This window comes from Myxococcus sp. CA033 (assembly GCF_013336625.1).
GTDB lineage: Bacteria > Myxococcota > Myxococcia > Myxococcales > Myxococcaceae > Myxococcus > Myxococcus llanfairpwllgwyngyllgogerychwyrndrobwllllantysiliogogogochensis.
Genome location: NZ_JABUMU010000009.1, coordinates 57672 through 173014 on the forward strand (window position 1 = coordinate 57672; position 115343 = coordinate 173014).

Sequence of the window (115343 nt, forward strand, 5' to 3'; positions counted from 1 at the left end):
AGCTTCGCCTGCTGCGACAACGGCATGTTCCCAATCTCATCCAGGAACAGCGTGCCGCCATCCGCCAGCTCGAAGCAGCCGATGCGGTCCGCCTTCGCGTCGGTGAAGGCGCCCTTCACATGGCCAAAAAGCTCGCTCTCGAAGACGCCCTCGGAGAGTCCTCCCGAGTTGACGGCCACGAAGGCCCGGTCCGCGCGCGTGGAGGACGCGTGCAGCAGTCTGGCCACCACTTCCTTGCCCGTGCCGTGCTCACCCGTCACCAGCACGTTGGCCCCGGACGGCGCCACGCGCTCAATCATCCGGCGCACCGGCACCATGGCGCGCGACTCGGACACCATGGTGGGCAGGCCGCCCTGGCCGCGCCGCAGGTGCTGGTTCTCCTCTTCCAGCCGGCGGCTGCGCTTGAGCGCCCGGCCCAGCTCCAACTGCGTGCGCAGCGTGGCGAGCAGGCGCGTGTTGTCCCACGGCTTCTGCACGTAGTCGCGCGCGCCACCACGCATCGCCTCCACCGCGCCCTCCACGCTGCTCCACGCCGTCATCACCACGACGGGCAACGCCGCGTCCTGCGCGCGGATGCGGCCAAGCAGGTCCATGCCCTCTCGCCCGGACGTGGTGTCCCGCGCGTAGTTCAGGTCCATCAGCACCAGGTCCACGTCCTCGGCTTCCAGCGTGGCGAGCGCTCCAGCGGGCGACTGCGCGGTGACGATGGTGTGCCCGTCCCGCTTCAACAGCAGGCGCAGGGCCTCCAGCACGTCGGCCTGGTCATCCGCGATGAGGATGCGCGAGGGACGCGTGGCGATGGGAGCGGAGACAGGGGTGACGACGGAGACAGGGAGGGGTTCGGACACGGGGAACATCCAGGAAGAAAGAGTGCCAGAAACAAAGAGGCTCAGCCGCGACGCAAGACGGCGGCGGGGTCCGCGTTGGCGGCCTTGCGCGCCGGCAGCCAGCTCGCCAGCCAGGCCGTGCCCAATAGCAGCAGCGAGACAGAAGCCAAGACCGAAACATCCAGCGCCCCCATCCCGTAGAGCAGACCTTCCATGATGCGGTGGGCCGCCAGCGCCCCGAGCAGGCCCAGCACCAACCCCAGCCCCACTCGCCGCAGCGCCTGTCCCACCACCAGTCTCAGGACATCCGCCGCGCGTGCGCCCAGCGCCATGCGCACGCTCATCTCGTGTTCGCGCTGTGACACCGAGTAGGACATCACGCCGTAGATGCCCACCGCGGCCAGCACCAGCGCCAGCAAACCAAAGGCCCCCAGCAACACCGCCCGGAAGCGCGGCTGCCCCAGGTCCGAGGACAGCCGGTCCTCCAGCGTGCCCACACGCGCGAGCGCCACCATGGAGTCCACCGCGCGCAGCTCCTCGCGCACCACCGACTCCAGCTTCCTCGGGTCCAGGCCCGGCGCCGCCCGCACCGCGAGCTGCCCGTCCGTCGTCGGCTCCTGCGCCATGGGGACGTACGCGGTGGGCTCGTGCCCCACCTCCACGCCCGCGTACGCCACGTCCGCCACCACGCCCACCACCGTCGTCCACAGCGGGTTGCCCTCCGCGTCGTCGCCACCGAAGGAGACGCGGCGGCCCAGCGCGTCCTCGCCGGCGAAGACCTCGCGCGCGAAGCGCTCGCTCACCACCATGACCCTTGGCGCGTTCGCTCCATCCGACTCCGTCAGCAGGCGCCCCGCGAGCAGCGGCACGCGCAGCGCCGCCAGGAAGCCCGGCGTGGTGACGTTGATGAGCGCGTCGGGCCGCACCGGCGGGTCCTCGGTTCCCTCCTTCCAGTAGCCCGAGCGCGAGAGGGAACCGCCCGCCGGGAGGCTGCCGCCCACGCCCACGCCAGCGACCTCCGGACGCGCGGCGAGCCGCGCCGTCAGCTCCCGGTGGAAGGCTTCCGTCCGCTCCGGCGTGTCATAGCGGCTCTGCGGCAGCGCCAGTCGGGCCACGAAGACGCCCACGGGGTCCAGGCCCGGGTCGGCCTGGTACATCCGCCAGAAGCTCTTCAGCATCAGCCCCGCCCCGGTGACGAGCATCAGCGCGAGCGCCACCTCCGCCACCACCAGCACCGCGTGCGTGCGGCCCCGCGACTTCTCCGTCGCCCCGCGCCCCAGCACCGTCGCCGGCGAGAGCTGCGAGCGCTGGAGCGCCGGCACCAGCCCCACGCCCACGCCCGTCGTCAGCGTCACCGCCAACGCGAAGAGCAGCACGCGGCCATGCACCGCCACCTCGCCCGCTCGGGGCAGCGTGTTGGCCCCCAGCATCATCAACAAATCGGTGGCCCACAGCGCCAGCAGCACGCCGCCCACGCCGCCCAGCAGCGCCAGCAGCACGCTCTCCGTGAGGAGCTGGCGCACCAGCCGGCCACGCCCAGCGCCCAGCGCCACGCGGATGCCCAGCTCACGCTGCCGCGCCGCCGCCCGCGCGAGCTGCAGGTGCGCCACGTTGGCCGCCGCCAGCAGCAACACCAGGGACACCGCGCCCAGCAGCACCCACAGGAGCAGGCTGACGCCCTGGGTGAGGGAGTCGGCGTAGCGGACCACCCCCAGCTTCAGGGTGGCGTCGTCTCGTGAGAGGAGCTCCTCGTTCAGGCTCTTCAGCTCGTGGCGGACCGACTCGAGCGTCGCGCCTGGAACAAGCCTCGCCGCGACGGCGAAGGAGCGGAAGCCCCGCTCGGTGCGCTCCTCCGACGTGGCCGCGCCGGGCAGGCTGTCGAAGGGCACCCAGACCTCGGTGGTGTGGGCGGGCACGTCGAAGGACGGCGGCATCACCCCAATCACCGTGTAGGGCTGACCGCCCAGGGTCAGCGTGCGGCCCAGCACGCCCTCACCGCCGCCCGCCTTCATCCAGCGCGAATGCGAGATGACGGCCAGCCGCGCGTCGCGCTCCTCGGGCGCGAAGGTCCTCCCCAGCATCGGCTTCATGCCGAACGCCCCGAAGAAGTCCCCCACCACCACCGCGCCGCGAAGCTGCTCGGCGTCCCCGTGGCCGGTGAGGTTCATCAACCGTTGGCCGTACGCGGTCATCGAGCGCAGCCGCGTGGAGAGCCGCGCGACGTCCTCGTAGTTGGGCAGGCTGTAGCGCGCCAGCAGCTTCCCGGGCTTATCGGTGGACATCACCACCAGCCGGTCCGGATCCGGAAACGGCAGCGGACGCAGCAGCACCGCGTCCACCACGCTGAACAGCGCCGTCGTCACCCCGATGCCCAGCGTCAGCACCAGCACCGCCGCCAGGGTGAAGACAGGCGACTGGCGCATCGTCCGCAGGGTGTACCGCACATCCATCGACACATCGCTCAGCATGGTGGCCTCGTGCCCTGCTCAGGTCTTCTGGAGCCAGCCGTCCGCCAGCTGGATGATGCGGTGGCCGAAGGCCGCGTTGGCCTCCGAGTGCGTCACCTGGATGATGGTGGTGCCCGCCTTGTTGAGCGTCTGGAACACCTCCATGATGTGCTTCGCCTGCTGCGAGTGGAGGTTGCCCGTCGGCTCGTCCGCCAGCAGGATTTTCGGCGTGGCGATGAGCGCCCGGGCGATTCCCACCAACTGCTGCTGTCCGCCGGAGAGCTGCGCGGGGAACAGGTCCTTCTTCCCCACCAGTTGGAAGCGGTCCAGCATGTCGCCCACCAGCGCCTCGCGCTCACCGCGCTTGAGGTTGCGGTAGGACAGCGGCACCTCCAGGTTCTCGGCCACCGTCAGGTTGTCCAGCAGGTGGTACTGCTGGAAGACGAAGCCGATGGTGCGCCGGGACAACTCGCCCCGCTCCTTCGGCTTCATCGCGTGCACGGCCTGCCCGTCCAGGACGTACTCGCCCTTCCACTCGGCATCGAGCATGCCGAGCACGGCCAGCAGCGTGGACTTGCCCGCGCCGGACGGGCCCATCAGGGTGACGAACTCGCCGGGCTGGATGTCCAGGTCGATGTTGCGCAGCACCCAGGTGCGGCCCCCCGCCAACGGGTAGGACTTTTCGACCTGACGCAGTGAGATGAGAGGTGAGGACATGAGAGGTGCTTTCGTGCTCACTCGGAGCGCAAGGAAACGATGGGGTCCACGCGAGAAGCCCGCCGCGCCGGCAGCCACGTCGCCAGGAGCGTCACGCCGCCCAGGAGCGCCGCCACCGCGGTGAAGGTCCACGGGTCATACGCCGTCACGCCGTACAGCATGCTGCCCAAGAGGTGGGCCAGGCCCAGCGACATCACCAGCCCCACCCCCACGCCCAGCCCCGCCAGCTTCAGCCCCTGCCGCAGCACCATCACCAACACGTCGGAGCTGGCCGCGCCCAGCGCCATGCGGATGCCCATCTCCCGCGTGCGCCGCGCCACCGAGTAGCCCACGACGCCAGCGATGCCCAGCGCCGCCAGCAACAGCGCCGTGCCGGCGAACAGTCCCATCAACAGGGCGGACAGGCTGCTGGAGCTGATGGACTCATCCACCAGTCGCGCCAGCGGCGCCACGCCGAACAGCGGCACGTCCGCGTCCACCGCGCGCAGCTCCGCCTCGATGGACGCGCGCAGCGCCTCCGGCTCCCCCGCCTTCACCCGGACCACGAGGCCCAGGTACGACGCGGGCGACGTCGGCAGCGACCAGTAGGCCGCGGGCCGCGCGGGCGAGGACAGCCCCCACTCGCGCAGGTCGTCCACGATGCCCACCACCGTCGCCCACTGCTTCCTCGGCTCGATTGACAGCCGCTGCCCCAGCGCGTTGCCCTGGGGCCAGTACACGTCCGCGAAGCGCTTGTTGATGACGACCTCCGGCACCGCGCCCACCTCGCCGATGCCCTGGTGCAGGCGGCCCTGAAGCAGCTTCACCCCCAGCGTGCTCAGGTATCCCGGGCTCGCCAGCCGGAAATCCACCGCGGGCAGCAGCTCGCCCTGCACCTCCGGCCGGCTCTCGAACTCGAGGCCGCTCGTGGAGATGCCACCCAGGGGCAGCATGTTGGTGAGCCCCACGGACTCCACGCCCGGCAAGGCCTCCAGGCGCTCCAGCAGCTCGCGCTGGAAGGCCAGCTTGCGGGCGGGCTCCGCGAAGCGCGCCTCAGGCAGCGCGAGCCGACCGGTGAGCACACCCTCGGGCTTGAAGCCCGCGTCGACGCCGCGCAACGCGAGCAGGCTCTTCACGAACAGGCCCGCACCCACCAGCAGCACCAGCGCGAAGGCCACCTGCGCCACCACCAGCCCCGAGCGCAGCCGGCCCGAACGACCACTCTCCGAGCCTCGCGAGCCCTCGCGCATCGTCGCATTCAAGTCCGCGCGACTCGCCTGGAGCGCCGGCACCAGTCCGAACACCAGGCCCGTGAGGACGGAGACGCCCATCGTGAAGCACACCGACGTCACATCCAGCTTCACGTGCGCCATGCGCGGCAGTCCGTCTCCCATGAAGGCCAGGAGCGCATCCGTGCCCCACATCGCCAGGAGCAACCCCAGCGCGCCACCCGCCAGGGACAACACGAGGCTCTCCGTGAGGAACTGCGCCACCAGCCGGCCACGGCTCGCGCCCAGCGCCGCGCGGATGGACACCTCGCGCTCACGCGCCGCCGCACGAGCCAGGAGCAGATTCGCCACGCTGCTGCACGCCACCAGCAGCACGCAGCCCACCGCGCCCAGCAACAGCCACAGCGTGCCGCGCACGTCGCCCACCAGCTTGTCCTCCAACGAGGTGACGCGGATGGACCAGCCAATCCCCTGGTAGCGGGACTCCACCGCCTGCATGTCGAGGGCGACCCGAGCCATGTCCGCGCGCGCCTGCTCCAGCGTCACGCCCGGCTTCATCCGCGCCAGGCAGAAGAGGTAGCGCGTGGTGCGCTCCGAGACATGCTCCGGCAGCGGCACGAAGGGCACGTAGAGGTCGGCGCGCTCCGGGTGCACCACGCCGCGGGGCAGCACGCCCACCACCGTGTAGGGCTTGCCGTCGAGCTGCATCGTCTTGCCCAACACGCCGGGGTCCTCCGCGAAGTGCGCGCGCCACACCTTGTGCGTCAACACCACGACCTTCTCCCCACCCAGAGAGGCTTCCGCCTCGGTGAAGTTCCGGCCAAGCATCGGCGTCACGCCGAGCGTGGGGAGCAACGTGGCGGTGCCCTGCACCACGGCGAAGCGCTGCGCGGCGCCGCCTCCGGTCAGCGTCATGTCCCGCCAGTTGTAGGCGGCCACCGAGCTGAAGACTCGCGGCAGCGTGCGGAAGTCCTGGTACTCGGGCGTAGAGATGGAGATGCCCTCCAGGCCCACCGCCTGGATGTCGTTGGACACGGTGACCAGGCGCTCCGGCTCCGCGAGGGGCGGCGGCGTGAGCAGCACGCCGTTCACCACGCTGAACACCGCGCTGTTCGCGCCGATGCCCAGCGCCAACGCCAGCACCGCCACCAGCGTGAAACCCGGGCTCTTGCCCAGCGTGCGCAGCGCGTACCGCAGGTCTTGAATGAGGGTCTCCATCGACGCGCGCTCCTACTCCGCCTTCAAGGCGATGATGGGGTCCACCCGCGTCGCGCGGTGCGCCGGCAGCCACGTCGCACCCAGGGCCACGCCGCTCAGCAACGCGGCCACCCCGACGAAGGTCCACGGGTCATAGGCCGTCACACCGAACAGCAGCGTGCTCAAGAGCCGCGCCAGCACCAGTGACAACACCAGCCCCAGGCCCACGCCCAACCCCGCCAGCGTCAGGCCCTGGCGCAGCACCAGCGACAGCACATCCGACTTCGTCGCGCCCAGCGCCATGCGGATGCCCATCTCCCGCGTGCGCCGTGCCACCGCGTAGCCGATGACTCCCGAGATTCCGAGCGCCGCGAGCAACAGCGCCGTGCTCGCGAACAAGCCCATCAGCACCGCCGTCAGCCTGCGCGAGCTGATGGACTCATCCACCCGCTGCACCATGGACGCCACGTTGAACCAGGGCAATTGGCCATCGAGCGCGAGCACCTCCGCTTCGATGGCCGTGCGCAATGACTCCGGGTGGCCCGACTTCGCCCGCACCGCCAGGTGGAGATTGGAGAGCGGAGTCTGCGCCACGGAGTAGTACGCTGTCGGACGCGCGGGCGTATCCAGTCCCCACTCGCGCAGGTCGTCGACGATGCCCACCACCGTGGCCCACTTCGCATCCGGCCGGTGCAACTTCAGTCGCTGGCCCAGCGCGTTGCCCCGCGGCCAGTAGAGGTTCGCGAAGGTCTGGTTGATGACCAGCGCCCCCGCCGCGTCCGGTCCATCCGTCTCCTGGAGCATGCGCCCGTCGCGCAGCCGCACCCGCAGCGTGCGCAGGTAGTCCGCGCTGGCGAAGCGCGTCTCCACCGCCGGCCATATCTCCCCCGGCGCCCGCATCCGCCCCTCGATGTCGAAGCTGGTGTCCGTCCTTCCACCCAAAGGCAGCCTGTTCGTCACCCCCGCGGACTCCACGCCGGGCAGCACCTGCACGCGACGGAGCAGCTCCTGCTGGAAGGCCCGCTGGTCCTCCGGCCTCGCATACCGGGCGGCCGGCAGCGAGAGCTGACCGGTGAGCACGCCCTCGGGAGTGAAGCCCGCCTCCACCTGGGTCAGCGCCTGGAAGCTCCGCAGGAAGAGACCCGCGCCCACCAGCAACACCAACGCCAGGGCCACCTGCGTCACCACCAGCCCCGAGCGCAGCCAGCCCGCGTTGCGTCCCTCCGTTCCTCGCGAGCCCTCGCGCATCGTCGCGCTCAGGTCCGTACGGCTCGCATGGAGCGCCGGCGCCAACCCGAAGACCAGGCCCGTGAGCAGCGACACCCCCAAGGTGAAGAAGACGGAGGCCGCATCCAGCCCCACCTTCTCCGCCCGAGGCAGCCCGTCTCCCACCATCGCCACCAGCGCGTCCGTGCCCCACACGGCCAGCAGCAGGCCCAGCGCGCCGCCCAACGCGGACAGCGCGAAGCTCTCCGTGAGGAACTGCGCCAACAACCTGCCGCGCCCAGCGCCCAGCGCCGCGCGGATGGACACCTCGCGGCCCCTCGCCGCCGCCCGAGCCAGCAGGAGGTTGGCCACGCTGCCGCACGCCACCAGCAGCACGAAGCCCACCGCGCCCAGCAACAGCCAGAGCGTGCCGCGCACCCGGCCCACCACCTCGTCCTCCAGCGACTTCACGCTGATGGCCCAGCCGTAGCCCCCGTAGCTGCTCGCGTACAGGGTCTCCATCTCCTGGCCCACCCGCGCCATGTCCGCCCTCGCCGCCTCCAGCGTCACGCCGGGCTTCAACCGTCCCACCATGCTGAGGTAGTGGTTGCCGCGCACGTCTTCGGCCGCCTGCGCGGGCGTGGGCGCGAAGGGCGCGTACATGTCCGTGCCCGCCGGGTACTCCACGCCGGGCGGCAGCACACCCACCACCGTGTATGCGTTGCCATCCAGTTGCAGCACTCGGCCCAGCACCCGCGGGTCCCTGGCGAAATGCGTGCGCCACAGCTTGTCCGTCAGCACCAGCACGCGCTCCCGGCCCGGCGTCTCCTCTTCATGCGAGAAGGTGCGGCCCAGCGCCGGAGCCACGCCCAGGGTGGGGAACAGCGAGGCGGTGGAGAACATCACGGTGAGCCGCTCCGGCACGTCCCCTCCGGTGAGCGTGATGTCGCTCTCCACATAGGCCCCCACCGACGAGAAGGACTTGGGCATCGTGAGGTAGTCCCGGTACTCGGGCACCGACACCCAGATGTCCTTCAGGTCGGACCTGGCGTAGTTGCCCCAGACGTGGACCAGGCGCTCCGGCTCCGCGAACGGTGGAGGCCTGAGCAGCACGCCGTTCACCACGCTGAACACCGCGCTGTTCGCGCCGATGCCCAGCGCGAGCGCCAGCACCGCCACCAGCGTGAAGCCGGGGCTCTTGCCCAACGTGCGCAGCGCATACCGCAGGTCCTGGATGAAGGTCTCCATCGACACGCGCTCCTACTCCGCCTTCAAGGCAATGATGGGGTCCACCCGCGTCGCGCGGTGCGCTGGCAGCCACGTCGCGCCCAGGGCCACGCCGCTCAACAACGCCGCCACTCCCGCGAAGGTCCACGGGTCATACGCCGTCACGCCATACAGCAGCGTGCTCAACAGTCGCGCCAGCACCAGCGACAACACCAGCCCCAGCAACACGCCCAGCCCCGCCAGCTTCATGCCCTGGCGCAACACCAGTGCCAGCACGTCCGACTTCGCCGCGCCCAGCGCCATGCGGATGCCCATCTCCCGCGTGCGCTGCGCCACCGAGTAGCCGATGACGCCCGAGATTCCGAGCGCGGCCAGCAGCAGCGCGGTGCCCGCGAACAGGCCCATCAACAGCGCCGTCAGCCTCTGCGAGCCGATGGACTCGTCCACCAGCCGCACCATGGACGTCACCTTGAACAGGGGCAGGTTGCCATCGAGCGCGCGCACCTCTGACTCGAGCGCCGTGCGCAGTGACTCCGGGTCGCCCGCCTTCACGCGCGCCACCAGGTGGAGGCTGGAGAGGGGCGTCTGTACCGCGGAGTAATACGCCGTCGGACGCGCGGGCTTGTCCAGGCCCCACTCGCGCAGGTCGTCGACGATTCCCACCACCGTGGCCCACTGGGCGTCGGACCGGTGCAGCTTCAGTCGCTGGCCCAGCGCGTCCCCCTTCGGCCAGTAGAGGTCCGCGAAGGTCTGGTTGATGACCACCGCTCCCGCCGCGTCCGGTCCGTCCGTCTCCTGGAGCATGCGCCCGTCGCGCAGCCGCACCCGCAACGTGTGCAGGTAGTCCGCGCTGGCGAAGCGCGTCTCCACCGCCGGCCACATCTCTCCCGGCGCCCGCGTCCGCCCCTCCACGTCGAAGCTGGTGTTCGTCTTGCCGCCCAAAGGCAGCATGTTCGCCACCGCCGCGGACTCCACGCCGGGCAGCGCCTGCACGCGGCGGAGCAACTCCCGCTGGAAGGCCCGCTGGTCCTCCGGCTTCGCGTAGCTCGTGGCCGGCAACACGAGTTGACCGGTGAGCACGCCCTCGGGAGTGAAGCCGGCCTCCACCTGGGTCAGCGCCTGGAAGCTCCGGAGGAAGAGGCCCGCGCCCACCAGCAACACCAGCGCGAACGCCACCTGCCCCACCACCAACCCCGCGCGCAGCCGGCCCGCCTTGCCACCCTCCGTCCCTCGCGAGCCCTCGCGCATCGTCGCGCTCAGGTCCACGCGGCTCGCCTGGAGCGCGGGCACCAGCCCGAAGCCGACGCCCGTGAGCACCGAGATGCCCACGGTGAAGAGCACCGAGGAGACATCCAGCCCCACCTCCGCCGCGCGAGGCAGCCCGTCCCCCACCATCGCCACCAGCGCGTCCGTGCCCCACACGGCCAGCAGCAGCCCCAGTCCGCCGCCCACCGCCGACAGCACCAGGCTCTCGGTGAGGAACTGCGCCACCAGTCGCCCACGGCTCGCGCCCAGCGCCGCGCGGATGGACACCTCGCGTGCACGCGCCGTCGCCCGGGCCAGGAGCAGGTTCGCCACGCTGCTGCACGCCACCAGCAACACGAAGCCCACCGCGCCCAGCAGGAGCCACAGCGTCCCGCGCACCTGGCCCACCACCTCGTCCTCCAGCGACTTCACGGTGATGGTCCAGCCGTAGTCCTTGTAGCTCTGCTCGTACAGGGTCTCCATCTCCCGCCCCACCCGGTCCATGTCCGCCTTCGCCGCCTCCAGCGTCATGCCGGGCTTCAGCCGCCCCACCACGCTGAGGAAGTGGTAGCCACGCGAAACCTCCGCCGCCTGCTCCTGCGTGGGCGCCAGGGGCGCGTACAGGTCCGTGTCCGCCGGGTACTCCACGCCGGGCGGCAGCACGCCCACCACCGTGTACGTGTCCCCGTCGAGCCGGAGCTCGCGGCCCAGCACGCTCGAGTCCGCCGCGAAGCGCGTGCGCCACGTCTTGTGCGTCAAGACCACCACCTTGTCGCGCCCCAGCGCCTCCTCCTCTTCGGAGAAGGCGCGGCCCAGCACCGGAGACACGCCCAGCGTGGGGAACAGCGAGGCCGTGGAGCGCGTCAACTGGAGCCGCTCCGGCGCGTCGCCCCCGGTGAGCGTGACATTGTTCGCATCGAACGCCGCCAGCGAGCCGAAGGCCTTGGGCATCGTGAGGTAGTCCCGGTACTCGGGCACCGACACGACGATGTCCTTGATGTTCGCCTTGGCGTAGTTGCCCCAGATGTGGACCAGGCGCTCGGGCTGCGTGAAGGGCGGCGGATTCAACAGCACGCCGTTCACCACGCTGAAGACCGCGCTGTTCGCGCCGATGCCCAGCGCCAGCGCCAGCACCGCGATCAACGTGAAGCCCGGGCTCTTGCGCAATGAGCGCACCGCGTAGCGGACATTCTGGAGGAAGGTTCCCACGACGACTCCGAGTGATTCAGGACGCGGTCCTCCCGAGAGCCGCCCCGCCAGGAGCGACCCGGGCGAGGCCCACGAGAGGAGAAAAGGTCAGCGGCGCTGCTCGTCCTGCACGATGCGACCGTCGAAGAGGCTCACCGTGCGCGTCGCGGTGCGCGCGTGCGCCGGGTCGTGTGTCACCATGCAGATGGTGGCGCCCGCCTTGTGCAGGTCCGACAGCAACTGCATCACCGCCTCGCCGTTCTTCGAATCGAGGTTACCGGTGGGCTCGTCGGCCAGCAGGATGAGCGGGTCTCCGGCCACCGCGCGCGCCACGGCGATGCGCTGCTGCTGACCGCCGGAGAGCTGGCCCGGCATGTGCCGCGCGCGGTGCGCCATGCCCACCCGCTCCAGCGCCTTCTCCACCCGCTGCTTGCGCTCGGCGGCGGGCATGCCCCGGTACGTCAGCGGCAGCTCCACGTTCTCGAACACCGTCAGGTCGCCGATGAGGTTGAAGCTCTGGAAGATGAAGCCGATGTGCCGATTGCGCACCAGCGCCCGGTCCGACGCCGACAAATCCAACACGCTCTTTCCATCCAGGAGGTACGTGCCCCGCGTCGTCGTGTCGAGCAACCCCAGCACCGCCAGCAGCGTGGACTTGCCGGAGCCCGAGGGGCCGACAATCGCCACCCACTCACCCTGGCGGATGTTGAGATGGATGTTGGAGAGCGCGTGTGTCTCCACTTCCTCCGTCTCGAAGACCTTCGTCAGCCCTTCCAGCGTGATGAGGGACTTGCCCGACTCCACCTTGGCCGCACCCGACAGCACCGCCGCGTCCTCGGAAGCAGGCGTCTCCGCATTGTTGTTCGTCGTCGTCATCATCGCAGCCTCACCCGCTCGACCGCATCCCACGCGGCCATGTCCGACAGCACCACCTGGTCACCTTCCGCGAGGCCCTGAAGCACCTCCACGGCATTCACCGAACCCCGGCCCAACTGCACCGGCACTCGAATCGCTTCGTCACTGCCCGGCATCAACCGGAACAGCGACATCGTCCCGTTGGGCTGAGCACCGGCCGGACGACCCACCGACAGCACGTTGCCCAGCCGCTCCAGCTCCACGGTGCCCTCCACCGTGAGGTCGGGCCGCGCGCCCTTGGGCAGCTCGTCGGGCAGCGACACCTCCACCCGCACCGTGCCCTGGCTCGCCGCCGGCGCCACGCGCGCCACCGTGCCCTCCACCACTCCGTTGCGCGTATCCACCAGCGCCTTCTGGCCCTGGACGATGTCGCGCGCCTGCGTCTCGGCGATTCTCAGCTCCGCCTTGAGCCGCTCCGGCTTGACGACCTTCGCCAGCAACACGCCCGGCGTCACCCACTGACCCAGCTCCAACGGCAGCTCCTGCAGCACTCCGTCCTCCCCGGCGAGCACCTTCATCGACTCCACCTGGGTACGACGGAAGCGGGCCACCGCTTTCAATCGTTCCACCTGTCCCTGCAGCGCGACCAACTGGTCCTTCATGCTGGAGGCGACGACGGACAGCTTCTTGCGCTCCAAATCCAGGCGGCGCGTCATCTCGCCCGCCTTCTCGCCCGCCTGCCGCGCGTCGAGCGCGGGGATGAGGTCCTTCTCGACGAGGACGGCGTTGGCGGTGGCGCGGCGCTCGGCGTCGGAGGACTCGGCGGTGAGGGTGGCCACCGCGGCCTCCTGCGCCAGCCGCTGCGTCTCCAGCGTCATGCGCATCTGGATGAACTCCGCCTCGGCGCTGGCGAGCTGCCGCTCCGCCTCCAGCATCTGGAGCTGCACGTCCGGGTTGGCCAGCTCCATCAGGAGCGTGTCCGCCTTCACCGTCGCGCCGGGCCGCACGTGGATGCGCTCCACGCGGCCCGCGGTGTCCGCCGTCAGCCAGCGGATGTACTCGGGCACCAGCGTGCCCGCGCCCTTCACCTGGCGCACCATGGGGCCGCGCTTCACCGTGTCCAGCCACACCGAGGCCCGGTCCACCGAGGGCGCCGCCGGCCGCAGCCGACCCAGACCCACCGTGACGAGGATGAGCGCGAACGCACCGCCGATGGCGAGCAACCAGGGTTTACGGCGCGGCTTCTTGGCTTTGGGAATGTCCACGGGCCACCCCTAGAGCGAGCCGCGTGCCAACCGTCACACGCGACTCAACCCCAGGAAATTGCTCGGACCCCGCAGGCCCTCTCTCCGGCCCGTGCCCGGTTCCGCGAAGTGCTGTCCCAGAAGCGAACAGCGCCCCGCCCCGCCCGGCCTCCAGGTGGGTTCACCGTCAGGGGAAGGCGTAGCCCAGGAGCTGCTCGGTCACCTGCCCCTCGCAGTTCGACGCGGGGGAGATGAAGTGGTCCCTGCCCTGGCCCAGGTTGCAGCGGTAGAGCGGAACGGTGCCCGGCACCTGCTGCAGGTGGATGTAGCCCACCGGCCCCAGGGGCGGCAGGCCCTCGCAGCCCACGTCCGGGCTGAGCAGGTTGTGGTCGCCCACGCGGCACTCGTACAGCATCCGCATGCCCGGCATGCCGTCGCGCAGCAGCCGCCACGAGGACTCCTGCCGGAAGCCCGGAGGCAGGAGCCGCGACGACGCCCAGTGGCCGCGCGTGGCGTGGTAGCCCCGGCGCAGCCGCGTGTACGGCAGCTCCTCGAAGCCGCAGGAGAGCTGGGGCGGGTTCAAGTCACTGCGGTTGGCCAGCGCCCACGTGCTCCACGACGGCTTCGCGCTCCCGTCCACACGGCGCAGCCCGAGCGCCAATCCCCCCTCCGCCGCGTTGTCGTGCATGCGGTGATAGATGTAGCTCTCGATGCCGGGCGTCCCCAGCACGTTGCGGAACGAGTCGCACACCGCCGTCTGCTGCGCGGCCTCCGACGACTGCGGCGAGCCGGAGTGGATGCCGCTCTCCGTGAGCTGGATTTCCCACGCGTGCTGCCGGGTGGGGAACGTCTTGCGCAGCCAACCCGCCAGCACGCCCAGGTTGCCGTACGTCACGCGCGGGTAGTCATCCGCGGAGAACTGCGGACGGAACAGGTCCGGCGCGTACGGGTGGTACGCCACGCGCCACGCTCGCGAGCCCACGCGCGCCGCGAAGCCATTCAAGAACGTCGTCGCCGACAGGAGCGGGCTGCTCGCCCCCGGCGCATCCAGCTCCGGACCAAAGTGGTGCGTCAGCGAGATGAGCACCTTCGCTGCCGACTGCCACGTCATCACCTGGTCATAGGCGGCGTTGTAGCTGGCCGCGTACGTGTCCAGCCACGCCGTGGTGTTGCACGCGCCCGCGCCCTGACCGCAGCCGATGTCGAACCAGTCGTTGGAGTTGACCTCGTTGTGGATGACGAAGTCGGCGATGCGACCATGGCCGTTGAGCCCGTTGTAGCGCTGCGCGAGCAGGCCCACGAAGCGGCCGTAGTCCGCCGCGTTGTTGGGCGCGCAGAAGATGTCGAAGCCCGCCGCCGCGGGCGTACACGTGCGCCCCGCGCGCGCCCACGCGGGCACGCCGTACACCACCGCCGTCACCACCACGCCGCGCGCCGTCCACTCGCGGATGGCCGCGTCCACGTTGGCCGCCACCGCGAAGCAGTGCCCCGCGTACTCCACGCGCCCTCCGGTACACGGCGGCGCCTGCACCGACGGCTCCCACGAGGCCCAGACCAGGTTCATCGCCACGCCGCCCGTGTTGTTGCCCGCGAGCTCGTCGTAGCCAGGCCAGAAGTCCGGCTGCACGCCCTTCAGGCGATACGCGGTGCGCGTCGGATACGGCAGGTTCGCCCCCGCCACCGCCGGCAGCAGCCCCACCACGGCCAGAGCCAGCGCCAACCCCAGGGCCCGGCCTCCACACAGTCCTTGACGCAAGTGACACCTCCCGTGCGCGTCGAGCCCGCCGAGGACCCACTCCCTGTCTCGCGTCCTCAGGCCAACTCAACGAGATAATCAGATTATGCAGTTAAAACCACTCTATGTCGTCAAAATTGACTCACAGCTTGTCTTGATTGGAAGTGAGGGAAGTAGGCTGCGCGGCTCATGCCTTCGTCCCTCCTCGAAGTCTTCTTGGAACACGCCCACGACGCGCCGGGCCGGCCGCTGCTCACGTTCGAGCGCGAGTCGACCTCCCACGGCGAGTTCGCCGCGCACGTCGCGGCCTTCGCGAAGGGGCTGCGTCAGCGCGGCCTGCAGCCAGGCGAGCGCGTGGCGCTCTTCCTGGAGAACAGCCCTCGCTTCATCGTCGCCTACCTGGGTGTGCAGCACGCGGGCTGCGTGGTGGTGCTCGTCAACACGGCGTACCGCCAGGTGGAGCTGGCCCACATCCTCGCGGACGCGGAGGTGCACACCTGCGTCACCAGCGCCTCGGGAGTCGCCGAGCTCATCCCCCTGAGAGACCAGCTCCCGTCGCTGCAGTGGCTGGTCACCGTGGAGCCAACCACCGTCGCGCCTCCGGCCTCGCTGGAGGTCATCGACTTCGACACGCTGCTCGAGGAAGGCACGACGTCACCGGTGGCGCTCGCGCTGCCGCGTCCGGAGGACCTGGCGGTGCTGGGCTACACGTCCGGCACCACCGGCCGCTCCAAGGGCGCCATGCTGCTGCACCGCAACCTGCTGGCCAACGTGAAGGCCGTCACCGAGGCGTGGCGCTGGACGGCGGCGGACCGGCTGCTGCTCGCCCTGCCGCTGTTCCACACGCACGGCCTCATGGTGGGCCTGCACGGCACGCTGTACACCGGGGGGAGCCTGGAGTTGCACCGGCGCTTCGTCGCCACGGAGGCGCTGGCCACGTTGCGCGATGACGCCTCGCTGACGATGTTCTTCGGCGTGCCCACCATGTACGGACGGCTGCTGGAGGAGTCACGGCGCACGGGCGTGAAGCCTCGCGAGCTGCGCCTGTGGGTCTCCGGCTCCGCGCCCTTGAGCCCCCAGCTCTTCCACGACATCGAGAAGGACTTCGGCGCGCGCATCCTGGAGCGCTACGGGATGACGGAGACCCTCATGAACACCACCAACCCGTACGACGGCGAGCGCCGGCCGGGCACGGTGGGCTTCCCCTTCCCCGGCCAGCAGGCGCGCGTGGTGGACGTGCGCACGCGCCGGCACCTGCCCCCGGGGGAGATGGGGGAAATCGAAGTCCAGGGCCCCCACGTCTTCGCCGGCTACTGGCGCCGGCCGGATGCCACGTCGGAGTCCTTCGACTCGGAGGGCTGGTTCCGCACGGGCGATCTGGGCGAGCTGGACGCGGACGGCTACCTGCGCATCACCGGGCGGGCGCGGGAGCTCATCATCAGCGGCGGCTTCAACGTGTACCCGCGCGAGGTGGAGGAGGTGCTCGCCACGCACCCGGGCGTGGCCGAGGTCGCCGTGCTGGGCCTGCCGGACGCGGACTATGGCGAGCAGGTGGTGGCCGTCGTGGTTCCCCCCGCCGGCGTCCACGCCCCCGAGGCCCAGGCGCTGGTGGACTGGTGCAAGGACAGGCTGGCCAGCTTCAAGAAGCCCCGTCGCGTCGTCTTCATGGACTCGCTGCCTCGCAACGCGCTAGGCAAGGTCCAGAAACACCTGTTGCGAGCCCGACTGCGGTGAGCCCCCTGGTCCGCAGCATTCCGAACACACCGCGCTCAAAACCATGGCTTGCGCCGCGCCGTGTCCTACCGTCCCGCCCTGGGGTGGCCGGAGCCGGGGTGGTTCCGCTGAACGAGGCCCCATGTGGTGACCGCGCGCGAAGGGAGGGTGTGCGTCGATGAAGCGGCTGCTCATCGTGGATGACGAGCTGGCCATCGTCGAGGCACTCCAGGACATCCTCTCCGTGGAGGGCTACGGCATCCTCACCGCCTTCAACGGCGCGGAGGGCCTGCAGCGGATGGCGGAGGTGCGTCCGGACCTGGTGCTGCTGGACTTGATGATGCCGGTGATGGACGGCCGGGAGATGCTCCGTCGCATGCGCGACGACGCCTCGCTGCGCACCATTCCCGTGGTGGTGATGAGCGCGGGCCGCATCTCCGAGGAGGAGCGCCGCTCCAGCGCCCGCTTCCTGGCCAAGCCCTTCGAGCTCGACCTGCTGCTGGAGACCATCACCGAGCTGCTCGGCGGGCCCGACGGGCCCACGCCCGGCACTCCAGGGACGGCGGGCTGAGGCACGCCGTCCCGGCGTCGCTCAGCCCGGCGTCGCGCGGAACAGGATGTCGCGGTAGTACTGCAGCTCGTTGATGCTGGAGCGCAGGTCCGCGAGCGCGGTGTGACCGCTGGGCGGCTTTCGCGGCTCCACCAGGTTCGGGTACCACGCGCGCACGAGGACCTTGAGGCTCGTCACGTCCACCATGCGGTAGTGCAGGTAGCGCTCCAGGAGCGGCATGTACTGGAACAGGAAGCGGCGGTCGGTGTGGATGGAGTTGCCAGCCAGCACGCCCTCGCCCAGCGGGCAGTGTTCCGCCACCAGCGCCGTCACTTCCCGCTCCGCCACCCGCAGCGACGTGCTGGAGGCGCGCACCTTCTCGAGCAGGCCGTTGCGCGTGTGCATCTCACGCACCACGGGCTCCATGCGCAGGAGCACTTCCTCCGGCTGCCAGATGACGCGTTCGAACTCCGCGATGGGGCGCAAATCCGGCCCGGTGATGATGACGCCAATCTCGATGATGGCGCACGACTCGGGGTCCAACCCGGTCATCTCCAGGTCCAGCCAGACAAAGCGGGGTTCACGCGAGCGCATTCCGATGCCTATACCAGCCCCCGCGCCCATGCGGGGCCTCAATACTCCGCTTCAGACTTCCACCTCGCATTCGGCGGTCCACCGACCGTCCGCGCTCCGGCGCACGGTGGGTCCGCTCAGGGTGACGCCTCTCACGTCCCGAGAGGGACGGTGCCTCACCGGGTCCAGGTGCTCACCGTAGCCGCGGCCGAACAGGCGCGGCCCATCCAGGCGCACCGCGAAGCAGCGGAAGCGCAGTCGCCGCGAGCCCATGAGCTGGACGACGGAGCGCAGCCAGTCCATCAGCAGACCCTCCCGGTCGACGGCGTCGCACACCACGTCCACCTCCTCGCGCACCTCCACGGTGGACGGGTCCGTCACGCGCGTGCACAGCGCGAGCGCGACCTGCTCGAAGGCCTCCTCGGGCGTGCGGCCCTCGCCTCGCACCGCGACTTCGCCGCCCCGGGAGAAGACCTCCCAGCGCGGGGGCGGCGACTCTTCGCCTGTCCACGACTCGGTGCTCATTCACGCGCCTCCAGTCGAGGTGCATCCAGGTGTCGCGTGAACCAGTCGGCCGCGCGGCGCGCCACCTCCTCCAGCGTGCCGGGCTCCTCGAACAGGTGGGTGGCGCCGGGGATGACGATGAGGGACTTGGCGGCGGACAGCTCGTCGAACGCGTCCTGGTTCAGCTCCAGCACGTCCACGTCCAGGCTGCCCACCAGGAGCAGCGTGGGCGCGCGGACCCGGGCCAGCGCGGGACCGGCCAGGTCCGGCCTGCCACCGCGAGACACCACCGACTGGACGAGCTCCGGGTGCAGCGCGGCCGCCACCAGCGCCGCGGCGGCGCCGGTGCTGGAGCCGAAGTAGCCCAGGCCCATCCCGGACAGCTCCGGCTGGGCCTGCGCCCACCGCGTCACGGCGATGAGCCGCCGCGCGAGGAAGGGGATGTCGAAGCGCAGCTCGCCGGTGCCCGCGTCCATCGCCTCCTCGTCCGCGCCGAGCAAATCGAACAGCAGCGTGGCCAGCCCCGCGTCGCGCAGGCTCCGCGCGACGGCGCGGTTGCGGGGGCTGAAGCGACTGCTGCCGCTGCCGTGCGCGAAGACCACCAGCCCGCGCGCGCCCGGAGGAAGCCCCAGACTGCCGCCCAGCTCCACCCGCCCGGAGCGCACCGCCACCTCGTGGACCTCTTGGTCCTCTTGGTCCTTCGGGTCGTCCTGCCACATGGAGCCGCCCTCCTCGCGTCACGGGTTCACATCGTCACAAGCCCAAGGCTTCACGACTCACGGCGCACGGCTCACATCCAGGACCCACCCGGGTCCGTGGACTCCAGCACCGCCTGGGAGCGCCATGGCGGCTGGCGCGAGCGCTCGACCAGGTTCTGCAGCTCCACGTCCGGGAACGCGCGGAAGTCGTCGTACGCCTCGGCCACGGAGCGCATCCCCGCCTCCGTCGAAACGCACGCCACCGCGTCCGCCTCCCTTCGCAGCACCTCCAGCCCCTGGGGCGAGGCCACCGGGGTGCCCATCACCAGCCGGGCCGGATGCAGGAGCCGCAGGGCCCTCAGCGCGGCGGCGGCGGTGGCGCCCGTCAGCACGCCGTCATCCACCAGCAGCACCGTGCGGCCGCCCAGCTCCGGCGGAGGACGTCCGCGCAGCCGCCGCACCTGCTCCTCCACCACGCTGGCCTCTTCGCTCACCAGCGAGTCCACCTCGCTCCTGGGCAGGGGCGCCAGCCGCAGCGAATCCGAGAGCAGATACTGGCCGCCTCCCTCGGACACCGCGCCCAGGGTCAGCGCCCGTCCGGGGATGCTCAGCCGCCTCGACACCCAGACGTCCAGTGGGACCTCCAGCGCACGGGCCACCTCGTACGCCACCCGAAGCCCCCCGCGAGCCACCCCCAGCACGCGCGCGTCCGAGCCCCGGTAGGGCAGGAGCATCGTTGCCAGCCGTCGCCCGGCGTCCGCTCTGTCGCGAAAGCGCATCATCACTCTCCTTGTCCCTAGGAAAAGCACGCCCGGGCTCGCTGGCGGCGAAGGGGCGGACAACGGCTCTCCCGGAGGCACGTCGCCAGGGGAGGCAGCGAGCGCCGAGCCCCCGGGCCACCGGGCGCGCTAGGGTTGGGCCATGGACCCCATCCTCCTCATCGGCACCGCCAGTCCCCACCTGGGACGTGAGCTCGCCCTGGCCCTGGGCGTGGCGCCCGCTGACTGTCACTTCGAGCGGTTTCCCGATGGAGAGATGCACCTGGAGGTCCCCGCCGCCGTGCGAGGGCGCACCGTGGTGCTGGTGCAATCGCTGACGCCTCCGGCGGGAGAGCACCTGCTGGAGCTGCTGCTGATGGCGGACGCGTGCTGGCGGGCCGGCGCGGCGCGGCTGGAGGCGGTGGTGCCGTACCTCGGTTACGCGCGGCAGGACCGACGCGCACGGCCGGGCGAGCCCCTGGGCGGTCGCCTGGTGGCGGACATGCTGTCCCAGGGCCGCTTCGCGCGAGTGCTGGTGGTGGACCTGCACAGCCCCGCGCTGGAGGGGTGCTTCGGCGCGCCGCTGGAGCACCTCACCGCGCTGCCGGTGCTGGCGGAGGCGCTGCGGCCCCACGTCACGGACACCTCGGTGGTGGTGGCGCCGGACCTGGGCGCGGTGAAGCGCGCGGAGGCGCTGGCGCGGCTCCTGGGCCGTCCGTGGGCGGTGATTCACAAGGTGCGGCTGAGCGGCGACGAGGTGCACGCCAGCGGCCTCATGGGCGAGGTGCGCGGCAAGCGGCCCATCCTGGTGGACGACATGGTGTCCACGGGCGGCACACTGGTCGCGGCGGCGGGCACGCTGCGCGCCGCGGGCTGCGCGGATGACCTGACGGTGGTGACGACCCACGCGCTGCTGGTGGGCCCGGCGGTGGAGCGGCTGAGCGCGCTGCCGGTGACTCAGCTCGTGAGCACCGACAGCGTGGAGCCACCCTCGGGGCTGCCGTTCGGGCACCGGGTGGTGACGCTCGCTCCGCTGGTCGCCCGCGCGCTGCGGCCGTGAGCAGACGGGAGGGGTGCACGCGTGGGAGAAGTGGGCACACGAGGGCCCGGCGCCTCCAGGCCGGGCGCGGCGAGGGGTGCAAGTTGAGCCCGCGCCGGGGATGGACTCGGTCTAGGCTTGCCCCATGTCCGACACGTTGCTGACGAAGCGGGAAGCGGGGGTCCTCACCCTCACCTTCAACCGACCCGAGAAGAAGAACGCCTTCACGCATGCGATGTACGAGGCGGCCACCGCCGCGCTCAAGCAGGCGGCGACGGACGACGAAGTCCGCGTGGTGCTGCTCACCGGCGCGGGCAGCGTCTTCACCGCGGGCAATGACATCGGCGACTTCATGGAGCACCCGCCCGCGGGCGAGGACAGCGCGGTGTTCCTCTTCCTCAAGGCGCTGGTGGACGCGCCCAAGCCCGTGCTGGCGGCCGTGGACGGCCCCGCGGTGGGCATCGGCACGACGATGCTGCTGCACTGTGACTACGTGGTGGCGAGCGAGCGCGTGCGCTTCCACATGCCCTTCGTCCAGCTCGGTCTGTGCGCGGAAGGCGCCAGCAGCCTGCTGATTCCGCGCATGGCCGGCTACGCGCTGGCCAGCGAGCTGCTGCTGTTCGGCGAGCCCTTCGACGCGGCGACCGCGCTGCGCGCCGGCATCATCAACAAGGTGGTGCCCGCCGAGAGCCTCCAGGAAGTGGCCGCCGAGCGCGCCCGTACCCTGGCCTTGCGTCCCGCCGAGGCCGTGCGCGTGACGAAGGAGCTGATTCGGGGACCGCGCCGCGAGGAGACGCACGCCACGCTGGCGCGCGAGGGCGCGAAGTTCATCGAGCGCCTGGGCTCCACGGAGGCGCAGGAAGCCTTCATGGCCTTCATGTCGCGCGGCAGCAAGAAGTAGCCGCCCTCGGGGACCTCATGAGCCCGGAGCCAGCGCTGGCCCCGGGCTCGAACTCCCAACGTGGGTCAGCGCGTCGTCGGAGCCTGCGGCGGACGAGGCGTGCCGCGCCCGGTGAGGAAGGACTCGATGCTGGCCGCCTGCGCCGACTTCAGCGCGACGCACTGGTCCACCGACTCCAGAATCTGCGCCAGCATGCGAGGCCCGCCCGGCGCGTTCGCGTTGCGCGTCGTGAAGAAGTCCGAAATCTCCTGCCGCCGCTCCGGACTGCAGAAGCCGCCGGCCACGAAGACCATCCGGCCAGCGGCGTCCTTCGGCAGGAGCGCGTCGGGCGAGTCCCCCACCAGCCGGTCGTAGTTCTCCTTCACGAAGTCGAGCGCCACGCCCTGCGTGCCCGCGTGCTGCGTGGCCCCGAACACCATCCACATCGTCTCACGCGGGTCCAACGCCTTGTCGAACACCAGCGACAGGCCCTGCTTCACCAGCACCGGGTCCCTGAAGCCGCTCAGCGCGCCCAGCAGGTGCTGACGCGTGGAGCGGTCCTTCTCCGAGCGCACCGCCGTGAGGAGCTTCTGCTGGAAGGCCGCGTCCCCGTGCGCCGCGGCGACCGCGAGCACCGCGTCCACCATCTCCGGTTCAATCGCGCGCTTGTCGGTGAGCCACTTGTCCGAGAGCGCCCGAGCCTCCGCGACAATCTTCGGGTCCGCGCCGTCGCGGCCCGCCACCCGCACCAGGCGCGGACGCAACAGGCGCGTGTCCTCGCTCTCGCCCTTGCGCGAGGCGAAGCCCAACTGCCGGGCCCGGGGGCCGTACGTCTCACGCAGGAAGCGCGCGCGGTCCGGAAGGCGCGCCTCCGGCAACAGCCGCGCGCTCGACAGGTCCAGCATGTCCATCGTGCTCTCGACGATGACGCGGTCCGGGTCCTGGGCCATGCGGGCCGCCAGCGCCAGCGCCTCGGAGGCCGGCAGCGCCCCGGACAGGGCCAGCGCCTTCACGTCCCCCAGCAGCGCCACGCGCTCCGAGCGCGACAGCTTCGCCACGCCCGTCTTCAGGAGCTTCGTCGCCGCGTCCCCCGCGAGCTGCATGCGGAAGAAGCCCGCGCCCTCCGCGTTGGGGAACACCCAGGCCGGGCACGTCTTCGCCTCCGGCAGGACGACCTCGGCGCGCTCTCCCTCCAGCACCGTGCAGGCGCGCGCGTCCTTGTTGCCCGCCGCGTACTCCACGCACACGGGCACCTTCCACGTCTGCGGCCCCGGCGCCTGCGAGCCCAGCCGCAGGTAGCGCTGCTGGGTGAGGACCACCTTCGGCTGACCCGCGCCACACTCCAGCGACGCGGTGACGAGCGGCGCGCCGCCCTGGTCCAGGAACGTCCCCAGCACGCCCGTCACGTCCTTGCCCGCCTCGGCGGACAGCGCGTCCAGGAAGTCCTTCGCCGTGGCGTTGTCGTGCGCGTGCTTGCGCAGGTAGCGCTGGATGCCCTTGCGGAACACCTCACGCCCCAGCCACTCCTCCGTCATGGTGAGGACCGCGGAGCCCTTGCCGTAGGTGATGCCGTCGAACGCGTTGTGGATGTCATTGGCCGTGTCGATGGGCTGACGGATGCGGCGCGCGGACAGGAGGCTGTCGGAGTCCAGCGAGCGGCTGCGGTCCTGCACGCGCTCCACCGGCGCGTCCCACGACGGCTGCCACGTCTCGATGATGCGCGGGGTCACCCAGGTCGCGAAGGATTCGTTGAGCCACAGGTCGTCCCACCACGCCAGCGTGACGAGGTTGCCGAACCACTGGTGCCCCAGCTCGTGCACCTGCGTGTCGGAGAAACCGCGCTGCCGGCTGAGCGAGTCCTCTTCCGGCTTCGCCAGCATCATCCGCGAGTTGAACGTCACCAGACCCGGGTGCTCCATGGCGCCACCGAGCAGCGGCACCGCGATGACGTCCAGCTTCTCGTACGCGTAGGGGATGCCGAAGTAGTCCTCCAGCGCGGCGAGGATTTCGGGCGTCACCTTGGCGGCGTAGGTGCCTTCGACGGCGCGGCCCTTCGGGGTGATGATGCGCGTCTTCACCTTCTTCTGGCCGGAGTCCGCGGCGGCGAGGAAGTCGAACGGGCCCACGCCGAAGGCGATGAGGTAGGAGGGCAGGGGCTGGGTGCGCGCGAAGCGGTAGGTGCGGCCACCGTCCGGGCGGGCCTCCTCGGCGAGCTGCGGCGTGTTGGTGACGGCCACGTTGCCCGCGGGCACATGGAACGTCAGCTGCCAGGGCACCTTGAACTCGGGCTCGTCGAAGCACGGGAACACGCGCCGCGCGTCGATGGGCTCGAACTGCGTGTAGACGTACCAGTCGCCGCCCTCGTTGACGCGGAAGGCGCCGTCCGTCTCCTTCTCGGAGGCGGTGCCCTCGTACACCACGCGCAGCTTCGCGGTGCCGATGGCCAGCGGCTTCGCCAGCGAGAAGCCGAGGAAGTCACCCTTCTCGCTCTTCAGCGGCGTCACGTCGATGGTGGCGCCCGCCTGCATCAGCGAGGCCTCCTTCACCGTGAGGTTCTTTCCGTGCAGCCACACGATGGAGGTGGGCTGGGCCACGTCGAGCCCGATGCTCGCCGTGCCCTGGAAGGCGGAGACCTTCGGGTCCAGCGTGAGCTCCACCGCATAGCCATTGGGACGCACGTCCTTGGGCAGACGCAGCGTGGGCGGCGTGGGAGCGGCCGAGGCCGCGGAGGATGAAGCGGGAGCAGTCGCTGCGGGCTCGGCGGCCGGAGGGTTCTGCCGGGCACCGCACGCGCACAACAGGGCAACGGTGGACAGAACCACCGCTCGGAGCAGGTTGGGCATGGCGCGCATAGTGGCCCATGCCGGGCAGCCAGGGTAGCGCCGCGCATGAGTGTGTTCTTGCCGTAATCTTCACTTCGGGGTGGAGTGCCTCCGTGTCCTCGCCCGCTCCCATTTCCGACCAGACAGTCCCGCCAGCGAACGCCGCGAAGGTGCCCTCCGAGCATCTGCGCCGTGTCATCGGCACGCCTCCGGGCCCGGTGGTGAAGTTCGTGACGCGCTTCGTCTTCGCGTTCCTCACGTGGCTGTCGTTCGCGTCACGCGACGCAATCGCCCGCTTCGTGGGCAACCTGGCGTACACGCTGGGCATCCGCCGCCGCGTCGCGCTGGACAACCTGGCGCACGCGCTGCCGGAGAAGACCGACGCGGAGCGACGGGACATCGCGCGGGGCGCGTACATCAACATGTCGCGCGTGGTGCTGGAGTCGGTGCCCTCGGGAGACCGGCTGACGTCGGACTGGGCCGAGCAGGGCGTCGAGGGCACGGAGGCCTGGGAGGCGCTGAAGGCGCGCGTGGCCACGGGCAAGGGCGCGCTGATGGTGACGGCGCACTTCGGCAACTGGGAGCTTTTGGGAGACATGCTGGTGCGCCTGGGCGTGCCACTGGTTGCGCTGGTGCGTCCGTTGAAGGGCGCGCTCAACACGCGCATCGCGGAGAACCGGGTGCGCCTTCCCGCGGGGCTCATCTATCCGCGCGGCGCCATCCAGGAGCTTTCGGAAGCGGTGGAGCGCGGCGAGTCGCCCTTCATGCTGCTGGACCAGGCGCTGCCGGCGAAGGCGGCGGTGTTCGTTCCGTTCTTCGGGAGGCTCGCCTCCACGACGCCCGCCATGGCGGTGGCCGCGCAGCGCACGGGCGCGCCGGTGTTCGTGGTGATGGGCGTGCGCAACGGCAAGCTGGGCCCCAGGCTGCGGCTGGAAGTGGAAGGGCCCATCCTCCCGCCCGCGCCTGGCGAGTGCGAGGACCCGATTGCGGAGCACACCGCGCGCGTCACCGCGGCGCTGGAGCGCTGCATCCGCAAGTACCCGCACCAGTGGATGTGGCTGCACCGCCGCTGGAAGGTGCAGCCTCCCAGCGCGACGGACGCGAAGCGCTGAGCGTCGCTACTCCACCACCACGCGCCGCAGGTGCGCGCCCAGGCGCGCGACAATCTCGTAGTGCAGCGTCTGCGCCCAGCCGGCGAGCGACTCGGCGCTGATGGACTCGTCGCCTTCGCGCCCCAGCAACGTCGCCGTCACGGGGCGCTCGTCATGCGCGGCGCGCGTCACGTCGACGATGAGGTGGTTCATCATCACCCGGCCCAGCACCGCGCACCGCCGCCCGTTCACCAGCACGTGCGCCTTGCCCGAGGCCAGCCGTGGATAGCCGTCGTAGTAGCCCACGGGCAGCACCGCGATGCGCGTGGGCTCCGACGTCCGGTAGGTGCAGCCGTAGCCCACATAGCTGTCCGCGGGCAGCCACTTCACCACCTGGCTGCGGCACCGCCACGACAACACCGGCTTGAGCACCGGCACCTCGCCCAACACCAGCCGCGCCGACAACCGCGTCTCCGCCGACGGCCACAGCCCATACAGCGAAATCCCTACCCGCTGCGCCTCGTAGCGCGCCCGGGGCAACACCAGCGCCGCGGCGCTCGCGGCGATGTGCCGCTGCAGCACCCGCCCCTCGCCCAGCTGTCCCGACAAGAGCCGCAGCCCCGTCTCGAACGCGTCCACCTGCGCCAGCGCGTAGCCCTGCTCCGTCACGTCCTCCGTGTTGGCGAAGTGGCTCAGCCCGCCCACCACCTCCAGCACGTCCCGCGCGTCGACCAGGAACTGTGTCTCGCGCGGGAGCTGCTCCAGCGTGAAGCCCTCGCGCCCCAGGCCCGTGTCGATGTGGACGTGGACCCGCAGCGGCCGCTCCAGCTTCGCCGCGCGCAGCACCGGCACCGCGTCTTCCCAGCCACGGTCCGCCACCACCACCTCCACCCCCTCGCGCGCCAACACCACCGCCTCGTGCGGCGCCACCGCGCCCAGCACCACCACCTGCCGGGGAGGCAGGCCCTGGGCCCGCTCGTACTCACGCACCTTCAGCGCGTCCTGCGGCGCGATGAAATACAGGAGGTCCACCAGCCCGTGGACCAGCGGCAGCACCTGCGCCAGCCCGTGCCCATAGGCGTTGCCCTTGAGCACCACGCCCAGCGACTGCGACGTCCCTCCCCGCCCCTCCAGCGCCCGGAACACCTCCACGTTGTGCCGCAGCGCCCCCGCGCTCAGCTCCAACCACGAGGTATGGGCCGCATCCCCGGGCCCGCCGCCAATTGACTCCACGTTCACCTCCACCACGTCGACTCCCGCCCCATACCAGCAATGGACGGGCCATGGGCTTCGCGGCCCCTGGGACACAGGCGCCCGCGTATGGAGCAGGCGCACCGGGGGACCGTCCGGGCCCACCCCTTGTCATACCTGTTGTCCCGGAGCCCTCCTCCATCAGCGAACCCAGGCAAACAAGAGTTCACTTCGGAAATGGTTGAATCCGGATTACGCGAGGGGGGTGCTATCGTCCCACGGCGTGTCCCCCCCGGACGTTTCCCTGGCCCAGGCCTTCATCGCCGCGCGTGGTGTTTCCTCCGCGCCGGAGCCGTCGCTGCCCCTGCTGCAGGAGCGGCTGACGCGCGCGTTGTCCACCGCGCGCGCGGCCTGGCCCGGGGTGGAGCTGGAAGGCGTGCGCTTCGTCAGTCATCTGGCGCGGCTGCTCCCCACGCAGGCGCCCTCCGAGGACGTGGAGAAGTTCCACCTCCCGGACGTGTACCTGGCTCGCGCAGCCGCGGACCGGCTGCCCTCCGCGCTGAACGCCTTCGAGTCGAGCTTCCTGCCCGAGGTGAACGCGGCCGTCGCGCGGCTGAAGCTGCCGCCCACGGGGCTCGACGAGGTCCGCCAGCTGCTGCGCCAGCGCATGCTCGTGGGCAGCGCCGACTCTCCCGCGCGGCTGGCCGCCTACCCGGGGACGGGTCCGCTCAGCGGGTGGGTGCGGGCCGCGGCGCTGTGGCTCGCGCTCGACTGGCAGCGCCAGCGCAGCGGACATCCCCAGGCGGATGACGGTGACTTGTCGCTGCTCGTGGCGCCGGGGGACGACCCGGAGCTGCTCTATCTCAAGAACACGTACCGCGCGGAGTTCAGCACCTCGTTCTCCGCGGCGCTCGGAATCCTGGAGCCCCGTCAGCGCAACTTCCTGCGCCTGAAGTACCTGGACGGGCTGAGCATCGACCAGCTCGGCGCGCTCTACGGCGTGCATCGCTCCACCGCGGCGCGGTGGGTGGTGGCCGCGCAGGACGCGCTGCTCCAGGAGACCCGACGGTTGCTCACCGAGCGGCTGCGCCTCACCGGCTCCCAGCTCGACAGCGTGTTGCGCCTCATCTCCAGCCAGCTCGACGTGAATCTCAGCCGCCTGCTGCGCTCGAAAGCGGACTGACGCCGCGGACCCCGCACCTCCCGGGAGGGTTCCCCGGGGCGTCGAAGCGAATTAAAGAAGAGGCGGGATGCGAACGCTCTTCATCGGAGACGTCCATGGCTGCGCGGAGGAGCTGAACGCGCTGCTGGCCGCGTGTGGCTGGCGGCCGGACGACCGCGTGGTGCTGGTGGGCGACCTGGTGGCGAAGGGGCCGGACTCCGCGGGCGTGGTGCGGTGCGCTCGCGAGCGCGGGCTGCTCGCGGTGCGAGGCAACCACGACGCGCACGTGCTGCGCTGGCACACGGGACGCGCCCCCGAGGGCAAGAAGCTGGGCAAGGAGCACCGCCAGGTCCTGGAGACGCTGACGGCCGAGGACTGGACGTACCTGGAGGCCCAGCCGCTGTACCGCCGCTTCCCGGACCTGAATGTCCTCGCGGTGCACGGAGGGCTGGTGCCAGGAGTCCCGCTGGAAGCGCAGCGCGCGGATGAGCTGCTCAACCTGCGCAGCATCGCCCCGGATGGGACGCCGTCGAAGCGCGTGGATGGCGGCGTGCCCTGGGCCAGTTGCTGGAAGGGCCCGGAGCTGGTCATCTTCGGCCACGACGCCATGCGCGGCGTGCAGCAGCACTCGCATGCGGTGGGCCTGGACTCGGGCTGCGTGTACGGCGGGCGCCTCACGGCCTACGTGATGCCGGAAGGACGCCTCGTCTCCGTGCCAGCCCGCCGCGCCTACGTGGACGTGAACGGCTCGCCGTGAGTCCGCGCCCCGCGCTCAGATGATTCCGCCGTTGGCGCGCAGCACCTGCCCGTTGACCCAGCCGGCGTCGGGGCCGGCGAGGAAGGCGACGGTGGCGGCGATGTCCGTGGGCTGGCCCAGTCGCTCCAGCGGCGCGAGCTTCGCCATGCGGTCGACGAGGTCCTGGGGCTTGCCCTTGAGGAACAGGTCCGTGGCGGTGGGCCCCGGGGCCACGGCGTTGACGGTGATGTTCCGTCCGCGCAGCTCCTTGGCCAGCACGCTCGTCATCGCCTCCACCGCCGCCTTGGTGCCCGCGTACACGCCGTAGGTCGGCTGCAGCAGGCCCACCACGCTGGAGGAGAAGTTGATGATGCGCCCGCCGTCGCGCAGCCGCCGGGCCGCCTCCCGCAGGGTGTTGAAGGTGCCCTGGAGGTTGACCGCGATTTGCCGCTCGAACACGGCGTCGTCGGTGTCCGCCAGCGTGGAGAGGCTCATGATGCCCGCGTTGTTGACGAGCACGTCCACGCCGCCGAAGGCCGTCTGGGCCGCGTCGAACAGGCGCCGCACGTCCGCGCTCTTGCTGACATCCGCCTGGGCGGCCAGGGCCTTGCCGCCCGCCTGCTCAATCTCGCGGACCAACGCCTCCGCGGGCGCGGCGGACTCCGCGTAGTTGACGATGACGGTGAAGCCATCCTGGGCCAGCCGCTTCGCGACGGCGGCGCCGATACCTCGGGAAGCGCCGGTGACGAGGGCCACCTTCGGGGTCTGTGCATTCATGTCGTTTCTCCTGTCCGGCGTTTCGTCGCCGGCATGGGAGAAACAATGGGCCTTCGCCCCCGCGAAATAATGCCCTGGGAACCGGCATCACAGTTCCACCAGGGCGAACAATCGGGCCGGACGGAGGCCCTGCGGTGCCCCTCTCAGTCCAGACGAGGGGCACCTGGGGGGCGGCTAGAAGTCCCGGGCCCTGGAGCGACGCTGCTGCCTCTGGAGGCGCTCCAGCCCATCGCGAATCGCCTCCGCGTACTCGGGGCTCTCGTAGTGGAGCGTGAGCAGCCGCTCCCGGGAGAACTGGTAGCCCACGAGGCGGACGGTCGTCTCCCACGCCTTCCAGTTGGCGACGACCACGAAGCCACGGCGGGAGATGCTCACCTCGGGCTCCGAGATGGGACCGAACAACTCGGGCGCCTCCGACTCGGAGGCGGCGCTCTCTTCAGGCGCCGAGGCCACGGCCGTGTCCCGCGAGTCCTCCTCGTCCAGCGAGTCCCCCGCCGTCGTCGCCTCGACCAGCGGAGGCTGTCCCTCGGACACCCGCGCTCCCGACTCCGTGGGCGCGGGGAAGTTCGTGGGTGCGCCGTCGGGCGGAGCTCCCGCGACCTGCGCTCCAGACTCCGTGGGCGCGGGGAAGTTCGCGAGCGCCCCGTCGGGCGGAGCTCCCGCGACCTGCGTTCCCGACTCCGTGGGTGCGGGGAAGTTCATGGGTGCACCATCAGGCGGAGCCCCCGCGACCTGCGCTCCCGACTCCGTGGCGGCGGGGAAGTTCGAGGGTACGGGCGGAGCGCTCTGGGAGAGCAGCCACGCGAGGTCGAGCGACTCGCGGTACCTCTGCACGCGTCGCGATGAGCCGCGCTTGGCGGCGCGGCCGTACTTGGAGGTCAGCAACTCCACCACCTCCTGGTGGTCATTGCGCACGTCCGAGGGGGTCGCGAAGCGCACGAAGACGGAGCCCAGGCGCCCGTCCGCGAAGAGGAAGAACACCTGGGCGGGGTGCTCCGCCAGTGCCGTGGTGAGGACCAGGTCTCCGCGCGAGGTCTCCTGCGTGCCCGGGTACATCGCCCGGACCTGGTCACGCGTCATGCCCCAGGACGTGGACTGGAAGCCGTCACTCGAACCGTACTTCTGCGCATGCACGGCGCGAATGGCGGCACGGCGCTCATGCACCGTCGGACCGTGGTGTCGTGAGCCGCAGCCGACGAGCACGAACAACAACAACGACAAACACCCATTGCGAAGCATCGAGGCCATCTTTCCGTTTCCCCGAAAGGACGGCGTCCGGAGCATCAGCCCGCGACCCTCCCCCCGAGGAATCCATGTTCGACCACCGGCACCCTGGGCGAAGCGTATGGCAAATGGCCCGCCAAGGGCTACGTGCCCGAGCAGTCTGGTACCCGCGCCCGGTCCATTCGTTCAACACCGGAGGCCCGCCGTCGCCAGCCTCCGGTGAAGGACTTCCGCCTACCGGCTACAGCTCGTCGAAGATGAGCAGGCCCCGCGAGGTGTCGATGACATAGACATGGCCATCGCCCGGGATGCGCATGCCGATGGCGCCGTCATAGAACAGGGTGCCTCGAGCCCGGTCCGTCCCCCGCCAGGTATTGAAGTAGGCGACCTCCCTCATCTCCGAGGGACGCGACACGTCCAGCACCCGCACCCCGTGCTGATAGTGGGCGAGATAGAGCAGGTTGCCCTTCAGCTCCATGTTGTGGATGGAGACGCCCGGAGAGAGGCGGTACTCGCCAATGAGCACGGGCTTGTCCAGGTCGGTCATGTCGAGCGCCCGGACATGCCCCCCCCAGTCCTCACCGCCCTCGAAGACGATGAGCCGGTTGTTCACGTAGTGCCAGCGGTTCGTGTGGCTGGTGGCGCGCGGATAGACATACTCCCCCCGCTTCACCACGTTCGTCGGGTCGCTCACGTCGAGCACCAGCAAGCCCGCGGACCAGTGATTGACGAAGAGGCGATCTCCCCACGACGTGGCGTCATGGGGGAACGAAGCGACCAGGGGGTTCACACTCGGGTCCGCGTAGCGGCCGAGCAGCACGGGCTCGCGCGCGTTCTTCACGTCGAAGATGAGCGTCTCCGGCGTGGGCGAGGCGGACATGACATAGAGCCGGTTGAGGTCGCCATGAATGGTGTGCGCATCGATGGGGCGACCATCGGGCAGCGAGCGCAGCAGCTTCGGGTTCGCCGGCTCGGCGATGTCGAAGACGAGCAGGCCCCGGGCCGCGCTGGCGACGTAGAGCGCATCGTCCTTGGCCCACACGGCGTTCCAGTAGCTGTCGCCCGGGTACGTGATGCTGCTCACGAGCCGGGGCGCGGAGCGGTCACTCAAATCATAGACGAAGAGCCCGCCGGGCCCCGCGAGGGCGCTCTCCAGCGAGACGACATACGCATGCCCCTTGGTGACGAAGACGTCCGCGACGATGCCCTGGTTCACCACGCCCTCACCCACCAGGGTGAGCTTCGAGGCCTCCGCCTCGCCCGCGCGCCACTGGACCTTCTCCGCCTCGAAGGTGGCCTGGAAGCTGGGAACGCCGGCGAGGCAGACCGCGTAGCACCCCGTCACCCGGCTCGGGTTCGGCGCCTTGCAGCCCACGAAGGAGGACCGGAAGGCCCTGCCGTCCGGGAGCGTGCCGTGGTTGGAGAGGAAGAACGCGTTCCCGTCCACCCGGGCCTCGCGCATGGGATATCCGCCGTAGCTCACCACGCCCCCCGGCCGGAAGTTCATCGACCCGGTGAACTGGCTGTTGGCATTCTCTCGGATGTCGTTGCCAATGCCATGCACGGTGAAGTGGCCGTTGGCCTCCAGCCTCGTCAGCGAGTCTCGCTCACACGCGGACAGGTCGAAGGACTCCAGCGTGCCGCACTCGGCGGCGGCGCCGTCACGAGGCAGCAATGGACAGACGGCCAGGGGCTCCGGGGCCCAGTCCCCGTGGTCCTCGAGGACCTGCGAGGGACCCAGATTGACAGGCACTCCCTCGACGGGGACGACCTCCTGCGCACAACCCCCGCCAACGCTCAGGAACAGCGAGGCCACGAGCGCACCTCTCACGACATTCGTCATGATTCTCCATCCATGATGTCGGCCCCGGCCCTGACATCAACGCGATGAAGGTCTGCCCATATCGACGGAAGGTGCGGCTTTCTCCGGCGCCCTGCGGGTCAGCAGCGCCACGTCGAGCCCCACGCCCAGCAGCACGCCGACCGAATAACAGACGAGGTCGCTCCAGAGGAACCCCGCCCCCAACACCAGTCGCCCCGGCAGCGTGCGGCGCGCGGCATCCAGCCAGGGCGCGTGATAGCCCTGGCTGAACTCGATGCCGAAGGAGAACGCGAGCGCGACGGCGGCCACGGTGAGCGCGGCGCGGCGTGGGGCGAGGAAGCGCAGCAGCAGGAACACCAGGAGCGCCCACAGCGTGTCGCCCGCATAGGTGGCGAAGAAGGAGGGCCACGGCAGCGACTTCCTACGCGACGCCAGCCCCAGCGGAATCACCAGCACCGCCAGCCCCAGCGAGAGCAGGCGGGTGCGCGACGGGGAGGACGGGACAGGCGAAGGGCTCGGAGCGGACGTCACGCGCCCAAGACTACCCGAGCCGCGACGCGCGCCTCAGGGTTCGGCGGGATAGAGCTGCCCGCGCATCTCGCCGTAGTAGGTATGCGCCTTGGTGTGCAGGTTGAAGTAGAGCACGCCCTTGCGCGCGAGCGACTCCAGGCTGGCCAGCGTCTTCGTCTGCGCCAGGAAGCCCAGCTCGGCGGGACAGCTCTCCGGCAGCCCGGGCTTCATGCCCTTCATGTCCTTGATGAAGACGACATTCGCGTGGGTGAGCTCCACCGTCAGGCGGCCCTCCGCGAGCGTCTTCGACAGGTTGCCCAGCTCCCCGAAGTCCACCACCACGGGCCCGAGCACGCCGGGCGGACCGCAGTGGATGTGGAACATGAGGATGTCGGCGGGGTTGACGCCCTTCATCTCGAACTCGACGTAGGCGCGCGTCAGGTCCTTGGAGAACTTCAGCACGCCATGGCCCCGGGACTTGCGGGCCTCGCGAGGCGTCGAGGGCGCCGTGGCCCCCAGGCTCTTCTCCAGGAGCTTCGGCGTCTCGGACTCCTCGCCGGGCTCCTGCGCGGGGCTGAGGAAGGCCTCGTAGACGGTGAAGGTCGTCGCGCCGAGCGCCGGGTCCTTCGCGTGCGCGGACAGCGTCAGCAACGTGGTGGTGGCGAGGGTGAAGAGCAGTGGCGTTCGCATGGCGGGCTCCGGCACGAAAGGACGCCCTCATCCGTAGCGTGGATGTCCGAAGCCGGGGATGGCCGAAGATGGACACCCGATGGCCGGATTCGCCCCACGAGCCTCACCTCACAGGGGTTCGAGGAAGCGGCGGATGTGTGAGAGCACCTGCTTGATTTTGGGAATCTCAGAGAGCGCCTCCGGGACACTGAGGCGCAGGGGCCGCTCGCGGCCCACCACGTCCGCGAGCACGGGCACCAGCGCGCCCTCCCCTTCGCCCGGGTCCGCGAACGCCACGCTGGGAATCAGGCCAATGCCCTGCCCGGCCAGACAACACACCCGGATGAAGTGGATGTCCGACGACACGAGGGCGGGCTCCACCTGGAACGAAGGCCCCCGGAGCTGGGGCCACAGGCACGCGTCGTCGCCCGGCGCCTGCCAGGACAACAGCTCATGACCCTCCAGCTCCTCCACCGTGCCAGGGATACCGCGCCGACGCAGGTAGTCCTCGCTGGCCAGGAGCCCCTCGCGCACCCGCAACACCACCTGGGACATCCAGGGCCCCCGGGGCAGCCCCTCTCCGAAGTGCGCCGCCAGGTCCACGTTGTCGAGCGGCTCCGCCAGCGGATCATCACTGAAGCTCGCATGCACGCGCAGCAGCGGATACGTGGCCCGCAGCAGCGCGAAGAGGGGCGCGAGCAGGTGCGGCGGCAAGCCCACCGGCAACACCACCCGCAGAACACCGGAGGGCGCCTGGCCCACCTCGCGCAGCGAGGCCACCAGCGCGCTCGTCTCCTGCATCATCAGCCGGCCGCGACGGGCGAGCATCTCCCCCGCCTCCGTCAGGACGATGCCCGTCCGGGTGCTCTTCAGCAGTGGCACCCCGGCGCGCGCCTCCAGCGCCTCCACGCGTCGCCGCAAGGTCGTCCGCGACACCGCGAGGGAGTCCGCCGCAGCCAGGAACGAACCCGTCTCCGCGACACCGACAAAGGCACGCAACTCTTCCAGGTCCATGCTCTCGCCCCGTCGGTGCGGGCTCGCCGGCCCCCACCATGACGCCTCCCGGGGACGAGCATCCTCGGGCCCCTCCAGGACCGCAAGGCGGGGAGTGATGCCTGGAGGACACTCCCACCACCCTCCGGGGCAGCCCCGCAATGACATCCACGACATACCGCTGAAGCCACGCAACCTGGAACCGATGTGGGCCGATAACCCAGACAAGCGCAGTTCTCACACCCCTTCCATTCCGGGCCTTCACAAGCCAACGCCACGCGCGGGATGGACTCCGTCGAGGTCTCGTCACATGGGCACTCCTCCCATCTCCGGAAGCACCCCGAAGAAGGTCTACCTCCCGCCTCCCGAGGAGAAGCCCACGCCGAAGCCCGTCGTGGACAAGAAGGCCCAGGTCAACGCACCCAAGGACGAGTTCGAGACGGCGGACGCCGCGGCCAAGAGCAAGCCCGTGGAGCTCCTGGCCGGCTCGCCTCCCGCGGGCGGAACCAACCCGGTGGTGCCCACCAACGGCACCACTTCCGCGAAGTACCAGGTGGGTCCGGCCACGCGCCCGCCCATCCACCACGACAACGGCTTCCTGCAGAACCCCGCGGACCCGAAGGACACCAAGCCCATCGCCACGAAGGACCCGTCCTTCTCCGACTACGCCGCCAAGGCGAAGTGGGAGCTGAAGCTGGAGGCCGCGAAGACCTTCCGGCCGGACCTTCGGGACGGCACCGCCGCCTATGACCACTTCCTGCACGGCAACGGGAAGGACCGGACGTTCAACTACGAGCGCTTCGTCACCCAGGATGAGTCCGGCAAGCAGGTCCTGAAGAGCGCCACCCAGGACACCCAGAAGGCCGCCGAAGCCCAATACGCGGCCATGGTCGCCAAGGACCCCTCCCTGGCTGGCAAGCCCGTGACGTTCCAGCTCACCGGCGGCCCCATCGGCGTGGGTGGCAACGACGGCAAGTTCCCGTATCCCCAGTCGGAGAACTGGCAGAAGGCCATTGGCGGGCACAGCATCTGGAACAGCGCCACCGTCACCGTCACGCCGCCGGCCAAGCCGGGTGACAAGCCCTCGTTCTCCATGGACATGACGGTCCACGCCGAGGACCGGTATAACTTCAATCCCAATCAGAAGGACATCGCCACCGGCATCCCGGACTCGGACAACGGGCGCTTCGAGCAGACCGGACTGGCGCACCAGTACACCCAGACAGGCACCGTGCAGCGCAAGGTGACCTGGGGACAGGGCGACATCGAGAATGCCACGTCGACTCCCATCGAGACCGGCCGCTGAACCCACGACGTTCCGACATATCCTCGGGGGAGTCCTGGTCCTGGCGTGTGCCGCCTCGGGCTGCAAGGACTCGGACTCCCCACCCACGAGCGTCCCCATGAGCCAAGTTGCGACCTCACCCGCCAAGACGGGCACCGACCTCGCTTCACTCGAGCAGGTGGTGAACCTTCCCCGGCGCCCCGTGTCCGTCCAATGGCGCAAGGCCATCCGGGGCAAGGTGGGCATGGGCCCCACCGACTGGGAAGTGATTGCCGTGCTGGAGTACTCGGAGGCGGATGCCCAGGCGCTCCTGGCCACGCTGACGCCCACGGAGCTCGCCCCGCCCACGCTGAACGACGGGGGCTGGCTGTCGGCCACCACGCGCAAGTCCCTGGAGCGCGCCCGGGCCTACGACGCCTCCGCCTTCTACCGGCCCCCGCTGCAGAACGGGACGGTGCTCCACGTGCCGAGCACGAACACCTTCGTGCTCTCGCTCTTCACGCTGTAGTCCGAAGGCCCGCGCGGTGGCGGCGCTCGTCGAGCCGCGCGGTGCCTTCCAGCGTCGGATGGCGGCTCAGTACGCCGCGTCCGTGGCCGAAGCGCCGTCGCTGGCCTTCTTGTCGCTGCCGCCCTTGTCCTGCTCGGTGAAGAAGTCGGCGCTGATCTGCTCGTACAGGGACTCCACCGCGTTCGCCGCCAGGACCGTGGCCGCGCGGTGTAACCCCGCCGAGCGCTTGGACATCACCGTCCCGCTCGAACGCTTGAGCACCTGGCCCTGGGCGTCCACCAGCCGCGCCTTGTAACGAATCTGCGCCTGGACGGCCGCCACGCTGGCGTCCGTGACGGCGAAACTCAGCTCCGCCTCGAGCACCTGGAGCTTCAAGTCCGCCGGCGTGGCATCCAGCCGGAAGGCCGAGCCGAACCCGACGCGAAAGCCATCCTCGAGCGTGCCGCGCCACTGGTCCACGTCCAGCTTGTTAGCCGCCTCATTGGAGACGACGAAGTGGTCCCGCACCGCCGACTCCAGCACCAGCCCCAGGGTCGCCTGCTGCTCCGCGAGGTCGATGTTGGGACGAGGGGCTCCGCGTTTGACATACACCGTGCAACCACTGGCGAGCAGCAGCGCCGCGAGGGCAACCACGATACGGAACCCGGATACGGAACAGGCTGACATGCGACGACCCCCACGAACACAGGAGGCGTCTGCCTAACAGCCCTCGCCCGCGCATGGCAAGCCGCCCATCCTCCACCTTTATTTGCAACATGATTACTCAAGTATTGAATTGGCGTTTTCGCCGGACAGATTCGCGCCCATGGGACGCTTCAATTCGATGTTCGGCGGCGGCACCGGTACCGGGTTGGCAATCTCGCGGTCGGGAGACACCGTGATGGGCGGCCAGGCGCTGGCCCCCTGAGCTCTCCCGGGAGCGGCCGGGCCATACCCGGCGGCGCTGCTCGCCGCTGGTGCACGGGTGCTAGCATCCCGGCACTCCCCTGTCGGGAATCGCCATGGCCCCCACTCCTTCTGGAAGAACTTCGTCGAACGGGCGCGGACGCTTGAAGACGTCCACCCCGCCGAAGTAGCGATGCGCGCGACGATGCCAGGGCTGTCCACACATCGCGGGAGCACGGGGATGCGCGCCGCCGGGGGCATGCTGGCCCTGCTCGCGCTCTTGCTTGGCACGGTCGCCGTCGCGCAGGTGAACGGGCGCGAGCGACGCATCGGTCAGTTCTACCACTCGCGCTGGACGGTGAAGGACGGCGCGCCGGGACAGGTCTCCGCCCTGGCGCAGACGCCGGACGGCTTCCTGTGGATGGCCTCGGCGGCGGCGCTGTACAGCTTCGACGGCGTCCACTTCCGGCGCTTCGAGCCGCCCGATGGCCAGCCCTTCAGCAGCATCCAGACGCTGTATGTCGCCCCCGACGGCGCGCTGTGGGTTGGCTTCATCCATGGCACCTTGGCGCGCCTGAAGGAAGGCCAGGTCACCCGGTATGGCGAAGCCCAGGGCCTGCCCTTGTCCCAGGTGACTTCGTTCGCCACCGATGCCCAGGGAGCGCTCTGGGCCTCCACCAGCCTTCGCGGCGTGTACCGCCTGAACGGGAGCCAGTGGGAGCGCATCGCCGAGCCCTGGGGCCTGCCCGCGGCGGAGCAACGGGGCCGCGCGATGTTCGTCGACCGGGACGGCGCGCTCTGGCTCGCGCTCGCCGACAAGGTCTACCACCTGGAGAAACACGGCCGCGCGTTCCGCGACACGGGCATCACCGTGAAGTGGGTGAGCCTGATGTCCCAGGCACCCGACGGCACGCTCTGGGTCGCCGAGCCCACCGGCGCGGTGCGCCCCATCGGACTGCCGGGCGGCAAGCCCTACCCTGGCGCGGGGAGGCTGGAGGTCCAGTCCGCGGGCGTGCTGTTCGACCGCGAGGGGAGCCTGTGGGCCACGTCGCTCGGTGACGGCGTGCGCCGCATCGCGCATCCCGAGCAGTGGGGTGAGCGGCGCATCACCCGGCTCGACGAGGCCGGAGAGCCCTTCACCGAGAGGGACGGCCTCAGCTCCGACTACACGTGGCCCATCATCGAGGACCGGGAGGGCAACCTCTGGGTGGGCACCAGCGGCGGGCTGGACCGCTTCCGTCACAGCACCCTGGTGCTGGCCGAGTTCCCTCGCGGCTCGCATGACTTCGCCATCGCGGCGGGAAACGACGGCGCCCTTTGGGCGGGCACCACCAACCGGCCGCTGATGCGGCTGCGCGACAGGACGGTGGACACCTTCGACATCGGCGCCCCCATCCTCGCCACCCACAGGGACCGGGATGGCCAGGTGTGGCTGGCCGCGGAGAACGGCCTCTGGCGCATCCAGGACGACAAGCCCCTGCGCGTCGCGGACCTCCCGGCACCTCCTCCCGCGTACATCCACGCGATGACGAAGGACGCGCAAGGCACGCTCTGGGCCGCGCTCGTCGGAGGGGGCCTGTACCAGTTGCGGGATGGGACCTGGACGTCGCTGGAGGCGCGCACGGAGCTGAGGGCCCGGGAGCGCATCATGGCCGCGGCCACCGACCCCCAGGGCCGTGTCTGGCTGGGGCAGACGCAGGAGCTCCTCCGCGTCGAGGGGACGGACGTCCGTCGCTTTGGCCGCGCGGACGGCCTGGAGCTGGGCATCGTCACCTCGCTGAGCGCGGGCCAGCGACTGTGGGTGGGTGGGCAGTTCGGCCTGGCGCACTTCGACGGGCAGCGCTTCCACACGCTCGACGTGGAGGACGAGGAGCCCCTGCGCGGCGTCTCCGCCATCGTCGAGCTGCCAGACGGAGGCCTGTGGGTCCACGCGATTCCCGGCATCCTGCACCTGCGCGCGGACGAGCTGGCGCGCGTCGTCGCCGAGCCCGGCCGTGCGGCGCGGTGCGAGCGCTTCGACTTCCTGGATGGCCTTCCGGCGCGGCCCACCCTGCTGCGCCCGCTGCCCACGGCGGTGCGCGGAACGGATGGACGGCTGTGGTTCGCCACCAGCAACGGCGTGGTGTGGATAGACCCGACGCGCATCTTCCGCAATCCGTTGCCGCCGCCCGTGGCCATCCATGCGGTGCGCGTGGATGGACAATGGCTCACCCCGGGCCCTGGCGCGCTCAGCCTGCGTGAGCAGGCGACGAACATCGAAATCGACTACACGGCGCTCAGCCTCTCCATCCCCGAGCGCGTGCGGTTCCGCTACCGGTTGGAAGGCGTGGACACGGCGTGGCAGGACGTGGGCGGCCGGCGCGAGGCGTACTATTCGCACCTGTCCCCGGGGCGCTACCGCTTCCAGGTGCTCGCCACGAACAACGACGGCGTCTGGAACGAGACGGGGGCGGCGCTCGAGTTCGTCCTCCCGCCCGCCTTCTTCCAGACGTGGTGGTTCCGCGCGGTGTGTGGCGCCGCCGTCGCGGTGGCGCTGTGGCTCTTGTACCTGCTGCGGCTCCGGCAGGTGCGGGCCCGCCTGCGGCGACTGCTGGAGGAGCGCCATCTGGAGCGGGAGCGCATCGCGCGCGAGCTGCACGACACGCTGCTGCAGGGCATCCACGGGCTGGTGCTGCGCTTCCAGGCGGCGGCGGAGATGGTGCCCACCGGACACCCGGCTCGCGTGGCCATGGAGAAGTCCCTGGAGCGCGCCGACCAGGTGCTCGTCGAGGGGCGCGACAGGGTGATGGACCTGCGCGCCACGACGGTGGACCCGGGGGAGCTGTCCACGGCCTTCACCCAGTTGGGAGAGGAACTGGGGCACGAGCGGCGCTCCGCGCTCCACGTGGTGGTGGAAGGCACGCCCGTCGCGTTGGACCCCGTGGTGCGTGACGAGGTCTTCCGCATCGGTCGCGAAGCCCTGGCGAACGCGTTCCAGCACGCCGGCGCCCGGCGCATCGAGGTGGTGTTGACGTATGACTTCGCCCAGCTTCGCCTGCGCGTGCGCGACGACGGGCGCGGAGTCGAGGAGGCCTTCCTCCAGGCGGGCGGCAAGCCCGGACACTGGGGCCTGTCGGGCATGCGCGAGCGGGCCGTGAAGCTGGGCGCGCGGTTGGACATCCGGGGCCGGGAGAACGCGGGGACGGAGGTCGAGCTGCGCGTCCCCGCGGCGACGGCGTATCAGGACTTTCCGAGAGGCACCTGGCACCGACTGCGGCGGCTCGTGGGCGGCCTGCGCTGAGGACCTGCCTTGTCCGGTGAGCGCGGCCTCCCTCCATCAGGGGAGGTGCGCGAGGTGGCGCGGGAGCACAGTGGAAGCGAGCTTCCCTCCTCCTGCCCCGAGTGCGCGATGAGCACGACGTCCCCCGATACGATTGTCTTGATTCACGGCCTCTGGATGACGCCCCGGAGCTGGGAGCACTGGGTGGAGCGCTTCAAGGCGCGGGGCTACAAGGTGCTCGCGCCCGCATATCCGGGCCTGGAAGTCGAAGTCGAGGCGCTGCGCGAGGACCCGTCCCCCATCGAGAAGCTCACGATTGAAGAGACGGCCCACCACCTGGAGACGGTCATCCGGGGGCTTCCGCGTCCGCCCATCCTCATCGGCCACTCGTTCGGTGGCGCCATGGTGCAAATCCTGTTGGACCGGGGGCTCGGGGCCGCGGGCGTGGCCATCGACTCCGTGCAGGTGAAGGGCGTGCTGCGGCTGCCGTTCACCACGCTCAGGGCCACCTTCCCCATCCTCGCCAATCCCGCCAACCGTCACCGCGCGGTGCCCTTCACCCACGAGCAGTTCCGCTACGCCTTCACCAACACGCTCACGGAGGCGCAGTCACAGGCCGTCTACGAGCGCTACCACGTCCCCGCGCCGGGCCGCTTCCTGTTCGACGGAGCGCTGGCCAACTTCAACCCGCACGCGGCGACGAAGGTGGACTTCGACAAGGAGGACCGCGCGCCGCTGCTGTTCATCGCGGGGAGCGAGGACAACATCATGCCGGCGTCGCTCAACAAGTCGAACGCGCGGCACTACAACAGCGGAGTCGTGGCCTACAAGGAGTTCCCCGGCCGCTCGCACTACATCTGCGGCCAGGAGGGCTGGGAGGAGGTCGCCGACCACGCGCTCTCCTGGGCCCTGAATCCCACGGTGTGACGCCACTCGCGCCCTGCTAGCCTCGCCGCGTCTATTTCTTCCCGGCGAGGCACCATGAAGAAGCTCCTCATCATCGCGGGTGTGCTGTTCGTGGCGGTCGGCGGACTCATCCTCAAGACGTTCTCGGACGCCGGGCAGTTCAAGAGCCTCTCTCCCCACGCCCCCGGAAAGTGCAAGCCCGTGTCGGGCATGCCGGGCGCGGAGGACATCACGTTCCATCCGGGCCTGGGCTACGCCTACGTCTCCTCGGACGACCGGCGCGCGACGATGGCGGGGAGCCCCGTGACGGGCGGCATCTACCGCTACGAGCTTTCGGGCACCGCGCCCCCGGTGCTGCTGACGGGCGGCTTCTCCCCCGACTTCCATCCGCACGGCATCAGCCTGCACGTGGACCCGTCCGGCGCGCAGACGCTGTTCGTGGTGAACCACACCCAGGCCGAAGGCAACCGCATCGAGCGCTTCGAGGTCGGCGAGGACGGCCTGCTGGTCCACCGGGCCACGTTTCGCGACGCGCTGCTCGTGTCGCCCAACGACGTGGTCGCCATGGACGCCCAGCGCTTCTACGTGACGAACGACCACGGCAACCCGCCGGGCATGAAGCAGCGGGTGGAGGACTACCTCCAGCTCGCCCAGGGCAACGTCCTCTACTTCGACGGCCAGCGCTTCCAGGAGGTCATCCAGGGCACGAAGTACGCCAACGGCATCAACCGCTCCCTGGACGGGAGCACGGTGTACGTGGCGCAGTCCGTGGGCCGCTCGCTGAGCAGCTACGCGCGCGACCCGAAGACGGGCGCGCTGACGCTGCTCAAGACGCTCGACCTGGACTCCGGCCCGGACAACATCGAGCTGGATGCCGAGGGCAACCTCTGGATTGCCTCCCATCCCAAGCTGCTCGACTTCGCCTCCCATGCGGGCGACCCGACGGGAAAGACCCGGTCACCCGCGCAGGTGCTGCGCCTGACGGGCAAGGGCGCGGACCTGAAGGCCTCGGAGGTGTTCCTGGACGATGGCAGTCAGACGTCCGGAACGGCCACCGCCGCTGTCTTCGGCAAGCGGATGCTCCTGGGCCCCGTGTTCGAGAAGGACTTCCTCGACTGCGAGCTGCCCTGAGCCGCGCGTCAGAATCCAACGGGCCATCACCCCCGAGTCCCAGCCGGCTTGTCCTGACTTGAGAGCCTCCCCACCCTCCTGGCTGCCAGGACAGGGGGCGGAGGCTTTCGCCCGGGGGAGAGCGGCGACATGGGCGGTGGGCTGAGTTGGAGGGGGAAGGTCGGAGTGGGTGGGCTCTTCGCGGCGCTCGCGGCGTTCGCTCCTGGGAGCGCGGAGGCGGACGCGGGCGACCTGGCCCTGGGGCATCACCACAAGGAGAAGCACGAGAAGAAGAAGAAGAAGGAGGATGCGGCTGGCACCGGTGGCTCGGGTGCGGCGGCGATGATGGGGCCTCGCGTGGGCGGGCACGTCGCCGCGGTGATTCCCTTCCTGAGCGTCACCGACGAGGACACCACCGTCATCTTCGGGGACTTCTTCGACCTGGGTCTGGCGCCGGGCATCACCCTGCACCTGAACGAGCGCTGGGCGCTCGACTTCGAGTTCATCGCCTACAGTCGCTGGCGGTTCGAGGATGGCGGCAGGCCCGCGAGCGTCAGCACCAGCATCGTGCTGGACCCGGGCGTCATCTACGACTTCGGGCAGTTCAAGGGCGGCCTGCGGCTCGCCATGCAGGTGGGCGCGGGCGTGCCGTTCAACATGGGCGTGGTGCCCATCATCATCAAGGGCTTCCCCATCACCGAGCACCTGAAGTGGTTCGTGGAGCTGGACCTGCCCTTCTTCGTCACCGGAGCACCGGGCGACGGGGGCTTCAGCTTCTCGCCGCAAATCCAGACGGGCATCGCCTTCTGACGGCGCCCGTCCCAACACGCATCCAGAGCCGCTTCACGGTGCTCGATGAAGCGGCGCTGGGTGTGGAATCAGCGCGCCTTGAGGTTCTGGGCGACGAAGTCCCAGTTGACCAGGTGCGTGAGGAAGGTCTCGATGTACTTGGGCCGCTGGTTGCGGAAGTCGATGTAGTACGCGTGCTCCCACACGTCGATGGTGAGCAGCGCCTTCTGGCCGTGCTTCATCGGCAGGTCCGCGTTGCCCGTCTTGGTGATGGCGAGCTTGTCCTTGTCCAGCACCAGCCACGCCCAGCCGGAGCCGAACTGCGTCGCGGCGGCCTGGGAGAACTCCTCCTTGAACTTCTCGAAGGAGCCGAAGTCGCGGGTGATGGCGGCGGCGAGGTCACCCGTCGGCAGGCCTCCACCGCTCGGCTTCATGCAGTGCCAGTAGAACGTGTGGTTCCAGACCTGGGCCGCGTTGTTGAACACGCCGCCGTCGCTGGAGAGGATGACCTCCTCCAGGGACTTGCTCGCCTCGGGCTTGCCGTCGAGCAGCTTGTTCAGGTTCGTCACGTACGCCTGGTGGTGCTTGCCGTAGTGGTACTCCAGCGTCTCCTCGCTGATGTGAGGGGCGAGCGCGTCCTTGCGGTACGGAAGTTCAGGCAGCGTGAAGGCCATGAGTCAGGTCCTTTCCAGGGTAAAGGGATGCGGAGAACTATCACCCTCCTACCCGCGAAAGGGGCACGACTCCAATGCATTGGCGGCCCGCCAAAGCACTGGACGCCCGGGATACCGACGGGTCAACACTCCGCGCGGACACCCGGGGCGGCGCTGTTTCAGGTGACCCGGGCACATTACGGAACTGGACACCTTAGACTTCCTCGAAGTCCGCTCCCGTCACCCTGGCGCGCTCCAGGACCAACTTGATGTGCTCCGAGACGATGAGCGCCTCGGACCAACCCCAGGTGCGAAACACCTGGAAGCCTCCGACCTTCATCGGGTCAATCCGCATCCCGATGACGCCGCGGTAGTGGTCAGCCTTGTCCGGTCGCGCGTCCTCTGGTTTCCAGACCTGTATCTCCTTCGAGGCCTTGTCATCGATGCACCGGATGAGCCTCGTGGCCACGAGGACATGGTACTCACCTGAGCCGCCCTTGACGTTCACGGGCAGCAGCTGAACTTCCTGGGGGGCATACTCCGCGAAGAGACTCGACATCCTGAGGTGGACCACGGGAGTCCTGCCGGCGCCCACCACGTTGAAGTCGCGCCGACGCCCCTGCTCTCGAACACGAAGCTTCAGGGTGGCAGGGGCACTGACGGGCCGGCCCGAGGTGAAGTCCGTCGTGTCCTCCAGTTCCTGTCCCTGTCCGTCCATCAGGGCTCCCAGGGACCAATGACCGGCCTGCACGGCTTCGTTGAGCCTGAAGTATCGAGTCGGCATCGTGGACATCCCTACGACCTCATTCGCCTTGAGTCAGAGGCTTCTGGAGCTGCGTCGCCGGAGTCTGGGCTCCTCGGGCGCGACTGTGAAGCGCTCGTGATGACACCGGGGCCCTTCATGCCCTCCAGCGCCTCTATCGTGACATGTGTTTGAGGCCGTCACACGCGCGGCCCCTCACACCGTGGGTGGACGCACCAGCAGCACGGGCCGCTCGGTGCGAGCGAGGACGGCCTGCGTCACCGAGCCGAGCACCGCGCGCTTCAGCCCCGTGCGCCCATGCGTCCCGAGCACGAGCGCGTCCACGCAGAGCCGCTCCGCCGCCTGGGCCAGCGCCGTCACCACGTCCTTGCTCCCGGTGACGACCTCCACCCTCGCGTGACGTCCCGTGGCCTCGGCCTCGCGAGGCACCAGCGCCTCCAGTCGCCGTCGCTCGGTCTCCACCGACTGTCCCGCCTCCGCGACGTGGAGCAGATGCACCGTGCCACCCGGAGCCACCAGGCCGAAGGCGTGCGCCACCGCGCGGTTGCCCGTCTCCGAGAAGTCGGTGGCCACCAGCACGTCGCGGAACGAGGGCAGCGGCGCGTCCACGCCCGTCGGCACCGCGCGCGAGGACACACACGCCACGGAGATTCGCGCCAGCCGAAGCGCGTGATGCGACACGCTCCACATCTTCCCGAGCGCACGCCGGTGATGTGTCCCCACCACCAGCAGGTCCGCGCGCTCCCGCTCGGCCAGCTCCACCAGGTGGTCGGCGATGCGCCCCAGCGAGGGCTCCAGCACGGTGCGCGGCGGCGCGCCTCCCGAGGCCAGCGGCGCCATCAACGCCTCGGTCTCCCTGTCCAGCACCGCGCGCAGCTCCGGCGTCATCTCCGCGAGTTCCAGCGGACGCGACAACCCCAGGCGCCGGTACTCCTCATCCGGCCACACCACGCGCGCGCCCACCACCTCCACCGTGCCCCACGCGCGCAGCCCGCGCACCCACTCCCGCGCGGCCTCGAAGGGAATCGAGCGGTCCACGCCGAGCACCACGCGCAGGGCGCGCCTGCCCTGGACCCACGCCTCCATCACCTCCGCGTCGCGGACCGCCAGCAGCGGCACCTCCAGCGACTGCGCCAGCCGGTCCACCGTCCCGCCGACGCCCAGGAACGGCGCTTCCTGCGTCGGGGGCGCCGTCACCACCAGCGTGGCCGCGCGCTGGCGAGCCACCTCCGCCACCTCCGCCGACGCCTCGCCGGTGCGCAGCTCCTGCTCCACCCGGGCGCCTGACTTCGTCAGTCGGCGGACCTCATCTCCCAGCGCGGCCTCGGCCGCCTGGAGCAGCGCCTTGCCGAAGGCGCGCGCGGAGTTGGGATTGAGCACGTGCACCAGGTACAGCGGCACGTCCGCCTTCCGAGCCAGCTCGGCGGCGAGGTCACTGGCGCGGCGCGCGGCGTCGGAGAAGTTGGTGGCGCAGACGATGGACATGCGTGGTTCCTCCCCGAGTCGGACACGGCTCGGCGGCTCCCTCGGGAGCCCTGTCGGACGGGCGTCATGCCCATCCGCCCTGCTCATGCGCTCCGCCTTCATCCTCAGGCGGGCCGCACCTGCTCGACGCGCACCTCGTGCACCAGGGGCTCGCCATGCTCGAAGGCCCGGACGCTCGAAAGCGTGGTGCGGGCAATGCTCACCAGCGCCTCCCGCGTGAGGAAGGCCTGGTGCGACGTCACGAGGACATTGGGAAAGGTGAGCAGGCGCGCCAGCACGTCGTCCTGGAGCACCTGGCCGGAGAGGTCCTGGAAGAAGATGCCTTCTTCCTCCTCGTACACGTCCAGGCCCGCCGCGCCGATGTGGCCGGACTTGAGCGCGTCGATGAGCGCTCGGCTGTCGATGAGCGCGCCCCGGCCCGTGTTGACGAGCACCACGCCGCGCTTCATCCGCGTCAGCGCCTTCGCGTCGACCATGTGCCGCGTGCCCGGCGTGAGCGGCACGTGGAGCGAGATGACATCGGAGGCCGAGTACAGCTCCTCCAGCGACACGTAGCGCGCGCCCACGTCCCGGGCGAACTCCTCATCGGGCGCGGCGTCGAAGCAGACGATGTCGCAGCCGAAGCCCCGGAAGATGCGCGCGGCCACGCGGCCGATACGGCCCGTGCCCACCACGCCCACCGTCTTGCCCGCGAGGTCGAAGCCCACCAGCCCATCCAGCGAGAAGTTCCAGTCGCGCACGCGCGCGAAGGCCCGGGGGATGTGGCGGTTGAGGGAGAGCACCAGCGTCACGGCATGTTCGGCCACCGCGTGCGGCGAGTACTCCGGCACGCGAGTCACCCGCACGTCCAGCCGCCGCGCGGCCTCCAGGTCGATGTGGTTGTAGCCCGCGGAGCGCGTGGCCACGAGGCGCACGCCGCCCGCTCGCAGCACCTCCAGCGTGGGCGCATCCAGGCGGTCGTTGACGAACGAGCACACCGCATGGAAGCCCTCCGCCAGGCGCGCCGTCTGCAGCGTCAGCCGGGGCTCCAGGAACGTCAGCGAATGGCCGAACTCCGCGTTGGCGTCCTCCAACGCGCTCCGGTCATAGCGATGGGTGTCGAAGACGGCCAGCCGCATGCCTGCTCTCCCGCCGACAGGCCGTGTGCCCGCCGCGTCCGGTCGGTTGCCATTGCAACGCTCACACCACGCGCCCTCGGGTGAGCGAGGCGGAGGGACCGCGCAAAAGCTGCACACGTCCTGGGGTGAGCGCAAAAGCCACGGATGCCCCAGGAGCTGGCGACCAGGCGGGTGCGCCGTTAGAAGCACGTCGCGCGAGCCGCGTCCGGAGCCGACACGGCCTACCTTTTCGAACGAGAGGCTCCGAGGAGGCGTCATGTTCCGATGTGCAGCCTGTGGTGCGTTCAATCGCGTACGAGAGCCCCGTCCTTCCGGGGCACCGGAGTGTGGTCGCTGCCACAAGGCGCTGGACCTGTCGGGCGCGCCGCAGGAGGTGGATGGCGAGGGCCTGGACCGCGCCGTGCTCGGCTCTCCCGTGCCCATCCTCCTGGACCTGTGGGCGCCGTGGTGCGCGCCCTGTCGCGTGGCGGGCCCCATCCTGGATGAGGTGGGCCGCGCGAAGGCGGGACAGTGGCTGGTGCTCAAGCTGAACACGGAGCAGCACCCGCGTCCCGCGAGCGCCCTCGGCGTGCAAGGCATCCCGACCTTCATCGTCTTCTCCGGTGGGCGCGAGGTGGCGCGGCGCAGTGGCGTGTTGCCCAGGCCGGAGATGGAGCGGTGGGTGTCGAGCGCCACGGTGGGCCCGCCGGGCACGGGGGCCACGGCCTGAGTCCCGCGCACAGCGCGCTCGCGGAAGGAGGAGACCAGCCATGGAGCCCGAGGCCGCGCTGCTGACGGACCTCTACCAGCTCACGATGACGGAGGCGTATCTCGCCGAGGGCCAGTGGGACGAGGCGGTCTTCAGCCTCTTCGTGCGTGGGCTTCCGGCGAGGCGCAACTACCTGCTGGCGGCGGGCCTGGAGGACGTGCTCGACACGTTGGAGCACCTGCGCTTCCGCGCGGAGGACCTGGAGTGGTTGGCGTCACAGGGGCGCTTCTCGGACCGGCTGCTCGGGTGGCTGGAGCGCTTCCGTTTCAGTGGCGATGTGGACGCGATGCCTGAAGGCACTCCGGTCTTCGGCCAGGAGCCGTTGCTGGAAGTGCGCGCGCCGCTGCCGGAGGCCCAGTTGGTGGAGACGTACCTGCTCAACCAGGTGCACCTCCAGACGCTCGCGGCCTCCAAGGCGTCGCGCGTGGTGACGGCGGCGGCGGGACGCCCGGTGATGGAGTTCGGGCTGCGGCGCATCCACGGAACGGATGCGGGGATGAAGGTCGCTCGCGCGACGTACCTGGCGGGTGTGGACTCCACGTCCAACGTGCTCGCGGGGAAGCGGTATGGGATTCCGCTGTCGGGCACGATGGCGCACAGCTACGTGCAGTCGCATGAGGACGAGCTGGAGGCCTTCCGGGCCTTCACCCGCGTCTATCCCGACGCGACCCTGTTGGTGGACACCTACGACACGCTGCGCGGCGTGCAGCACGCGATTCGACTGGCGAGGGAGCTGGGCGAGGACTTCCGCGTGCGGGCGTTGCGCCTGGACTCGGGCGACCTGCTGGCGTTGTCGCTGGCGGCGCGCGAGCTGTTGGACGAAGCGGGTCTGGAGCGCGTGCGGCTGATTGGAAGTGGCGGGCTGGATGAGGACGCGGTGGCGGGGCTGCTCGCGCGGGGTGCGCCGCTGGATGGGTTCGGAGTGGGCACGGCGATGGGGGTGTCCGCGGACGCGCCCTCGCTGGACATGGCTTACAAGCTGGTGGAGTACGCGGGAAAGGGCCGCGTGAAGCTGTCCGCGGGCAAGGTGCTGCTGCCTGGGGCGAAGCAGGTGTATCGCCAGGAGGAGGACGGCGTGGCGAGAAGGGACCTGCTCGTGCGGCGCGGAGACGTCGCGCGTGGACATCCCCTGCTGCGTCCGGTGATGCGAGCGGGGCAGCGCCTGCCCGGAGCCACACCGTCGCTGGAAGAGGTCCGCCAGCACGCGCGGCGGGAGCTGGCCCGACTCCCCGCCGAGGTACGCGCCCTGGAGCCCGCGAGACCGCCCTACTCCGTCGTCATCGGCGACGGGCTCGCGAGGGCACGGGCTCACGAAGTCGAGGTCTGGGCGGCCGAGCCCTGAGCGGCGCTCTTGCGCGACAGGAGGCCGTCTACCGCGAACGCACCATTGCCCAGCAGGGCCTGGGCGATGAGCGACAGGATGAGGAACGCGACGTACTCCCAGCCTCCGCCCTCGTTGGTGAACATCCAGCCCAGGGAGACGTGAGACTTGAGCGCGCCGAGCATCACCGGGAGCAGCGCGAGCGCCACCCATCGGACGCGAAGCCCCGCGAGCAACGCGAGGCCGCCGAGCAGCTCCGCCGCGAACACGGGCCCGGCCGTCCAGCCGGGGAAGCCATGGGCCTCGAAGAAGCGGGCGGTGCCGTCGAGCGTGAAGATGAACGCCTTGGCTCCCGCGTGCGCGAGGAAGACGGCGCCCAGTGCTACACGGAGCACGGTGGCGGCCAGTTCGGAAGAGGAAGGAAGCGAATCGCTGCAACGCATGAAGGCGGCTCCTGGAGTGGTGGAGGTACGCCGCATGAAATGCGCGCCTCGCGGGCGCGGCGGAAGGTCAGCCTCGCGAACGAATTGTTCTGGTGGCAGGACAATCTGCGCGGGGGGAGTTCAGCTTCAACGAGCGGAGCGGAACCAGGAGGCGGCGCGTCGAGGTCCAAGCGCGGGTCGCGCTCACTCCCTGCGGGCGGAGCGGAGCTCGGAGGACAGCGCGTCGAGGTTCGCGCGCGGTTCGACTTCAGTCCCAGCGGGAGGAGCAGAACTCGGAAGTCAGCGCGTCGACATCCGCGCGAGAGGTCGACTTTAGTCCCAGCGGGAGGAGCAGAACTCGGAAGTCAGCGCGTCGACATCCGCGCGAGAGGTCGACTTTAGTCCCAGCGGGAGGAGCAGAACTCGGAAGTCAGCGCGTCGATATCCGCGCGGGGTCGACTTCAGTCCAGCGGGCAGCACGGAACTCGGAGGCCAGCGCGTCGAGGTCCACGCGCGGGTCGCGCTCACTCCCTGCGGGCGAAGCGGAACTCGGAGGCCAGCGCGTCGAGGTTCGCGCGCGGGTTCGACTTCAGTCCCAATGAGAGGAGCGGAACTCGGAGGCCAGCGCGTCGAGGTTCGCGCGCGGTTCGACTTCAGTCCCAGCGGAGGAGCGAAACTCTGAGGCCAGCGCGTCAAGGTCCACGCGCGGGTCGAGTTCACTCCCACCGAGCGGAGCGGAACTCGGAGGCCAGCACGTCGAGCAGGGCCCTGACGAGCGGTGGCGGGGAGCGGCCCGCCGCATGGACCGCGTGGATGCCGACGGGCCTGGGAGCGAAGCGGTCCAGGACGGTGACGAGCCGGCCGGAGCGCAGGTCCTCGTCCACCATGAAGCGAGGTAGCACGGCGAGACCGATACCGTGAGCCACGGCCTCGCGCAGCAGCGTCCCGTTGGCGGCGGACAGCGGGCCCGACACGGGGACAGGCACGGGGATGCGTCCTTTGGGGCCGTAGAAGCGCCACTCGTCCTCGGCGCGCAGGTGCAGGTAGCGCAGACAGTCGTGGCGCAGCAGGTCCTCGGGATGCTCGGGGGTGCCCCGGCGCTTCAGGTAGGCAGGTGAAGCGCAGACGCACAGCGCGGTGGTGGCGAGCTTCCGCGCCACGAGACTGGAGTCGCGCAAGCGAGTGATTCGCAGGGCGACATCCACCCGGTCCTCGACGAGGTCGACGAGCCTGTCGCTCAGCATGACCTCCACCGACGTGCCCGGATGCGTGGCGAGGAAACGGGCCAACGGGCCAGCGAGGTACATCTGCGCGAAGCTGATGGGCGCGTTGATGCGCAGCGTGCCTCGGCCCGCGTCCGAAGCACCACGCGTGGCGGCGCTCGCCTCCTGGAGCAGTTTCGAGCAATGGGCGTACACACCCAGGCCCGCGTCGGTGACGGAGAGCTTGCGGGTGGTGCGGATGAGCAACCGCTGCCCCACCCGGGACTCCAGCCGTGAGACGCGCGCGCTCACCACGGACTTCGACACACCGAGCACGGCCGCCGCCCGGGTGAACGAGCGGTGCTCCACCACGCGCGCGAAGCACGCGAGGCCCAGCAGGTCATCAAACAGAGGCTCCGTCACCCGCCGCAGGCTGCCATGGGGGCCCGTGTAGGACCAGCGGGGAGAGAAGGAGCACGCAGTCCCAGGACTGGGACCAGAGACTGTATTTCCAGTGCAATCCAGTGGCTGTTAAGTCGCGTCGTCACGCGATGTTGACGAGGAAGGTCGGGCGGAGCGTCGGCCCCTCTCGTCACAATGCGGACCTCACCCCATCACCACGAGGAACGGATGACACGAGTAACCACAGCGAAGACGTGGCTCAGCCTGGGACTGTGTGGAGCACTGGCGACGGTGGCCGGAGCCTCCACGGCGGTCGCGGAAGCGCCGCGCGCCGAGACGCGCACGGCGTTGCTTTCACCCTGGTCTCAAGCGGCGTCGATGAGTCAGATTCGCGCGTTTCACACGGCGACGCGACTGCCGTCGGGCAAGGTGCTCGTCACGGGCGGCAATGGCTGGGGCACGGTGACGGCGTCGACCGAGACGTATGACACGGCCACCAACACGTGGAGCGCGGCGGCTGCGATGAGCCAGACGCGAGCACACCACACGGCGACGCTGCTGGCATCGGGCCAGGTGCTCGTCGTCGGTGGACTGGGCGCGGGAACGTTGGCGAGCGCGGAGCTCTACAACCCCACCACGAACACGTGGAGCGCCACGGGCAGCCTGGGCACGGCGCGCAGGGCCCATCAGGCGGTGCTGCTGGCGTCGGGCAAGGTGCTGGTGTTCGGCGGCTTCGGGCCGGCGGCGCTGAAGAGCGCGGAGCTGTACGACCCGGCGACGGGGACGTGGACGGCGACGGGCTCCACGTCTGTCGTCGCGGGGAAGGTCAGCGCCACGCTGATGCCTTCGGGCGACGTGCTGGTCATCAATGACGACGGCGTCACTGGCGCGGCGGAGGTGTACGACGTGAGCACGGGTGCGTGGAGCCGCGTGTCGGACCCGCCGGCGTTCTATGGGCACGCGGCGCTCCTGTTGAATCAGGGCGCGGTGCTGGTCACGGGACAGGAGACGGGGCAGTACGCGAGCGGCGCGTGGCTGTTCTGGCCGGAGGACAACGAGTGGGAGTACGTCTCGTACGCCACCGAGGAGCGGCGGCGGAACCACTCGATGACGCTGCTGCCGTCGGGCAAGGTGCTCGTCGCGCGCGGTACGCGCAACCAGATGGGCGGCACCACGGAGATGTTCAACCCGGCCACGTGGCAGCTGTCCGTCGTGGGCAATGACACGCCCACGCAGGGACATACGGCCACGCTGCTGACCAACGGCAAGGTGCTCGTCGTGGGAGGCTCCAGCCAGGAGGAGCCGGAGCTGTACTCGTCCGGCGAGCTGTTCACCGAGTAGCGCACGGTCCATGCCTTCAGGCCCGCCTGTCTCCCAAGCCGAGACAGGCGGAGCCTGGGACTGTTCACCGAATCGCGCGCGACTCATGCTTCCCGGCCCGCCTGTCTCCCAAGCCGAGACAGGCGGAGCCTGGGACTGTTCACCGAATCGCGCGCGACTCACGCTTCCCGGCCCGCCCACCTCCCAAGTCGAGACAGGCGGAGCCTGGGACTGTTCACCGAATCGCGCGCGACTCATGCTTCCCGGCTCGTCTGCCTCCCGAGTCGAGGCAGGCGGAGCCTGGGGCTGTTCACCGAATCGCGCGCGACTCATGCTTCCCAACCCGTCCCCCTCCCGAGTCGAGGCAGGCGGCGCCAGGGGGGCTGTGCTACGCAGGGCGGGCGATGGCGACCAACGTCCCCACTCTTCTCATCGAGGGCTACTCCGCCGACGAGCTGCTGCGGATGCCTGCGGAGGAGCTCGAGGCCTTCGCGTTCACCGGCGAAGCGTTGATCCTCCGGGTGGGCAGCGGCGAGTTGCTGGGCCGCTTCCGGCGCCTTCCGGACCGACTCGAGGTGGAGCTCGCCCAGGTCGACCGTGGTGGCGAGGGGATTCTGCTCGCCCTGTGGCGACTGGCGCGTCAGCTGGCGAGCGCGCGCGGGTTGACCCAGGTCGAGTGGATTGTCCACGCGGTGCATTGCGCCAGGCCCAACCTCAAGCTGCGCCGCGTGCTCGAACGTCGTGGCTTCGTGGTGCGTGAGCTGCCTGGACGCGGCTCGGCCTACCACTTCATCGACACGGTGTAGGCCCCGGCATCCACTGTGTTCGCCGGGCCCACCGGTCCGCGTCACGGGCCGACCGTCCTGTCTCGCGGACAAGGCGTGTAACGGGCGACGTGTGTGTCCCTGGCTCGCGGCGTGGGTGACAGAGGGGAAGACACGTCGACCGTGTCCCCTCGTGATTGGCCAGCGAATTGAAACCGGAGCCTCCGGGGCTCGCGTCGACCGTGAGCCCGCATTCGCTCACGAGTGGACAGAAGCACCCTTCCGGACACGTGGACCACGCGACCTCAAGTCCTGACTACTTCACAAGTCACCCTCACTTCAAACAACCTATAAGGGCACAACCGTGTCCTGGCGACCCGTGTGGACGCATCCAGGTCCGCACTCGATGTCAGAGCGCAACGCCAGGATTTGGGTGCTTGGCTGGGGGGAGGCATCAATGATGTTGGTGGATGTCTGGGAAGAGCACCTCGATGAGGCCTCTTTCCGGTGGGAGCAATGGGAGCAGGCCCTCGTGGCTCCTGATGCGACGCTATTGGCGACAGCGGAGCGGGAGGAACGCCTGCTGGGTCATCTGGAGGGACTGGCGGAGCAGGAAGCACTCGAGGCCGTGGTGCGGCCGGCGTTCGACTCGGAGGAAGCGGCTCGCGTCTCCGTCGCCACCCATGTGCTGCTGAGTCAGGGCGCCGTGGACGAAGTGTTGTCGCGACTGCGTGGGTCGGAGGTCGAGCTCCGTGCCGCCATGTGCCGCGCCCTGGAAGTCAGCGAGGTCGCGGGGGTGAGCACGGCGCTCGAGTCACTGTTGAAGCTGGGCGATGTGGACCTTCAGGCTCGCGTGTTGGAGGCGCTGGCCGGCAGACAAGGCACGTCGCCCGACGTGCTCGCGCGGTACTTCCCGCATGACGAACCGAGGGCGCGAATCGCCGCACTCCAGGGAGCAAGGCCACTGCCCGAGGAGCTTGCGCGGCGGATGTTGCCCGCACTGCTCGCCTCCGCGCATCCCGACATCCGGCTGGCGGCCGTGGAGGCAGGGCTGACCGCGGGGCTGCGTCTGGCGTGGGAGGCGTGTGGAAGAGAGGCACGGGCGCTCACACCGGAAGCCATGGTGCTGCTCGCGATAGGGGGCGGTGAAGAGGACACGGACTTTCTGGTGGGACTGGCGAAGGACGACGAGCTACGTCCCGAAGTCGTGTGGGCGCTGGGGTTCAGCGGGCGGCTCGCGGCGATGGACTTCTGTGCGGAGTTGCTCAACGTGCGCGGAGTGGCCCGGCTCGCGGGAGAGGCGTTCTCGGCCATGACGGGACTCCAGTTGGAGGGGCCGTACGCACTGCTCGAGGAAGAGGAATCCGACGAGTCCGAGGACCCCGAAGCGGATCTCACGGTGCGCCCCGAGGATGATTTGCCGTGGCCGAACGTGTCGGCGGTCCGGGGTTGGTGGGCGGAGTCACGCAGTCGCTTCGTGGAGGGACAGCGCTATCTGCTGGGGCAGCCCTTCAGCGGGGTGGTGCTGATGGAGGCCCTGGAGTCGAGCTCGATGCGACGTCGGCACGTGCTGGCACGCGAGCTGGCCATCCGCACGCGCGGGCAGCACGTCATTCCCACCCGAGCCTTCACCCATCGCCAGCGCGAAGCCCTCGCGCGGGCCCGAGGGGCGAGACTGGTGCTGGGAAGCGGGCCCCTCGTTTCCACGCTTCGCTGAGCGCGCCGAGGACTCACACCATGCCCGCGCTCGAGAACCTCACTCCGTTCGCAGCCACTGATTTCCTGACGCAGACAAAGGAAGGAGAGGACGGCCTCATCCTCATCGTGGCTGGCAGCTTCACCCTCCCCGCGCCTGGACGAGCCTCGGTGGCTCCGTTGGCGTTGAGCGATATCCAATCCGCGCCACCGAGGATGGACGCGTACTGGGGACCACCGGAGACATCGAGCCTCCGTCATGAAGCACCGTCGTCCTATGCGCGGCGTGCGACGGACGTGTTGTTGGACGGGCGAGCGTGGGCACCACGCGGCCGCAAGGTGACGGGGACTCAAGTGCGAGTACGCGTGGGGCCCGTGGAGAAGCGGGCACAGGTCTGGGGCACGCGCGTCTGGTATCGGGGGTTGGTCGGGCTGAGCGCCTCGGCCCCGCTGCCGTTCGAATCCCTGCCGCTGCGGTACGAGTACAGCTTCGGAGGCACACGAGCGTCTGGGTACGAGCCGCGCAACCCGGTGGGACGCGGGTTCTACACGAGCGCGAAAGAGGCGCTGGAGCAGCCGTTGCCATCCATCGAGACGCCGGAGGCACCGGTGCGCGGGTGGTCGGACAGACCGCCTCCATGTGGCTTTGGACCGGTGGCTCGGCACTGGCAGCCACGAGTGGGTTGGGCAGGGACCTACGACTCTTCATGGGTGGAGAAGCGAGCGCCCCTGTGGCCCGCGGACTTCGACGAGCGCTTCTTCCAGGTGGCGCCCGAGACGATGCGCGCCTCATCTCACTTGCGAGGAGGTGAACCCGTGGTGCTGGAAGGAGTGTCGCCGGACGGACCGCTGGCGTTCCATCTGCCCGAGTACAGGTTGCTGGCGAGCTGCACGTTCGCGGGGCAACGGGAGAAGCGCCGCATGACATTGGACGAGGTGCGGTTGGAACCCGAGGAGCGCCGGGTGGTGCTCACCTGGCGGGCGACGTTTCCGGCGCATCGGAGGTTGGCGACACATGAGGTGAGCACGGTGCGCCTGCTGGAGTCGTGGGAGGACGTGTCATGAGCGGAGCGAGGGTGGTGGGGCTGGGGTTGTGTACGCCCATCGGGACGACGACACACCTGACGCTCGCGTCACTGCGAGCGGGCCTCGTGCGCTTCGCGGAGACGCAAGTCGAGGACGACCTGGGTGAACCGGTGAGGGCGTCTCGGCTGAGTCTCCTGGACGCGGCGATGACACGGACAGAGCGCATGTCCGCGTTGGCGCGACAGGCCCTGGTCGGGGTGCGGCCCGTGCTGGAGCGATTGCCACCGAGAGGACGTGTGCCTGTGTATCTCGGGCTCCCGGAGCCTGGGTTGGGGGCGGAGGTGGAGCGGGAGTCACTGGTGTCCGCGTTGCTGGCGGAAGCCGAAGGGCGACTGGAGTTGGTGAAAGTTCACGACGGAGGAAGAGCGGCCTTCTTCGAGGCGCTGGCCACGGCCACGAGAGACCTGCAGTCCGGTCGAGCCGGGGCAGTCGCCCTGGTGGGGGCGGTGGACTCGTTGGGGGATGCGGTATCACTGGAGGGGCTCTCGAAGGCACGGCTCCATCTGGGGCGGCAGAACCCGGACGGACGGATTCCTGGCGAGGCCGCGGGCTTTGTCGTGCTCACTCGGACAGGGGCGGCGAAGTCACTCGGGTTGGAGGAGGTGGGTGTCGTGCTGGGAACCGCGTTGGCGGTCGAGCCTCGACCCTTTGCGCGGACGGCGCCCAGTCTGGCGGAAGGGCTGACGGAGGTGCTCCAGAGCGTGCGGGGCGACGGGGTGATGGGCGGGCGGCGTGTGGATGGAGTGTTGGCCTGTCAGCCGGGGGAGTCCTTCTGGGGGACGGAGTTCTCGCGGGCGTACCTGCGAAACGCGGGGCTGATGCCGGAGCCGTTGCGGGTCCACCTCGCGGGAGAGGGGCTGGGGGACGCGGGGGCTGGGGCGGGGCCTGTGATGCTGGGCGTGGCCTTGCACCGAGCGAGGTGGAGGGAGCCAGCGGCGCGGAGGACGCTCATCTATGGGAGTGCGGATGGGGGGCGTGTGGGGGCGTGCGTGGTGGAGATGATTCCGAAGTCGTGAAGAGGAGGAACCATGGGTCGCGTCTACGCGAATGGCCGTTCGATTCTCCACAAGGGTGACGGCAACACGCACACCTCGGCGGCGCCCGATGTTTGTAAGGTGCCGACACCGGGAGGACCTGTGCCGACGCCCTTCGTCAACTCAGCGCAGGACTCGATGCTCACGAAGGGGAGCACGAGCGTCACGATTGAGGGCCACCCCGTGGCGCTGACGAGTTCGGAGCTGAGCACGAGTTCGGGTGACGAGCCGGGGACAGCGGGAGGCCTCATCTCCTCCAAGTTCAAGGGGAAGATGGCCTGGGGCAGCGGCAGCATGGACGTGAAGGTGGAGGGAAAGGGCGTGGTCCGCTACCTCGACGTCACCCTGCACAACGGGAACACGTACAACACCACCTTCATCTCCGACGGGCGCACCGCCTGGGCCTACGGAGACGACGCGGAGTGCACCGCGTGCGGCAAGTCGACGGAGAGTCACCGTGTCCACGAGACGGGCGAAGCCGTCGCCAACATAGAGCTGGTTTTCACTGAACTCATTCGGAGGCTTCATGAGCAACGGCCCCTCATCGAGAAATATCTCCGATTGAGAGAGGGCCGAAAAGCCGCCGAACAAAAGTCTCTTCAAGAAGCCAGAGACGCAAGCAAGATGCTGGCTCCCCAAATAAAGAAGAAGGAAGAACTCCTACTTCAACTCAAGTCTCCAGCAGGAAACGACATCCCAGCAATCAAGAACAATCTTATCCTTGTCCAAAACGACCTTAAGGTCGCCGAAAAAGCCCTGAAGGAGAAAAGAGCCGAAGACCTGAAATTAACGCAAGCGGTCCAACAGGAGATGCATGAAACCAATGACCAGCTCAAGAAGATGAAGCCTGTGCTACGTCACGACGAAAAGTTCAACACGTTCGTCGAGGGCTACATGGTTGGTTCATGTCTCTGCAAATGTCCTCAAAATCCACGAATGTTGACGTCTTGCTCTGGGCAGGCCTCGACCGGTTTCCGGGAGGCAGTGGCAGCCACTCCCTTCGAGCTCGTCGAAGGATTCCAGACCAGTGAACATCAAATTGGGGAGATGAAACGACTGGGGCGCGACAAATGGGAGTGCGCCGCACCCAAGCTTCTCCAAGCAGGAGGCTCCAACGGACACAAGCTCCGTGCAATGTCCGAGCGCTACTTCTCCCCTTTTCTTCCCCTCACAGTCAGCGTGGAATACAGCCGAACCGATGAGCAAGCGACACGGCAAGTCAAGGGCGAGTTCAGCCATGGTGAGTCAGTTCCATCGTGCGATGCCTGTCAAAAACTCACCCCTGAGATGCTCTGCCACAACCACAAAGAATGCGCTTGAGCCATGGACAAACTGACAACACTTCTCGAGCGCTTCTCTCCTGGATACCAAGACCGGATTGAAGGATACCCCGACTGGTTGATTGATGAACTTGAAGAGGTCTTTGGCCAACCGCTTCCGGTCCCCTATCGGGAATTTGCTAGAAGCATGGGCGTCAGCGGCGGTCCGCTTCTCGCCCATGTTCGCTCATACGATCCTCTCCTGAATGTCGCCGAGCTGTACCGACTTTCTCCTCAAAGCGAGCTGCCTCCGAGGACGTTCCTCTTCATCTTCGGGGATCCAGACCCGTTGGCGCCCACGCCATACTGGCTCGACCTGGAATCCCCATCAGAGGATGGCGACTACCAGGTGGTGCGCATGCCCTTCGGTGAGCATCCACAGAGAAAGCTGCATCGAGACTTCGTGAGCTTCCGGGAGATGCTCTTCCTCTGGGCCATGGAATACGTCCATCTGCCGAACTTCCCCCTTCAAGCGCGCTACCACCGAGGGAATGACCTCCAGGCCAGCACAATCGAGGACCTCGCCCGCATCCTTGAGAAGACGGGATTCGAGCGACTGCCCTACCCTCGCTACAGCATGCTCTTCGAACGGGATGACGCCGCCATTCGGCTCTACCGCCCGCCCGATGACTCCACTTTCGACATTCGCGTGGGCATGCACAGCGCCGAGCAGCTCAGGCATTTCCAGGCACTCATCGAGGACAACACAGACCTCAAGAGGTCCACCTGGTGAACCCGCCCGCCCCCGCCAACTTGACTCTCCCCACCCCATGGCGATGTTGAGCCGGAATGCACGGGCACCCCTCCCACCTCCTGCGCTGGCTCAGGCTCTTCCTCGCCTGCCTGACGCTCGTTGGTAGCGGTGCCTCGGCGCAGGCCCTGCCCCGCCCGGCTCCTGTCTCCGCCTCCCAGTCCAGCGGCTCCGCCTCCACCCCGCGCGCCCCCGAGCTGGTCCGCTACGCCTGGCACGCCACCCCCGGCCAAGCCCAACCCACCGCCTCCGCCACCTCGACCTCTCCGGTCCACGGTCGCGTCCAGAGGCATCCCCCAGGCCCCACCCGGCGCCTCTTCCTGCTCCACAGGTCGCTCCTCCACTGAGCCCTCCCGGAACGCCTCCGCCTTCCGGCAGTCCCCTCAGTCCCAGGAGCACCCATGTCCCGGTTCCTCTCCCGGGCGCTCGCCTTCCTGCGCGCGCTCGCGCGATACATCCGTCGCGCCTTCCGTCTCCTCTTCATCCTCATCCTCGTCGCCCTGCCCATCCCCGTCGCGCCCGTCGTCGCGGCCCTCCTGCGCCCCTTCCGGCGCAACCTCCCCGCCGAGGTCCTCCGCAAGAAGAAACAGCCCTGAGACACAGGGCCCCGAGCCTCACGGCTTCGTCCAGCCCTCGTCCTCGCCAGGCCCGCCGAAGTCGTCCCCCTTCCGGGGCGCGTCGCGCGTGCGCTTGACGGGCAGCCTCCATCCCCGCCGCACGGAGATGAGCCGCACCGCCGCGCCCACCGCCATTCCCGCCACCAGGGCCAGCCGTCGGTGCCCCGTCAGCGAGAATGCCAGACACACCAGGCTCGCCGCGAAGGCGGCGAGCGCGTAATACCCAGGCTCCGGCCTCATCACCGTGGGCGTGCGCCGGATGAGCACGTCGCGGATGATGCCGCCCCCCGCCGCGGTGATGATGCCAATGAGCACCGCCGTCCCAGGGCTCAGCCCCACCTCCAGCGTCCGCTGCGTCCCCGCCACCGCGAAGGAGCCGAGCGTCAGCGCATCCAGCGCGGACAACAGCTTCACCGTCGGCCCGTGCCGCAGCTCGAAGAGGAACGCGGCGAACGCCCCCGTGAAGGCCGCGACCAGATAGGCGGGCTTCACCAGCACCAGCGGCGGCCCCACCTGGAGCAGCGTGTCGCGCAGGATTCCGCCCCCCACGCCGGACACGAGCCCCAGCACCAGGAAGCCCATCAGGTCCATCTTCCGCCGCTCGGCCAGCAGCGCCCCCAACACCGAGCCAGAGAACACCCCCAACAGGTCCGCGACGAGCGTCCCCAAGGAGATGACCTGCTCCTGCACATTCGGTTCAGTCAGGTCGAGTGACATGGCGCGCGGCGGCCCGTCAGCACACCGCCATCCACCAGCGTGGGGACGCCGCGGTCCACCAGCAACCCGCGCCGGGAGGGTCAGGGGCCGCATGCCCGGCATTCCCTCCCCAGCGGGCTGGCACTCGGGCGACAGGACAACATCTCCCTGCCCCCATGGCCGCGCCCTCCGCGCGAACGCAACTTACCTGTCTACCCGCGTCTCCCGGAGCGAAGGCCATGAATCCCTCCCGACCCGCTGACCGCATCTTCGAGGGTGGAACCCTGCTCACCATGAACGAGCATCAGCCCACCGCCGAGGCCCTGGCCCTCCAGGACGGCCACATCCTCGCCGTGGGCACGCGCGCCGAGGTCCTCGCGCTGCGCGGCCCCGACACCGAGGTCATCCCGCTCCAGGGTGGGACGGTGATTCCCGCCGTCGTCGACAAGCTGTCGAGCGGCAACTCGGACGAGGAACCCGAACCCCAGGGCACCCTCGCGCCAGGCCAGCGCGCCAACTTCGTCGTGCTCTCCGGCAACCCGCTCATCGTCACGCCCCGCGCCCGCGAGGACCTGCGCGTCCTGCACGTCGTCAAGGACGGCCGCAGCCTCTACTTCGCGGACACCCCACCCGCGCGCGAGAAGAAGGACGAAGACCCCTTCAGCGAAGCCCTCTTCCTCGACGAGAGCGGCTGGCTCGTCTGAGTCCCGCGGTCAGCGGCGCGGACAAGGCCCGGCGCGTCGAGTAGCTCGGCGCGCACCCTCCGAGAAATTGTCCTGCAACGAGCACCTCGACACGGCAGGCGGGGTGAATGACACCCATCCACGCGTGGGCTATTGAAAGTTCTGCGCTGTGTACTCCAGGGGTGACTTCCTCCCACTCCCGGCGTTCTGCGATGGTGAGAGGGAACCCGCACCGGAGAGCCTCATGCTCCGCCGCCTTGGCCCCGCGTTCTTCCTCGGAACCCTGCTGCTCGGGGGTGCCTGCAAGAAGTCACAGGACCCCGCGCCCGCGACTCCGGCGCCCCCTCCGTCCGCGGAGCCCGCCCCCACCTTCGCGCTCTCGCTCCTCCAGGACGCGTCCCCTTCGGGCTGTACCTGGATGCGCCAGGACGCCACGGGCCTACGCAAGGCCCTGGCCACCGTGGAGGCTCCCTGCGAGCGCCTGGGCATGGCCTGGAGCCCGGACGGCAAGCAGGGCGCGCTGGTGGACCGGGGCGGAGGCACCGTGCCGCCACGCGCCTGGAAGGTGGAATTCGACTCACCCCAGGGCCTTGTGTCACTCGCACTCCCAGACGAGGGGCACACGGACTCGCTCGGCTTTGACGCACAGGGCCGTGTCGTCGCCCTGGTGTCGCAGTTGGAGGGTCTGACGCGGAAGGAAGAGCGAGGCGAGGAGGTCTTCGTCGTGGATGGCCGGCGGCTGCCCGTGCCGGAAACGGAGGGCAGCCCGGGCCTCGCGCATGCGTACCGCCGCGAGGGTGAGGCGTGGAAGCGCATCGAGTCCGTCGCGACGGTGTACGAGCGAGAGGACGCGGCGGGCACGACGGCGTTGGCCACCGCCAGCCAGTTGGTGTCCTCGACGTTCGGCGCGGACCCGGATGCGCCCACGGCGACGGAGCTCTCCGAGGGCAGCGAGGACGCGGTGCGTCTGGATGCAGTGGTGAAGGACAAGGGCCACACGGAGTACGGCGCCTGGGTCTCGCTGGAGACGCACGGAGGGCCGCTGTACGCGTGGCGCGCGGCGCGCGAGTTGCCAGTGCTGATGCCGCCGCTGCGCTGGGAAGCGAATGATCGCCTGTCCGAGCCGGAGGCCCTGTCGCTGGAGCCCACGTCGGTGGTGGAGCTGCGCGTGAGAGGCGCGCTGTTGCTCGTGGCCTCCGACCACAGCGCGCGCATCTACGACGCGCGAAGCAAGAAGCGCATCGCCCAACTGGACGGCGTGCATGGCGCGCGCTTCTGGCCCAAGCAGCGCACCGTCACCGCGGCCCTCCCCTCGGGGACCTCCGCCGGGCAGTAGCGACTGCCTGGAGGGTGAGCAGGCTCTCGGGCCCCTCGCCAGCCCGGCATGCGAGCGTCCGCGCAAGCAAGCCAACCCTCCCGCTCATGCCCATCCCTTGAGGGATGCACGAGCGTTTCCACAAGTTCGCCCAGGGCGTGTCCGAGCGTGTGGGCTCCGTCCAGGCCCTGCTGCTCGCGGTGTCCGTGGTGGTCATCTGGGCGGTGACGGGGCCGCTGTTCCACTTCAGCGACACGTGGCAGCTCGTCATCAACACGTCGACGACCATCATCACCTTCCTGATGGTGTTCGTCATCCAGGCCACGCAGAACCGCGACGCGAAGGCCATCCACCTCAAGCTCGACGAACTCATCCGCGCACAGAAGCACGCGCGCAACGAGTTCACGGACCTGGAGGACGCCACCGAGGAGGAGCTCGCGGAGCTCTCCCTCCAGTTCAAGCGCGTGCATGAGCGCGCCCGGGGACGCCACGTCGCCCAGGGGCACGATGACCGGCACGAGCCCGCATCGGACCCGGGCTCGAAGCACTGAGCCTGTGCGACTAGGGCGACTTCACCAGCGACATCATCATCGCGGCATAGCCGCCCACGCCCAGGCAGCAGGAGAGGACGGGCACCAGCAGCGCGCCAAGGGCAGCCTGTCCCCAACCCACGCGGTACAGCTTCTGGTACGCGGCCACTCGCACGCCAGCGCTCCAGAAGGGCATCACATACATGCCGCAGAAGGGCACCAGGCCCAGCAGGTAGACGCCCTGGGACAGGGCATGTCCGCGCAGCGTCGCGGCGAACGTGCTCGGCGCTCCCGCCAGCCGCAGCACCACGTGGTCCAACGCGGAGGCCACCACCGTGATGACCATGCTCAGCACGGGCATCACCACCACCCAGCCGAAGAAGAAGAAGACAACGAGGCCCCGGAAGAAGGAAGGGCCTGGCTCGCCCATCGCTCGGGACGCGAGGTTCTCGTAGGGGACCACCAGCAGGACGGCGAAGTAGAACAGGCTGGTGACGAAGTAGCCGACGAACGCAGTGAGCAAGGCGAAGAGGAGCGAGCTGCCCACGCTCCCCTCCGGTGACATCCGTCCGAAGGTGACGCCCGGACGCAGCATCACCTCCACGCACGTCTTCCAGAACGCCTTCGCCCAGCCCAACTCCTCGCGCTGGTCCCACGGGAGTGGCTCGTGCGGCGAGCGCTCATGACACCGCGCGCAGACCAGTTCGCCGCGAGGACCCTCGCGCAGACACTGTGAGCAAGCGAAGGCGCCACAGCGCGTGCACGCATGAAAGCTCATCCACTCCGGATGGATGGCGCAGACGGCCACGTCCGAGTCGGCGGGAGGAGCAACCAGCAAGGAGGCGCCACACGCCGGACAGCGCTGAGCGCCGGGGGCGAAGGAGGCCTGACAGAAGGGACACGGGATGCCGGACACGAGAGGCATCCTCGCACAGTCCTCCCGGACGACCTCGCCCAAGCGAGACTCGTGCGAGCGCATGAGGCCGTGGTCATCCAGCACGAGGCTCGCGCCACACCCATCCCAGCTGGCAGGCGAAGTCCTCGCCTCAAAGCGACTGGCACGGGCGCACGGCACGAATCCATGGGACACCCGGCACGCGGCTCGCGCAACACGCCAGCTCGATAGGCCGGCGCCATCCTCGACTCAAAGAGACTGACGAGGGCGCACGAGGCCGTGGTCATCCGGCACGGGGCCCGTTCCACGGTCCACGCCTGCCCGGTTGGCCGGCTCGGCGGTCGACTCCGGAGGACGGGCCTCGCGCGCGCGACGGGCCTGACGCAAGGCCGCCTTCGCTTCGGCCGGGTGGCCCTGGGCCTTCTCCCGCTTCGCCAGGGCCTCCCACAGCTCAGGTGACTCCGGGTGCAGCGCCACAGCCGCGCGCACCAGGCCCAGCCCCACGCGCGGCGTCTCCGAGTCCATCACCACGCGCTTGAGGAACGACATCGGCGCCAGCGCCAGCGCGCCCTGCGGCGTCGCCAGGGCCTCTTGTAGATGCGCCAGCACCTCCCCGTCCCGCTTCACCGTGAGCAGCGCCTGCGACAGGGCCCACCGGGCATCCACGCTCCTCGGCTGCAACTCCACCGCCCGCTCCAGCCAACGCACGCGGTTCGCGGACTGCTTGCGCCACGCGAACCCCTCGGCGACGCGCAGCAGCTCGTCCGAATAGTCCGGCCGCACATCCGGCGACAAGACCGCCGTCTTCTTCAGCGCGGGCCAGTGCGCCTCCGGGTTCTTCGTCTCATCCAGCCGCAGACGAAGCAACTCCGGCACCTCCGCCCGCTTCCACCCGGCGACGAAGCGCAGCAGGTCCCCGCGCAGCGGCTCGCCGAAGCGCTCCGTGTCCGGCACACCCTGAGCTTCACACGCGGCCAGATAGTCCGCGAAGAACGACAGCGGACCTTCCGCCGGGTACGCCAGCAGTCGCTCGGGGCCATGCGCCTTCTCCAACGTGCGCGCCATCTGCGCGCCCACGCGGATGAAGACGGAGCCCAGCTTCGGGTCATGCCCGCTGCGGATGCGCTCCAGCGCCGCCTTCGCGTCCTTGCCGATGAGCTTGCGGTCCAGCAGCTCCGACACACGAGCGAAGGCACCCGGCAGGTCCTCGTCCGGCGGCAGCGTGCCCGGCCCTCGCGTGGCCCACAGGTGATACGCCAGACCATAGCTGGCGATGCGCCCCAGTCCCTCGTACACCACCGAGTCCACCGGGTCCGTGAAGTGCGCGTCCCTGCGCGTGACACCACTCTCCAGCACGCCCTCCATCAACCGGATGGACAGGCGCCTCAGCCGCTTCGCCTCGCCCTCGATGTTGGTGGCCAGCGCAATCACCGTGTCCTCGGCGGGGAACATCACCAGCAGCGTCGTCGTCTCCGGCTGCCCGCCCGCGTGCGCCACCAGGTAGTGGCCGCGCAGGGGATAGGTCGCGAAGCCCATGCCGTAGTCCGTGAGGCGCCCGTCGCGCGTGGCCATGGACGCCTGCATCTTCCCCATGGTGTCCCGCTTCACCAACCGGTGGGCCAGCACCGCGCGACCAAAGCCGAGCATGTCCCCCACCGTGGCCCGCGTCCCACCTCCACCGAAACGACTGGACACATCCAGGAAGCGCGAGGGCTTCAGCACGCCGTCCTTCACGCGGTAGCCCACCGCCTGGTGCTCGTCGCGCGTCGCGGTGACGTCCAGGTCCGCGTGCTCCATGCCCGCGGGCTGGAAGACGTTCTCACGCAGGTAGTCGCGATAGGACTTCCCCGACGCCGCCTCCACCGCCGCGCCCAGCAGGTTGTAGCCCCAGGTGCTGTACAGGTAGCGGGTGCGCGGCTCGAAGGCGAGCGGCTTCTCGGAGAAGGCGGAGATGGCCTCGCCCGTGCTCACCGGCTTCACGTTGTTGCTGGAGGCCAGCCCGTCATACGTGGGCACCCCGCTCAGGTGTCCCAGCAAATCCTTCACCGTGACGGTCCACTGCTTCGCCGGGTAGCCCGGCACCAGCGTGTGGATGTCCGCGTCCAAATCCAGCTTCCCCTGCTCCACCAACTGCAAGACGGCGACGGCGGTGAAGGACTTGGTGACGGACGCCATGCGGAACGTGGTGCGCGGCGTCGTGGGCAGACGTTTGGCCACGTCCCGCAGGCCATAGCCACACACCCAACGCTGCGCCCCGCGCGTGACACCCACCGTCAGCCCCGCGACGGGCCCCTGGGACAGCTCCGAGCGGACGATGGCATCCAGCGCCTGCGTCACCTCGGGAGAAAACCCGCGCGGGCCCTCGGCGGCCTCCGCGCTCACGGGCTCGCACACCGGCGTGAGGCGCGGCGCCGACAGCGCCGGAGTCGCGAACAACCACAGCGCGGCGAAGAGCCCCCTCGGCGTCATCATGGCGCGGCCTCCACGGTCGAACCAGGCGGGCTTCCGGCCGCGGGCGACAGCGCGGCCACGCGACGGGAGGCCGGCGGCGTCTCCACCCAGGCGCGCAGCAGCGCGTCCGTCACCAGGTGGCCCAGCACATCCAGCCCCCGTCCGCGCGGATGCACCAGGTCTTCGTGCATGAACCCGGACTGGTGGAAGCGCGAGAGCGCGCCCTTGCCCCCCATGGCCGCGTAGAGGTTGAAGAAGGCGCACCCTTCCGCCTGCGTCACCTCCCGCTCCGCCTCGACGACGGCCTCCAGGAAGGGGCGCTGCGTGAAGGCCTTGCCCCGGTCCTTCGTGTCGCGCACCGCGTCCATGGGCCCCACCACCAGACAGGCGCTGCCCGGCGCGGCGGCTCGAGCCCGACGCAGCAGCGCCCCCAAGTCCTTGCGCAGCGTCTCCAAATCCGTGCGCTTCCACTCCAGGCGCTTGGACTCGTTGCCCCCCAGGAAGAAGACGAGCAACCGAGGGTCGCGCTCCGCCAGCTGCGAGCGCAGCGCCGCGTCATCCAGCCGCGCATAGAGGCTCGCATCCGCGGACGGAACCCCGAGCATGTCCAGGACGATGCCAGGACGCGCGTGCTGCAACACCACGCCCTGCACCACCGCGCCCTTCGCCTCCGCCACCACGTCCACCGACGTCGTGCCCGCGGGCAGCTCGAAGCGCGTGGCCTTCGACTCGCCACTTCCCGTGGGCTCCGTCCGGGCCAGCACCGTGTCTCCACTCAGGACGGTGAGCGCGCCGCCATGCGGGACATCCAGCCACCACAGGGTGCCTCGCGGCTCGCCCTCCAGCTTGAAGCGGCTGCGCGCCTTCGCGACGGTGGCCACGTGGTACACGCCCGTGACTCCGAACGGGTGCGGGGGCTTGCGCAGCTCGCCCAGCGTGCGGGGCTCCCACCCGCCCTTGCTGTAGCCGGTGCGTCCGCGCCCACCATAGGGCGCCATCCGGTCCACCAGCAGCACGCCCCGGCCCGCGGCGCCGAAGCCCGCGCCCAGGTCGTCCCGGAGGATGTCCACGATGCGGTCCCCCGCGATGAGCGAGTTGCCGAAGGCCTCGATGACCGTGGGCCCGGACGCCGTGCCGGCGGACAGGGAATCCAACGATTCGAAGAAGGACGCCAGCGCGGTGCGGGCGCAGCCCGTGCCCACGGGCGCCACGCACGGGTCATCCACCTTCGCCCCGAGCGCCCCGAGCTTCACCGCCAGCGCCTGCGTCGACCGCGTCCGCTCCGTGGGCTCCGGCGCCACCCGCCGTGGCACGGGTTCGGGCTCGGGTGGCCTCGGAGCTTCAGACGGAGGGCGCGCCACCGCCGCCGCCGGAGGGGCCGTGACAGGCTCCGGGGCGGTGAGGGGGCGAACCTCGGAACCGATTTCACAGGCGGCCAAGAGGCCACAGCAGGCCAGGACGTGGAACACGGCCCGCCGTCCACCCCACCCGACTTCCGAATGCGTCATGCGGCGTGCAGCGTAGACGAACTCTTCCGCTCGCGCATTTTCCCGGCCCGCCAGCCTCCCTGCTCCTCAGGGAAGCGTGGGCGAGGGATGCGCTCGCACCTTGCCTCCTGGTTTCCCGCAACCCTGCGACACACAGGGCCTCCGAGTTGGCGGACGGGCGACATCCGAGGTCCAACCGACAACATCTTCACTTCACTTGGGACGCGGAGTCCCCAGATTACCCGTCACCCACTATGGAGAATGCGAAGAACAAGGTAGCGAACTGGACGAGGTTCCATCGCAAGTTCGGCGGCCATGTGCGCCAGCTTCGCAACAACCGGGAGCTCACCCAGGAGGCACTCGCGGAGCGGTGCGAGCTCTCGGTGGATGCCATCCGTCGCATCGAGCGCGGAGCGTTCTCTCCGTCGCTGGATACGCTCGGCAAGCTGACGACAGGCCTGGACGTGTCGCTCAAGACGCTCTTCAACGGCTTCGAGCAGGAGCGCACCGAAGAGGTGGCGGAAATCTGCGACTTCCTGTCCAGCCTCTCCGGCCCGGAGGTGAAGCTCGCCTGGAGGGTGCTCCAGGCCATGTTCGAGGAAACCTGAGGACCTCTTCTGCCGGTGCGAACCGGCAGATGTTCCCTGTACCCCGCGCCCACCATGACCTAGGGAGACGACCTCTCATGCCAGGAGCCTCCGAAGGAACGCTGCTCGTCGTGGAGGATGACGCGGACCTCCGCGCCTCCGTGGTCGACGTCCTCACGAGCGCGGGCTATCGCAGCGCCGTGGCGAAGGACGGCCTGGAGGCGCTCACCTGGCTGGAGGTGCACGGGCGCCCCTCCCTGGTGCTGCTGGACATGGAGATGCCGCGCATGGACGGGTACGCCTTCCTGGAGCGCCTCGCCCGACACCCCGCCTGGACCGGGCTGACCGTGGTGGCCCTGACGCCCCGGCGGGTGCTCCACCCGGCCGTGCTCGACACCCTCCTCAAGCCCTTCGACGGGCACGACCTCCTGGAGCGCGTGCCCCACTGGCTGCGCGGCTCGCGCCTTCCCGGAACGTCCTGAAGCGCGATTCCATTGCGCGCAATGGACCTGGGCCGCATGTTGCGGGGAGGAACCGCCATGCCCCTGCCCAAGAAGCGCGTCGACGCGCTCCACCTGAACGAGCAGCTCTGCTTCACCCTGTACTCGACGGTGCACCTGCTCAACCGCACGTACCGGCCGCTGCTGGAGAAGCTGGGCCTCACCTATCCCCAGTACCTGGCGATGCTGGTGCTGTGGGAAGAGGACGACGTCACGGTGAAGGCGCTGGGGGAGCGGCTGCTCTTGGACTCGGGGACGCTCACGCCGCTGCTCAAGCGGCTGGAGTCCGCGGGGCTCGTCAAGCGCGAGCGGGACGTGCTGGATGAGCGGCAGGTGCGCATCCGGCTGACGACCTCGGGGCGCGGCTTGCGCGCGAAGGCGGAGTGCGTGCCTCCGTCCATCCTGGAGGCGTCGGGCTCATCGCTGGAGGAGTTGCAGGACCTCAAGGCCCGCGTGCTCGCCATCCGCGAGGCCCTGAGTTCCCGACTGGAGCAGGAGCCTCCGCCCGCGCCCGCGAGCAAGCGCCGCAAGACGGGGTAGCTATACCTGCGTCTTGAGGACGTCCTTCAGCCCGCTGGTGCCCTTCTCGACGACGCGACTCACCAGGTCCAGGGACTGTGTGTAGCGGTACATGGACGCCTGGAGCGCCAGCAACTCCGCGTTGGAGTAGTGCGCGCCAGAGGACGCGGACTGGATGATGTCGTCCAGCACGCGCTGGCCCTGCTCCAGCTCCTGGACGAAGCGGGAGATGCCGTGGAGCACCGTCCGCTCGGTGCTGGCGACCGGGGACACCGCGCTCGAGGGAGCGACCTCACGTGGAGCGCTCGGGCTCGAAGGGGCATTCGCCTTGTCCGCGAGGACGCCATCGAACCGGGACGCTTCGTGCTTCTCGGCCGCGACACTCACCGGTGGCGGCGTCACCTGCGGCGGAAGTGGAAGTGGTGCCGCGGTCAGCGGGCTCGTCATGGGGACCGTCTCCTTCGGGCGTGGAGCAAGGCGTCACCCGCGAGTATCCCCGCCGGGGCTGACAGCCTCCTGGCGCGGCGCGAGGGCCCTTCCCGAAAGGTCGGGCCCTCGTCCACGCGGGAGACACTTCACCGAGTCACGCGCGCTGAATCCGCGTGCCCCACGCCTTCAGGCGCTCGACGACATGGGCCGGGTCCAACACCCCCTCGGGCGAGTACAGCCCCGGGGCCACGGGAGCCCCTCCCACGAGCCCCAGCAGTCGCTCCACCGCGAGCGCCACGCCCCTCCCGCTCAGCCCCGAATGCACATCCCCATCCACCAGCGTGTGGCGCACGTGCGTCGTCGTCCCGTCCGGCAACTCTCCGATGAGCTCGATGATGACCTCGTGGCCGGGACCCTGACCGGCCGGGCGGCTCGACGCGGCCCGCACCGCGAAGTCGAGTCGCACCGTGCTCGCGTCCGTCACCGCCGCGAGGGTGGCCACGTCCAGCAACGGATACGCCCGGCCCTTCCACTGCGTGCCGTCCGCCCCCTGGAAGGTCCGCGTCGTGTCCTCCTCCGTGGTGGCCCAGAGGAACTTCCCGTCCTTGCGAATCAGCGGGCTGGGCACGCCCTTCGTCAGCCGCTCCATGTCTCCGCTGGCGGCGGGCCCGCCCACGTCCTCCTCGTCGAAGACGGCGCCAATCAGGATGGAGTGGACCTTCTTCAGCTCGCGAGCGAACTGGAGGGTGGACATGGCCACGGTGCCGCCCAGGAAGTGCCCCAGGAAGAGCACGGGAGCGGCCGTGGGTTTCTGGATGTGGAGCGCGACCTCCGGGCCGATGTCGAAGACGAAGTCGGAGAAGGAGACATACGGCAGCCCGTGCGCCTGCGCGTACTTCATCGAGCGCAGGGTGTCGTCCTTGAGCAGCACCACCACGGCGCTGAAGGCGGCGTCTGGAGCCAGGCCCAAATCATCGCGCTCCAGGTCGATGCGCACGGCCTCCGCCCGGCCGAGCTCCCTGGCGAGCGCGGCGGCCTTGCTCACATCACGTCCTCCAATCCGGAGGGCCAGCTCCGGGTGCAGCTCGCGCAGTGCTTTCACGGCCCGGCGTCCAACAATGCCGGAGCCTCCGATGACGAGGACGGGCTTCAGGTTCGATGCGTTCATGATGGGATTCCTGTGCGTGGAAGAGAGGGGAAGGTCATGCGCGACGAAGCCGGGCGCCGGACTCCTGGAGTCGGCGCAGCAGGTACTCCGGCTCGATGAGGACATGGGGGAGGTAGAGCCCCGGTGCGACGGGTGCGCCTCCCGCGAGGCCGAGCAACCGCTCGACGCCCACGGCCACGCCCACCGCCGTCATCGGAGCCTGTCCCTCCGGGTGCATCAACTCGTGACGCACGCGCGTCCGGGTGCCGTCGTGCAGCGTGCCTTCGAGTTCGAAGATGATTTCGGTGGAGAAGGGCTCGCCACGGCGGCGCGGCGCGGAGGTGCCGATGGCGACATCGAAGCGGATGGACTTCGCCTGCGTCGCGGCGGCGAGGCTCGCGGGGTCCAGCATCGTGTACGCCTGCCCCTGGACGTCCTGCCCTTCTCCGTCGCGGAAGGTGCGCAGCGCCGCGTCGCCTCCCACCCAGCGCCACTGTCCGTTCTCCAGGATGAGGGTGTTGGGCGTGGCCTTCGACTGCCGGTCCAGGTCCGCGTACGCGGCGGCCCCGCCCACGTCCTGCTCGTCGAGCACGGCGCCGATGGCGATGGACTCCAGCGCGCGGAACTCCCGGGCGAACTGGAGCGCGGGCAGCGTGGCGGCGCCCACCAGCCAGGCGCTGCCCAGGAGGATGGGCGAGCGCGTGGGCTGGTGCATGTGGAGGGCGACCTCGGGAGCGACCTCGAACAGGCTCGTGGAGATGCCCAGGTACGGCAGCCCGTGCGCCTGCGCGTACCGCAGCGAGTTGAGCGTGTCGTCCTTCACGAACAGGACGACGGCGCTGTAGGCGCGGCTCGAGGGCTGGCCCAAATCGGGCCGCGACAGGTCCACCGTCGTGGCGTCGGCGAGGCCGACCTCGCGGGCCACCGCCTGGGCGCGGGACACATCCCGGCCGCCAATCGTGAGCGGCAGGTCCGGTTGCAGCCGACGCAGGGCCTTGGCGGCCAGGGAGCCGACAACGCCCGAGCCACCAATGATGAGGACGGGTTTCCGAGGGTTCGAAGACATGACGGGTGCGCTCCCCTGCCCCGAGAGGCAGTGGTTGAGGGGGCCGGAGGGCCGGCGGGAAATGGTGCCGCGTTGACCCTACTTAAAGTAAGTTACTAAAAGTAGGTTCGCCACGATTTCGACGACGAGGGTCCGGTTGCGCGTCCGCGTCGAGGCAGCTAAGCCCCAAGGGTGCCGCCGCGACGTCCCATGAGTGAACCCGCCCCCAAGAAGCTCCCCAAGGCCCAGCGACGCGAGCAGTTGCTCGACGTGGCGATGGCGGTGGTGAGGAAGGAAGGCACGGACGCGCTGACGCTCGCCCACCTGGCCGAGCGCGCGGGCGTCAGCAAGCCCATCCCCTACGAGCACTTCCAGTCACGCGCCGGGCTGCTGATGGCGCTGTATGAGCGCATCGACGCCGCGCAGCTCGCTGAGTTCGAGGAGGCGCTCCAGCGCACGCGACGCAAGCTGGAGGACGTCGCCAGGGTGATGAGCGGCTCGTACATGCACTGCTACCTGACCATCGGTCCCGAGCAGCACGCCATCTCCGCCGCGCTCAAGGGCGACGGGCAGATGGAGACCTTCTATCAAACGATTCTGGACCGCTATGTGGACCTCTACCGGGACGCGCTCGCGCCCTACTGCGAGCTGCCGAAGGAGACCCTGCGCCTGCGCTGCGTGGGCATCATCGGCGCGGCGGAGGCGATTTCACGCGACATGCTCCGGGGCGCCATCTCGGAGAGCACCGCCGCGACGACGCTGGGCTCGCTCATCGTCTCCTGGCTGTCGGCGCGCAAGTAGGGCAAGGCCCGCCACGCGTGCAACGCCCGCGTCGATGTGATGCAGTCACGCGGTGCTCGACAGCGTCACCATCGACCAGCTCCGGACGCTCCGCGCGGTGGCCGAAGAGGGCAGCTTCTCCGCGGCGGCCCGGCGCCTGGGCCAGGGACAACCCGCCGTCAGTCAGGCCATGCAGCGGCTGGAGAAGCAGCTCGGCATGCGCCTCTTCGACCGCAGCAGCCGCGTCCCCCGCCTGACGATGAAGGGCGAGGCCGTGGTCGCCGCCGCCCAGCGACTGCATGACGACCTCGCGACGTTCCAGACAGTCGTCGGCCGCCTCAAGAGCGGCGAGGAGACGAAGCTCGCGCTCGTCGTCGACGCCATGTTCCCGACCTCCGCGCTGCTGTCCTTCGTCAAGGAGCTGGCGCAGACCCACCCCGGCGTGGAGCTGACGCTGGAGGTGGAGCTGCTCGCCGCCGTGACGGAGCGCCTGCGCGAGCGCAAGGCCACGCTCGCCATCGCCGGCGCGGACCTGGACCTCTCCGGCCTGGAGCAGCGCCCCATCGCGCTCTTGCGCATGCTCCCCGTCGCCGCGCCGTCACATCCCCTCGCGGCGGTGAAGGGCGTCATCACCGACGAGCACCTCGCCACCACCACCCAGCTCGTCCTCAGTGAGCGCCTGCCCTCCGGGAAGACAGGCACGGCGGACCGGGGCGTCTTCTCCGCGAAAAGCTGGCGCGTCGCGGACTTGATGACGAAACATGCACTCATCCTCGGCGGGCTCGGCTGGGGCCACGAGCCCGAGCACCTGGTGAGCGAGGACCTGGCGGCGGGGAGACTGGTGCGTCTGCGGCTCGCCGCCTATGAGGGCGGGCCTCCGCCACAGCGGCCCCTCGCCCTGGTGCGCCGCAAGGGCACGCCGCTGGGCCCCGTGGCGACGTGGGCCTCCAACCGGCTCACCTCCCTCTGCCAGCTCGCGCTCGGGGACCATCACACGACGTGATGATAAGCATCATGCGCGGGAGCGATTTACACCTCCGCTTCCACCCTTACGTTCTGTGTCATGAGCACCACGACACAGACACTGACTCCCCCCACCGTTCCCCACGCGCTTCCCCGTGCGCGGACGCTCGAGAGCGTCCACGGCGGCGGGCCCTTCCACTGGGTCGGCGACGGCTTCCGCGTGAAGACGCTCGTCCCCAGCGGGGGCGTGTCCCAGGAACGTGTCAGCCCCTTCCTGCTGCTGGACCACCATCCGCCGCATCACTACCCGCCCCTCGCGAAGGGTCAGCGGGGCGTCGGCTGGCATCCGCATCGCGGCTTCGAAACCGTCACGCTCGCGTTCGAGGGCAACGTCGCGCATCGAGACAACGCGGGCCACTCGGGCGTCATCGGCCCGGGTGACGTGCAATGGATGACGGCCGCGTCCGGCATCCTCCACGAGGAGTACCATGAGCATGCCTTCTCCCGACGCGGTGGCGTCTTCGAGATGCTTCAGGTCTGGGTGAACCTTCCCCGCGCTCACAAGCGGGCCGCGCCGGGCTACCAGCCCATCACCGCGGCGCAGATTCCCACCGTCCCCGTCGAGGGCGGAACGGTGCGAGTCATCGCGGGCAACTTCAACGACACCCAGGGTCCCGCGCGGACCTTCACGCCCATCTCAATGCTCGACGTGCGACTGCGCGCGGGGACGGACCTCCAAATTCCCTTGCCGAAGCACCACAACGCCATCGTGCTCGTCGCCTCCGGTCGCGTGACTTCCGGCGGTGAGACGGCCACCGAGGGCGAGCTCGCGCTCTTCGCCAACGACGGCGAGTTCCTGTCCCTGCGTGCCGAAACGGACACGCATCTCATCGTCCTCGCGGGTGAGCCCCTGCGCGAGCCCATCGTCCATCTGGGCCCGTTCGTCATGAACAGCCAGCGCGAAGTGCTCCAGGCCATTCACGACTTCGAGTCCGGCAAGTTCGGCGAGCTCCCCGAGGACGCGGCGAGCACTTCATGACAGCGCGGGACTGAAGCATGCGGGCGCCCCCGGACCACCGAGTCCGGCGGGCGTCAGCGGCTCCGGGCGCGGCGCGCGGGGCTCGTGGGCGGCTTCGCTCGCGGCTCCGCGCGAGTCGCCGGCATGTCCTTCAGCACATCGAACAGCAACTGCCGGAAGTAGCGCGAGCCAGGGTCCGCGTCCGTGCGGGTGTGCCACATGAGCGACATCGTCATGGGCGGAGGCGCGGGCATGAACCGCAGGCGCTTCAGCGGGAGCATGGCGCAGAGGACCTCCGCCGTGCGTCCCGGCATTCCCGCGACGTAGTCCGTGCGCGTCGCGGCCATGCCCGCGGCGATGAAGTGGGAGACGGCGAGCGCCGAGCTGTACTCCAGGCCGTTCTCCTTGCGGAACCGCTCGAACATGGAGCGCCCCACGCCCGGACGGCCCTGGGTGATGACGATGTCGATGTGCTTGCAGGCGTTGAACGCCTCCCGCGTCAGCACCGTCCCAGGGATGAGCGGGTGGTCCTTGCGCACGACGAAGGCCACCTCCTCCAGGTACAGGTCCTCCACGCAGAAGCCCTCCCGAGTGGCCACCATCCGGGGCCCCAGCGCGACATCCACCTCCCCCGTCCCCATTCCATCCGACGCGACCAGGAAGTCGATGCTCACCACGCGCAGCTGCGCCTGCGGCATGCGGTGCGCGAAGGCCTCGACGATGCGGGGCACGTCGCAGACATCCTGATTGTCACCGCAGGCCAGCGTGAAGCGGCGCGTGCTCTCCTCCGGCTGGAAGCGCTGGCCATCCACGGCCACCTGGAGCTGCGCCACCGCGTTGTTGAGCAGCGGCCTCAGCTCTTCACAGCGAGGCGTGGGCACCAGCCCCTTTCCCTGACGCACCAGCAGCGGGTCTCCCAAGAGTTCCCGCAGCCGGGCCAGCGCGTTGCTCACCGCCGACTGCGTGACGTGGAGCTGCCGCGCCGCACCCGTGGCGCTCCCCGTCTCCAGCACCGCGTGCAGCACGAGGAACAGGTTGAGGTCGATGGCCGAGAGATTCATCGCGGGGCTGGCATACCGCACCCGCCCGCATCACCGGAACACCCGGCCCCGCGTACTCAGGAGCGCTGCGCGCCCGACAGCATGGCCGCCACCTGGGGGTCCAGGCGGAAGGACTCGAAGAAGCCCTCCGCGTCCTGGGGCGGCTTGCCCTCGGGATGCAGCAGCAGTTGCTGATAGAGCCGGGGGCCCACCAGGTAGAAGCGGCCTCGCAGCCGACGCGGCCCGGAGACTCCTTCCACCTCCCAACCCGGGAAGCCCTCCAGCGTCAGGGGCTTCGAGGAGACACCCGTGGCGCCCAGGGCCTCCAGCGCACCCAGGCTGGCGCGGGACACCACGTCGCTCGGCTTCGCCTGCGACACCGCCGCCGCGGGGAAGTCCGTGTACGAGACGTAGTACGCCGTGTCCGACTCCGGACGGACGGCGATGAACGTGTGGAGTGTCACCTCGCCCACATCGGTGACCTGGGAGCGGCGCTCCTCACTCACCGGCCCCGGCAGGGCGACGGAGAAGCCCCCTTCCGTGGACTGGATGACAGAGGCGGGCGTGGCGGAGGAAGGCCGCGCGGCCTGGGCCTCGGGCGCCGGTTGGCGGGAGGCACACGCCCCCAGTCCTCCCACGGAGAGCAGGATGGCGAGCGGCGCGACTCGGCGCGAAATCTTCATGTTCCAGGCGACTCCTGTCATGGAGCCCGGAAGGTACGTCCGACGCCTCCCTGGCGCACCCAGCCTCTCCGACGGAAGCGCGGCACGCAACGCTTTGCGTCTAGTGCAGGGCGTCCGGAGGCACCGGCGCCGTGGCCGCCGGGAGCTCCACGGCGCCCCCCGCCTCCTGGGTGGCGAGGGCCAGCCGGACGCAGAACGTGGAGCCCACCCCGGGCGTGCTCTCCACCTCGATGCGCCCGCCATGGGCCTCGACGATGCGCCGCGCGACGGACAGCCCCAGCCCCACCCCCGGCGCGCGCTTGCTCCGGGCATCGCCCAGCCGCTGGAAGGGGGCGAACAGCATGCCCTTCTCCTCCTCGGTGACGCCGATGCCCTGGTCCTTCACGAGCAGGAGCACGTCCTCCTGATCGCGGCGCACCGCCACGTCCACGCGACTGCCGGACGGCGAGTACTTCAGCGCGTTGCTGACCAGGTTGGCCATGACCTGCTCCAGCCGGTCCGGGTCCACGCGCACCAGCAGGGGCGTCTCCGGCACGTCGAGCTGGAGCACGTGCCCGCCGTCGCTGGAGCGATACAGCTCCACCACGCCCCGCGCCAGCTCGCGCGCGTCTCGCACCTCGGGCCGCAGCTCCAGCTTGCCCGCCTCGATGCGGGTGGAGTCGAGCAGGTCCCCCACCATCCGGTCCAGGCGCTCCACCTGCCGTCCCACCAGCGCGAGCGTGCGCTGCATGCGCTCCGGCGTGAGCTGCGCGCGCGTTCGCTCGGTGAGGGCGGTGGACAGCTTCAGCGCGGACAGCGGATTGCGCAGCTCATGGGCCACGCCCGCGAGGAAGGCGAGCTGCTGCTCCTGCTGGTGCGTGAGGCTGTTGGCCATCTCGTTGAAGGTGCGCGCCATGTCGCGCAGCTCGGTGGGGCCCGCCACCGGCGCGCGGGTGCGCTTGCGTCCCGCGCCGAAGCGGCGCATGGACTGGCTGATGTCCCGCAGGGGTTGCCAGGCGATGCGTCGCAACAGATAGGTGCCGGTCACCAGGCCCACCAGCAGGAGGCCACACAGCACCAGACCCACGGTGTTGCCCATCCGGTTGAGGTCCGCCGAGGACTCGCGCGCCGTCCGGGCCTCCTCCACGTTGAGCTGGACCAGCCGCTCCAGCGAATCCAGCGAGGCATCCAGCGCGGGAATCACCCGCTGGGCGCGCTGTCGCAGGGGCAGCCGAGCGGCCTCTCGCTGGGTGGCGAGGTACTGCCTGAAGTGCTCATCCACCTCCCGGATGAGCGCCTGCTCCGGGGCGCCGAAGGCACTGCGATTGAGGCCCTCCAGCAACCGGGGGAACGAGGACTCGATGCTCTGGAGCGTCCTGCCCCGGATGCGCTCGGACGTCACCTCCACCGGGCCCGTCACGCCGCTGAGCCGGAAATGGATGAGCAGGTCGATTTCCAGCTCCTCCGCCAGATGGAGTCCCTCCACGGAGTTGCCGAGCGTGTTCGCCGAGTGGTTCTGCGCGTTCGTCAGGACGATGAGCGCGGTGGCGGCCACGAGCGTCAGCAGGGCGAGGCCGCCCATGATGGCGGCGAGCCAGGCGCGCAGACTCATGTCGCCTCCTGGCACGGCGGACGGACTCCACGAACGACCTGGCTCTGGGCGGGGAAGCTCACGATTGGGACCTCGCTGAAGCCGGGGACGGATGTGGATGGGACGCCCCCTTCATGACTGGAGGAACAAGCCCAGGACGTGGGGGATTCACGGAGTGGACAGCAGCCGGGCATGGTGGGGGGTTCCCCGCACGGCGTCAGCACCGGGAGAGGGCAATCGTGCTAGGGAAGGCCGGACGTGGCGGGCGAGCGTGAGCCCCCCTGGCCGCGCGCGCGAGGTCACCATGGACATGCTCCCCCAACCGGTACGTACCCTGAAATTCGATGGTTTCTGGCGCTGGCTCCAGGAACACACCCAATGCATCCTCCGGTGCGGCTCCGTCGACGCGATGCTGTACGACCACGACGACTTCCACTGGCTGCTGCTGGAGGAGGAGCGTCAGCACATCATCCAGGTGCTCAAGGGCAAGGTGCTCGTGGGGGAGCTGGTTATCGCGGGCCGCGAGGTCACCGAGGTGAACGTGGCCCCGGACCCGGACTCAGGCACGCAAGGCCACTTCCTGGTGGAGCTGATGAGCGGGCCGAAGGAAGACCCGCAGGTCGTCTACCACTTCATCATGGCGCACGGCATCGACCCGGCGCCGGGCCACAAGGACCTCAAGCATTGAGCACGGTGCGCTCGATGAGCGCCACCGCGTCCCTGGCGCCCCCGGAGTAGGTTTCCGGCGCGCGCGCGGAGCGGGGCCCCACCAGCGCGGCGACTCGCTCCATCAACTCCGCTTCGGTGCGGGCCAGCTCCTCCGGACGCAGCCGCACCGCCTGCCTGTCGTAGCGGCGAGCGCGAGCCAGGGCCACCAGCGGCGTGCCTGTCACGCGCGCCTCCTGCACGGTGTTGTACCCGCCCGCGCCCACCAGGATGTCCACCCCGGGCATCACCGCGAGCGCGGGCCACACGCGCACGGGCTGGAGCAGGTTGCGCTCGGGCGCGCCGCTGCTCGGAGCGCGGACGGGGAACCAAGGCCCCGGAGGCGCGAGCCACCGCACCGGCGCCGAAGCCCCGAGTCGCTCCTGGAGCCGCGTGGCGATGGCGCCCGCCTCCGCCACCTCCTCCGCGTTGCCACTGCCCATCACCGCGACCAGCGGACGGATATCATCCGCGGCCACGCCCAGCCGCTCACGGGCCTGCGCGCGGCTCAGCCATTCATCGCGCTCCAAGAGGAGCCAGGGCGCGGTGCGCACGGCGCGCGGGTGCTGGGAGAAGGGCGCGTCCTCACCGGGGACGAGCAGCAGGTCGAAGTCCTCCACCGCCGCCGCGACGTTGAAGCGCGCCACATACGTGGGATTCAAGTCCCGGTGCACCAGCACCTTGCCCATGCGCAGTCCGGGCAGCATGGGCGCCAGCTCCCCCGCGAGGCCGCGCGGGAAGGTGTCCACCACGAGGACCTCCGGGCGCACGCCGTCGAGCAGACACTCCACCGCCTCGCGCACGGCGGATTTGGCCAGGTCCGGGTTCAGCCGGTGCACATGGGCTCCGGCGCCCAGCACGTCCTCCAGCGGCACGTCCGGAGCGAAGACGCTGTTGGTCACCACGGTGACGCGGTGTCCCCGTCGGGCCGCCACGCGCGCGAGTCCACAGGCCCGGGTGAAGTGACCCATGCCTCCGCCCAACGCGTAGATGAGCCAGCGCGCGCCCGCCATCAGCTTCCGCCCAGGTCCTCCTCGAAGGAGGAGTCGTCCTCGTGCCGCAGGCTCTCGCCGTCGGCCTCGGTGAAGTCGTGCGGGTCCTTCGAGGAGCCCCGCGCCCACGAGGAGCCCGACCCGTAGTAGCCGTAGTCGTCGTAGTAGGCGCTCGCGTCGTCCGAGTCGGTGGTCGTCGAGCCGTCGTCCTCCGGGTCCTCGTCGCCCAACATCGCGCAGCCCGTGCAGACGAGCGCCTCTTGCTGGGTCGTCAGGTGCGCGTCACAGACGCTCTTGCCGCAGCGCGGGCACAGGGCGCCCGCGGGCAGTCCACACGGATGGGAGAACAGGAAGCCCGTGCTCACCTCACAGCCCTCGTTGGAGAAGGGGCTCATGGCGCGGACCCGGACGGCGGCGTCTGGATTTGATGGAGCAGCGCCACGCGGAAGGGCAGGTCCAGCTTCTCGAAGGCGAGACAGGCCGCCGCGTCCGCGCGCACCAGCGACTTGGTGGCGAGCAGCGTCTTGCCACCGGGCTCCCGGAGCGACACCTTGCCCTCGCGCACCTTCACGCGGGCGACCTCGGCGCCGGAGGCATCCTGGATGCGCGCGCCCTCGTCGTCCGAGGACACGGTGTAGAGCAGCGCGCCCTTCGCGTCGGTGAGCCGCCAGCCGGAGCCCTGTCGCGCGAGGGTGTAGAGCACCTGCCGCTGCGCTCCGTCGCGCACGGTGAGCGCGCCACCCGCCGAGCCGAGGACGTAGCCCAGCGCCGTGTCATCCGGGCCGGACACCTTGAGGGCGGTGCCCTTCCACTTGAAGCGGGCCAGCTCGCGGTCGTCGCCGTCCACCAGCTTGGCGCCGTCGTCCTTGGGCTTGAGCGAGAAGCGCTCGCGGTCGTCCGCGTCCTTGAACTTGAGCTTGCCCGGGAGGGGGACCTCGTCGCCCGCGGAGGCGGACTGCGTCTGGGTCGACGGGGCCTCGGAGTTCGAGGGACGCGAGCAGGCGGCGGTGAGGAGGAGGCTCAGCAGGAGCGCGCGGAACGTCATCGGGAAGCCCTCGCGGGGTGGTGCTTGCGCTGGGAGGTGGAGAAGTTGAGCACCTGGTAGAGGCTCAACAGCATCATGAGGCACGCGCGCGTCGCGTCCCGCGACTGCGTGGACACGGTCTCCGTCGCTTCCCAATCGGAGTCCATCCGGGCGCGGAGGCTGAGCCGGTCCTCGGACACCTGCAACTTCGTGAGCGCCACCGTCGGCGGGAGCTTCACCGCCTCGCGGGCCGCGCCTTGCAACCGGGTGAGCTCGGGGTGGCGCTCCGGCTTCACGCGAAGCTGGACCTGGAGGTACGAGCCGCTCTTCTGCTTGCTCTTCATCTTGTACTTGCCCCGCGCATTGCGCTTGGTGCGGGAGCGCTTCTGGAGCCACTCGGTCATGCCGAGGCGCAGGTGCGTGCCATCGCGCAGGCGGGCCTGGAGCGACAGCCACGGGTCCTCGAACTCATTCGTCTTCCACGTGCCCGCCATGCCCTTGCGCTTCCACTTGGCCTTGTGGTCGATGGGATGGAAGTCCAGCTCCAGTGACACGGGCTCCTCGGGAGCGATGTCGCGGCCCAGCCGTCGCAGCAACAGCGTGGGCAGCCCGTAGCGACGGTCCTCCAGATCGTTCCGGCCGAACCGGGAGGCCTTGACCAGGAGGACGACCGCGACGACCAGCAGGCCGATGCCTCCTGGCACCAAGCCGTTCAGCCACGAGGGGGCGGGCTGCTCGGAGTCGAGGAGGTTGTTGGCGAGGGACGACAGGAAGAACAGGCCCACGCCCACGCCGCCCACGATGAAGGCCCGTCGCTGCCACTGGCGCTTGAGGACAGCCATCTCCCCGTCGAAGCGCGCGAGGAAGCCCAGGTCTTCCATCAGCTCGGAGACGGGCGCGGTGTTGCGGTAGCGCTTCTCCACACGGAAGCGGTCGATGTCGAAGGCCAAGGCGGAAAGCTCCCCTTCGGAGCCAGGAACGAGCGCGGAGTGTATGGGTCGGCGGGGAGAGGGGCAAACCTCCCGGTTTGCCGAGCCGGGTGAGCCGCGATACCACGCGGGCCGTGGCTTCCGCGTCCGGCATCGTCTACGCCTCCTTCGACCGATTCCCCGCGCCCAAGGGAGCGGCCGTGCACATCCGGGCCTTCGTGGAGGCCCTGGGCGCGGCCTTCGGGGGCGTGGACCTGCTGGCGCTCCGAGACGGACCCACCGCGAGCGCGACCCCGCATCCACTCGTGGAGGGAGTGACGTATCACCCGCTGGACGCGCGGGGGCGAGACCTGGTGGCGCAGGCGCTGTCGTTCCGCACGCACCTGGCGGCGTGGTGGAGGGACAGGCCCCGGGCCTCGGTGGTCCACGTGCGCTCCATCTTCGAGGGCTACCCGGTAGCGCGCAGGAAGGAAGCGCTGACGGACGCGCTGGTGTTCGAGGTGAACGGGCTGCCGTCCATCGAGCTGAAGTATCACCACCCGGACGTAGCGGAAGACGCGGAGCTGATGCTCAAGCTGGTGGCGCAGGAGGACGTGTGCATCGCGCGCGCGGACCTGCTGGTGACTCCCAGCGAGGTGACGGCGGAGTACCTGGTGAAGCGGGGCGCGGAGGCTTCGCGCGTGCGGGTGATTCCGAACGGCGTGGAGCTGGAGGTGTTTCGTCATGCGACACCGCGCGGGCTGGAGCCGGGGCGGCCGGTGCGACTGCTCTACAGCGGGACGATGACGTCGTGGCAGGGAGTGCACCACGTCATCGAGGCGCTGAGGCTGCTGCGCGCGGAGGTGCCCGCGGTGCTGACGCTGGTGGGGCCACTGCGCAAGCACCAGCGACGGGTGCTGTTGGAGCGGTGTGGAGACCTGCTGTTGGAGGGCGCGGTGGAGCTGCGCGAGCCGATGCCGCAGGACGCGCTGGCGGCGTTGCATCATGAATGCGACGCGGTGCTGGTGCCGTTGCCGGTGAATGACCGCAACTGCGTGCAGGGGTGCTGTCCGTTGAAGTTGCTGGAGGCGATGGCCTCGGGCACGCCGGTCATCGCGTCGAACCTGCCGGTGGTGCGGACGCTCGCGGGGCCTGATGAGGTGTTGCTGGTGAGGCCGGGCTCACCGAAGGCCATCGCGGAGGCGGTGAAGGACCTGCGAGCGAATCCAGCGCTGGGGCCCGCGCTCAGCATGAGAGCCCGAGCCCGCGTGGAGCGCGACTTCACCTGGGCGCGCGCGCGTGAGGCGCTGGTGGTGGCGTATGAAGAGCAGCTCGGGATGAAGAGGAGGCACGAGGGCCTGAGTCCCGAAGCAGAGCAAGGGTGAACCGTTGCTCGGCGCGTCCTAGCACACGGCTCAGCAGCCGCACGGCCTCGCAAGGCAGCGGCACGACGCGGAAACACGCAGTCTGCCTCTTCACATGACAGCCGCGCCTCGCTCGCCTCGCAAAGCAGCGGCAAGGCGCGAAAATACTCAGTCTGCGCCTTCACATGACAGCCGCGCCTCGCTCGCCTCGCAAGGCGGCGGCAAGGCGCGGGCACGCACCGCCTGAGCTTCCAAGTGACGCCCGCGCCTCACGCATCGGGAACCTACGGCGAGCGTTGCGCGAGCCCTCAACCCACCCTGGGCACCGCGCGAGCCAGCACGCGGCGCAGCACCTCCGCCTCGGCGTCGGATTGAAACCGCTCCAGGATGCGCCTGCGCGCGGCGGCGCCCATCGTGGCGCGGTGCTCCGGAGACAGTGACAGCACGTCGAGACAGGCCTGCCCCAGATGATTCAACAGGGCCTTGGACACGATGAAACCGTTGCGCTGGTGGTCGACAGCCTCGGGGATGCCACCAGCATCACTGGCGATGACAGGGCAGGCGCAAGCCATCGCCTCCAGCAGCGCATTGGGCATCCCCTCCCAGAGTGACGGCTGGAGATACACATCACACAAGCGCAGGTGCGCGGCGATGGCCTCCGGTGTCTCGAGCGCACCGGAGACGAGGATGCGAGCACCGTCCTCGGGATGCTCGGCACGGTAGGCAACGAGGTGCTCCGCGTCGCGAGGACGCACCTCCCCGATGACGAGCAGACACGCGGGCCGGGCACGCCTCACTTCCGTGAGCGCGGAGAGCAGGAACGGCAGTCCCTTCTTGTGACGCAGCTCCCCCGAGAACCCGAGCACCACCTCACCCGGGGCGATACCGAGCCGCTCGCGCAGCACCGGGTCCGCCGGGCCCGGTGAGAACACCTCGGTATCGACGGCGTTGGGGATGACCTCCACCTGCGCGTCCTTCCCGAGCAACAACCCCATCTTCCTTCCCAGGTCGGCGGAAGCGGCGGTGAGCACATCCGCGCGTTGGAGCGTCCATAGGAGCCGGGCGAAATCCCCGGGAGGAAACATGTGTTGGTCCACGTCATTGCCCCGAGCACTCACCGTGGACGCAATCCCCACCGAGGCGGCGAAGACGACGGCGAGAAAGCCCGGCGGCGACAGGTAGTGACCCCACACCAGGTCATAGCGCCGCTTCGTGTGTAGGAAGTCGAGCACGTCGAGCGTGTGTTGCATCGACAAGTCACTGCTCCCGAACAGGCCCAGCCGATGCAACGTGACTCCGCGAGCAAACGGCGTCACCTCGCCCGCGTCCTCCAGCGTGCTCAACGCTCCAGGAGCCGCCGTGCGTGTCCACGCCAGCACGTCCACCCGAGCCCCCAGTCGAGCCAGTGCGCCAGCGGTGCGAGCGCCACTGCGAGCAAGCCCCCCAATATCGGGAGGGAAGCGTTCGGCGAGGAGGAGGACGCGGGGAGAGCCAGCCATGGGCCCGAATCTACCCGGCCAGGGGCGCCCCACCCGACGGGAATCTCACCGCACCCTCCGTCCCCATTGGACAAACAAAACATGACAACGCCCAAGTCCAGACGACCTCTTTGAACATCCACAAAACACACCATTCAACGGCCCTCCCTCGTTGGGTGTCGACCCAACCCCACGCCCCCGCGAGAGGTCCGCCCCCCGTGCTCCGCGTCCGAGAGGCCGGGCCCTGAAGCACGGCAGGAGCACCCCTTGAGAAGACAGCGGACCGGCGCCCAACGCGGGGGACTGCGACGACGCGTGGGCCACGTTCAATCCGAGGGCTCCAGAGATGTGCGACAGCTGCGGCACGGCGAGCCAGTCCTCCCAGAAGTGACGTTCGTTCTGGGATGGGCCTGTCCGCCGCCACCCCCTCGTGAGGGTTCCTGGCGCTGTCCGTGAATAAACCCCGCCGCCCCCCGTCCAGGGGCACGGTGGAGCAATCCCCGCAGCAAGGCCGGACCCCTAGGCTCCCCCGGAGGCACGTCACACATGCACGCGCGTCGTTGGTGGGCAATCGCGCTCGCGGGAACACTCGCGGGCTGCATCGTGGAGCCCGAGGCGCCCGACTGGGACTGGGACGAGGACCCCACCCAGCCCTGGCCCGACCCCACCCAGCCCGACCCCACCGAGTCCGGCGGTCCCGACTTCCAGGTGGAGTCCGTCTCCGGCCCTTCGGCCCTCGGCGCGGGCGAGCTGCGAGCCCGGGCGCGCCTCTGCAACGAGGGCGGCGGCGCCGGCTCGACGGAGGCCTCCTTCTTCCTCACCGCCACCGCCGCTCCCGGCACGAGCGAAATCCTCCTGGCCACCAGCACCCGCCTCTCCCTCCGCTCCGGCGAATGTCGGGAAGTCTCCGTCTCGGTGAGCGCGCGGGCCGCGCCCGAGGGCAGCTACTTCCTGAGCGCGAGGGTGGATCCAGACGGCGCCGCCACGGAGACCCGCGAGGACAACAACGTCCGCCTCGGCAACACCGTCCGCGTGGACCGCACGCCTCCGGAGACACCCGCGCCCGCATGGACGCAGGCCGGAATCGGGAGGCCGCGCAACCTCAGCCTCCATACCGAGGCAGGCGCCACGGTGCGCGTGTACGAGGGCCCAGGCTGCTACGGCCAGGAAGTCGCGAGCACTGTCACGGGCAGCGATGCCTACTGCGAGGTCCCCATCGATGTCCCGACGACGCCCGGAGCCACCTGGTCCGCGCGCGCCTATGACGACGTCGGCAATGGCTCGCCCTGCAGCCCCACCGTGGACTACCCCTACGGCGACGGCACGCCACGGATTGCGCCGGTGCTGATCAGCACCAGCCCGGGCTCACCCGGCGGCAGCCTCCAGCCCATCTTCAACGGCCGCGCGGAGCCGCGCGTCACCGTCGAGATTTTCAGGAACGCCACCTGCCAGGGCACCGCGGAGCAGACGCTGACCGCGGATGGCGCCGGCTTCTTCTTCGCCCAGATGAACGTGGCCAGGGACGAGAAGGTGACGGTGTCCGCGCGAGCCAAGGACTCGGGCGGCTACTCCACGCCTTCGCCCTGCTCCAATCCCCTGGAGTACCAGAACGACGGCACGCCGCCGGCCCCGCCCCGCGTCACGGACGTGAAGTGGCAATACCTGAACGACGGCCGACAGCTCGTCGTCACGGGCACCGCCGAGCCCCATTCCACCGTGGGCATCTTCATCGACGTCGCGTGCACGGGAACGCCCGCGCGCACGGTGCAGGCGGACGCGGAGGGACGCTTCACCGCGACCGCGCCCTTCGGAGCCGGCGGCAGCCACCGCGTGTTCCTCGCGGCGAAGGACGCCTCGGGCAACGTGTCCACCTGCGCGGAAGGGCCCGCGTACGAGCTCCGCTGCCCGCCGGGCACCGCGGACTGTGACGGTCGCTCCTCCAACGGGTGCGAGGTGGACCTGACAGCGAACCCGAACCACTGCGGCACCTGTGGCAACACCTGCCAGGATGGCCCCTATGCGGACGGCGTCTGCGTGGCGGCGACGTGTGGCCACACCTGCGCGCCGGGCTACTACGACTGCGACGGCAAGCCGGCCAACGGCTGCGAGTCGCGCACGGTGTGCCAGCCCACCAGCCAGTGCACCATCGACAAGCCGAGCGAGCTGATGATTACGGCGCTGTCCGTCGTCGAAGACCCGGTGCGCACGGCGCCCGGTGGGCCGTGGCACTTCGGCACGGTGATGCGCGAGCTGGCCGGTGGGCAGGACCCGTCGCCAATGGTGCGCGCGTGGCTGAAGACGTGGCTCGCGAAGCAGAACGTGAACGGGCTGGAGATTCCGCCGCGTCCGGAGATGCAGACGCGCGTGCTGGGGCCGTGGGAGGCGCGCAGTGGTGGGCCGTCGGCGCCGCTGGACTTCAACTCGGCGCCGTTCCGGCTGCTGGCCATCGTCAACCGCATCGACCTGCGCGAGCAGGGTCTCCAGGCGGGAGAGGGGCGCTTCATCTTCGGCGTGGTGGACCCGAGCGGTGTGCCGCTCGAGTTCACCATCATCCTCGAGTACGCCCTGCCCGGAACCACGCCGGAGTCCATCCAGCGCTGGGCCACGGACTGGCATGAGCTGGGAACGCTGAAGGTTGGAAACGCGGGCTACAACGCGAAGCTCCAGGCGCTCACGGACCGCTTCTCGAAGCGAGGGGTGATGACGGGTCGGCACGAGGGCAGCGCGCTGAACCAGATTCGCACCAATGAAATCGAGCTCGCGGAGCCGTGGGAGATGCGCGAGTTCATCCTCTCGCCGCTGGGCCTGATGCCGACGACGATGAAGCTGACGCCGGCGCTGCACTTCGAGAACACGCAGCTTTTGGCCACCTTCCTGACGGAGAACAGCGCGGACGTGCTCGCGGAGCGGCATGTGGTGCCCGACAGCATGGGGGGCTTCCCGTTCCTGGCGGCCCACTCGCTGGTGCCGCTGGACTTCTTCTGGCGCGCGCCGAACGTGGCGAACGAGGTGCGCCACAAGTTCTCCCTCAACACGTGCAGCGGCTGCCACGCGGGCGAGACGCAGACGGAGTTCGTCCATGTGGCCCCTCGAACGCGAGGGACGACGGCGGCGCTGTCACCCTACCTGCGAGGCACCACGGTGACGGACCCGGTGACGAAGTCGGTGCGCACGTTCGATGACCTGACGCGGCGCGCCGATGACCTGAAGGCGCTGGTGTGCGCGCCGACGGCGGGCCTCAAGTCCGTGGGCCTGGTGCCGTCCAACCTGCCGCCTGCCCGCGTTCACTGAGTCACGCAGGGAGTCAGGAGGCCCGGGGAGTAAACCCTCTCCGGGCCTCGTCAGGGTAGGCTTTGGACATGGCCCTCTCTCCTGACGACTATGCCCGTCGCGATGTCAGCAGCGCCCTGCATGCGAAGCTGCACGTCCAGCTCGAGGTAGACCGCGTCAAGCTCCCGCCCGTCACCCCGGGCGAGGCCGTGGTGGAAGGACGCATCGCCCGGATATTCCGAGGCGACCCGGCACGGCTCTCCACCCCCGTCTCCTTCGAGGTCGCCTGCTACCGCAAGGGCGACATGCTTCCCCCAAGCGGCATCCGCTGGAGGCTCGTCAAGGACCTGGAGCACGCCCGGTACATTGAAATCTACCTCGACACGAACGCCGTAGGAGTCATGGATGCTGGGCCGGGCATCGCCGTGCTCGAAGCCCTGTCCGACACGCCCCAGTTCGTCTTCAGCGACATCGAAGAAGAGGACGAATAGCGCCTCACCGGCCGAAGCCACCCAGGGCCGTGCGGCTGAAGCTCGCGGCCCCCTGGCTCACCCGCACCGCGGACTGGCTGAACACCTGGAAGGCCGCGCGAATCTCCTGCGCCGTCTCGCCCGGGGTCAGAATCCATTTGTCCTCGATGCCCATCTCCTGGAACACGCGCCGGAAGTCCGTGCTCCCGTCATCGATGCCCATCGCCGCGACGATGTGGTTCTCCGCGCGACGCAGGTCGTTCACCACCGCCGCCACGTCCCTCGCCGTGGCGCGGCTCGAGTGCATGTCCGCGCCGTCGGTAATCAGCAACGTCACCGTGCGCACCGGCACGCCGTTGCCGCTGAACTCCTGGGACTTCGCCAGCACCGTGCCCAACAGCACCACCGCCTGGTCGTACAGGGGCGTGCCCTGGTCCGCGCTGTAGTTCTTCGAGTGCATCCGCACCACGTCCTCCAGCGGCCGGTACGGATTGAGCACGTGGCCATTCAGGTACCGCGTGTGGAAGAGGACGCCGTCCTTCTGCTTGCTCGCCAGCAGCGAGTCGAGCACCAGGTTGTGCCCATCGCACACCGTCTTCGTGTGTCCGCTCGTGGAGATGCTCCCCGAGTCGTCTGGCATCACCGTCACCAGTACCACCTCGCTGGCCTGCACGTCTTCCACCCGCACGCCGAGCCCCGCCTGGATTTGCGCGCCCAGGTCCACCACCGACAGCGCCTGCAATCCCGCGGGGCTCAACACCCCTTCCGCGTGCGCATCCTCGAAGAGCTTCGTCACCGCCGTCTGGCCACCCCACGTCGATTTGCTCGTGCTGCTCATGTCCAGCTCACTTTCTCCCCCGTTCCGAGGGCAGGGCTCCGCCCGCCCGCTCTCTTCGGAGCAAGGTCGGGTCTTGATATGCGTGATGAAAAGACAGCTCAGCCGATGCGCAGGTCCGGCCAGCTCGCCAGCGGGTCCGTGGACTTCACCAGGTGCATGCCCGCATCCGCGAAACGCTTCAGCGCCGCGTCCGCCTGCGGGGTGAAGTCCGCCGCGAAGCCGCCCTTGCCGTCGGGCACCGTCACCGCGGACATGCAGTCAGTCAACAGATACACCTTGCGAGCCAGCGCCGCGTCCTGCGCGACGATTTCTCCGAGCAGGTCGTCGATGGAGCTCTTCACGCAGTGGCTCGCGGCCTGGCCGCCAATCACCACCGCGTCCGCCGTCAGCAGCGTCTTGAGGAACTGGGTGTTGCGCTGTGCCAGCGGCTGGCCGTCATGCCGGCCCATCACCTCCGGCCGCAGCACGGAGTAGTTCTCCGTCAACGGGTTGCCGCCCTTCACCTCCGCCCAGGACTGCATGCCGCGCGCGTACGAGTGGAACAGCCGCGCCTCCTGCACCACGCCAGCCAGCGCGTGTCCATCGCCGCCCAGGAGGCAGTGCGGCGGCCACAGGTACAGGGTGTACTTCCCCGCGCGCTCCAACTCCTCGCAGTAGTACTTCACCTGCTTGAGCAGCCAGGGGTAGTTGCCGCCGCACAGCCACTTCGCCATCGCGGGGTTGGGCCGAGCCTGCCCGCGCTCGATGTGCTCGCGCGTCACCTCGCGGTACGGCGTGAGTGGCTTGTCATCCTGGTCCACCCAGAAGGACGGGAAGAAAATCTGGTACGCGAAGTGGGTGTCCAGCGTCGCCGTGACGTTCGTCAGCGTGCCCAGGTTCTTGTAGATGAACTCAGCGATTCGGCGGCTGTCGTCCACCGCTCCGCGTCCGCTGCGCCCCGCGACGTAGAGCGAGCCCTCCGGGAAGCAGAAGTCCTTCTGCACGTCGATGAGCAACAGGTGCAGGTTGAACCCATCCGCCGCCGCCGAAGTGACTCCATGCGCGCCCCGCCACGCGCCCGCCTCCAGTTGCAGCCTTCCCGCGTCCGGGCCGTAGCTGTACTGGCCCGCGTGGTCCGCCCGGTAGAAGCCAGGCATCGGAAGTTCCTTCAGGTGCTTCTTCATCGCGCTACCCCCATGTGAAGAACTCAATGTGTCCGCTCACGCCATCCGCAGCGTGGTGAGGTCCTGCCTGCCCACCACCAACAACCCCTGCCGAGTCAGCAGGAGCTGACAACCCGAGTCCACGAAGGGCTCGGCATCCGGAAACTCGCGCACGGCCTCCAGCCGACCTTGCCGTGGCTCCACGCGGGTGAGGCCCGCGTCCGTCGCGCAGAACAGCGCCTCCCCCACCGCGCACCGTCCGCTCCGGAACGCGCCGCCCAGCCACGAGCCATCCCCCGCCTCCGCCACGCCGCTCGCGCGCACCACGCCGTCCGAGCCCACCGCCACGCAGTGGTGCCGTGTGCGCCCCGCCGCTTCCTCCGCGAGGAACAGCCACGCGAGCGCCCCGTCGAAGACACAGTCCGCGTCCACGAGCTGTCCCGAGGGCCACGGCAACACGAGTCCGTCTCGCAATCCCAGACGCTCCGCATCGAAGACGAACGCGCCCCTCAGTCCCCCCGCGCGGTGGAACCCCAGGCCGAAGCGGGGCCCCACGAACAAGCGCGTCTGTCCCTCCAGCACGTCGCCGATGCGCTCCTGACCATGCGCGCCGTCGCGCCACAGTCCGCCGCCCACCGCCCAGTAACGATGTCTCGCATTGGCGGCGAAGGCCGGGCGTCCCTCGGGGGCGTCCACGCTCAGTCGCTCGGGCGCTCGTTCCGGGACGAGCACCGCCACCACCCCGTCGCGTCCCACCAGCGTCGCGTCCCCTTGCAGCGACCAGCGCAGGGAGGGGTCCAGCGGTCCGCGCAAGGCCACACGTCCGTCCTCGCGCCGATAGGCGCCGTCCGCGTGGTACAGCCAGCGTGGGACTCCCTCCTCCACGCTCGCGTGGACCAGGACACCGCGCGTGGAGAACAGGTGCGTCGCCGTCACTTGACCGCGCGTCGAGGTGACGGGTGTGCTCGCCGCCACCGCGTGGGGCTGACACGTGGGGCAGGCGCTCCGCGCATGTTCGACGCCGCACGACGCGCACGCGGTGAAGCGCAGGCCCTCCAGCAGGGGCAGCGGGAAGACGCAGCGCAGGTCCTCCACGAAGACGCGGTGAAGGTGGTGGAGCACGTCATCCGGCAGCGTGCGCAGCGGGAGCGCGGGCTTCGGGTACTGCACTTCCGGATGGAAGACGGTGATGCGCTGGAGCAGCCGCCCCGCCGGAGTCGCCCGCGCCGCCGGGGACTTCGCCCGGTACACCCCACCGTGAGGCCCCACGCACAGGAGCGACTGCATCGCGGCCACGGTGAAGCCATACCAATCACTCGCCTCCGACGCGGGCTGCGTGGGGATGAGGCTCGTCGCGCCGCCCAGGCGCACCGGGTCGAGGAAGCGCTCGGTGAACACCGAGCACAGGAAGCCTCCGAACTGGAAGCTGTCCGCGTCGATGAGGTGCGCGTCCGCGTGCCCCGTCACCAGCACGTTCAAATCGTTGAAGTCGCCCACCACCACGCCCGAGGCATGCACCCCGGCGAGCGTCCGATGCAGCCCACACAGCACTTCGACTGCGCGAGCGGACGTGGCACCGACGCGGCGGAACGAGGGTTCGCCGAAGCGACGCAGGGACTCCACGCCGTCCAGCTTGCGCATGGCGTAGCCCAGCACCCTCTGTCCCGTGGAATCCGTGGCGAGCGCCTGCGGCGTCACCACCCGCCCCGGCAGGCCCATGGGAAAGGCGCGCAGCTTGCGTTGATGCTCGTCCAGGCGAACACGGGCGGCGGCCTGTTCGACGGCGAGCCCCGTGTAGTCTGCATGCTCGGGCTGCTTGAACACCTTGAGCGCACGCCCCTTGCCCAGGTCGAACACATCCGCTTCGCCGCCCTTGCCCAGCGCCTTCGCGGGATTGAGCCGCACCTTCTTGCCTTCGAGCCAGAGGTCCATGGCGTCACGCCCTCCCCATGCGGCGACGGAGCACCACCATCGTCGTGTCGTCCGCGAGCAGGCCCGGCGCTCGCTCCAGGCGCCGTGCCTCGAAGTCGGCGCGCACGTGCTCTCGGTTGAGCATCGCCAGCCGGCGCCGCAGCGCATCCGGGTTCGTGAAGTAGCGGTCCTCCGTCCAGAACCGCGACAGCTCCCCCACCCGCTCATCGCTCGCGGGAAGGCGCGCCTCCGCCAGCTTCGCCAGGTCCGAGACTCCATCTGTCCCGAGCATCAACACCCGGACATCCTGCGTGGGCACCAGGGCCTGTGCGACGAGCGGCGTCTCCGCGTTACCCGACAAGGCATAGGCGAGATAGGGCGGTGCATTGTTCGCGAAGGGCCCCAGCACCCGCACCTCGCCGTTGAGGCACCACACCCCATCTCCCGCGGAGAAGACGAGCGTGTGAGAGGGCGTCAGCACCGCGCCCACCACCGTGAAGAGGAAGTCCCCCAGTGTGTCGCGGCCGAGCTCCCGCCGGAGCTCACTCAGCAGACACAGCACGTCCTCTCGCAGCCCGGGAAGGAACCCGGCTTCATCCACACGCCCGTCTTCCGCCAGTCGCACCAGCGCCGCCTGCGCCACCCGCCGCACGCCGAGCTGCGCGCCCAGCTCACTGCACGGCTGGCTGCCACAACCGTCCGCCACCACCGCCACCAGCCCGTGCTCGCTGGCGCGCACGCACCAGGCATCCTGGTTGTTGCGCCCCGCCCTCGCATGCTCCCGGCCCTGCACGGAGGCGGCGGCGACATCGAAGGGAAGCGAGGACATGGCTCTCCCGTGGCCCGCGAACGGGCTCGGCACGGCGAAGGTGCGACAAGGTGACGCGCCCTGTCCCCCGGGCTCCCCGGGAGCGGCGGCCTCCCACGCTCCCCGAAGAGGGACTCCACGGGCCGCGCCTCTCCTCTGGTGGCGCTGTCCCGCGGAGCCTCGCTCCGGGTTCGTGTATCTACGACACCAACATAGTGTCCGAACGACACTGTGTCAATGCAATGGGAGGCCAGACGGGAGGACAGGGCCTCCGTGCGCGGGTGGACAGCGGGGCGTCAGAGTTCGAAGTTGAAGCCGGCCTTCTCGAGCTGGCGGTACTTCTTGTGGTCGAACCGGTAGAGGCGCGCGGCGCGGTGGGAGACGTCCTGCTCCACCTCGTCCAGCTCCTCCAGGAGGTCCATGGCCAGGATTTTCTTGCGGAAGTTGCGCTTGTCGAGCTCGCGCTCCAGCACGACCTCGTACAGGCGTTGGAGCTGGGTGAGGGTGAACTTGGGCGGCAGGAGCTCGAAGCCGATGGGCTGGTAGCGCACCTTGCCCTTGAGGCGCTGCAGCGCGGTGTTGACGATGTCCGCGTGGTCGAACGCCAGCTTGGGCGTATCCCAGACGGAGAACCACGCGGCCTCGCGAGCGTCGGTGGCGGCGCGCAGTGCGTGGGCGCTGAGCTTCACCAGCGCGAAGTACGCCACGGTGATGACCCGACCCCGAGGGTCCCTGTCCGGCTCGCCGAAGGTGAAGAGCTGCTCCAGGTGCCCGGGGCGCAGACCGGACTCCTCCTCCAGCTCGCGCCGCGCGGCGGCCTCGAGCGACTCGTCCAGCTTCACGAAGCCGCCCGGCAGCGCCCAGCGGCCCTCGAAGGGCTCCACCCCGCGCTGGATGAGCAGCACCTTCAGGTCATCGTCGTCCAGGCCGAAGACGACGCAGTCCACCGTCAACGAAGGTCTCGGGTACTCGTAGGTGTAGCTCACGGCGCACCGGCATAGTGTCCGGAGCACACCCGAGTCAACGAGAGCGCGCCGCGCTACACGTGGACCATGCGGGACAGCTTGCGCCAGTCGACGAGCTGGACGCTCTCCTCGGCCAGGTCGAACTCCACCGAGCGCCGCATGCCGATGACGTCGCCGCCCATCTGGAAGGGCACGTCGCGGTCGAAGTCCATGCGCAGGCGCTGGACGAACCAGTCATGCATGTGCGGCAGCGGGTGCTCGCCGCGCCACAGCTTGAACATGTTGCGCGTGGCCTCCAGCACTCCGGCGCTGTAGACGCGAACGGAGAGCCGGTGCGGGACGGTTTGCGCGAAGGGGAAGGCCTTGAAGCCAAATCCCCACTCGGGTGTCGTGGCGGCTCCGGCCACGCCCGCGGGCCCTTCGTACAGGAGCGCGCCCTTCTCACTGTTGGGCACCGGAATCACGTTGCCGCGAGCGTCCACGGTGAGGGCGGGCTCGCCCACGTTGTAGACGGACACCCGGGGGGTGCCGGAGCCGAACATGTGCCGGGGCACCGTCCGGGTGAACATCGCGGTGAGGTAGCCGCGCAGACCCGCCTGCTGGCTGCGCAGCGGACCCGCGGCGGAGAGCTGATCCTTGAAGTCCTGAATCATCTCCGCGTCCCAGCCCGTACCGGCGAAGGGGGCCACCTTGCCCTCCACGCGCACCAGGGAGAAGGGACGCGTGGGCGGCAGGACTTCGCGCATGGCGGCGATCTGCTTGAGCGCCACGGCGGGACGGGGGGCGCCCGTCACGCGCGCCCAGGCGTTGCCAGTGCCCATGGGGAGCACGCCGATGGCCGGCAGGGCCACGCCCGCCGCGCGCAGTTCGTTGAGCAGACCGGTGATGGTGCCGTCACCGCCTCCGGCCAGCAGGAGCGAGGGCGGGTTGGGACGCAGCTCGGAAATCCAGTGCCGGGCCTCTTCGAGCGAGCGGGTGAGCGCCAGTCGGGCCTTGGGGAGGAAACGCTGCACCAGGCCGCCGACTCCCTCGGAGCCCCGGCGTGCACGCAGATTGACGAGGACAGCGATGTCGGTCATGGCGGCGGGACTTTCCCCGGGCCGTGTCATGGCCCGGTCACGGGCCCGCGATGGACCGGGCCCGTGACGACAATGTGAGTCTCACACCCCTAGTGCGTGGGCGACGCGCGCGCCAAGCCGCCCCCGAGCCTCCCTCCTCCCCAAGAGAGCGGCCGTGGCGACCAGTCCCCCGGCGAAGAGCAGGCGGCGCAGGGCTTGCTTGCTCCGGGAGTGATAGCCGCCGGACGTGGCGGTGCCCTCGGACATGGGGTGGAACAGGCTGCCGGGGGTGGCGCCCTGACGTTCGTCCTCGAAGTGAAGGGCCTCGGTGGCGCCGTGCATGGTGCGCTCGAAGGTCCGCGGCATCAGGCCGTGCATGGCGGCGAAGGCGCGGGCGGCGGGGCCGACGAGGACTTCGGCGCGGGGTTGGCGCAGGACGCGGAGGATGGCTCGGGCGACGCGTTCGGGGGTGTAGACGGGCTCCACGGGGCGCACGCGCCAGCCGGTGTAGTTGGCCGTGTGGTGCCACAGGGGCGTGTCGATGGCGGCGGGCATCACGGTGCAGACGTGGATGCCGGTATCGAGGAGTTCCTGGCGGACGGAGGCGGTGAAGCCTCGCACGGCGTGTTTGGAGGCGACGTAGGCGCTGACATAGGGGGCGGTGACGGAGCCGAAGGATGAGGAGACATTGACGAGGGTGCCGTGGCCCTGGCGGCGGAACTGCGTCACGGCGGCGCGGGTGCCGCTGACGGTGCCGAAGAAGTTGGTCTCCATGAGCTGGCGGAAGGCGTCGTCGGGGGTCTCCTCCAGGCTGCCCATGAGGTAGACGCCGGCGTTGTTGATCCACGCGTCGAAGCGGCCGAAGGCTCGCACGGCTTCCTGGGCGAGCGCCTGCACGGAGGCGGAATCCGAGACATCGGTGGGGACGGCGACGGCGCGGACGCCGAGGGAGACGCACTCACGGGAGAGGTCCTCGAGCGGCTCCTCGCGGCGGGCGGCGAGCACGAGGTGGGCGCCCTTCTTCGCGAGGGCGAGCGCGGTGGCGCGGCCGATGCCGCTGGACGCTCCGGTGATGACGACGACGCGGTTCTTCCATGCCCGTTTCATGTTCCCTGGCCTCCGTTGGGCGAGCCGGCGCGCTGGCGGCTCCTGGCCCTGAGCGAAGATGGGGATGAAGGTGGCGAGTGCCTCGTGCCCCAGGGGGCTCCCCCGGAGAGCGGGCGGCAGAGCGGTTCCGGAGCACGGACGGGAGTCCAGCGCCGAGACGGAGCCGTGGAGGTTCCACCCGAAGTGGAACGACTCCGCGCCGGTGGGTCTGGGCCTGAAAGCAAGGGGTTGGGGTGGTTTGGAGGAAGCGGGAGAGGGCTGTTATGGGCATGCGACTGTCTGGTGGGCAACGGAACGCGGCCTGCACTGACACCACACGATGAGCACTCCAAGACCTGTCCTGCCGCCCTGGGTGGTAGCCGTTCTCCTGTCCGCGCCGGCCTGTATCGACGTGCCGGGCATCACTCCCGTCCAGGGCGAGGTGCGCATCCGCACGCCCGAGGCGACGGCCTACACGAGGGGGGTCTTGGACCTCGGCCTGGAGGTGACGGGGCACCGTCCGGACCGTGTGGAGTTGCTCCGGGACGGAGAGGTGCTCGCGGTGCTGGAGGCTCCGTACACGTATGCGTGGGACACGGCGGGGGAGACGGAGGGTGAGCACCGGTTGGGAGGGCGGGTGGTGTTCGGGGAGACGGTGTTCACGGGGGAGGAGCGCGTGGTGGTGGTGGACCGCACCGCGCCGCGAGTGGTGTCGCGGGCCCCGGAACCGGGGGCGCAGGATGTGTGGGTCAAGAGCCCCATCCAGGCCGTGTTCTCCGAGCCGGTGAATGCGAGCACCGTGACGAGCGCCTCCGTGCGACTCACCGTGGGCGGGGTGGAGGTGGCCCGGACGGTGTCACTGTCGGGGGATGGGAAGACGATGACGGTGGTGCCGGGAGCGCCCATCTTGGCCCCCAGTGCGGTGGCGATTGCGCTCACCTCGGCCGTGACGGATCTGGCGGGGAATGCCTTGGACGTTCCCGCAGGCCCGTGGGACTGGGAGCACCCCGCGGTGCTGTTCGAGCCTGCTGGACCCGTCTTTGCCATGAACTCGGGGAGCATTGATTCCTTTCTCTACGAGTTCGGCTCGGACATGAAAGGGAACTCCTTCATCGTCCAAGCCGAGAAGTCCCTGTCGCACACTCAACTGCGAGTCTACAGCAACACTGGCAGCAACTGGACGGAACTAGGGAGAGGCCTCGAAGCCAGAGCATCTGGCTTCGAGCCTTACAATCCAACCCTTAGGTTCGACCCCCATGATGGCTCACCTGTTATCGCCTGGAATGAAGGAGACGGCAGCAACGAGTTCGAGCGCATCTATGTCGCGCGCTGGATGGGAAACCAATGGAACTACCTGGGAGGAACGACAGGCATTCTTCCATCCCGCCCCGACAGCCTTTTCCCAGTCATGGATCTGGATGCGACAGGGAAACCGCTCGTCGCATTCTATTCTGACACCGAGCAGACCACCTATGTCTATCGCTGGACGGGCACAGCTTGGGAAGAAGTTGGAGGAAGCATCAACTTGCCGCTCGGCTTGGATTCGAGCCGCCTGTTCGACTTCAGGGCCGGCCCTTCCCACTCACTATTCCTGGGGGTGATGGGGACGAAAGACAGAATATCGAAACTGTCTGTCGTTCAATGGGATGGCTTCATGTGGAAGCCTCTTCGTGGAACTCAACCTCCGGTCGAGGCTCCCTTCAACGCCGACTTCGCGCGGGACCCGCGCCTCTACGTTTCTCCAGAGGGCAACCCGATTCTGACCTGGCTCGAAAAAGTGGGTAACAGCTACGCGCAGGCGCGTTCATACGTCTGGGATAATAATGAGTGGAAGGTCTACTGCCCGGCGCTCACACCCTCCACGGAGAGTCATTCCGAGCAGACACGCCTCGAAATCGACAACTCTGGAACGTTGTGGATGGTCTGGGCGAAGCAAGGCGCTTCTGTCTTCCACATCGAGCAATGCACGTCTGGCTGGTGGTCTCATTTCGCCAGCAGTTCGACCGCCCCCTATCCCATTCCGACCGCGAAATATTCGACCTTTACCCCCGCGCAGCACACCAACGGCATCCAAGTCGTGACCACCCTCCCCGAGGGTGGAACGCTGGTCGTTCACTCACACCTCAACCGCTAGAATCGGCCATGCCTTTACCTCCTCGATCTGCCCCCACACCCTCCAGGAGAAATGCCATGCGGTCCGCATTGTTCATCCTGAGTTGTGTTCTTCCCTTCACCTCATTTTCGGCCCCCCGTCGCATGGTCGTCGCGAGCGGCGATTGCAAGGACGCGGAACTGGGCAGTCAGGCCAATGCGTTCCTCGGCGCTCTCGTGTCACGCCCGGAGCAAGACGCTCTGAGCGCGGCCGGTTTCAGTGAGCGGCTGTTCCCTCAGCCCACCAAGAGCTACGAGGACCTCCAGCGACAGCTCGACTCCGCCCAGGACCACTTCTACGAGAGCCGAAATGGCAAGGCCACCCTGGCCATCGACGAAGCCCTTCAGCAGATCAACCGCCTGCCCGTGGGTGACTCACGCTGGAAGCTTTACGTGAATGCCCAACTCCTGCACGGCTTGAACTATCGGTCCATGGGAAGACAGAAAGAGAGCGACACTGCGTTCCGGAACGTGTTGCGACTCCAGCCCACCTACGCGCTCGACCCGGACTATTTCGCGCCCTCGGTGCGCCAGGGATTCGACAAGCTGCGCAGGGAACTGAACCTCACCCGCAAGGTGAAGCTCTCGGTGAAGTCCACGTTGCCGACCTCGGACGTGTACCTCGACGGCATCAAGATGGGGCAGACGCCGCTGACGCTCGACGTGCTGGCGGGCACCTATGACCTCACCCTGGTGAAGGGCGAGGCCATCAGCTTCCCTCGGCAGATTCAGGCCCAAGGCGCGGACACGCCGCTGCTCGTCGACCTCGCATATGAGGGCTCCGTCTCCGCCACACCTTTCCCGTGCCTCGCGGTCCCCGAGGCAAGCGCTGAGAGGATCCTCAGTCACGCCGTCCGGCTGGGCGGCACACTCGGTGTCGAAGAGGTCATCGTCGTGCGCCTGGAGCGCCCCAGCAGCGGCCCCAAGTGGTTCGCCGCCACGGTGCTCAATGTCGAGGGCGGTCAGAAGCTTCGCGAAGGTGGCTTCAAGACGCAGGGCCTGGATGCCCCGGCGGAAGCGCTCTCCGCCCTGGTGGACTTCGTGACGACGGGTCGCTCTCCTTCCAACCTCGTGGTGATGAACGCCAATGGACGTGCCCCCTGGGAGCAGACCGCGACCCCGGACAAGCCGGGCGCCCAGCATGGAGGCGGCATGGACATCAGCGCTCCGAACCTCCTCGCGGACAGCGTCGCGGACTCGGCGGACCGGCCCACACCGGCACTGCGCGTGGCGTCCTATGTCCTGCTCGGCACCGGAGTGGCCGCGCTGGGCGGGGCAGGCTTGGTGCGGTTCCTCGCGCAGAAGAACGTGGATGACCTGGAGAAGCGCCTCGATAACGGCCGAATCCTCTCCTCGGACCAGGAGGCGCTGCGACTTCGGAACTCCCTGGTCCAGAAGAGCAATCTCCTCACGGGACTGCTCGTCGGAGGAGGTGCGGCCGTCGCCACGGGCGCGGTGCTCTTCCTCGTCTCTCCTTCATCAGCCGACACTCCGCCCGTCGCGGTGGGAGTCGCCACGGATGGAGAAGCCTTTTCGACCAGCCTCTCCGGTACCTTCTGAATCCACGTCTCGCGGACTACGAGGGAGGAAGCCTGACACACCGCGTTCGTCACGAAGCCAGCGAGCGAGTTCGTCAGCCGCGCCGATAACGTCGCCGCCGCATAGAGTGCCGCGCATGACGCGTGCCCTTCTTGCCCTGCTCCTGGCCACGAGCGCTTCCGCCGCGGCCCCTCGCACCCTCCGGGTGGATTACTTCCACACTGGCAATGCCACCGAGGAACGCTTCAGCCTCGACCGGGTGGTCACCGAGCCGCTGCCCTGGCCGGGCCACGCCGCACGCGCGGTCGATGACACCAACCTCGGCAAGTATCTCTTCGAGGTGAGGGACCGGGACACGAACCAGGTCCTCTTCTCCCGGGGTTTCGCTTCCATCTACGGAGAGTGGGAGCTCACCACCGAGGCGAAGAGCCAGCACCGCACCTTCCACGAGTCGCTGCGCTTTCCCACGCCGGAGCGCCCCGTCCAGGTGCTCCTCAAGAAGCGCGACGCACAGAACGCCTTCCGCGAGGTGTGGTCACTCATCGTGGACCCGAAGGACATGTTCGTGGACCCGTCCTCACCGCCCGCTCCGGGCCCGCTGCTGAAACTGCTGGAGAACGGGCCGCCGGAGCAGAAGGTGGACCTGCTCATCCTGGGCGACGGCTACACCGAAGCGGAGCGCGCCAGGTTCGAGAAGGACGCCCGGCGCATGGTGGACATCCTCTTCACCTTCTCGCCCTTCAAGGAGCGCAAGGCAGACTTCAACGTCTGGGGCCTGATGCCGGCCGCCGTGCAGTCCGGAATCTCCCGGCCGTCCACCGGCGTCCACCGGCGCTCACCCGTGGGCACCACCTATGACGCGTTCGGCAGCGAGCGCTACATCCTGACCTTCGACAACAAGGCCTTCCGCGAACTGTCTGCCTTCGCGCCCTACGAGTTCGTCGAAATCCTGTCCAACGGCAACACCTACGGAGGCGGAGGCATCCTCGGCCTCTATGGCACCGTGGCGGCTGACAGCCTGTGGGCGCCCTACGTCTTCGTCCACGAGTTCGGCCATCACTTCGCGGGCCTCGCCGACGAGTACTACACCTCCGAGTCCGTCTACGTGCCCAGCGCCGACCGGCTGGAGCCCTGGGAGAAGAACGTCACCGCGCTCAAGGACCCGGAGCAGCTCAAGTGGAAGCACCTGGTGACGCCCGGCACGCCCCTGCCCACACCCTGGAGCAAGGAGGCCTACGAGACGCACTCCAATGACGTGCAGAAGCGCCGCCGCCAGGTCCGGGCCCAGCGCAAGCCGGAGTCGGAGATGGACTCACTCTTCGTGGCGCAGCGTGACTGGGAGGAGAAGTTCCTTTCCTCACAGAAGTACTCGAACAAGGTGGGCGCCTTCGAAGGGGCCAACTACGAGGCCCGGGGGTATTACAGACCCCAGCTCGACTGTGTGATGTTCACCCGGGACCGGGTGCCCTTCTGCGCGGTGTGTCAGAGCGCGATTTCACAGGTCATCGACTTGTACGCGGGTCCCCGACCTCCAGCCTCCCGCAAGACACCCTGATAACCAGTCATTTCGAGGGATTCCTGCGTGACATGGCGGTGTCACGGGGGCCCCGCAATGGACCCTCTCCAGGTTCAGGTGTAAGGGGGGCGAGTTACTACCTGCATCCCTGGAGGGGACCGCATGCAGAAGCGAAATTGGCTTGCAGCGCTCATGACCGCCGTGCTCGTCACGATGGGCACGGGCTGTGGAGATGAGTGCGTCGACCAGTTCGACTGTCGCGCTGATAATGGCCAGCCAGATCCGGGCAAGGAGTGGACCTGTAACGATGGGACCTGTGATCAGGTCGCCATCAACGTTCCGACCCCGGACTCGGGGACTCCGGATTCGGGGACTCCGGATTCGGGGACTCCGGACGCGGGCGTGACCTGCAACCCGGGCTGCGGCACGGGCGAGCTGTGTGACATCAGCTCCGGCACGGGCGTGTGCAAGATTTGCCGCGACTCCGCCACGGGCACGGGCACGGATCAAGGCTGCTCCGCCGCCGCTCCCGTCTGCGACATCACTGGAACAGGCGGCAAGGGCGTATGCACCGCGTGCCGCGACACCGCCACGGGCACCGGCCAGGACCTGGGCTGTGCCGCTGAAGTGCCGGTCTGCGACACCACCGCCAACAACGGCGTGGGTGTCTGCAAGGCGTGCACGGACTCCGCCACGGGCAATAGCCAGGACCTGGGCTGCTCGGCCACGGCCCCCATCTGCGACACGGCCGCCAACAACGGCGCTGGCGCGTGCAAGGTCTGCTTCGACTCGCAGACGAGCCCCGACCAGGGCTGCTCTTCGCCCACCAACATCTGCGACACGGCGGCCAACAACGGCGCTGGCGAGTGCAAGGTCTGCAACGCCACCGAGGGTTGCCTGGGTGAGCAGACGTGCAACGCCGCAGGCACCGCCTGCGAGGGCTGCGCGGACAACGCGTCGTGCGCTCCGGAGACCCCGGTCTGCCGCACGGACACCACGCCGACGGTGTGCGTCGAGTGCTCCCCGGGCAACACCGCCCACTGCGATGCGACCAAGCCGGCCTGCAATGCCAACTTCCTGTGCGGCTGCACGGAAAATACCGACTGCGCCGCGGTGCCGGACAGCGCGCGTGACTTCTGCGACCCCACGGGCAACAACAACCGTGGTCAGTGCGAGGTCTGCGTCACCGACACCCAGTGCGCGGGTCTGGATCCGCTGAAGCCGGTCTGCAACAACCGCACGGAGTGCGTGCAGTGCCTGACGAACGCGAGCTGCACGGCGGGCCAGGTCTGCAACACGACCACCCACGCTTGCGAGACGGCCCCTGGCCCCACCGCGGCTGAGACCAGCGCGCAGATCGCCGCCTTCCTCGCCGCCGAGGCTGGCTCCCCCAACCTGCCCGTCAATGGAGCCTACGTCACGTTCCTCAAGCCCGCCGTGCCGGGCCAGGACAACGAGACCGAGCCTGTCGGCTTCTTCCTCCAGGCGGAGGCCAACGGCCCCGCGATGTTCGTCTCCGACCCCGCCGTCGTGAACCAGGTGGCCGTGGGAGACCGGATCAGCCTGACCGTCGCCACGAAGCAGCTCGCGAACCAGCAGGACCTGGCCAGCACCGTCGCGGAGTTCACGCGGCTCAGCCAGGGGCACTCGGTGCGCTCGCTTGCCGCGGACCGCTCCGGCGCGAACGACCTCGTTACCGCACTGGCCGCCTACGAGTATCAGCTCATCACGCTCTCCGGTACCCTGGGCGCTGCGGGCGGCGCGGGGGCGGGCTTCACGGGCTTCCCCATCACGACGACCGGGATGTCCTCCACCAACCCGATTCGCCTGCGCATGCCCATAGCACTGCCCCAGGCGCTCGAAGCCGCCCCGGGCTGCCAGTTCACCCTCGTGGGTCCCATGTGGCGGTTCGGCACCACCCCGCAGCCGTCGGCCTTCTCGGCTTCGGACATCACGCTCGACTGCCCCGCGCCCAAGCTGGTCACGGCGACCAGCCTGTCCGCCACGCAGGTCCGGCTCACGTTCGACCGTAAGATTGCTGAGGCTTCGGCGCAGGCCTCGGACTTCACCATCGAAAACCTGACCGTCTCGGGCGTCGCGGTCGACGGAACGATGGTGACCCTCACCACGAGCGAGCAGACCGCGGGCACGGCCTATACGGCCACCGTCTCCGGCGAGGTCACCGACCTGAGCGGCAAGCCGGTCGCCAGCGCGAACAACAGCGCAAACTTCACCGGATTCACTCCTCCGCCCGAGGGCGCTTCGCTCGTCATCAACGAGGTGGACTACGACAACCTCGGCAATGACACTGGGGAGTTCATCGAGATCTACAACCGAGGAAACGCGGCCGCCGACCTGAGCGATCTGATCATCGTCCTTGTCAATGGTGACTCGACCGCCACGCCGCGTCGCGATTATAATCGCTTCCCTCTGAGCAGCGTGACCGATGCTGCTGGCACCTCGGTGACGTCGCTGCCCGCAGGTGGGTACCTGGTCGCCGCCCCCGCGCCGTTCTTCACGAACAACCCGCTGCCCGGCGTTCTCCGTCTGGTCATCACCGCGCCGCTGCCGACGACCACTCCGAACGAAAACATCGTCCAGAACGGTTTTGGTGATGGCATTGGCCTCATCAAGTTCTCCACGGGCACGATGGTCGACACCATCTTCTACGAGACCCCGCCCCCCCCGCCCCCTCCGGCCCCCCACGTCCTCCAGAACCCCGTGTTCACCATCCTGACTGGCGCGGGTGACCTGGCCCTCAACTTCATCGAGGGTACGCGGACCACCGCTGCGGACTCGAACGCGACGGCGGGCTCGCTCCAGCGCGTTCCCAACGGCGGCGACACCAACGACAACAACGCCGACTTCGTGTTCCTGCCCAGCTCTCCGGGCGCGCCGACGCCGTAGTCGGCTGACACGGGGCTGAGCCCCCAAGCTCATCCTTCCTGGCCGCGGTCCCTTCGGGGGCCGCGGCCTTTTTCTTGGCCAAATCACCCGACGCGCGATTGAGCTGCTGTCACCGCCACGGACTACAGTGCCCGCTCTCACCTGGGGCCACGGCCCCTGCCGGTTCGGAGTCTCCATGCGGTTCCAACGTGCACTGACGTTGCTGCTCGCCCTCAGCCTGTCCGCATGCCCCGGCTCCAAGCCCACCACGCCCCTGCTCCCTGAACGGGACGCCGGTCCGAATCCCACCGACGGCGGCCACACCTCGCTCACCGTCGAGACCACTTCCCTCTCCGACGCCTACCTCGGTGACGCGTACTCCGCGCCCCTCGCGGTCTCCGGTGGCTCGCCCCCCTACGCCTGGAGCCTCTCCAATGGAGACCTGCCCTCCGGCCTGCGGCTCGGTGCGCAGGGGCTCCTCTCCGGCAGCCCCGTCGCCTCCGGCTCCTTCACCTTCACCGTTCACGTCCAGGACGCTTCCGGCGCCGCGTCCTCCCAGCAACTCACCCTCTCCGTTCTCGCGCCGCCCACCTTCTCCACCGCGTCCCTCTCGCTCGGTGTCGTTGGCCTCCCCTACTCCGCCGCCCTCTCGGCCTCCGGTGGACTCGCCCCGCTGAGCCTCCACGTCACCTCCGGTGCCCTGCCCCCCGGCCTCCAACTGGAAGCCTTCTCCCTCGCCGGCACCCCCACCACCTCGGGCTCCTTCTCCTTCACCCTCGAGGCCCGCGACGCCAATGGCCACACCGCTTCCGCGGACTTCCAGCTCACCATCCGCGACGGACTCACCATCACCTCCACCACCCTCCCGGATGCCTATACGGACAGCGCCTACGGCCAGGCCCCTTCCGTCCTCGGCGGGAGGGCGCCCTACGCGTGGACCCTCGTCAGCGGCGCCCTGCCTCCCGGACTCGCGCTGCTCGGCTCCGGAATCCTCAATGGCACCCCCTCCGCCGCCGGCACCTCCACGTTCAGCCTCCGCGTCACCGACGCCAACGGCGCCACCGATACGAGGGAGATCTCCCTCGTCACCTACCTGCCTCCCTCGCTCGCCGCCGTGGCCCCGCAGAGCGTCTACGTCCAGGACAACGTCGCTCGCGCCCTCCAGGCATCGCAGGGCAAGGCCCCCTTCGTCTTCTCCACTCCGGGCCCCCTTCCCACCGGACTCTCGCTCGCTCCCGAGGGACTCCTCCACGGACAGCCCACCCAGGGCGGCGCCTTCACCTTCGACGTCATCGCTCGTGACGCCAATGGCCGCACCGCCACTCGTTCCGTCGCCTTCACCGTCCTCGCCCTTCCCACCATCACCACCCAGTCCCTCCCCGATGCGACGCTGAGCACCGCCTACCAGCACGCGCTCACCGCCACCGGTGGCCGAGGCACCCTCACCTGGACGCTCGTCTCCGGCACGCTGCCTCCCGGCCTTTCGCTCTCGCCCCAAGGCACGCTCAGCGGCACACCCTCCTCCGCCGGCACCGCGTCCTTCACCGTCCGCGTCTCCGACGAGAACGGTCGCACGGCCCCTCGGACCCTGGCGCTCGTCGTCTACGCCCCCCCCACCATCACCACGAGCGCGCTCCCCGAGGCCGACACTGGCGCGCCCTACTCCGCCACCCTGGCCGTCTCCGGTGGCAAGGCCCCCTTCTCCTGGAGCGTCGTCTCAGGCTCGCTCCCCACCGGCCTGTCCCTCTCCAGCTCCGGCACCATCAGCGGCACCACCACCTCCAGCACCCGCACCTTCACCATCCGCGTCTCCGATGCCCAAGGCCGCTTCGCCGAGCGCAGCGTGTCTCTCTCCGTCTACGTGCCCCCCACCGTGACGACGGACACCCTGCCCCAGGCCATCTCGGGCCAGCCCTACTCCACCACCCTTACGGCGAGCGAGGGGCGCGCGCCCCTGACCTGGAGCCACGTGGGCTCGCTGCCCACCGGCCTGACCCTCTCCGCGAGCGGCCTCATCTCCGGCACTCCCACCGTCCAGGGCATCACGTCTTTCAGCGCCTCCGTGCAGGACGCCAAGGGCTCCTCCGCCTCGCGCGCGCTGTCACTCACCGTCAGCGGCTCGGGACAGCCTTTCACCGTGGGCCACTGGAACATCGAGTGGTTCGGCGCGGAGACCCAGGGCCCGCCCAACTCCACATCACCCGGGGGGAATCTCGATGACCTGCAGCTCGCTCACGCGCGAGACATCCTCGCGGACACGGGCGCCAACGTGTGGGGCCTGGTCGAGATCGTGGACAACGCGGACTTCGACGTCCTCAAGGCGCAGCTCCCCCAATACGACGGCTTCCTCGCCAACGACTCGACCTACGTCCCCAACACCAGCTTCTGGTACTCGGCCGGAGAGCAGAAGCCCGGCATCCTCTACGACAGCAGCCTCGTCTTCCAGAGCGCGGAGCTCATCCTCACCGAGAACTCCAATGTCTTCGGAGGTCGCCCTCCCCTGCGCGTCAACTTCACCACCTTCATCAACGGCGCTTCGGCCCCCCTCATCGTCATCGTCATGCACATGAAGGCCTTCGCCGACGTGGAGTCCCATGGGCGAAGACAGGAGGCCAGCATCGCGCTGAAGGCATATCTCGACGGGATGCCTACCGCGCGCGTGATTGTCATTGGCGACTGGAATGACGATGTCGACCGCTCCATCACGTACAGCGGAGGCGTGTATCTGAACACGCCCTTCGAGAACTTCCTCTCCGACCCCGCCCACTACACCTTCATCACCCGGGCCCTGTCGGAGCGCGCCGAGCGCACCACCACCGAGTACCCCGACACCATCGACCACACGCTCGTCAGCGATGAGGTCGCCGCCGTCTACGTCCCCGACTCCGTCCGCGTCGTTCGCCCCGACTCGTGGATTCCCAACTACAACAACATCGTCAGCGACCATTACCCCGTCGTCAGCCACTATGCCTTCGGCGGAGGAGGCGGCGTCCCCGACGGTGGGACGAGCACACCTCCCGCGATGCTCATCAACGAGGTGCTCGCCAACGAACCCTCGGTCCCGAGTGGCGACGGCGGCACCGTGCCCGACAGTCAGTACGAGTTCGTCGAGGTCATCAACACCGGCGGCTCCACCGCGGACCTGTCTGGCTGGTCTCTGTCGGATGCCAACGTGGTCCGGCATACCTTCGCCACGGGGACACTCGTCCCGCCGGGAAAGGCGTATGTCGTCTTCGGCGGCCCCAACGGCTTCCCACCTGGCACGCCTGACACCGTGCACGCCTCCACCGGACAGCTGGGCCTCAACAACGGCGGCGACACCGTGAGCCTGCGCAACCTCCAGAACACCGCGGTGGATGTGATGACCTATACGAGCACCGTGGACAACGTGTCGCTCAATCGCTCACCCGACGCGTTCCCCGGCGGCACCGACTTCGTCCTCCACACCACGCTCAATCCCAGCCTTGGCTCGTCACCGGGCCGTCGCGCGAACGGCAACGCGTTCTGACGCGAGGCCCCGTTGTCAGCGGACGGCACGTTCGACCTACCGACGACTCGGCGTGAGCACCCGCGCCGCTTCGTCGCGGGATGAACCGGGCGATGTCCGCTCACTGACGGCGGCGCGGCCTCGTCCGCGCTCACGCGTGAGAACCCGAGGCGGTCCTCGCGAGGCGGCTGCCCACGGACGGCGACATGGCCTCGTCCGCGCTCACTCGTGAGAACCCGAGGCGGTCCTCGCGAGGCGGCTGCTCACGGACGTCGACATGGCCTCGTCCGCGCTCACGCGTGCGCACACAAGAGCTGTCCTCGTGATGCGGCCGCTCACGGACGCGACGAGGCTTTGTCGCGCTCATCCCGACCGAGCTCCCGCTCCGTCGGGATGAGCGGCTCCTGGGCAATCACCACCTCGACATCTCGCGCCACCCAGCCGCCGGGGCCGTCGTCGTACGTCACCTCGACGGAGTCCCCCTCGCGCATCGAGGCCAGGCCCACCTGCTTCCCGTTCAACCGCAGCAGCGTGTCCGGCGTCACCTCGACATCCCGCTCCTGTCCGCCCGAATCGCGGATGAGCAGCTCGTTGTCGCCCACCCACTCCACGCGCCCCGACACACTCCCCGTGGGCGCGGGTCGCCCCGAGCCACCCTGTCCCGTGCGGCCCTGCGCATCCGGACCTGTCCAGGCCTCGAGGTCTGGCGCACGCTCACGCGAGGCGACCAGGTCTCGAAACAAGGCCGAGCGCACCTCCCGGTCGTCCGCCGAGGGAGTGCGCGTCGACACCTTGTCCTCTTGCCGCTCGCAGCCACCGCCCCCCAGCACGCCCCCCACGAGCGCCAGCGCCCACCACCTTCCCTGGCGTGTGCGGTCCATCGTCCCCCCGTGCTCCGCATGCGCGTCAACGCTCGCGGGCCTGGGCACGACGCGCCCCGCCCGCTCACCTCCTCGTCAACATGCGAACGCTCCAGGCGGCCGAGAACCCGGGGAACCCAAGCCCCAGCCCCGAAGCACGAGGGACAGGCAGCCTGGCGCCTCGCCGCTCGGGCGTCAGCGCGAGGATTCTCGGTGGATTCGTCAGGTCCCGTACTTGGCGAATGAGCGACTCAAGGCCCCCAGACAGTCACCAGGGGACTCGGTTGCGAGCCGCTGACACCAAGAGCGGATGGAATTCCAGCGCGCTGTCAGGCTACGAGGCGGCTTCGACCTTCGCCTTGTGAGCCCACGTGACTCCGCTTCCCCTTCCCAAAGAGCGCCATCTGCGGCCCTACTCCTTCTTCTCGGCGCAACGGGGCGGCATGTGGCTGTTTCTCGTCGTCGCCTTCGTCATCTCCTACAACGCCACTTCCCGCACCAGTTCGCTGCGCGAGTACCTGACGCCTCCGGTGCTCGCCGGCGGCTGTGGCGCGCTGTTCCTCGCGCTGTTCGCCTTCTTCTTCTGGCGCATCCGCAGGTGGGGCACGACCTATCACCAGGGAGTCTCGTTCTCGAGCGCGGGTGACGAACGAGAAGCAGCCCGCTGCTACGAGGAGGCCGCACGCCAAAGCACCCAGGGCACCCAGCGGGCCGTCTCCGTCACCATGGCCGGACAGTCTCTGTTGACTCTGGGGGAGGCAGCACGCGCACTCGAACTCTTCGGCTCCGCGGAGCACTCCGGCGCGTTGCGAAGGTTCGTTCCAGCCGCGCACCAATGGCTGCCCAATCTGATTGCCCACGCCTACTTCCTCCAGGGAGAGCTGTCCCCGGCACGTGAATGGCTGGAGGAAGGGCGCAAGCGGGCTGGGAAGCTGCCCCCCTCCTACGCGTTGCTGCCCGAGGTCTCCCTGCTCTGCCGCGACGGACAGCACAACGCCGCGTTGGCGCTCCTCGCGGCCCGAGCGAACGAGGCGGACGCCCTGGCGGGACGTGATACCCGCCGACTCAAGCTCCTCAAGGCCTTCGCCCTGGACGCCGTGGACCCGATAACTCATGCGATGGATATCGACGCCACACTGGCCGCCGCACGGCTCGGGCGCCCCGATGACTTCGAAGCCCTGTCCTCGCGGTGGCCGGAGCTGCGCGCCTTCATGGAGCGCAGGGGCCTGACGACTCCCGTCGCCGCGTAGACGGCGAAGCGGAGCCCCCTAGAACTTCCACTCCGTCCCCTGTTTCCCGAGCACGGCGCGGGTCGCCGCCACATCCTGTAGCGCCTTGAAGGGCGAGGCATCGGCCAGCTTCACGACGGAGTCCAGGACCACAGCCGCCATCTGCACATTGTCGCTGGCGATGGCTCCGTCCAGGCGCTCGAAGAGTTGTCGAAAATTCTCCCGACGCTCGTCGAAGCTGCGGTCCAGGTAGTCCAGGAGCACGTCACGCATGGCATGGATGTGCTCGACATCCACTCGGGATTCTTCACGCAGCCGAGTCTGTTCCGTGCGCTCTTTCTGGATGTCGCGCACGCACTCGGCCACCACCTTGATGCCGGTCAGCACGTCCTTCAGGGGCAGGTTCATCTTCATGCTCATGTCGTCTCCCGTTGAAGAAGGCCGCGAGACTGCTCTAGCAGGGCCTCCAACTGGGTGTTGAGGTCTCCGCCCTCGGTGAAGAGCGGCACCCGCATCAGCTCGCTCTCCGCCTTCGCCAGTTGCATGGCCGTGGCGAACCGAGCCAGATGCCCATCGTTCTCGGTGTCGAAACACTTCGCCAACTCCCAGAGGGCGTCGATGGCCCGACCTGTTCGCTGGTCGAGAGCGCCAAGAACACCGCCCAATTCGTCCACGCGCACTCCCGCCCGCGCCAGCAGAGCGATGGCCGCATCGATGCGCGCGACCTGTTCATTGACGTCCTCCGCATAGGCCAGAGCCTTCGTTCTGGCTTTCTCTCCCTGACGGGCCATGACGAAACCAACAACGGCCATCGCGGGAGCCACCGCGATGCCTCCGAGGATTGCGGTGCCTCCAGCCACACCCCAGCCGCCTGCGGCAAGCGAGCCCCCTCCAAGCCAGGCCAGCAGGGCGCTGTTCGCCGCGGCGCCCGTCAGCCCCGACAACGCGGCCCCCGTTCCAGCCGTGGCGAAGCTGGTGACCAGCCCCGTGGTCAGCGCGCTCGCTCCCGCGCCTGTCACGGCCGCCGCGACCGAGCCCGACAGCGTGCCGCCGGCTTCGAGATATTGCACGGCGAACTCGCGGACGGATTCCCGACTCACTCCCACTCGCCCCAGGTGCTCCAAGGCCTCGATGCGGGCCTTTTGATTCATCTGTTCGAGGAAGTCGAAGAGACGACGGAAGGTCGTGGCGACAACGCCATCTCGCTGAGAGGCCAGGGCATCCAACTGACGTTGGAGCGCGCCGCGCGCTCCCTCCAGCCGTTGAACCGCCTCTTCATGGCGCGCCTGAGCCTCCTCGCCAATATCCTTGGCGTCCTTCATGCGATCGATGCCGTCGTAGCTTTTCTTGGCGCCATAGCCAAAGAGACCTGCGAGCAGGAGCGCGGCGGGAATGAGCGGAAGCGGCATCGCATACCTCCAGAGTGCGTGAGCAGGGACCATCAAACGAAGTCTGTCAATCAAGGGGCGGCCGACTTCAGGCGCACACTTGCCCGACCCACGATGGGTCACGAACGCCCCGATGGGAATACCTCTCCGGGGTGATGAGCCATTGAGCCTTTCCCCTCACGCTCGCGCCTGCATCCCATTACCCTGACCAGGGCTGGTACCATCAGACGTGTGCGGTAGCCGTCCTTCGGCGCCCGGCGGGGAGCGACACAATGGCCGTATGGATGCGGGCGCTGCCGACCCTGGTGGCCGCCGCTCAGTCAGACGGGGCCAGGGGAACGCTGTGCTTCATGGTCGTCCTGGGTCTGGGGGCCTGGGGCGGCATTGTCTGGCTCAACAAGCTCAACAAGCGCTGGAAGGCCGCGCAACTGTCAGGCGCCATCGTCGCTCCTGCTCCCGCTCCTTCTCCCGCCTCTCACTCCGCCCCACCTGCCGCCACCATCGCGCTGCGCTTCGAAACCGTGAGCGCGCCCAGAGTCTCCCCAGGGCTCATGGTCCGTATCCCGGATGAGCCGATGCTGGTGGCACCACGTCCCGCGCCTCCGCCACCCGCGACGCCCCCGCCCTCGGCATTCACGATGACGGCCTCCGCTCCGGTCGCGAAGCCCGTCGAGCCCGCACCGGCCGCGCCCATGCGGTCCGTGACTCCAGTGCCCAAGGCAGGAGCCACTCCCCCCGTGGCGCCTGTCGCGACGCAGGCGACCCCCGGTCCCACGCTGTGGCCACCCACTCCGCTCAAGACCGGTTGGATTCCACCAAGAGAGGTCATCGAGGTCGCTGGTTACAAGCTGAAGGACGGCATGGTGTACGTGGGCTCGCGGCTGCGCGCCGTGAATGCGCCCGGCACCGAGCCCGCGCTCATCAACCCGAGTCTCGAAGTGGCCTCACGGCCCAACCGCGATGGACAGGGTATGACGTACTGGCCCTCCTACTCGGACATTTCTCCCGCTTCCCGCGCGGGCTATCTGGAGTGGCTCGCGAGTGGTCGCCGCAATGCCCATGCCTATATCGGCTATGTCTTCCTGTTCTTCTACGGGCTGGAGCGGCGAGTGCTCATCGAGCTGGGCACGGACGCAGCGGCGCTCGCCGAGGCCCGCCTCATCGAAGAAGAGGTCCAGGCCCTGCTCAAGATCCACGAGGAGAACAACTCTTTCCGTACCTACGCGTCGGCCTTTCTCGACGTCCTGCGCGTGCGCCGCGCTGGCGAAGATGGACTGCTGAAGGAGACGCCCCAGTTCACGCTGCGCCATGCCGGCGCGGCCTCGTTCGATGTGCGCATGGCCGTGGGCACCGCCGCGTCCAAGGGGCTGCCGCTCCCTGCGGACTGGGCCCTCGCCTGGGCCGTGGAGACCAGTGACACCAAACTGCGAACCCCCGCCACACGCTGCCCCGAGGAGTTCCAGGCCCTCTTCCGCGCGCGCTACCAGCGAGACCATGGCACGGGCATCGTCCCTCGCGCCAAGAAGTCGAGGGTGGAGGCCCGCTACGAACCCGCGAGCGCCTCCTTCGCGGGCATGGTGCGGCTGGCGTCGGCCTCCGTCACCGAGGCCTCCGAGACGTCGCTCAAGCCCGTGCGCGCGCTCGTCGAGGACTGCTGCGAGTCGCTCGAGTCCTACAGCCGCTGGGTGGGGAAGAACCCCGACGCGCGCAACAGCATGAGCGCCCTGGCGCTGCTCCCCGACGAGCTGACGTCTACGATGCAGGGAGGCTCGGACGTGCAGGCGCTCCGCGCGCTGTTGCAGCAATCGCTCGGGAGCAACACCTCCGCGCCCGTGGCCGCCGCCGACCTCCTCAAGCACTGGCCCACCGCGACCTCTGGGAAGCTCTCCAAGTCCGAGGCCGTGGGGTTGGCCCAGGCCCTGGAGAAGCTGGGCTACGGCATGGAGCCCGACCCTCGCATGGGCGGCGCCGTGCTTGCCCCCGACGAGTCCGCCCACGTCTTCACACTGCATCCTGAGTCACCGAGCGCGCCTTCCGGCGACTACCTGTCCGCGCTCGCGATGCTCCACCTCGCCGCCGCCGTGGCGACCGCGGATGGAACCGTGTCGACGGACGAGACCACGCGCATGGAGGCCATGGTAGAGGCGGCCCAGGGACTGCTCGCCTCCGAGAAGACCCGACTCAAGGCGCATGTCGCCTGGCTGCTCGCGAGGCCCGCCTCCAACGCGGGCCACAAAAAGCGCGTGGAGGCGCTGGCTCCCGAGGCCCGCACCTCGCTGGGCAATCTCTTGATTGAGGTCGCCGTGGCGGACGGCAACGTGTCACCCCAGGAGCTCAAGACGCTGTCGAAGCTCTACGCGATGCTGGGACTCGACGAGGCCAGCGTCTACTCCCGCGTCCACGCCGCCACGGCAATGCGGCCCACGGCGGCGACGGAGCCCGTCTCAATGCGGCTCGCCGGAGCACCCGAGCAGGGCTTCACCATCCCCGGGCCTCCTCCCGAGAAAGGCGAACGGCTGGCGCTCGACATGCGCAGCGTGCAGGCGAAGCTCGCGGAAACCGCCGCGGTCTCCAGCCTCCTGGGCAGCATCTTCGCCGAGGAGGAAACACCGCCACCCGCCGTCCCATCGACCCCCGCCCCGGTGGAACCTGGCGTCGCGGGCCTGGACTCCCTCCACACCTCCCTGCTGCGCTCCCTCGTCGCGAAGACGGAGTGGCCTCGCTCCGAAGTGGAGAAGCTCGCCGGCGGGCTCGGACTGCTCACGGACGGCGCGCTGGATGTCATCAACGACGCGGCCTTCGAGGTGTGCGGCGAACCCGTCCTCGAAGGCGACGAAACCCTTCAGCTCAATGAGCAGGCAGCACGGGAGATGATGTCATGACGGACGCGACGCTCCAGGGACGCATCAGGCCGAAGGATCGGGATGCCATCGTCCAGTCGCTGCGCGCGGGCGTCGTGCCTCGCGTGGGACAGCAACACATCCAGGTAGGCCGAGTCGAAGAAGTCCGAGCACTGGTCCGCGACGTGGAGCGCATCGCCGAGGGCGGAAGCGCCATCCGCTTCGTCATCGGCGAGTACGGCTCCGGCAAGACGTTCTTCCTCAACCTCATCCGCTCCATCGCGCTGGAGAAGCGCCTCGTCACACTGCACGCGGACCTCAACCCCGACCGGCGGTTGCACGCGACGGATGGGAAGGCTCGCAGCCTGTACGCGGAGCTGATGCGCAACATGGCCACCCGGGCCAAGCCCGAGGGGGGAGCGCTCGCCAGCGTTGTGGAGCGCTTCGTCTCCGGCGCCCTCACGGACGCGAAGAGCCGGAACCTGAACCCCGAGGCTGTCATCAGGGAGAAGCTCGCGGCGCTCTCGGAGCTGGTGGGCGGCTACGACTTCGCGGAGGTCATCGCGGCCTACTGGCGCGGCCATGACAGCGGGAACGAGGTGCTCAAGGCCGACGCCGTGAAGTGGCTGCGCGGCGAGTTCTCCACCCGCACCGATGCACGCAAGTCGCTGGGGGTCCGCACCATCATCGACGACGCGGATGTCTACGACCAGTTGAAGCTGTTGGCGCGCTTCGTCCGACTGTCCGGCTACGACGGCCTGATGGTGTGCCTGGATGAGCTGGTCAATCTCTACAAGATGGCCAACACCAAGGCCCGCGCCTCCAACTACGAGCAGATCC

97 protein-coding genes (2 of these 97 cut by a window edge) are annotated in these 115343 nt (G+C 69.3%); 44 read left to right on the top strand and 53 right to left on the bottom strand.

The window, feature by feature from the left end:
* From HUA78_RS22315 to HUA78_RS22355, 9 genes are all read right to left on the bottom strand, one after another.
* Positions 1-857 carry the 5' portion of a sigma-54 dependent transcriptional regulator gene (locus tag HUA78_RS22315; RefSeq protein WP_217442560.1) on the bottom strand. 583 nt of this gene lie to the left of the window's left edge, so only the first 857 of its 1440 coding nucleotides appear in the window; it begins with the start codon at positions 855-857; its stop codon lies off the left edge, out of view.
* Between the two features lie 32 nt (positions 858-889).
* On the bottom strand, positions 890-3295 hold the full coding sequence (locus tag HUA78_RS22320; protein WP_174477108.1) for an ABC transporter permease: 2406 nt from the start codon (positions 3293-3295) through the stop codon (positions 890-892).
* A gap of 18 nt (positions 3296-3313) precedes the next feature.
* Positions 3314-3991 (bottom strand): ABC transporter ATP-binding protein, encoded by a 678-nt coding sequence (locus HUA78_RS22325; RefSeq protein ID WP_141642619.1) that lies wholly within the window; start codon positions 3989-3991, stop codon positions 3314-3316.
* A 17-nt stretch (positions 3992-4008) separates the two neighbouring features.
* On the bottom strand, positions 4009-6417 hold the full coding sequence (locus HUA78_RS22330; RefSeq protein WP_174453761.1) for an ABC transporter permease: 2409 nt from the start codon (positions 6415-6417) through the stop codon (positions 4009-4011).
* A 12-nt stretch (positions 6418-6429) separates the two neighbouring features.
* Positions 6430-8850 (bottom strand): ABC transporter permease, encoded by a 2421-nt coding sequence (locus HUA78_RS22335; protein ID WP_174477109.1) that lies wholly within the window; start codon positions 8848-8850, stop codon positions 6430-6432.
* A gap of 12 nt (positions 8851-8862) precedes the next feature.
* Positions 8863-11283, bottom strand: coding sequence for an ABC transporter permease (locus tag HUA78_RS22340; RefSeq protein WP_174477110.1), 2421 nt, complete (start codon positions 11281-11283; stop codon positions 8863-8865).
* Positions 11284-11370: 87 nt separating this feature from the next.
* Positions 11371-12141, bottom strand: a complete 771-nt coding sequence (locus tag HUA78_RS22345; protein ID WP_141642615.1) for an ABC transporter ATP-binding protein — start codon at positions 12139-12141, stop codon at positions 11371-11373.
* Positions 12138-13382 (bottom strand): HlyD family efflux transporter periplasmic adaptor subunit, encoded by a 1245-nt coding sequence (locus HUA78_RS22350; protein WP_174477111.1) that lies wholly within the window; start codon positions 13380-13382, stop codon positions 12138-12140. Before HUA78_RS22350 ends, HUA78_RS22345 begins: the two co-directional genes overlap by 4 nt.
* Before the next feature lie 166 nt (positions 13383-13548).
* The gene (locus tag HUA78_RS22355; protein WP_254623845.1) at positions 13549-15117 is read right to left on the bottom strand and encodes a DUF5722 domain-containing protein; all 1569 of its coding nucleotides are present in this window, start codon (positions 15115-15117) and stop codon (positions 13549-13551) included.
* 168 nt (positions 15118-15285) lie between these two features.
* Between HUA78_RS22355 and HUA78_RS22360 the strand changes: the two genes are divergently transcribed.
* The gene (locus HUA78_RS22360; protein ID WP_174477112.1) at positions 15286-16830 is read left to right on the top strand and encodes an AMP-binding protein; all 1545 of its coding nucleotides are present in this window, start codon (positions 15286-15288) and stop codon (positions 16828-16830) included.
* Positions 16831-16987: 157 nt separating this feature from the next.
* Complete coding sequence (locus tag HUA78_RS22365) at positions 16988-17380, top strand: response regulator (protein WP_141642612.1); 393 nt, start codon at positions 16988-16990, stop codon at positions 17378-17380.
* Between the two features lie 21 nt (positions 17381-17401).
* On the opposite strand, the gene orn is transcribed toward HUA78_RS22365, so the two are convergent.
* From orn to HUA78_RS22385, 4 genes are all read right to left on the bottom strand, one after another.
* Positions 17402-17953, bottom strand: coding sequence for an oligoribonuclease (gene orn, locus HUA78_RS22370; protein ID WP_141642611.1), 552 nt, complete (start codon positions 17951-17953; stop codon positions 17402-17404).
* A gap of 51 nt (positions 17954-18004) precedes the next feature.
* Complete coding sequence (locus tag HUA78_RS22375; protein WP_174453755.1) at positions 18005-18457, bottom strand: archease; 453 nt, start codon at positions 18455-18457, stop codon at positions 18005-18007.
* Positions 18454-19155 carry a dienelactone hydrolase family protein gene (locus HUA78_RS22380; RefSeq protein ID WP_174453754.1) on the bottom strand — a complete coding sequence of 234 codons (702 nt, stop codon included), beginning with the start codon at positions 19153-19155 and terminating at the stop codon, positions 18454-18456. Before HUA78_RS22380 ends, HUA78_RS22375 begins: the two co-directional genes overlap by 4 nt.
* A gap of 71 nt (positions 19156-19226) precedes the next feature.
* Positions 19227-19916, bottom strand: a complete 690-nt coding sequence (locus HUA78_RS22385; RefSeq protein ID WP_246137163.1) for a phosphoribosyltransferase — start codon at positions 19914-19916, stop codon at positions 19227-19229.
* A gap of 139 nt (positions 19917-20055) precedes the next feature.
* Here HUA78_RS22385 and HUA78_RS22390 point away from each other — a divergent pair, with 139 nt between their 5' ends.
* Together HUA78_RS22390 and HUA78_RS22395 are read left to right on the top strand one after the other, a co-directional pair.
* Positions 20056-20952 (top strand): ribose-phosphate pyrophosphokinase, encoded by an 897-nt coding sequence (locus HUA78_RS22390; protein ID WP_141642608.1) that lies wholly within the window; start codon positions 20056-20058, stop codon positions 20950-20952.
* Positions 20953-21076: 124 nt separating this feature from the next.
* The gene (locus HUA78_RS22395) at positions 21077-21832 is read left to right on the top strand and encodes an enoyl-CoA hydratase (protein WP_174477113.1); all 756 of its coding nucleotides are present in this window, start codon (positions 21077-21079) and stop codon (positions 21830-21832) included.
* Between the two features lie 65 nt (positions 21833-21897).
* Here the strand turns inward: HUA78_RS22395 and HUA78_RS22400 are convergent, their stop codons facing one another.
* Entirely contained in the window at positions 21898-24654 is a 2757-nt protein-coding gene (locus HUA78_RS22400) for a M1 family metallopeptidase (protein ID WP_174460597.1), read from the bottom strand.
* 92 nt (positions 24655-24746) lie between these two features.
* On the opposite strand from HUA78_RS22400, the gene HUA78_RS22405 reads away from it, so the two are divergent.
* Positions 24747-25745 carry a lysophospholipid acyltransferase family protein gene (locus tag HUA78_RS22405; protein WP_246137162.1) on the top strand — a complete coding sequence of 333 codons (999 nt, stop codon included), beginning with the start codon at positions 24747-24749 and terminating at the stop codon, positions 25743-25745.
* A 6-nt stretch (positions 25746-25751) separates the two neighbouring features.
* On the opposite strand, the gene alr is transcribed toward HUA78_RS22405, so the two are convergent.
* On the bottom strand, positions 25752-26972 hold the full coding sequence (gene alr, locus HUA78_RS22410) for an alanine racemase (RefSeq protein ID WP_174460596.1): 1221 nt from the start codon (positions 26970-26972) through the stop codon (positions 25752-25754).
* Between the two features lie 226 nt (positions 26973-27198).
* On the opposite strand from alr, the gene HUA78_RS22415 reads away from it, so the two are divergent.
* Positions 27199-28098 carry a transcriptional regulator gene (locus HUA78_RS22415; RefSeq protein WP_371745640.1) on the top strand — a complete coding sequence of 300 codons (900 nt, stop codon included), beginning with the start codon at positions 27199-27201 and terminating at the stop codon, positions 28096-28098.
* Positions 28099-28165: 67 nt separating this feature from the next.
* Entirely contained in the window at positions 28166-28834 is a 669-nt protein-coding gene (locus HUA78_RS22420) for a metallophosphoesterase (RefSeq protein WP_174460595.1), read from the top strand.
* A 15-nt stretch (positions 28835-28849) separates the two neighbouring features.
* On the opposite strand, the gene HUA78_RS22425 is transcribed toward HUA78_RS22420, so the two are convergent.
* From HUA78_RS22425 to HUA78_RS22450, 6 genes are all read right to left on the bottom strand, one after another.
* Positions 28850-29590, bottom strand: coding sequence for an SDR family oxidoreductase (locus HUA78_RS22425; RefSeq protein WP_174460594.1), 741 nt, complete (start codon positions 29588-29590; stop codon positions 28850-28852).
* Positions 29591-29764: 174 nt separating this feature from the next.
* Positions 29765-30838 carry a hypothetical protein gene (locus HUA78_RS22430; protein WP_174460593.1) on the bottom strand — a complete coding sequence of 358 codons (1074 nt, stop codon included), beginning with the start codon at positions 30836-30838 and terminating at the stop codon, positions 29765-29767.
* A gap of 217 nt (positions 30839-31055) precedes the next feature.
* Positions 31056-32657, bottom strand: coding sequence for an LVIVD repeat-containing protein (locus HUA78_RS22435; protein ID WP_174460592.1), 1602 nt, complete (start codon positions 32655-32657; stop codon positions 31056-31058).
* Between the two features lie 36 nt (positions 32658-32693).
* Positions 32694-33167: a DUF2809 domain-containing protein gene (locus HUA78_RS22440; protein ID WP_217439505.1), complete on the bottom strand. Its 474-nt coding sequence runs from the start codon at positions 33165-33167 to the stop codon at positions 32694-32696.
* A gap of 33 nt (positions 33168-33200) precedes the next feature.
* Complete coding sequence (locus tag HUA78_RS22445; protein ID WP_141642599.1) at positions 33201-33836, bottom strand: CHRD domain-containing protein; 636 nt, start codon at positions 33834-33836, stop codon at positions 33201-33203.
* Between the two features lie 108 nt (positions 33837-33944).
* Positions 33945-34829: a LysR family transcriptional regulator gene (locus HUA78_RS22450; protein WP_174453746.1), complete on the bottom strand. Its 885-nt coding sequence runs from the start codon at positions 34827-34829 to the stop codon at positions 33945-33947.
* Between the two features lie 289 nt (positions 34830-35118).
* Between HUA78_RS22450 and HUA78_RS22455 the strand changes: the two genes are divergently transcribed.
* Together HUA78_RS22455 and HUA78_RS22460 are read left to right on the top strand one after the other, a co-directional pair.
* On the top strand, positions 35119-36114 hold the full coding sequence (locus HUA78_RS22455; RefSeq protein WP_141642597.1) for a hypothetical protein: 996 nt from the start codon (positions 35119-35121) through the stop codon (positions 36112-36114).
* A 97-nt stretch (positions 36115-36211) separates the two neighbouring features.
* Positions 36212-36601 (top strand): hypothetical protein, encoded by a 390-nt coding sequence (locus HUA78_RS22460; RefSeq protein WP_141642596.1) that lies wholly within the window; start codon positions 36212-36214, stop codon positions 36599-36601.
* Positions 36602-36667: 66 nt separating this feature from the next.
* Here HUA78_RS22460 and HUA78_RS22465 read toward each other — a convergent pair whose 3' ends face one another.
* Positions 36668-37267, bottom strand: coding sequence for a hypothetical protein (locus HUA78_RS22465; RefSeq protein ID WP_174460590.1), 600 nt, complete (start codon positions 37265-37267; stop codon positions 36668-36670).
* A 460-nt stretch (positions 37268-37727) separates the two neighbouring features.
* On the opposite strand from HUA78_RS22465, the gene HUA78_RS22470 reads away from it, so the two are divergent.
* The 4 genes from HUA78_RS22470 (at position 37728) to HUA78_RS22485 (ending at position 43571) form a co-directional block, all read left to right on the top strand.
* Positions 37728-40766 (top strand): sensor histidine kinase, encoded by a 3039-nt coding sequence (locus HUA78_RS22470; protein ID WP_174477114.1) that lies wholly within the window; start codon positions 37728-37730, stop codon positions 40764-40766.
* A 108-nt stretch (positions 40767-40874) separates the two neighbouring features.
* Positions 40875-41672 (top strand): alpha/beta hydrolase, encoded by a 798-nt coding sequence (locus HUA78_RS22475; RefSeq protein WP_174477115.1) that lies wholly within the window; start codon positions 40875-40877, stop codon positions 41670-41672.
* 54 nt (positions 41673-41726) lie between these two features.
* Positions 41727-42782: an SMP-30/gluconolactonase/LRE family protein gene (locus tag HUA78_RS22480; protein WP_174466180.1), complete on the top strand. Its 1056-nt coding sequence runs from the start codon at positions 41727-41729 to the stop codon at positions 42780-42782.
* A gap of 129 nt (positions 42783-42911) precedes the next feature.
* Positions 42912-43571, top strand: a complete 660-nt coding sequence (locus HUA78_RS22485) for a hypothetical protein (protein ID WP_174477116.1) — start codon at positions 42912-42914, stop codon at positions 43569-43571.
* A 68-nt stretch (positions 43572-43639) separates the two neighbouring features.
* Here the strand turns inward: HUA78_RS22485 and HUA78_RS22490 are convergent, their stop codons facing one another.
* The 4 genes from HUA78_RS22490 to HUA78_RS22505 all read right to left on the bottom strand — a co-directional run bounded on the left by HUA78_RS22490 (position 43640) and on the right by HUA78_RS22505 (position 47569).
* Entirely contained in the window at positions 43640-44224 is a 585-nt protein-coding gene (locus HUA78_RS22490) for a superoxide dismutase (RefSeq protein ID WP_174453740.1), read from the bottom strand.
* A 193-nt stretch (positions 44225-44417) separates the two neighbouring features.
* Positions 44418-44987, bottom strand: a complete 570-nt coding sequence (locus HUA78_RS22495) for an imm11 family protein (RefSeq protein ID WP_174453739.1) — start codon at positions 44985-44987, stop codon at positions 44418-44420.
* A 174-nt stretch (positions 44988-45161) separates the two neighbouring features.
* A complete protein-coding gene (locus tag HUA78_RS22500; protein WP_174453738.1) occupies positions 45162-46451 on the bottom strand; it encodes a universal stress protein in 1290 nt (429 codons plus the stop codon).
* Positions 46452-46555: 104 nt separating this feature from the next.
* Positions 46556-47569: a 2-hydroxyacid dehydrogenase gene (locus tag HUA78_RS22505; protein WP_141642586.1), complete on the bottom strand. Its 1014-nt coding sequence runs from the start codon at positions 47567-47569 to the stop codon at positions 46556-46558.
* A gap of 256 nt (positions 47570-47825) precedes the next feature.
* Here HUA78_RS22505 and HUA78_RS22510 point away from each other — a divergent pair, with 256 nt between their 5' ends.
* Together HUA78_RS22510 and HUA78_RS22515 are read left to right on the top strand one after the other, a co-directional pair.
* On the top strand, positions 47826-48278 hold the full coding sequence (locus tag HUA78_RS22510) for a co-chaperone YbbN (RefSeq protein ID WP_174477117.1): 453 nt from the start codon (positions 47826-47828) through the stop codon (positions 48276-48278).
* Between the two features lie 40 nt (positions 48279-48318).
* Positions 48319-49659, top strand: coding sequence for a nicotinate phosphoribosyltransferase (locus HUA78_RS22515; protein ID WP_141642584.1), 1341 nt, complete (start codon positions 48319-48321; stop codon positions 49657-49659).
* On the opposite strand, the gene HUA78_RS22520 is transcribed toward HUA78_RS22515, so the two are convergent.
* Both HUA78_RS22520 and HUA78_RS22525 read right to left on the bottom strand, forming a co-directional pair.
* Entirely contained in the window at positions 49626-50081 is a 456-nt protein-coding gene (locus HUA78_RS22520; protein ID WP_174453734.1) for a DoxX family protein, read from the bottom strand. The genes HUA78_RS22515 and HUA78_RS22520 overlap by 34 nt on opposite strands.
* A 695-nt stretch (positions 50082-50776) precedes the next feature.
* Complete coding sequence (locus tag HUA78_RS22525) at positions 50777-51685, bottom strand: LysR family transcriptional regulator (protein WP_174477118.1); 909 nt, start codon at positions 51683-51685, stop codon at positions 50777-50779.
* A 207-nt stretch (positions 51686-51892) separates the two neighbouring features.
* On the opposite strand from HUA78_RS22525, the gene HUA78_RS22530 reads away from it, so the two are divergent.
* The 8 genes from HUA78_RS22530 to HUA78_RS22565 all read left to right on the top strand — a co-directional run bounded on the left by HUA78_RS22530 (position 51893) and on the right by HUA78_RS22565 (position 60229).
* Complete coding sequence (locus tag HUA78_RS22530) at positions 51893-53005, top strand: kelch repeat-containing protein (RefSeq protein WP_174477119.1); 1113 nt, start codon at positions 51893-51895, stop codon at positions 53003-53005.
* Between the two features lie 383 nt (positions 53006-53388).
* On the top strand, positions 53389-53790 hold the full coding sequence (locus HUA78_RS22535) for a hypothetical protein (RefSeq protein WP_141649378.1): 402 nt from the start codon (positions 53389-53391) through the stop codon (positions 53788-53790).
* A gap of 415 nt (positions 53791-54205) precedes the next feature.
* The gene (locus HUA78_RS22540; protein ID WP_174453731.1) at positions 54206-55465 is read left to right on the top strand and encodes a TIGR02270 family protein; all 1260 of its coding nucleotides are present in this window, start codon (positions 54206-54208) and stop codon (positions 55463-55465) included.
* Between the two features lie 20 nt (positions 55466-55485).
* Positions 55486-56508: a DUF2169 domain-containing protein gene (locus HUA78_RS22545; protein WP_174477120.1), complete on the top strand. Its 1023-nt coding sequence runs from the start codon at positions 55486-55488 to the stop codon at positions 56506-56508.
* Positions 56505-57545 carry a 3-oxoacyl-ACP synthase gene (locus tag HUA78_RS22550; RefSeq protein WP_174477121.1) on the top strand — a complete coding sequence of 347 codons (1041 nt, stop codon included), beginning with the start codon at positions 56505-56507 and terminating at the stop codon, positions 57543-57545. The genes HUA78_RS22545 and HUA78_RS22550 overlap by 4 nt, the downstream gene beginning before the upstream one ends.
* Before the next feature lie 12 nt (positions 57546-57557).
* A complete protein-coding gene (locus HUA78_RS22555) occupies positions 57558-58883 on the top strand; it encodes a DUF4150 domain-containing protein (protein ID WP_174477122.1) in 1326 nt (441 codons plus the stop codon).
* A 3-nt stretch (positions 58884-58886) separates the two neighbouring features.
* Entirely contained in the window at positions 58887-59615 is a 729-nt protein-coding gene (locus tag HUA78_RS22560; RefSeq protein ID WP_174468851.1) for an SMI1/KNR4 family protein, read from the top strand.
* A 419-nt stretch (positions 59616-60034) separates the two neighbouring features.
* Positions 60035-60229: a hypothetical protein gene (locus HUA78_RS22565; RefSeq protein ID WP_174460576.1), complete on the top strand. Its 195-nt coding sequence runs from the start codon at positions 60035-60037 to the stop codon at positions 60227-60229.
* 18 nt (positions 60230-60247) lie between these two features.
* Here HUA78_RS22565 and HUA78_RS22570 read toward each other — a convergent pair whose 3' ends face one another.
* A complete protein-coding gene (locus HUA78_RS22570) occupies positions 60248-60967 on the bottom strand; it encodes a trimeric intracellular cation channel family protein (RefSeq protein ID WP_174460575.1) in 720 nt (239 codons plus the stop codon).
* 218 nt (positions 60968-61185) lie between these two features.
* On the opposite strand from HUA78_RS22570, the gene HUA78_RS22575 reads away from it, so the two are divergent.
* The 3 genes from HUA78_RS22575 (at position 61186) to HUA78_RS22585 (ending at position 63495) form a co-directional block, all read left to right on the top strand.
* Positions 61186-61650, top strand: coding sequence for a hypothetical protein (locus HUA78_RS22575; protein WP_174453725.1), 465 nt, complete (start codon positions 61186-61188; stop codon positions 61648-61650).
* Positions 61651-61873: 223 nt separating this feature from the next.
* Entirely contained in the window at positions 61874-62965 is a 1092-nt protein-coding gene (locus tag HUA78_RS22580) for a hypothetical protein (RefSeq protein WP_174466433.1), read from the top strand.
* Between the two features lie 104 nt (positions 62966-63069).
* Entirely contained in the window at positions 63070-63495 is a 426-nt protein-coding gene (locus HUA78_RS22585; RefSeq protein WP_174460574.1) for a low affinity iron permease family protein, read from the top strand.
* 10 nt (positions 63496-63505) lie between these two features.
* Here the strand turns inward: HUA78_RS22585 and HUA78_RS22590 are convergent, their stop codons facing one another.
* The 3 genes from HUA78_RS22590 to HUA78_RS22600 form a co-directional block, all read right to left on the bottom strand.
* The gene (locus HUA78_RS22590) at positions 63506-64399 is read right to left on the bottom strand and encodes a YIP1 family protein (RefSeq protein ID WP_174466432.1); all 894 of its coding nucleotides are present in this window, start codon (positions 64397-64399) and stop codon (positions 63506-63508) included.
* Positions 64400-64618: 219 nt separating this feature from the next.
* Positions 64619-66841: a serine hydrolase gene (locus tag HUA78_RS22595; protein ID WP_174477123.1), complete on the bottom strand. Its 2223-nt coding sequence runs from the start codon at positions 66839-66841 to the stop codon at positions 64619-64621.
* The gene (locus HUA78_RS22600; protein WP_371745641.1) at positions 66838-68133 is read right to left on the bottom strand and encodes a GDSL-type esterase/lipase family protein; all 1296 of its coding nucleotides are present in this window, start codon (positions 68131-68133) and stop codon (positions 66838-66840) included. The genes HUA78_RS22595 and HUA78_RS22600 overlap by 4 nt, the downstream gene beginning before the upstream one ends.
* 428 nt (positions 68134-68561) lie before the next feature.
* Between HUA78_RS22600 and HUA78_RS22605 the strand changes: the two genes are divergently transcribed.
* The 3 genes from HUA78_RS22605 to HUA78_RS22615 all read left to right on the top strand — a co-directional run bounded on the left by HUA78_RS22605 (position 68562) and on the right by HUA78_RS22615 (position 69934).
* A complete protein-coding gene (locus tag HUA78_RS22605) occupies positions 68562-68915 on the top strand; it encodes a helix-turn-helix domain-containing protein (RefSeq protein ID WP_174453720.1) in 354 nt (117 codons plus the stop codon).
* Positions 68916-68992: 77 nt separating this feature from the next.
* Complete coding sequence (locus tag HUA78_RS22610; protein ID WP_217439504.1) at positions 68993-69376, top strand: response regulator; 384 nt, start codon at positions 68993-68995, stop codon at positions 69374-69376.
* Between the two features lie 57 nt (positions 69377-69433).
* Complete coding sequence (locus HUA78_RS22615; RefSeq protein ID WP_217439503.1) at positions 69434-69934, top strand: MarR family winged helix-turn-helix transcriptional regulator; 501 nt, start codon at positions 69434-69436, stop codon at positions 69932-69934.
* Here HUA78_RS22615 and HUA78_RS22620 read toward each other — a convergent pair whose 3' ends face one another.
* From HUA78_RS22620 to HUA78_RS22630, 3 genes are all read right to left on the bottom strand, one after another.
* Entirely contained in the window at positions 69935-70360 is a 426-nt protein-coding gene (locus tag HUA78_RS22620) for an ATP-dependent helicase HrpB (RefSeq protein WP_174460570.1), read from the bottom strand.
* A 136-nt stretch (positions 70361-70496) separates the two neighbouring features.
* Complete coding sequence (locus HUA78_RS22625; protein ID WP_174466429.1) at positions 70497-71510, bottom strand: NAD(P)-dependent oxidoreductase; 1014 nt, start codon at positions 71508-71510, stop codon at positions 70497-70499.
* 34 nt (positions 71511-71544) lie between these two features.
* On the bottom strand, positions 71545-72555 hold the full coding sequence (locus HUA78_RS22630) for an NAD(P)-dependent oxidoreductase (protein WP_174477125.1): 1011 nt from the start codon (positions 72553-72555) through the stop codon (positions 71545-71547).
* 189 nt (positions 72556-72744) lie between these two features.
* On the opposite strand from HUA78_RS22630, the gene HUA78_RS22635 reads away from it, so the two are divergent.
* The 3 genes from HUA78_RS22635 to HUA78_RS22645 are packed head-to-tail and all read left to right on the top strand — an operon-like array spanning position 72745 to position 75316.
* Positions 72745-73335: a TetR/AcrR family transcriptional regulator gene (locus tag HUA78_RS22635; RefSeq protein WP_174477126.1), complete on the top strand. Its 591-nt coding sequence runs from the start codon at positions 72745-72747 to the stop codon at positions 73333-73335.
* Positions 73336-73387: 52 nt separating this feature from the next.
* Positions 73388-74317, top strand: coding sequence for a LysR family transcriptional regulator (locus tag HUA78_RS22640; protein WP_174453715.1), 930 nt, complete (start codon positions 73388-73390; stop codon positions 74315-74317).
* Positions 74318-74377: 60 nt separating this feature from the next.
* Positions 74378-75316, top strand: coding sequence for a pirin family protein (locus HUA78_RS22645; protein ID WP_174453714.1), 939 nt, complete (start codon positions 74378-74380; stop codon positions 75314-75316).
* A 53-nt stretch (positions 75317-75369) separates the two neighbouring features.
* Here HUA78_RS22645 and HUA78_RS22650 read toward each other — a convergent pair whose 3' ends face one another.
* From HUA78_RS22650 to HUA78_RS22660, 3 genes are all read right to left on the bottom strand, one after another.
* Positions 75370-76356 carry a LysR family transcriptional regulator gene (locus tag HUA78_RS22650; RefSeq protein WP_174460567.1) on the bottom strand — a complete coding sequence of 329 codons (987 nt, stop codon included), beginning with the start codon at positions 76354-76356 and terminating at the stop codon, positions 75370-75372.
* 56 nt (positions 76357-76412) lie between these two features.
* On the bottom strand, positions 76413-77018 hold the full coding sequence (locus HUA78_RS22655; protein ID WP_174453712.1) for a hypothetical protein: 606 nt from the start codon (positions 77016-77018) through the stop codon (positions 76413-76415).
* Positions 77019-77118: 100 nt separating this feature from the next.
* Positions 77119-78609: a HAMP domain-containing sensor histidine kinase gene (locus HUA78_RS22660; protein WP_174453711.1), complete on the bottom strand. Its 1491-nt coding sequence runs from the start codon at positions 78607-78609 to the stop codon at positions 77119-77121.
* Positions 78610-78892: 283 nt separating this feature from the next.
* On the opposite strand from HUA78_RS22660, the gene HUA78_RS22665 reads away from it, so the two are divergent.
* Positions 78893-79276, top strand: coding sequence for a serine/threonine protein kinase (locus HUA78_RS22665; RefSeq protein ID WP_174477127.1), 384 nt, complete (start codon positions 78893-78895; stop codon positions 79274-79276).
* Here the strand turns inward: HUA78_RS22665 and HUA78_RS22670 are convergent.
* The 4 genes from HUA78_RS22670 to HUA78_RS22685 are packed head-to-tail and all read right to left on the bottom strand — an operon-like array spanning position 79266 to position 82259.
* Positions 79266-80306 carry a hypothetical protein gene (locus HUA78_RS22670; protein WP_174477128.1) on the bottom strand — a complete coding sequence of 347 codons (1041 nt, stop codon included), beginning with the start codon at positions 80304-80306 and terminating at the stop codon, positions 79266-79268. The two genes, HUA78_RS22665 and HUA78_RS22670, sit on opposite strands and share 11 nt — an antisense overlap.
* On the bottom strand, positions 80306-80680 hold the full coding sequence (locus tag HUA78_RS22675) for a hypothetical protein (protein ID WP_141646374.1): 375 nt from the start codon (positions 80678-80680) through the stop codon (positions 80306-80308). Before HUA78_RS22675 ends, HUA78_RS22670 begins: the two co-directional genes overlap by 1 nt.
* On the bottom strand, positions 80677-81330 hold the full coding sequence (locus HUA78_RS22680) for a hypothetical protein (RefSeq protein WP_174466425.1): 654 nt from the start codon (positions 81328-81330) through the stop codon (positions 80677-80679). The genes HUA78_RS22675 and HUA78_RS22680 overlap by 4 nt, the downstream gene beginning before the upstream one ends.
* Positions 81327-82259, bottom strand: a complete 933-nt coding sequence (locus tag HUA78_RS22685; protein WP_174477129.1) for a hypothetical protein — start codon at positions 82257-82259, stop codon at positions 81327-81329. Before HUA78_RS22685 ends, HUA78_RS22680 begins: the two co-directional genes overlap by 4 nt.
* A gap of 113 nt (positions 82260-82372) precedes the next feature.
* Between HUA78_RS22685 and HUA78_RS22690 the strand changes: the two genes are divergently transcribed.
* On the top strand, positions 82373-83602 hold the full coding sequence (locus tag HUA78_RS22690; RefSeq protein WP_174477130.1) for a glycosyltransferase family 4 protein: 1230 nt from the start codon (positions 82373-82375) through the stop codon (positions 83600-83602).
* Positions 83603-83889: 287 nt separating this feature from the next.
* Here HUA78_RS22690 and HUA78_RS22695 read toward each other — a convergent pair whose 3' ends face one another.
* Entirely contained in the window at positions 83890-85080 is a 1191-nt protein-coding gene (locus tag HUA78_RS22695; RefSeq protein WP_174477131.1) for a glycosyltransferase, read from the bottom strand.
* Positions 85081-85605: 525 nt separating this feature from the next.
* On the opposite strand from HUA78_RS22695, the gene HUA78_RS22700 reads away from it, so the two are divergent.
* Both HUA78_RS22700 and HUA78_RS22705 read left to right on the top strand, forming a co-directional pair.
* The gene (locus HUA78_RS22700) at positions 85606-88350 is read left to right on the top strand and encodes a CARDB domain-containing protein (protein ID WP_174477132.1); all 2745 of its coding nucleotides are present in this window, start codon (positions 85606-85608) and stop codon (positions 88348-88350) included.
* Between the two features lie 68 nt (positions 88351-88418).
* Complete coding sequence (locus HUA78_RS22705) at positions 88419-88820, top strand: hypothetical protein (protein WP_141648619.1); 402 nt, start codon at positions 88419-88421, stop codon at positions 88818-88820.
* A 4-nt stretch (positions 88821-88824) separates the two neighbouring features.
* Here the strand turns inward: HUA78_RS22705 and HUA78_RS22710 are convergent, their stop codons facing one another.
* The 7 genes from HUA78_RS22710 to HUA78_RS22740 all read right to left on the bottom strand — a co-directional run bounded on the left by HUA78_RS22710 (position 88825) and on the right by HUA78_RS22740 (position 96628).
* The gene (locus HUA78_RS22710; protein WP_174453704.1) at positions 88825-89637 is read right to left on the bottom strand and encodes a hypothetical protein; all 813 of its coding nucleotides are present in this window, start codon (positions 89635-89637) and stop codon (positions 88825-88827) included.
* A gap of 98 nt (positions 89638-89735) precedes the next feature.
* Positions 89736-90800, bottom strand: coding sequence for a nicotinamidase (locus HUA78_RS22715; protein WP_141648621.1), 1065 nt, complete (start codon positions 90798-90800; stop codon positions 89736-89738).
* Positions 90801-90836: 36 nt separating this feature from the next.
* On the bottom strand, positions 90837-92711 hold the full coding sequence (locus HUA78_RS22720) for a hypothetical protein (RefSeq protein ID WP_174477133.1): 1875 nt from the start codon (positions 92709-92711) through the stop codon (positions 90837-90839).
* Positions 92712-92715: 4 nt separating this feature from the next.
* The gene (locus HUA78_RS22725; RefSeq protein WP_174453701.1) at positions 92716-93519 is read right to left on the bottom strand and encodes a protein phosphatase 2C domain-containing protein; all 804 of its coding nucleotides are present in this window, start codon (positions 93517-93519) and stop codon (positions 92716-92718) included.
* Positions 93520-93794: 275 nt separating this feature from the next.
* Positions 93795-94484: an NUDIX hydrolase gene (locus tag HUA78_RS22730; RefSeq protein ID WP_174477134.1), complete on the bottom strand. Its 690-nt coding sequence runs from the start codon at positions 94482-94484 to the stop codon at positions 93795-93797.
* Between the two features lie 53 nt (positions 94485-94537).
* Positions 94538-95542: a diacylglycerol kinase family protein gene (locus HUA78_RS22735; protein ID WP_141648625.1), complete on the bottom strand. Its 1005-nt coding sequence runs from the start codon at positions 95540-95542 to the stop codon at positions 94538-94540.
* Between the two features lie 81 nt (positions 95543-95623).
* Positions 95624-96628, bottom strand: coding sequence for an SDR family oxidoreductase (locus HUA78_RS22740; RefSeq protein ID WP_174460556.1), 1005 nt, complete (start codon positions 96626-96628; stop codon positions 95624-95626).
* Positions 96629-96947: 319 nt separating this feature from the next.
* Between HUA78_RS22740 and HUA78_RS22745 the strand changes: the two genes are divergently transcribed.
* The 5 genes from HUA78_RS22745 (at position 96948) to HUA78_RS22765 (ending at position 108207) form a co-directional block, all read left to right on the top strand.
* A complete protein-coding gene (locus HUA78_RS22745) occupies positions 96948-98741 on the top strand; it encodes an Ig-like domain-containing protein (RefSeq protein ID WP_174477135.1) in 1794 nt (597 codons plus the stop codon).
* Positions 98742-98797: 56 nt separating this feature from the next.
* A complete protein-coding gene (locus HUA78_RS22750; protein ID WP_174477136.1) occupies positions 98798-100318 on the top strand; it encodes a PEGA domain-containing protein in 1521 nt (506 codons plus the stop codon).
* A gap of 115 nt (positions 100319-100433) precedes the next feature.
* Complete coding sequence (locus HUA78_RS22755) at positions 100434-101852, top strand: IgA Peptidase M64 (protein WP_174477137.1); 1419 nt, start codon at positions 100434-100436, stop codon at positions 101850-101852.
* 123 nt (positions 101853-101975) lie between these two features.
* The gene (locus tag HUA78_RS22760; protein ID WP_174477138.1) at positions 101976-104720 is read left to right on the top strand and encodes a lamin tail domain-containing protein; all 2745 of its coding nucleotides are present in this window, start codon (positions 101976-101978) and stop codon (positions 104718-104720) included.
* A gap of 175 nt (positions 104721-104895) precedes the next feature.
* Positions 104896-108207 (top strand): putative Ig domain-containing protein, encoded by a 3312-nt coding sequence (locus HUA78_RS22765; protein ID WP_174477139.1) that lies wholly within the window; start codon positions 104896-104898, stop codon positions 108205-108207.
* Positions 108208-108521: 314 nt separating this feature from the next.
* Here the strand turns inward: HUA78_RS22765 and HUA78_RS22770 are convergent, their stop codons facing one another.
* Entirely contained in the window at positions 108522-109067 is a 546-nt protein-coding gene (locus tag HUA78_RS22770; RefSeq protein WP_174477140.1) for a hypothetical protein, read from the bottom strand.
* A gap of 350 nt (positions 109068-109417) precedes the next feature.
* Between HUA78_RS22770 and HUA78_RS22775 the strand changes: the two genes are divergently transcribed.
* Complete coding sequence (locus HUA78_RS22775) at positions 109418-110296, top strand: hypothetical protein (protein ID WP_174477141.1); 879 nt, start codon at positions 109418-109420, stop codon at positions 110294-110296.
* 18 nt (positions 110297-110314) lie between these two features.
* On the opposite strand, the gene HUA78_RS45960 is transcribed toward HUA78_RS22775, so the two are convergent.
* Complete coding sequence (locus tag HUA78_RS45960; RefSeq protein WP_217439495.1) at positions 110315-110695, bottom strand: hypothetical protein; 381 nt, start codon at positions 110693-110695, stop codon at positions 110315-110317.
* The gene (locus HUA78_RS22785; protein WP_174477142.1) at positions 110692-111684 is read right to left on the bottom strand and encodes a hypothetical protein; all 993 of its coding nucleotides are present in this window, start codon (positions 111682-111684) and stop codon (positions 110692-110694) included. Before HUA78_RS22785 ends, HUA78_RS45960 begins: the two co-directional genes overlap by 4 nt.
* A 251-nt stretch (positions 111685-111935) precedes the next feature.
* Here HUA78_RS22785 and HUA78_RS22790 point away from each other — a divergent pair, with 251 nt between their 5' ends.
* Together HUA78_RS22790 and HUA78_RS22795 are read left to right on the top strand one after the other, a co-directional pair.
* Positions 111936-114545 (top strand): TerB N-terminal domain-containing protein, encoded by a 2610-nt coding sequence (locus HUA78_RS22790; RefSeq protein ID WP_174458257.1) that lies wholly within the window; start codon positions 111936-111938, stop codon positions 114543-114545.
* On the top strand, positions 114542-115343 hold the 5' portion of the coding sequence (locus HUA78_RS22795) for an ATP-binding protein (protein WP_141645638.1). The gene runs 539 nt beyond the window's last position; only the first 802 of its 1341 coding nucleotides appear in the window; its start codon is at positions 114542-114544; its stop codon lies beyond the right edge, outside the window. Before HUA78_RS22790 ends, HUA78_RS22795 begins: the two co-directional genes overlap by 4 nt.

What these genes read in the sequence shown, in the direction of transcription:
- HUA78_RS22475 (WP_174477115.1), top strand. Translation starts at nt 40,875, where the DNA reads ATGAGCACGACGTCCCCCGATACGATTGTCTTGATTCACGGCCTCTGG.
- HUA78_RS22455 (WP_141642597.1), top strand. Translation starts at nt 35,119, where the DNA reads ATGGGCACTCCTCCCATCTCCGGAAGCACCCCGAAGAAGGTCTACCTC.
- HUA78_RS22615 (WP_217439503.1), top strand. Translation starts at nt 69,434, where the DNA reads ATGCCCCTGCCCAAGAAGCGCGTCGACGCGCTCCACCTGAACGAGCAG.
- HUA78_RS22755 (WP_174477137.1), top strand. Translation starts at nt 100,434, where the DNA reads ATGACGCGTGCCCTTCTTGCCCTGCTCCTGGCCACGAGCGCTTCCGCC.
- HUA78_RS22330 (WP_174453761.1), bottom strand. Translation starts at nt 6,417, where the DNA reads ATGGAGACCCTCATTCAAGACCTGCGGTACGCGCTGCGCACGCTGGGC.
- HUA78_RS22555 (WP_174477122.1), top strand. Translation starts at nt 57,558, where the DNA reads ATGGGTCGCGTCTACGCGAATGGCCGTTCGATTCTCCACAAGGGTGAC.
- HUA78_RS22365 (WP_141642612.1), top strand. Translation starts at nt 16,988, where the DNA reads ATGAAGCGGCTGCTCATCGTGGATGACGAGCTGGCCATCGTCGAGGCA.
- HUA78_RS22765 (WP_174477139.1), top strand. Translation starts at nt 104,896, where the DNA reads ATGCGGTTCCAACGTGCACTGACGTTGCTGCTCGCCCTCAGCCTGTCC.
- HUA78_RS22335 (WP_174477109.1), bottom strand. Translation starts at nt 8,850, where the DNA reads ATGGAGACCTTCATCCAGGACCTGCGGTATGCGCTGCGCACGTTGGGC.
- HUA78_RS22680 (WP_174466425.1), bottom strand. Translation starts at nt 81,330, where the DNA reads ATGACGTTCCGCGCGCTCCTGCTGAGCCTCCTCCTCACCGCCGCCTGC.
- HUA78_RS22540 (WP_174453731.1), top strand. Translation starts at nt 54,206, where the DNA reads ATGATGTTGGTGGATGTCTGGGAAGAGCACCTCGATGAGGCCTCTTTC.
- HUA78_RS22655 (WP_174453712.1), bottom strand. Translation starts at nt 77,018, where the DNA reads ATGAAGATTTCGCGCCGAGTCGCGCCGCTCGCCATCCTGCTCTCCGTG.
- HUA78_RS22485 (WP_174477116.1), top strand. Translation starts at nt 42,912, where the DNA reads ATGGGCGGTGGGCTGAGTTGGAGGGGGAAGGTCGGAGTGGGTGGGCTC.
- HUA78_RS22320 (WP_174477108.1), bottom strand. Translation starts at nt 3,295, where the DNA reads ATGCTGAGCGATGTGTCGATGGATGTGCGGTACACCCTGCGGACGATG.
- HUA78_RS22675 (WP_141646374.1), bottom strand. Translation starts at nt 80,680, where the DNA reads ATGAGCCCCTTCTCCAACGAGGGCTGTGAGGTGAGCACGGGCTTCCTG.
- HUA78_RS22395 (WP_174477113.1), top strand. Translation starts at nt 21,077, where the DNA reads ATGTCCGACACGTTGCTGACGAAGCGGGAAGCGGGGGTCCTCACCCTC.
- orn (WP_141642611.1), bottom strand. Translation starts at nt 17,953, where the DNA reads ATGCGCTCGCGTGAACCCCGCTTTGTCTGGCTGGACCTGGAGATGACC.
- HUA78_RS22550 (WP_174477121.1), top strand. Translation starts at nt 56,505, where the DNA reads ATGAGCGGAGCGAGGGTGGTGGGGCTGGGGTTGTGTACGCCCATCGGG.
- HUA78_RS22325 (WP_141642619.1), bottom strand. Translation starts at nt 3,991, where the DNA reads ATGTCCTCACCTCTCATCTCACTGCGTCAGGTCGAAAAGTCCTACCCG.
- HUA78_RS22695 (WP_174477131.1), bottom strand. Translation starts at nt 85,080, where the DNA reads ATGGCTGGCTCTCCCCGCGTCCTCCTCCTCGCCGAACGCTTCCCTCCC.
- HUA78_RS22360 (WP_174477112.1), top strand. Translation starts at nt 15,286, where the DNA reads ATGCCTTCGTCCCTCCTCGAAGTCTTCTTGGAACACGCCCACGACGCG.
- HUA78_RS22670 (WP_174477128.1), bottom strand. Translation starts at nt 80,306, where the DNA reads ATGGCGGGCGCGCGCTGGCTCATCTACGCGTTGGGCGGAGGCATGGGT.
- HUA78_RS22490 (WP_174453740.1), bottom strand. Translation starts at nt 44,224, where the DNA reads ATGGCCTTCACGCTGCCTGAACTTCCGTACCGCAAGGACGCGCTCGCC.
- HUA78_RS22750 (WP_174477136.1), top strand. Translation starts at nt 98,798, where the DNA reads ATGCGGTCCGCATTGTTCATCCTGAGTTGTGTTCTTCCCTTCACCTCA.
- HUA78_RS22580 (WP_174466433.1), top strand. Translation starts at nt 61,874, where the DNA reads ATGCTCCGCCGCCTTGGCCCCGCGTTCTTCCTCGGAACCCTGCTGCTC.
- HUA78_RS22510 (WP_174477117.1), top strand. Translation starts at nt 47,826, where the DNA reads ATGTTCCGATGTGCAGCCTGTGGTGCGTTCAATCGCGTACGAGAGCCC.
- HUA78_RS22700 (WP_174477132.1), top strand. Translation starts at nt 85,606, where the DNA reads ATGCACGCGCGTCGTTGGTGGGCAATCGCGCTCGCGGGAACACTCGCG.
- HUA78_RS22595 (WP_174477123.1), bottom strand. Translation starts at nt 66,841, where the DNA reads ATGATGACGCCGAGGGGGCTCTTCGCCGCGCTGTGGTTGTTCGCGACT.
- HUA78_RS22400 (WP_174460597.1), bottom strand. Translation starts at nt 24,654, where the DNA reads ATGCCCAACCTGCTCCGAGCGGTGGTTCTGTCCACCGTTGCCCTGTTG.
- HUA78_RS22380 (WP_174453754.1), bottom strand. Translation starts at nt 19,155, where the DNA reads ATGTGGCAGGACGACCCGAAGGACCAAGAGGACCAAGAGGTCCACGAG.
- HUA78_RS22520 (WP_174453734.1), bottom strand. Translation starts at nt 50,081, where the DNA reads ATGCGTTGCAGCGATTCGCTTCCTTCCTCTTCCGAACTGGCCGCCACC.
- HUA78_RS22745 (WP_174477135.1), top strand. Translation starts at nt 96,948, where the DNA reads ATGAGCACTCCAAGACCTGTCCTGCCGCCCTGGGTGGTAGCCGTTCTC.
- HUA78_RS22710 (WP_174453704.1), bottom strand. Translation starts at nt 89,637, where the DNA reads ATGAGCAGCACGAGCAAATCGACGTGGGGTGGCCAGACGGCGGTGACG.
- HUA78_RS22785 (WP_174477142.1), bottom strand. Translation starts at nt 111,684, where the DNA reads ATGCCGCTTCCGCTCATTCCCGCCGCGCTCCTGCTCGCAGGTCTCTTT.
- HUA78_RS22590 (WP_174466432.1), bottom strand. Translation starts at nt 64,399, where the DNA reads ATGCCTCTCGTGTCCGGCATCCCGTGTCCCTTCTGTCAGGCCTCCTTC.
- HUA78_RS22445 (WP_141642599.1), bottom strand. Translation starts at nt 33,836, where the DNA reads ATGCGAACGCCACTGCTCTTCACCCTCGCCACCACCACGTTGCTGACG.
- HUA78_RS22735 (WP_141648625.1), bottom strand. Translation starts at nt 95,542, where the DNA reads ATGACCGACATCGCTGTCCTCGTCAATCTGCGTGCACGCCGGGGCTCC.
- HUA78_RS45960 (WP_217439495.1), bottom strand. Translation starts at nt 110,695, where the DNA reads ATGAGCATGAAGATGAACCTGCCCCTGAAGGACGTGCTGACCGGCATC.
- HUA78_RS22545 (WP_174477120.1), top strand. Translation starts at nt 55,486, where the DNA reads ATGCCCGCGCTCGAGAACCTCACTCCGTTCGCAGCCACTGATTTCCTG.
- HUA78_RS22630 (WP_174477125.1), bottom strand. Translation starts at nt 72,555, where the DNA reads ATGTCTTCGAACCCTCGGAAACCCGTCCTCATCATTGGTGGCTCGGGC.
- HUA78_RS22760 (WP_174477138.1), top strand. Translation starts at nt 101,976, where the DNA reads ATGCAGAAGCGAAATTGGCTTGCAGCGCTCATGACCGCCGTGCTCGTC.
- HUA78_RS22645 (WP_174453714.1), top strand. Translation starts at nt 74,378, where the DNA reads ATGAGCACCACGACACAGACACTGACTCCCCCCACCGTTCCCCACGCG.
- HUA78_RS22625 (WP_174466429.1), bottom strand. Translation starts at nt 71,510, where the DNA reads ATGAACGCATCGAACCTGAAGCCCGTCCTCGTCATCGGAGGCTCCGGC.
- HUA78_RS22650 (WP_174460567.1), bottom strand. Translation starts at nt 76,356, where the DNA reads ATGAATCTCTCGGCCATCGACCTCAACCTGTTCCTCGTGCTGCACGCG.
- HUA78_RS22450 (WP_174453746.1), bottom strand. Translation starts at nt 34,829, where the DNA reads ATGGACCTGGAAGAGTTGCGTGCCTTTGTCGGTGTCGCGGAGACGGGT.
- HUA78_RS22425 (WP_174460594.1), bottom strand. Translation starts at nt 29,590, where the DNA reads ATGAATGCACAGACCCCGAAGGTGGCCCTCGTCACCGGCGCTTCCCGA.
- HUA78_RS22465 (WP_174460590.1), bottom strand. Translation starts at nt 37,267, where the DNA reads ATGTCAGCCTGTTCCGTATCCGGGTTCCGTATCGTGGTTGCCCTCGCG.
- HUA78_RS22505 (WP_141642586.1), bottom strand. Translation starts at nt 47,569, where the DNA reads ATGCGGCTGGCCGTCTTCGACACCCATCGCTATGACCGGAGCGCGTTG.
- HUA78_RS22740 (WP_174460556.1), bottom strand. Translation starts at nt 96,628, where the DNA reads ATGAAACGGGCATGGAAGAACCGCGTCGTCGTCATCACCGGAGCGTCC.
- HUA78_RS22460 (WP_141642596.1), top strand. Translation starts at nt 36,212, where the DNA reads ATGAGCCAAGTTGCGACCTCACCCGCCAAGACGGGCACCGACCTCGCT.
- HUA78_RS22480 (WP_174466180.1), top strand. Translation starts at nt 41,727, where the DNA reads ATGAAGAAGCTCCTCATCATCGCGGGTGTGCTGTTCGTGGCGGTCGGC.
- HUA78_RS22790 (WP_174458257.1), top strand. Translation starts at nt 111,936, where the DNA reads ATGGCCGTATGGATGCGGGCGCTGCCGACCCTGGTGGCCGCCGCTCAG.
- HUA78_RS22610 (WP_217439504.1), top strand. Translation starts at nt 68,993, where the DNA reads ATGCCAGGAGCCTCCGAAGGAACGCTGCTCGTCGTGGAGGATGACGCG.
- HUA78_RS22420 (WP_174460595.1), top strand. Translation starts at nt 28,166, where the DNA reads ATGCGAACGCTCTTCATCGGAGACGTCCATGGCTGCGCGGAGGAGCTG.
- HUA78_RS22585 (WP_174460574.1), top strand. Translation starts at nt 63,070, where the DNA reads ATGCACGAGCGTTTCCACAAGTTCGCCCAGGGCGTGTCCGAGCGTGTG.
- HUA78_RS22605 (WP_174453720.1), top strand. Translation starts at nt 68,562, where the DNA reads ATGGAGAATGCGAAGAACAAGGTAGCGAACTGGACGAGGTTCCATCGC.
- HUA78_RS22500 (WP_174453738.1), bottom strand. Translation starts at nt 46,451, where the DNA reads ATGTCCATCGTCTGCGCCACCAACTTCTCCGACGCCGCGCGCCGCGCC.
- HUA78_RS22375 (WP_174453755.1), bottom strand. Translation starts at nt 18,457, where the DNA reads ATGAGCACCGAGTCGTGGACAGGCGAAGAGTCGCCGCCCCCGCGCTGG.
- HUA78_RS22345 (WP_141642615.1), bottom strand. Translation starts at nt 12,141, where the DNA reads ATGATGACGACGACGAACAACAATGCGGAGACGCCTGCTTCCGAGGAC.
- HUA78_RS22715 (WP_141648621.1), bottom strand. Translation starts at nt 90,800, where the DNA reads ATGAAGAAGCACCTGAAGGAACTTCCGATGCCTGGCTTCTACCGGGCG.
- HUA78_RS22430 (WP_174460593.1), bottom strand. Translation starts at nt 30,838, where the DNA reads ATGGCCTCGATGCTTCGCAATGGGTGTTTGTCGTTGTTGTTGTTCGTG.
- HUA78_RS22495 (WP_174453739.1), bottom strand. Translation starts at nt 44,987, where the DNA reads ATGCCGACTCGATACTTCAGGCTCAACGAAGCCGTGCAGGCCGGTCAT.
- HUA78_RS22660 (WP_174453711.1), bottom strand. Translation starts at nt 78,609, where the DNA reads ATGAGTCTGCGCGCCTGGCTCGCCGCCATCATGGGCGGCCTCGCCCTG.
- HUA78_RS22515 (WP_141642584.1), top strand. Translation starts at nt 48,319, where the DNA reads ATGGAGCCCGAGGCCGCGCTGCTGACGGACCTCTACCAGCTCACGATG.
- HUA78_RS22575 (WP_174453725.1), top strand. Translation starts at nt 61,186, where the DNA reads ATGAATCCCTCCCGACCCGCTGACCGCATCTTCGAGGGTGGAACCCTG.
- HUA78_RS22530 (WP_174477119.1), top strand. Translation starts at nt 51,893, where the DNA reads ATGACACGAGTAACCACAGCGAAGACGTGGCTCAGCCTGGGACTGTGT.
- HUA78_RS22665 (WP_174477127.1), top strand. Translation starts at nt 78,893, where the DNA reads ATGGACATGCTCCCCCAACCGGTACGTACCCTGAAATTCGATGGTTTC.
- HUA78_RS22620 (WP_174460570.1), bottom strand. Translation starts at nt 70,360, where the DNA reads ATGACGAGCCCGCTGACCGCGGCACCACTTCCACTTCCGCCGCAGGTG.
- HUA78_RS22720 (WP_174477133.1), bottom strand. Translation starts at nt 92,711, where the DNA reads ATGGACCTCTGGCTCGAAGGCAAGAAGGTGCGGCTCAATCCCGCGAAG.
- HUA78_RS22570 (WP_174460575.1), bottom strand. Translation starts at nt 60,967, where the DNA reads ATGTCACTCGACCTGACTGAACCGAATGTGCAGGAGCAGGTCATCTCC.
- HUA78_RS22705 (WP_141648619.1), top strand. Translation starts at nt 88,419, where the DNA reads ATGGCCCTCTCTCCTGACGACTATGCCCGTCGCGATGTCAGCAGCGCC.
- HUA78_RS22435 (WP_174460592.1), bottom strand. Translation starts at nt 32,657, where the DNA reads ATGACGAATGTCGTGAGAGGTGCGCTCGTGGCCTCGCTGTTCCTGAGC.
- HUA78_RS22635 (WP_174477126.1), top strand. Translation starts at nt 72,745, where the DNA reads ATGAGTGAACCCGCCCCCAAGAAGCTCCCCAAGGCCCAGCGACGCGAG.
- HUA78_RS22535 (WP_141649378.1), top strand. Translation starts at nt 53,389, where the DNA reads ATGGCGACCAACGTCCCCACTCTTCTCATCGAGGGCTACTCCGCCGAC.
- HUA78_RS22470 (WP_174477114.1), top strand. Translation starts at nt 37,728, where the DNA reads ATGCGCGCCGCCGGGGGCATGCTGGCCCTGCTCGCGCTCTTGCTTGGC.
- HUA78_RS22560 (WP_174468851.1), top strand. Translation starts at nt 58,887, where the DNA reads ATGGACAAACTGACAACACTTCTCGAGCGCTTCTCTCCTGGATACCAA.
- HUA78_RS22385 (WP_246137163.1), bottom strand. Translation starts at nt 19,916, where the DNA reads ATGATGCGCTTTCGCGACAGAGCGGACGCCGGGCGACGGCTGGCAACG.
- HUA78_RS22565 (WP_174460576.1), top strand. Translation starts at nt 60,035, where the DNA reads ATGTCCCGGTTCCTCTCCCGGGCGCTCGCCTTCCTGCGCGCGCTCGCG.
- HUA78_RS22725 (WP_174453701.1), bottom strand. Translation starts at nt 93,519, where the DNA reads ATGTCCTCGCTTCCCTTCGATGTCGCCGCCGCCTCCGTGCAGGGCCGG.
- HUA78_RS22390 (WP_141642608.1), top strand. Translation starts at nt 20,056, where the DNA reads ATGGACCCCATCCTCCTCATCGGCACCGCCAGTCCCCACCTGGGACGT.
- HUA78_RS22770 (WP_174477140.1), bottom strand. Translation starts at nt 109,067, where the DNA reads ATGGACCGCACACGCCAGGGAAGGTGGTGGGCGCTGGCGCTCGTGGGG.